The following is a 113,501-nucleotide window of genomic DNA, read 5'->3' on the forward strand; positions in this document are numbered from 1 at the left end:
TGGCTAACGTGGTCGACGATCAGCCGCGCTGCTCGTTCATCTTTCCGTCGATTATCGATCGTTCACCGCTGGTGGTTGCCGTCTCTTCCAGCGGCCAGGCACCGGTGCTGGCACGTATGCTGCGTGAAAAACTCGAAGCTTTGTTGCCCGCCAGCCTGGGGCAGATGGCGGAGGTGGCCGGGCGTTGGCGCGGCCAGGTAAAACAGCGACTGAATGCGATCGGGGAACGTCGTCGCTTCTGGGAAAAAACATTCGGCGGACGTTTTGCCACGCTGGTGGCCAATGGCCAGTCCGCACAGGCCGAGCGGCAGTTGGAGCAGGATTTACAGCAGTTTGCCCAGGACGGCGAAGGCACCCAGGGCGAAATTGCGCTGGTGGGCGCAGGGCCGGGCGACGTGGGGTTATTGACCCTGCGCGGGCTACAGGTGATGCAGCAGGCCGATGTGGTGCTCTACGACCATCTGGTCAGCGATGAGATTCTGGATCTGGTGCGTCGCGATGCCGAGCGCATCTGCGTGGGCAAACGTGCCGGAGCACACTCGGTGATCCAGGAAGAAACCAACCGCCTGTTGGTGGAACTGGCGCAGCAGGGCAAGCGCGTGGTGCGATTGAAAGGCGGAGATCCCTTTATCTTTGGCCGCGGCGGCGAAGAGCTGCAGGTGGCCGCCGCTGCGGGCATTCCGTTCCAGGTGGTGCCGGGCGTTACCGCGGCGGCCGGCGCAACGGCCTATGCCGGCATTCCGCTGACGCACCGCGATCATGCGCAGAGCGTGACTTTTATTACCGGCCACTGTCGTCCCGACGGTGACGGGCTGGACTGGGCAGACTTGGCGCGAGCGCGTCAGACTCTGGCTATCTACATGGGCACCATGAAGGCGGCGGACATCAGCCAGCGCCTGATAGCCCACGGACGCGCGGCCACCACGCCGGTGGCGGTGATTAGCCGCGGCACGCGTGCGGATCAGCTGGTGCAAACCGGCACGCTGCAACAGCTTGAAAAATTGGCTCAACAGGCACCTTTGCCGGCGCTGCTGGTGATCGGCGAAGTGGTAGAGCTGCATCATCAAATTGCCTGGTTTGGGCATCAACCGCAGACGGAAGGGGCATCGCGGCCCGCCGTCGTGAATTTGGCTTAAGGATCTGTTATGGACGAAAAACGACTCACTCATTTGCGGCAATTGGAGGCGGAGAGTATCCATATCATCCGTGAAGTCGCCGCTGAATTCGGCAACCCGGTGATGCTCTACTCCATCGGTAAAGACTCTTCCGTGATGCTGCATCTGGCGCGTAAAGCCTTTTTCCCGGGTACGCTGCCGTTCCCGTTGCTGCATGTGGATACCGGTTGGAAATTCCGTGAAATGTACGAATTCCGCGATCGCACTGCGAAAGAGTACGGTTTTGAACTGCTGATCCACAAGAACCCGGAAGGCGTGGCGATGGGCATCAACCCGTTCGTTCACGGCAGCGCCAAGCATACCGATATCATGAAAACCGAAGGCCTGAAGCAGGCGCTTAACAAATACGGTTTTGATGCCGCCTTTGGCGGTGCCCGCCGTGACGAAGAGAAGTCACGCGCCAAAGAGCGTATCTATTCATTCCGTGATCGCTTCCACCGTTGGGACCCAAAAAACCAGCGCCCGGAGCTGTGGCACAATTACAACGGCCAAATCAACAAGGGCGAGAGCATTCGCGTGTTCCCGCTGTCGAACTGGACCGAGCTGGATATCTGGCAATACATTTTCCTGGAAAAAATCGACATCGTGCCGCTGTATCTGGCAAAACCGCGTCCGGTGGTAGAGCGCGACGGCATGTTGCTGATGGTGGACGACGATCGTATCGATCTGCAGCCTGGCGAAGTGATCAGCCAGCGCATGGTGCGTTTCCGCACGCTGGGCTGCTGGCCGCTGACCGGTGCGGTGGATTCCGAAGCGGAGACGCTGCCGGAGATCATCGAAGAGATGTTGGTGTCCACCACCAGTGAGCGCCAGGGACGGATGATCGACCGCGATCAGTCCGGCTCGATGGAGCTGAAAAAGCGTCAAGGGTATTTCTAAGGAGCCGCCGGATGAACAATGCAATTGCACAACAAATCGCTGAGCAGGGTGGGGTCGAATCTTACCTGCATGCGCAGCAACACAAAAGCCTGTTACGGTTCCTGACCTGCGGCAGCGTCGATGACGGCAAAAGTACCCTGATAGGCCGCTTGCTGCATGATACCCGTCAGATCTACGAAGATCAGCTGTCTACGCTGCACAGCGACAGCAAACGCATCGGCACCCAGGGCGAGAAACTGGATTTGGCGCTGCTGGTCGATGGCCTACAGGCCGAGCGTGAGCAGGGCATTACCATCGACGTAGCCTATCGCTATTTCTCGACCGAAAAGCGCAAATTTATTATTGCCGATACGCCGGGGCATGAGCAGTACACCCGCAATATGGCGACCGGGGCCTCGACCTGCGATCTGGCGATCCTGTTGATCGACGCACGCAAAGGGGTGCTGGATCAAACCCGGAGGCACAGTTTTATCGCCACGCTGTTGGGCATTCGCCATCTGGTGGTGGCGGTCAATAAAATGGACCTGGTAGATTACCAAGAGTCGGTGTTCGAACAGTTTAAACAGGATTATCTGACCTTCGCCCAACAGTTGCCGAACGATCTGGACATCAAGTTTGTGCCTTTGTCGGCGCTGGATGGCGACAACGTGGCCAGTGAAAGCGCCCAGATGCCTTGGTACAGCGGCCCGACGCTGCTGCAGGTGCTGGAGAGCGTGGATGTGATCAGCGAACGCGAGACGCAACCGCTGCGTTTCCCGGTGCAGTATGTCAACCGTCCTAACCTGGATTTCCGGGGCTATGCGGGCACGTTGTCCGCGGGTGTGGTGCGCGTCGGACAACGCGTGAAGGTATTGCCTTCCGGCGTGGAATCTACCGTAGCGCGTATTGTGACCTTTGATGGCGATCTGCAGGAAGCGGTGCCGGGCGAGGCGATCACGCTGGTGCTGGCAGATGAAGTGGATATTAGCCGCGGCGATCTGCTGGTCGATGCTGGGGAAACCCTGAAAGCGGCGCAAAGCGCGCTGGTGGACGTGGTGTGGATGGCTGAAAAACCACTGTTGCCGGGCCAAAGCTATGACATCAAAGTGGCTGGCAAAAAGACCCGTGCGCGGGTAGAAGGCATACGCCACCAGGTGGAAATCAACTCGCTGGCGCAGCATCAGGCGGACACTTTACCGCTCAATGGTATCGGTCTGGTCGAACTGACCTTCGATGAACCGCTGGTGCTGGACAGCTATCAACGCAACCACGATACCGGTGGGCTGATCTTTATCGATCGCCTGAGCAACGTCACCGTGGGTGCTGGCTTGATCCGCGAAACCTTGCAGGACGCTCAGGCATCAGCCGGCGACTTCAGCGCATTTGAACTGGAACTGAATGCTCTGGTGCGTAAACACTTCCCACATTGGGGCGCGCGCGACCTGATTGGGGGAAAATAACGTGACCGACGCTCAACTGCGGCCGACCGGGCCGGATGATGACAACGTGGTCTGGCATCCGCATGCGGTAACGCGTGCGGATCGCGAAGTCCGCAACGGCCACAAAGGCGTGGTGCTGTGGTTTACCGGGCTGTCCGGCTCGGGCAAATCTACCGTCGCCGGCGCGCTGGAACAGGCACTGCACGCCCATGGTGTCAGCACCTATCTGCTGGATGGCGACAACGTGCGTCACGGCCTGTGCCGCGACCTCGGTTTTTCCGACGACGACCGGCGCGAAAATATTCGTCGCGTGGGCGAAGTGGCGAAACTGATGGTGGACGCCGGCCTGGTGGTGTTGACCGCTTTCATTTCCCCACATCGCGCCGAACGGCAGATGGTGCGTGAACTGCTGGATGAAGATCGTTTCATCGAGGTGTTTGTCGACACGCCGTTGGCGGTTTGTGAAGTGCGCGATCCGAAAGGATTGTACAAAAAAGCCCGTGCCGGCGAGCTGCGTAATTTCACCGGTATCGACTCGGTTTACGAGGCGCCACAACGGCCGGATATTCACCTTGATGGCCAACAATTGGTAACAAATTTGATTGCGCAATTGTTAGACGTGCTGCGTGGTCGGGCTATTATCAAACCCTGAATTCAGAAAAGCGTGTGGCGTTTTTGCGCCATACGCTTTTTACGCTAAGCCCGCCGGAGAGCGCGCCGAATAACCAGGGATCGCTATGCAAAATGTCTCGCCTATCTTGATTGACGCAAACCAGGAGAAAGAGGAGCCCTCTTATTCTTTCCTGGGCGGTGTCTGCGGCTTTGTTTTCTACTGGCTGGCCTTCGCAGTGCCGTTTTTGGTTTACGGCTCCAACACCCTTTTCTTCCTGCTCTACACCTGGCCGTTCTTCCTGGCGCTGATGCCGGTTTCGGTGCTGATTGGCATCACGCTCAGCATGCTGCTGCGTGGCCGGTTGATTTTTACGCTGTTGCTGACCGGGACCATCGTTCTGTGCCTGTTCTGGCTGGTGTTCAGCTTTTTGACCGGTTGGTGAGGGAAAGGGCGCAGTCGCCTGCGCCCGAAGCATTGCAAAGCCGTGCCGAAGGTTACAAAACTTTGCTCAGAAAAGCCTGAGTGCGCGGATTGGCCGGGTGGCTGAAAATCTGCTGTGGCGAACCTTCTTCCTGAATGATCCCTTGATCGATAAACAGCACCCGATCGGCCACCTCACGGGCAAAGCCCATCTCATGCGTCACCACCACCATCGTCATGCCTTCGTGCGCCAATGACTTCATCACCGCCAGCACTTCGCCGACCAGCTCGGGATCCAGTGCGGAGGTCGGTTCGTCGAACAGCATGATTTTCGGTTCCATCGCCAGCGCGCGAGCAATGGCGACCCGCTGTTGCTGACCGCCGGACAGGCTGTTGGGATAAGCGTCGATTTTGTCCAGCAGGCCCACCTTTTGCAGCAGCGCCTCTGCCCGCAGTATGGCCTCTGCGCGCGACAGCTTTTTCACGCCCATCGGCGCCATGATGATGTTTTCCAGCACCGTCATGTGCGGGAACAGGTTAAAGCGTTGAAACACCATGCCGACGCTCTCACGCATTTTATTGAGATCGGTTTTCTGGCTGTGTATGGCAAAACCGTTCACCAGGATCTCACCGCCGGACAGGGTCTCGAGCGCGTTGATACAGCGCAGGAAGGTACTTTTACCGGAGCCGGACGGGCCGATGACGCAGACCACTTCGTTGGCTGCGATTTCGCAGGAAATACCACGCAGCACGTGGCTTTCGCCGAATTGTTTTTGCAGATTATGTACGCGAATCACTTTTCCCGAACCTCTTTTCCATGTGTTGCACCATCAGCGAAAGCAGGAAGGTGAGGACCCAATAGACCAGCGAAATGGTCAGGTAGGGCTCCCAATAGGTGGCATAGGCGCCGGAAACCGTGCGGGCGGCATAGGCCAGATCGGCAAGACCGATGGCGGAGGCCAGCGAAGAGTCTTTGACGATGGCAATGGCATTGTTGCCCAGCGGCGGCAGCATGCGGCGAAACGCCTGCGGCAGGATCACTTTGCGCATGGTTTTGCCGTAGCTCATGCCCAGCGAACGCGAAGCTTCCATCTGACCGCGATCGATAGACTGAATGCCGGCGCGGAAAATTTCCGAGACGTATGCACCCGCGTTCAGCGTAATCGCCACCACGCAGGAGAGAAATGCGCCGTAATCGGAGCGCAACGCGCGGGCGAAATCGGTGCTCATCAGGCCGCTGGTGACCAGCAGACCGTCACGTGGGTTGATAAACAGCGGTACCAGCGCGAAATGCACCACCATAATCTGGACAAACAGCGGCGTACCGCGGAAGGCGCTGATGTAGATGCGCACCGGCCACTGAACGCCATAATGCAGTATCGGTTTCCAGATGCCGTGTGGTGCCTGCGCCAGACGGCCGAGCCCGAGGATCAGCCCCCAGGTGGTGCCCAGTATCACGCAGATAATGGTGCATTTAATGGTCATCCAGGCGCCTTCCATAAACAGCGGGGCGTACTCCTGGATTATCTCCCAACGGAAATTCAAGGTCGGATCCTTCTTAAAAGTCTCTAGACTGCTGTGTTGACGAACGACGATAGTTTATTCGGCGGGCAGCGTGGGGACGTTGCTGTCAAACCAGGTCTGGTAGATTTTGGCGTAGGTGCCGTCGGCGATGATTTTCTTCAGGCCGGCGTTGATTTTGCCGCGCAGTTCGTCATTGCCTTTGGCCACGGCGATACCGAAATACTGACGTTCGAATTTGGCATCGGACACCAGTTTGAACTCTTTTTCCGGATGGGTTTTGATATAGAACTTGGCCACGCCGACGTCGCCCACGGCCGCGCCGATACCGTCTTCATACAGCTCTTGCAGCATTAACGGGGTATTGTCGAAACGTTTGATGGCGGTGTTGTTTTTGCCTAACACGTCGGACACCACGATGTCGCCGGTGCTGGAGTTGACTACGCCGACCTTCAGCGCTTTCAAGGCGGCAATCGAGTCTACGCCAGAGTCTTTGGGGACCACGATAGCCTGCTCTGCCGGGAAGTAAGGTACAGAGAAATCAACCATTTGTTTGCGTTTATCGGTAATGGTGATGCCGGAAATAATGATGTCGCGATCGCCGGAGTTCAGCGTGGCGAAAATACCTTCCCACGGCGTATTCACCAGTTTGACCTGAAAGTTCTCGGCCTTGGCTACCGCCTTGATGATATCGATATCAAAGCCTTCCAGCTGTTTGCTGCTGTTTTCGAATTCGAACGGACGGTAGGTGCCGCCAGAGCCGACGACGTAGGTAGGTTCAGCCGCCAGGACGGAGGCCGACAGGGTGGCAGCCAGACAGGCGCCAATCACAACTAAAGATTTAAACATCGCTATCCCCGGTAATTAAAAATGATCCATTGGATTTATTTATGCACTATGAGTGCATAAAAATAATCTTTAATGAATAAAAACACAACTCCTACCTGATGATGAAATTTTTAATGGTGTTAAATATGCAGTTTGTGCTTGTGGCTGGCGAATGCTTTGGTGAAATCAGCGGGTAGCCAGTTTTTCTTACTGCATAACCGGAAAAAACGTTGAAGGGGAAAATGTTGCGGCCCAGGCTGGTTTTTCTGTGATGAAAGTGGTTTTTTTTGCCGCTTTCGAAGTGAATTTAGGTTATAAACTCAGGAAATTATCATCCTACTCTGAATTTGGCGGCGAAATGCCGTTCTCTGTGTGGAGTCCAACGAAAAGTTGTGGGATGATTGGTCGGTTTTTCAGGGGGCGGAGATGGGAAAACTTACGCTGCTATTGCTGGCATTGCTCGGTTGGTTACAGTATTCACTGTGGCTGGGCAAAAATGGTATTCACGATTACGTGCGGGTCAATGAGGATGTTGCGCTCCAACAGGGCAGCAATGCCAAATTGAAAGCGCGTAACGATCAGCTGTTCGCCGAAATCGACGATTTGAACGGCGGTCAGGAAGCGATCGAAGAGCGTGCGCGCAATGAGCTGAGCATGATTAAGCCCGGTGAGACTTTCTATCGTCTGGTTCCTGACCAATCCAGACGCAACGCGGCGTCCGCCTCGCAAAATAACCTACAAAAGTAACGCATGAATCACTCCGCAGGAACCTTTCCATCGGTGATCGCCGTCCTGCCCGCTGCCGGTATTGGCAGCCGCATGCAGGTTGATTGCCCAAAGCAATATTTAACCATCGGCCACCAAACCATTCTCGAACACGCGATCCACGCGCTGCTGCGCCATCCGCGTATTTCGCAGGTGATTGTGGCGATAGGCCCCGACGATCAGCAGTTCCACCAGTTGCCGATAGCGCAGGATCCCCGCGTGCAGGCTACCATTGGCGGGCAGCAACGCGCCGACTCGGTAATGGCCGGCTTGCAGCTGGCTGGTGAGGCAAAATGGGTGCTGGTGCACGACGCGGCGCGCCCCTGTCTGCATGCCGACGATCTCGACCGCCTGTTGGCGATTACCGAACATAGCGACGTGGGGGGGATTTTGGCGGCGCCGGTGCGTGACACCATGAAGCGCGCAGAGCCTGGCCACGGGGCCATTTCTCATACGGTAGAACGTCAGGACCTGTGGCATGCGTTAACGCCGCAGCTGTTCCCACTGGCGTTGCTCAAGCAGTGCCTGCAGCGCGCGCTGGATGACGGGGCGACGGTGACCGACGAGGCGTCGGCCCTGGAGCACTGCGGCTATCATCCGCTGCTGGTCAATGGGCGTTCGGACAATATTAAGGTCACGCGGCCGGAAGATTTGGCGCTGGCGGCATTCTATTTAACTCAGTTAGACAATTAAGGAGCGCATCATGCGTATCGGCCACGGTTTTGACGTACATAAATTTGGCGGCGAAGGCCCGTTGGTGATCGGTGGCGTTCGTATTCCTTATGAAAAAGGTTTGCTGGCCCACTCTGATGGCGACGTAGCACTGCACGCCGCGACCGATGCCCTGCTGGGCGCGGCAGCGCTGGGGGATATCGGCAAGCTGTTCCCGGATACTGACCCGGCCTTCAAAGGTGCCGATAGCCGCGAGTTGTTGCGCGAAGCCTGGAAACGCATCCGCGCCAAGGGCTATCGTCTGGGCAACCTGGACATCACTATTATTGCCCAGGCCCCTAAGATGGCACCGCATATCCCGCAGATGCGCATTTTCCTGGCGGAAGACCTGCAATGCCATATGGACGACGTTAACGTTAAGGCTACCACCACCGAACAACTCGGTTTCACCGGGCGTGGTGAGGGTATTGCCTGCGAAGCGGTTGCCTTGTTGATCAAGGAATAAGCGCATGGATATGGCTAACCTGACCTGGCTGCATGGCCAGCCGCAAAGCACCGGCGTGCTGAAGGCCAACCCGGAAGATTTCGTGGTGGTGGAAGACCTGGGCTTTGAGCCGGATGGCGAAGGCGAACACGTGCTGGTGAACATCCGCAAAAACGGTTGTAACACCCAGTTCGTCGCCGATTACCTGGCGCGCTTTGCCGGTATTCATGCCCGCTCCGTCAGCTACGCGGGCTTAAAAGATCGTCATGCGGTAACCGAACAGTGGTTCTGTTTGCATCTGCCAGGGAAAGAGACGCCGGACTTTACCCAGTTCTCACTGGAAGGCTGTGAAGTGCTGGCCAGCGCCCGGCACCTGCGCAAAATGCGGATTGGCACCTTGAAAGGCAATGCCTTTACTCTGGTGCTGCGTCATATCTCCGATCGTCAGGATGTAGAACAACGTCTGCAGGCGATTGAGACCGGCGGTGTACCGAATTACTTCGGCAGTCAGCGCTTTGGGCGCGGCGGTAACAACCTGGTGATGGCGCGACGTTGGGCGAATGACGAGATCCGGGTGAAAGAACGCAGCAAGCGTAGCTTTTATCTTTCTGCCAGTCGCAGCGCGCTGTTTAACCTGATCGCCAGCCGGCGATTGGCCAATCAGCAGCAACATACCGTGCTGGAAGGGGATGCCCTTCAACTTAGCGGTCGTGGCAGTTGGTTTGTTGCCAAACCGGAAGAGCTGGAAGCGTTGCAGCAACGCCTGGAAGCCGGTGAGCTGATGATCACCGCTCCTTTACCCGGTGATGGCGAACCGGGCACCGCCGGGGAAGCGTTGAGCTTTGAACAGCAGTGTCTGCTGGAACAGCCGGAGCTGATGTCGCTTTTAAAGCGCGAACGCGTAGATCCGGCCCGCCGAGCCTTGCTGTTACAGCCGAAAGATATGCAGTGGGACTGGTGGGACGATGCCACCGTCGAACTGCGTTTCTGGCTGCCGGCCGGCAGTTTCGCCACCAGCGTGGTGCGCGAAATTATGCGGCAGGACAGTAGCGATGCGGATATTAGCGAGTAATAATCAAGAAACCTGCGCAAGCAGGTTTTTTTTCGCCAGAAGAATGACTCGTGGCGGTTCAGCCTTGAGTTCCCTGCCTTTTCCCATGGTCACTGGACATGGCGGGGGCAGTAAACATAATATCTGCTGATTAAGCGCCTCCTTTTGGGCGGTCATACCGAGTAGTTAAATCCCAGGCTGCGTTGAGCGGTGCCTGGTTGAGAGATAAAAAGAAGACAACCTCTTATGCGGATATTGCTGAGTAATGACGACGGTGTTACCGCCCCAGGCATTCAGGTGCTGGCGGCAGCGCTGCGAGAGTTTGCTGAGGTGCAGGTTGTGGCACCCGATCGTAACCGCAGCGGTTCTTCCAATGCGCTGACGTTGGAATCCCCATTGCGCACCCTGACGATGCCCAATGGGGATATCGCCGTACAGCAAGGAACACCGACCGATTGCGTATACCTGGGAGTGAATGCCCTGATGCAACCTGCGCCGGATATCGTGGTTTCCGGTATCAATGCCGGCCCCAATCTGGGCGATGACGTGATCTACTCCGGCACCGTGGCTGCCGCCATGGAAGGGCGCCATTTGGGCTTGCCTGCGCTAGCCGTGTCGTTGAACGGCCATCAGCATTATGCTACCGCGGCGGCGATCACCTGCCGGGTGCTGCGTGCCCTGTTGCGTGAACCGTTACGCACTGGAAAAATTCTGAATATCAACGTGCCGGATTTGCCGTTGGGCGAGATCAAAGGCATTCGCGTGACCCGCTGCGGCAGTCGCCATCCGGCCGACAAAGTGTTCTGCCAACAGGATCCTCGTGGGCAAAACCTTTACTGGATTGGGCCTCCGGGTGATAAGTTTGATGTCGGGCCGGACACGGATTTCGCTGCGGTAGAACAGGGTTATGTCGCGATTACACCCTTGCAGGTGGATTTGACCGCTTATGCGGCCCAGGATGTAGTAAAAACGTGGTTAACCAAAGCAGGGGTTGGCGGGGAATGGTGAACAAGCGTATGCAAACATTGCTGACGCAACTGCGTCAACAAGGGATCCAGGACGAACGATTACTGCGGGCCATTGAGGCAGTGCCGCGTGAACGCTTTGTTGATGAAGCGCTTGAACACAAAGCTTATGAAAATACGGCGCTGCCTATCGGCTCAGGTCAAACGATCTCCCAGCCTTATATGGTGGCACGGATGACCGAACTCTTAAACCTGACGCCTACATCCAGGGTATTGGAGATCGGCACGGGTTCCGGTTATCAGACCGCCATACTGGCGCACCTGGTGCAGCATGTGTGCTCCGTTGAGCGTATCAAGGGATTGCAATGGCAGGCGAAACGTCGCCTGAAGCAACTCGACCTTCACAATGTTTCTACTCGTCACGGTGACGGTTGGCAGGGGTGGGCTTCGCGGGGGCCGTTCGATGCCATTATTGTCACCGCCGCGCCGCCGGAGATCCCCCCGGCGTTGATGGAACAGCTAGACGACGGCGGTATTTTGGTTTTGCCGGTCGGTGAGCAGGCTCAGATCCTCAAGCGTATTCAGCGCCAGGGGAATGAATTTACTATCGATATCGTCGAAGCGGTGCGCTTTGTACCACTGGTGAAAGGCGAACTGGCCTAGCGATTGTCTGAATTTTCGACAGGATATGAAATCTGTTGCACTTTCATCACCTCCGGTTAAGGTTTTAGCGTTTCAATAAAACTAATTTTCAATACAATTGCCTTTCTGCGTAGTTGTCTTATGGTGCAGCAGCGCTAATGTGGTTAGCATGGCGCGCTGTTTTGAGGCTCCGGTATGAGGTTTTCTGACGTTCAGAAATCGGCCGCGGGCACCTTTCATTGTAGGAACGTAGAGAATGTTAAAAGCTCAGCTACGATGTAAAGGGTATTTTGGATATATCGCTGATATTGCTGTCATGGGGGAAGCATGAGCACGGGAAGCCCAATGATTACATTACGCCGGGTTGCGGTGTGTACGATGGTAAGTTTGTGGTTGGCGGGTTGTTCGAACAATGCGTCGACATCGGCCCCTATCAGTAGCGTGGGCGGCGGTGGTGCCGGAGCCGCTGCATCCAGCAATGCTGGGGCGCAGGTGGGCTCTGAGGGACACATTGTTTACAACCGCAGTTATACTTCGATCCCCAAAGGGAGCTACAGCGGTAATACCTATACGGTTAAGCGCGGAGACACGCTGTTTTACATCGCCTGGATCACCGGAAATGATTACCGTGACCTGGCTCAGCGTAACAATATTCCTGAACCCTACAGTCTGAATGTGGGTCAAAACATTCAGCTTGGTAATGGTTCGGCTACCGGAAATGGCGGCATGCTGGCGGCGACAGACGCAACCAGCGGCGGCGTACCTAAGCCACCATCGACCTCCCAGATACAAACTGCAACGGTTGATTCTCAATCAACTAACGCGTATTCTGATAATTCGGGTAAACAGAATGTAGGTAAGATGTTACCTGCAGCAGGCGCAGTGGCGGCAACTACCGCAACAGCCCCTGTTACCGCACCGGTTGTTGCTCCTCCAGTGAGCAGCACCGTCAGCAACAGCGCTCCGGTAAGTACCTGGAGATGGCCGACTGACGGGAAGATTATTGATAACTTTTCCTCATCAGAAGGTGGGAATAAAGGTGTCGATATCGCCGGGTCTCGTGGGCAGCCTATCTTCGCTACCGCCGATGGTCGTGTAGTGTACGCAGGCAACGCTTTACGGGGTTACGGTAATCTAATCATCATCAAACACAATGATGATTACCTGAGCGCCTACGCTCACAACGACACAATGCTGGTCCGGGAACAACAAGAAGTGAAGGCGGGTCAAAAAATAGCCACCATGGGTAGCACCGGAACCAGTTCAGTACGTTTGCATTTTGAAATTCGTTACAAGGGGAAATCCGTAAACCCGCTGCGTTATCTTCCGCAGCGATAGATTGGGCAGAATACGCTGTTATTCTGCTCGCGGTATCACGGGTAGGAGCAGCATATGAGCCAAAATACGCTGAAAGTTAACGAGTTACATGATGATGCGGATTTCGACGAGAACGCAACGGAAGCGGAATCATTCGACGAAAAAGCACTGGTAGAAGAAGAGGCCAGTGAGAATGATCTAGCGGAAGAAGAGTTGTTGTCACAAGGCGTGACCCAACGCGTATTGGATGCGACGCAGCTCTATCTGGGCGAAATCGGTTATTCTCCGCTGCTTACCGCAGAGGAAGAGGTTTATTTTGCGCGGCGTGCACTGCGCGGTGACGTGCCGTCCCGCCGCCGAATGATTGAAAGCAACCTGCGGTTGGTGGTGAAAATCGCCCGCCGCTACAGCAACCGCGGCCTGGCGCTGCTGAATCTGATTGAAGAGGGCAACCTCGGTCTGATCCGCGCAGTGGAAAAGTTTGACCCAGAACGCGGTTTCCGTTTCTCGACCTACGCTACCTGGTGGATCCGGCAGACGATTGAACGGGCGATCATGAACCAAACCCGTACCATTCGCTTGCCTATCCACATAGTTAAAGAATTGAATGTCTATTTGCGCACCGCGCGCGAGCTTTCTCACAAACTGGATCATGAACCGAGCGCTGAAGAGATTGCAGAGCAACTCGACAAGCCGGTGGATGACGTCAGCCGTATGCTGCGCCTGAACGAACGTATCACTTCTGTGGATACGCCGTTGGGTGGGGATTCGGAGAAAGCGTTGCTGGACATTCTGGCAGACGAGAAAGACAACGGACCGGAAGACACCACGCAAGACGATGACATGAAACAGAGCATCGTGAAATGGCTGTTCGAACTGAACGCCAAACAGCGTGAGGTGCTGGCGCGTCGCTTTGGCCTGTTGGGCTACGAAGCGGCGACGCTCGAAGATGTGGGCCGCGAAATTGGCCTGACTCGCGAGCGAGTACGTCAGATCCAGGTTGAAGGTTTGCGCCGCCTGCGTGAAATTCTGCAGATGCAGGGCCTGAGTATCGAGGCACTGTTCCGCGAGTAACGTCGGCAGTTGAACCGCATCAAAATAAAAACGGTGAGCATCATGCTCACCGTTTTTTTATGCCAGTTATTTATACGTCGAGCTAGACCATATTCTTCAGGCGATAAATCCATTCCAGTGCCTGGCGCGGAGACAATGAATCCGGATCCAGAGCCTCAAGTGCTTCAACCGCCGGTGAGGTTTCCTCATTCAGCAGCGTCATCTGAGTGGCGTCAACGGTACCGCTGGCGGTATGGTTGGAGATAGCCTCCAGTTCACGCAATTTCTGGCGTGCGCGTTTGATCACTTCACGTGGCACCCCGGCCAGTGCGGCAACCGCCAGCCCGTAACTTTTGCTGGCGGCACCGTCCTGCACGCTGTGCATAAAGGCGATGGTGTCACCGTGCTCAAGCGCATCCAAATGCACGTTAACCACGCCTTCCATTTTTTCCGGCAGAGTGGTCAGCTCAAAGTAATGAGTGGCGAACAAGGTCATGGCCTTGATGCGGCTGGCCAGATTTTCGGCACAGGCCCAGGCCAGGGATAAACCATCATAGGTCGAGGTGCCGCGGCCAATCTCGTCCATCAACACCAGACTATGTTCGGTGGCGTTATGCAGGATATTGGCCGTTTCGGTCATCTCAACCATAAAGGTGGAGCGGCCGGAAGCCAGATCGTCCGCTGCACCTACGCGGGTAAATATGCGATCGACCGGGCCAATGACTGCCTTGCTTGCTGGCACGTAGCTGCCGATATGGGCCATCAGTACGATCAGCGCCGTTTGGCGCATATAGGTACTTTTACCGCCCATGTTAGGGCCGGTGATGATCAACATTCGGCGTTGGGGCGACAGTGACAGCGGGTTGGAAATAAAGGGTTCGCTCAACACCTGCTCCACCACCGGGTGGCGACCTTCGGTGATGCGCACGCCAGGCTGCTCGCTCATGGTCGGGCAGGCGTAGTTTAGCGTTTCGGCGCGTTCAGCCAGGTTGGCCAGCACGTCCAGTTCTGCCAATGCCGCCGCGCTTTGTTGCAACTCACCCAGATGCGGCAACAGCAAATCGAACAGTTCTTCGTACAGACCTTTCTCGATGGCCAGTGCTTTCCCTTTAGAGGTCAGCACCTTGTCTTCGTACTCTTTCAGTTCGGGAATGATGTAGCGTTCGGCGTTTTTCAGCGTCTGACGGCGTACGTAATGGATCGGTACCAGGTGGCTTTGCCCGCGACTGACCTGAATGTAATAGCCATGAACACCATTGAAACCGACCTTCAGCGTGTCCAGCCCCAGTTTTTCGCGCTCGCGGATCTCGAGACGGTCGAGATAGTCGCTGGCACCATCGGCCAAGGCTCGCCATTCGTCCAGTTCACTGTTGTAGCCGGGGGCGATAACGCCACCGTCGCGAACCAGCACCGGCGGGGCTTCCACCACGGCGCGTTCTAGCAAGTCCTGCAGTTCATCAAACTGACCCACCTGGGACAGCAGGTGCTGCACATGCGGAGTATTTACGCCTTTTAACAGCGCATGGATATCCGGTAGCTGCTGGAAGGCATGACGCATGCGTGCCAGATCGCGCGGACGTGCGCTGCGCAACGCCAGACGGGCGAGGATACGTTCCAGATCGCCGACCTGACGCAAAGAAGGTTGCAGTTCAGCATACAGATCCTGCAGTGCGCCTATGGCTTGCTGACGATCATTCAGTACCTTGATGTCACGAGTAGGCATATGCAGCCAGCGCTTAAGCATGCGGCTGCCCATGGCCGTGACGCTGTGATCGAGGATCGCCGCGAGGGTGTTTTCAGTGCCGCCGGACAGGCTCTGGGTCAGCTCGAGGTTACGCCGGGTGGCGGCGTCCATGATGATGCCGTCCTGTTGACGCTCCATGGTGATACCACGGATGTGCGGCAATGAGGTGCGCTGGGTATCTTTTACGTACTGCAGCAGGCAGCCGGCGGCACGCAGTGCCTGATGGGCCTGTTCAACGCCGAAGCCGGTAAGATCGCGAGTGCCGAACTGCAGGTTAAGCTGCTGACGGGCGGTCTCCGGTTCGAATTCCCACAGCGGGCGACGACGCAGACCATGGCGCTGTTCAATCAGCGACATCTGTTCAAAGGTTTCGGGATAAAGCAGCTCGGCGGGGTTGGTGCGTTGCAACTCGGCCGCCATGGTCTCAATATCTGCTGGTTCGGCAACGCGGAAACGGCCGGAGCTGATATCCAGCGTCGCGTAACCAAAGCCACGTGCGTCTTGCCAGATGGCGGCCAGCAGGTTGTCCTGACGCTCCTGTAGCAAGGCTTCGTCGGTGATGGTGCCAGGCGTGACAATACGCACCACTTTGCGCTCAACCGGACCTTTACTGGTGGCCGGATCGCCGATTTGTTCGCACAGGGCAACGGATTCGCCAAGCTGCACCAGTTTGGCTAAATAGTTTTCCACCGCATGATGGGGAACGCCGGCCATGGGAATAGGCTCCCCTGCTGAGGCACCGCGTTTGGTCAGCGAGATATCCAGCAGTTGGGACGCGCGCTTGGCATCATCATAGAACAGCTCGTAAAAGTCGCCCATGCGGTAGAACAGCAGGATCTCGGGATGCTGAGCCTTGAGGCGCAGGTACTGCTGCATCATCGGCGTGTGTGAATCGAGCTTGTCGGTGCTATTCATAAGATTACTGTTTCCAATCCATTGAATTTGAAATGAGTTTTGACGTTGTTTTTCATCATTAGGGATCACGCCGTGTTACAAAAATCACGCCTGCAGGCGGTCGCAGGGCGAGGTAAAGCCATTGATCAAACCAGTCCCAAACGGAACGGAGGGCGCCGCGGCTACCAACGATGGGGATCAATAAGCTTTTATACCGACGCTATACTAGCCCAGCGGGCAATCCGCTGTCACAGGTAAAAATGGGGAGCTTTACGCAAACTGGGTTTGTAATGAACGAAAGGCGTTACAATCCCCGTTCTGGCTCTAAAAACCAAGCGTATCTGCTCAGAAATCACCTCATTCCCATCCGCTTTTCCTTCGGTCTCGACGCCTTCCCTTGATGACCAGTTCTAATCAAGGGCGAACTATTCTGTGCTCACTTATCCCCCGTTGCACGATCCCGCGAGAAGAATAATCCATAAATACTCTGCATGTTTATAACGTATTGTTTATAATTGGTATTTGTTTATTTTCGATGAATTAATTCGGTAATTTAAGGTTATTTGTGAGCCCGGTCACACTAATTTTTTATGCAAAATGTGAAGAGGGTCAATCGGGAAGGTCAAGGAGAGACGGTTCTTTACGCCGATGGCTTACCGGTCCGCTCCGATGCCTCCGTATACTGTTCGCAACCAGGGCAGAGCAACGGAAATTTTCATAAGGAATGTGCGCGAGGCAATCGCTATTGCATCTGGCAAACAAATGACACGGGGCTTTTTTGATTATCTTGAGGGATTGGGTATGGAAAAGAAAAAAATCTATCTGTTTTGTTCTGCCGGTATGTCGACTTCTCTGCTGGTCTCAAAAATGAAGGCGCAGGCCGAGAAGTACGAAGTGCCAGTGATCATTGCCGCTTATCCCGAAGCGCTGGCAGCGGAAAAGGGCGCAGAGGCAGATTTGATCCTGCTGGGGCCACAGATTGCCTATACGTTAGCTGAAGTACAAAAACAGCTGCCCAATAAGCCCGTCGAAGTGATCGATTCCGCTTTATACGGCAAGCTTGATGGCCTTGGGGTGTTGAAGGCCGCGGTCGCCACCATAAAAAAAGCTAACCAATAAAGGGGTCTGCCGTGAATACGTTAATTGCCTCGTTGGAAAAGGTCATACTGCCTTTTGCCGTGAAAATTGGTAAACAGCCCCATGTTAATGCCATCAAAAACGGGTTCATTCGATTAATGCCGCTGACGTTGACCGGGGCGATGTTCGTTCTGATCAACAACGTATTCCTCAGTTTCGGCGAAGGCTCGTTTTTCTTTTCATTGGGGGTACGGCTGGATGCGTCCACCATTGAAACGCTAAACAGCCTGAAGACCATCGGTGGCAGCGTTTATAACGGCACCCTGGGGATTATGTCCCTAATGACGCCCTTCTTTATCAGTATGGCTTTAGCGGAGGAGCGTAAGGTTGACCCGCTGGCGGCCGCGCTACTGGCGGTTGCCGCCTTTATGACGGTAACGCCGTTCAGCGTTGGTGAGGCTTATGCCGTCGGTGCTAACTGGCTTGGCGGTGCCAACATCATTTCCGGCATGGTGATCGGCCTGGTGGTGGCGGAGATGTTTACCTTTGTGGTGCGCCGCAACTGGGTCATCAGCCTGCCTGACAGCGTACCTTCTTCCGTGTCTCGCTCGTTCTCCGCACTGATCCCCGGGTTCCTGATCCTGTCGATCATGGGCGTGATTGCCTATTGCCTGACGCTGTGGGGAACCAACTTCCACCAAATCATCATGGACAGCATCTCGGCTCCGCTGGCGAAAATGGGCAGCGTTGTCGGCTGGGTGTATGTGATGTTCTCCTCGCTGCTGTGGTTCTTCGGGGTGCATGGCTCTATGGCACTGGCCGCGCTGGACAGCGGCATCATGACGCCATTCGCGCTGGAAAACGTAGAGCTTTACAACAAGTATGGTTCGGTCGAAGCCGCCGTTGCCGCCGGCAAAGAGTTCCATATGTGGGCGAAACCTTTCGTCGACTCTTATATCTATCTGGGCGGCACCGGCTCTACGCTGGGGCTGATTATCGCCATCTTTATCGCCTCGCGCCGTGAAGACTATCGCCAGGTCGCCAAGCTGGCTACCCCGTCGGGCATCTTCCAGATTAACGAACCTATCCTGTTCGGCCTGCCGGTAATCATGAACCCGGTGATGTTTATCCCGTTCATTCTGGTTCAACCGGTATTGACGATCATCACCACGGTGGCCTATTACACCGGAATGATCCCGCCGATCACCAACATTGCCCCCTGGACCATGCCGGTAGGCCTGGGGGCGTTCTTCAATACTAACGGCAGTATCGTCGCCATGTTGCTGAGCTTCTTCAACCTGGGCGTGGCGACCTTGATTTACCTGCCGTTTGTGATGATATCCAACAAGGCGCAGAGCCAGATCGATCAGGCTACCGAAAGCGAAGAAGACATCGCCAAGGCGCTGAAATTCTAACTGTCAGTTTGGGGCAGCCCTTGCTGCCCCGGTTTTAGGGGCGTTTGGATGAAATATCAATTTGCTGACGATTTCTGGTGGGGAAGCGCGACCTCTGCGCCGCAGTCGGAAGGGGCCTCTGCACGGGATGGCAAAAGTCAGAACATCTTCGATTACTGGTATGACATTGCGCCAGAACGCTTTCATCATCAGGTCGGTCCGTCCGAGGCATCCACCTTTTATGACCGTTTCCAGCAAGACATCCTACTGTTAAAAAAGCTTGGGCATAACACCTTCAGAACCTCTATTTCCTGGTCACGGCTGATCCCGGACGGGGAAGGCGAGGTGAACCCGAAAGCCGTCGCTTTCTATAACGCGCTTATCGATGGCCTGCTGGCTGAGGGCATTACGCCATTTATCAACCTTTACCATTTCGACATGCCGATGTGCATGCAGCGAAAAGGCGGCTGGGAAAGCCGGGCGGTGGTGGAAGCCTATGCCCGCTACGCCAAAACCTGTTTCAGCCTGTTCGGCGATCGGGTCACTCATTGGTTTACTTTTAACGAGCCGATTGTGCCGGTCGAAGCGGGCTATCTGAACGACCTGCATTATCCTTGCGTGGTTGATTTTAAAAGGGCAGTCGCGGTGGCTTATCACAGCGTGCTGGCCCATGCCAAAGCGGTGAAGGAGTTCAGGGCATTGGGCCACCAAGGCGCGATAGGCATTATTTTGAACCTGAGCCCGACCTATCCGCGTTCGAACAGCCAGGAAGATGGCGTGGCCGCCCATCATGCGGATCTGTTGCTGAACAAAAGCTTCCTTGATCCTGTGACCAAAGGGCGTTATCCGCAAGATTTGGTTGATTTACTGCGCGCCAATGATTTGTTGCCACAAACGGCACCGGAGGACGCACAGCTGATTGCCGACGGCGTGGTGGATATTCTGGGCGTCAATTACTATCAACCGCGCAGGGTTAAAGCGAAAGAAGGCTACCGGGCCGACGCACCCGTGACGATGCCGGAAGATCTGTTCAGCTATTACGACATGCCTGGCCGCAAGATCAATCCGCATCGGGGCTGGGAGATCTATGAAAAAGGGCTGTATGACATCCTGATGGATCTGAAGGAAAACTACGGCAACATTCCCTGCTATATTTCAGAAAACGGCATGGGCGTAGAGGGTGAAGAGGCCTTTATCGGCCCTACTGGGCGGGTAGAGGACGATTATCGAATCGACTTTATCCGCGATCATCTGAAATGGCTGCATCAGGCGCTGTCGGAGGGTTCCAACTGCAAAGGCTATCATTTGTGGACCTTTATCGACTGCTGGTCCTGGCTTAATGCCTACAAGAATCGCTACGGGTTAGTTCGGCTGGAGCGGGAGAGCCAACAGCGCACGTTGAAGAAGAGTGGCTATTGGTTTGCCGAGACGGCCCGGCAGAACGGCTTTGATTAACGGGAGCGCATGCGATGTCTGAGAACCTGGTTTCGCTGAATGCGAACGACGTTAAGCTGATTCGGGAGCAGGATTTCTTTAACTGCAAAGATTTCCATTTGTTCATTTATAACAAGGTGGAAAGCGCCACTGGGCTGCATCAGCATGACTACTATGAATTCACCATCGTCCTGAGCGGCAAATGTTATCAGGAGATCAACGGCAAGCGCGTGCTGCTGGAACGGGGCGATTTTGTCTTCATCCCCATTGGTTCGCGCCATCAGAGCTTTTATGAGTTCGGCGCCGCGAAAATCTTCAACGTGGCGGTTGGCAAGGTGTTCTTCGAAGAGAACTATTTGCAGCAGTTGCCACGCTGTTTTGTCGCCTCCCAGGCCTACAGCCTGAAGAGTGAATTCCTGGCTTATATCGAGTCGGTGGTGGGTTCCCCGCAGTTTCGCGAGGATGATTTTGCCGAATTCCTGGAAACGCTGACCTTTTATATCATCAGCCGCATTCGTCACTATAAGGAAGAGAGCGGCGAGGGGGACGATATCCCGCAGTGGCTGAAAAACACCCTGGCCGGCATGCATGATAAAGCCATGTTTGGTGAAAAGGCGCTGCTCAATATGGTGGAGTTGTCGGGAAAAACGCAGGAGTACCTGACCCGGGCGATGCGACGCTATTACCATAAAACACCGATGCAGGTGATCAATGAAATCCGCATCAACTTTGCCAAAACGCAGCTTGAAGTCACCAACTATTCGGTTTCGGATATTGCCTTCGACTCTGGCTATGGCGACGTGAGCCTGTTTATTAAAAACTTTAAGAGACTCACCGAAGTGACGCCGGGTAATTACCGAAAAAAGTTCTACGGCCCTGTTTAGGGCCGCTCCCGATAAGCATTAACGCCGATATTCCGAATGCCTTTCAGGCCGCCAATAGCCTGATGAAATAAATTTCTTTGCGTAAGCGAAGGGGAATTGCCGTACCTGACGGACGGTATTCCCTTGCCAAAAATTTGTTAAATGGATGCCAAAATGGAAAAGTTACTGATAGTGAATGCCGACGATTTTGGTCTGAGCAAGGGACAGAACTATGGGGTGATTGAGGCGTTTCACTATGGGGTGGTCACTTCAACTACGGCAATGGTGAATAGCCCGGACGTACAGCATGCCGCCAGCCTCAGCCAGCTTTATCCTGGGCTGAAGATCGGCCTGCATTTTGTGCTGACTCACGGGCATCCATTGACGGCCATGTCTTCGCTGGTTAACGAACGCGGAGAGCTGGGCAAGTGGTTATGGGAAAGGGCAGAGTCTGGGCTGCTGAGCATGGACGAAATCCACGATGAGTTGGTGAGCCAATACGACAGGTTCATGGCGGTGTTTGGCAAAGCGCCGACGCATATCGACAGCCATCATCACGTGCATATGCTGCCGCAGATTTACCCGCTGGTCGAGGCATTTGCTCAGTTCCGTGCCATCCCGCTGCGTATTGGGCGTCAGGAGGTTGAACGGCAAGATATCCCATTGCGTTATGACCGCAGTACCGAGTGGTTTGATGCGGGTTTCTATGGCGAATCGATATCCGAAGCGCTGTTTTTACAGGTGCTCGATCGTGCCGATCAACGTGGTGCCAAGTCGGTGGAGATGATGTGCCACCCGGCGTTCCTGGATAACACTATTTTGGCGAGTAAATATTGCTACCCGCGGCTTGCCGAAGTGGACGTTCTGACTTCGCCAGGCATGAAAAACGCCATCGCGGAACGCGGTTACCGTCTGGGATCTTTCCTCGATCTGTGACCAGCCCATCGGATACAGCGATGGCCGCTTAAAGCATGGAGTGGGCCTTTTTCAATCCGGTATCTTCATCAGGATCGGCTCCCTGCGGAACAGGGGGCTCCGCTTCTTCCTCGCCCGACGCTTCGCTGGCCTGCGGCTCTATCGGATCGGGGGCCGCCTCCGGTGGCGGCATGGTGTCGTGGATAATCTGTTCATCAAAGGTTGGGTTCAGCGCCGGAGAAAGCGGCGAACTGGTCAGGCTGTCCGGCAGGGGAATGTGCGGTAATGGCGCATCCTGCACAAACTGCGATTCGTCTTGTTTTACCGTCCGGCTGAAGGCCACCAGCAGCACACCACACAGTGCAAAGAAGGCATACAGCGTATTCCCACCCAGCGGCTCTATCAGCGCGCCGACCGCCAGGGGACCGACACTGGCGCCCACGCCGAAGGCCATCAGCAAACAGGCGGCTAACGAGACGCGCCGCTCCGGCTCTATCAAATCGTTTGCCAGGGCAACCACCAAGGGATACAGCGTGAACTGCAGCATGCTGACGATAAAGCCCACCACTAATAACACTGGGAAATCAATGTGCGGCACCAATGCCAGCGGCAGCGCGGCTACGATCAATAAAATGGCGTTGATGCGCATCAACAGCGTACGGTTATAGCGATCCGACAGCCAGCTAAGCGGGAATTGCGCCACCAGCCCGGCGAAGATCGATATCGCCATAAACAAGCCGGTCTGCTGGGTGGTCAGTGCCTGCATGCTGGCATAGACCGGGGCCAGCCCGTAGAAAGATCCCACTACCATGCCGATGACCAGCGTGGTCGCCAGCACCTTGGGGATGGCGCCGATAAAATAGCGTAGCTCCATTGGTGCCGGTGACATATGGCGTGCGTTGGTGCGGGTAGTCAGGGCGATAGGCACCAGGCAGAGCGCAAAGCACAGGGCGATCACCAGCAAAGTGGTAATGCCGAGGTTGGCCTGCAGCATCAGCACCACTTGGCCTAACGACATGCCTAAATAGGTAGCTGCCATATAGAAGCCGAACACCATCCCGCGCTGATTGGATTCCGACTGATCGTTAAGCCAGCTTTCCAGCACCATGAACTGACACATCATGCACAGGCCGATAATCAGCCGCAGCACCACCCACATGGGGATGTATTCCGTCAGGCCATGTCCCAGCACCGCCGCGGTAATAATGCCGGCGCAGGAAACGTAAGCGCGGATATGGCCGACGCGAGCAATCAGAAAATGGCCGACCTTGCCGCCGATCACCAAACCGATGTAGTTGGCGGCAATAATCGCGCCGATCAACGCGCCGGTCACGTGAATAGACGTTAAACGCAGGGAGATGTAGGTGGTGAGTAACCCTGAACCCAGCAGCATCAGCAGGGTAGTGGTATACAACGGAAAGAAGACGCCTAACGTTTTTTTCACTCTATCATCCTAATCTTTTATCCTGGTTTGCCATGGGCTGGCCATGCCGGCGGCAAAAACAACCCTGTGAGATCCCTCGTGAGAAAACGCCGCTCATTAACCCGAACGTTACATTCGATACTAGCAGTTTGGGTTAAGGCTTAACACCGCATCGCCTGCGAAGCGTCGCGCATTTCTGTCATCGCCGCGTCAGATAAGCTTGATAAATGCTACTATCGGGCGCATATACCTGATTCGCTAAGGAGAGGTTATGAGTGAACAGCAACTGCGTAAACTCAGCGTTGCAGTAGGGGAAAAACTGAAGGCTAATGGCCAGTGGATCACCTGTGCAGAATCTTGCACCGGGGGGGCTATCGCCAAGGCCATCACCGATATTGCCGGCAGCTCCGCTTATTTCGACCGTGGTTTTGTCACCTACAGCAATACGGCGAAGCATGAGCTTCTAGGCGTGGCGGAAGCGACCCTGAATGCCCATGGCGCCGTAAGCGAAGAGGTGGTGCGCGAGATGGCTCAGGGAGCTCTGCATGCGGCTCGGGCCAACCTGGCGCTGTCGGTTAGCGGCATTGCCGGACCGGACGGTGGCAGCGTGGAAAAACCGGTGGGTACGGTCTGGTTTGGTTTTGCCGAATCCTCAGGACGCGTGCTGGCGCAAAAGATGCAATTTTCCGGCGATCGTGATGCAGTGCGGCTTCAGGCGACAATTTTCGCGCTGCAAACCGCCCTTGACGAATTTTTGTGAAATTAGGCTTGATACTGTATGACCATACAGTATAATTAGTGACATTTCCTGCACAACATACATTCAGTGGCAGTGTGGGGTAACACCGACATTGCGTAACGAAGGAGCAACAATGGCTATTGATGAGAACAAGCAAAAGGCGCTAGCTGCGGCACTGGGCCAGATTGAGAAACAGTTCGGCAAAGGCTCCATCATGCGTCTGGGTGAAGACCGTTCTATGGACGTAGAAACGATCTCTACCGGCTCGCTGTCACTTGATATCGCACTGGGTGCAGGCGGCCTGCCAATGGGCCGTATCGTTGAAATTTATGGTCCGGAATCTTCCGGTAAAACCACCCTGACGCTGCAGGTTATCGCTGCGGCGCAGCGCGAAGGTAAAACCTGTGCCTTTATCGATGCCGAGCACGCGCTGGATCCGATTTATGCGAAGAAGCTGGGCGTTGATATCGACAACCTGCTGTGTTCTCAGCCGGACACCGGTGAACAGGCGTTGGAAATCTGTGATGCCTTAACCCGTTCCGGCGCGGTTGACGTGATCATCGTTGACTCCGTGGCGGCCTTGACGCCGAAAGCGGAAATCGAAGGTGAAATCGGTGACTCACACATGGGTCTGGCGGCACGTATGATGAGCCAGGCGATGCGTAAGCTGGCCGGTAACCTGAAAAACGCCAACACCCTGCTGATCTTCATCAACCAGATCCGTATGAAAATCGGTGTGATGTTCGGTAACCCTGAAACCACCACTGGCGGTAACGCACTGAAGTTCTACGCATCAGTCCGTCTGGATATCCGCCGTATCGGCGCGGTGAAAGAAGGCGATGAAGTCGTAGGTAGTGAAACCCGCGTGAAAGTCGTCAAAAACAAAATTGCTGCACCGTTCAAGCAGGCCGAATTCCAAATCCTGTACGGCGAAGGTATCAACAGCCGCGGCGAACTGGTCGATCTGGGCGTGAAGCACAAGATGATCGAGAAAGCCGGTGCCTGGTACAGCTACAACGGCGATAAAATCGGTCAGGGTAAGGCAAATGCCTGTAACTTCCTGAAAGAAAACCCGGCGGTTGCCGCTGAGTTGGACAAGAAACTGCGTGACCTGCTGCTGCACAGCAACGGTGAACTGGTTGCGGCAACTGACGAAGGCTTCGATGACGAAGCTGAAACCAGCGAAGAGTTTTAATCGCTGCTGACGCCTGTGCATGCCGTTATGGGTTTACGGGCGTCGACTACATCAGGCTTGAATAATGAATGACTTGCTAAGCCGCGCCATGCGCCTGCTGTCGCAACGCGATCATAGTGAAGCTGAACTGCGCCGCAAGCTTGCGGCGCAGCCATTTATGGCGAAAGCCAGATTTGGCACCAAAACGCCTACCTCCTCCACACCTGCTCCGTCTTCCGAAGAACCGATTGATCCTGCCGTTATCGAACAGGTGATTGCCTATTGCTATCAGCATAATTGGTTGGACGATCAACGCTTTGCCCGCAGCTATATCGGTAGCCGCAGCCGTAAAGGTTACGGTGCGCAGCGCATCCGCTCGGAACTGATGCAAAAGGGCGTAGACAAAGAGCTGACGCAAACTGCCCTGGCAGACTGTGATATCGACTGGTGTGAGCAGGCTAAACAGGTTGCGCAGCGTAAATTTGGCGACAAACTGCCAACTGACTGGAAAGAGAAAGCCAAAGTTCAGCGTTATCTGCTCTATCGTGGCTTCTTCCAGGAAGAAATTCAGTCAATTTACCGTGATTTTGCGCAATGAACGCACACGGGGTTTTACTTCCCCTTGAAGAAAATTTATCTTATCCCCACTTTTTGTTCGTGAGTTAGATGCCATCGTCAGGATGTCGCGTATCTTGCTCACGTGTCGTTATTCTAGCCTTTCCGGGAAAATTATGAGCAAGAGCACCGCTGAGATCCGTCAAGCGTTTCTCGATTTCTTTCATAGTAAGGGCCACCAGGTTGTAGCAAGCAGCTCCCTGGTGCCTAACAATGATCCGACATTGCTGTTTACCAATGCCGGCATGAACCAATTTAAAGATGTTTTCCTGGGGCTGGACAAGCGCGCCTATTCCCGAGCCACCACCTCACAACGTTGCGTACGTGCAGGCGGTAAGCATAACGATCTGGAGAACGTCGGTTATACCGCACGTCACCATACCTTCTTCGAAATGCTGGGCAACTTCAGTTTCGGCGACTATTTCAAACATGACGCTATCAGCTTCGCCTGGGAACTGTTGACCGGTGAAAACTGGTTTAACCTGCCTAAAGAAAGGCTGTGGGTGACCGTCTATGAAACCGATGACGAAGCTTTCGACATCTGGCAGAAGCAGATTGGTGTGCCGGCAGAGCGCATTATCCGTATTGGCGACAATAAAGGCGCGGCTTTTGCCTCTGACAACTTCTGGCAGATGGGCGATACCGGCCCGTGCGGTCCGTGCACCGAGATTTTCTACGATCATGGCGATCATATCTGGGGTGGCCCTCCGGGCAGTCCGGAAGAAGACGGCGATCGTTACATTGAGATCTGGAACATCGTTTTCATGCAGTTCAACCGTCAATCCGACGGCACCATGCTGCCGCTGCCAAAACCTTCGGTAGATACCGGTATGGGTCTGGAGCGTATTGCGGCAGTCCTGCAACACGTGAACTCCAACTATGAAATCGACTTGTTCAGCACGCTGATCGCTGCAGTGGCCAAGGTGACAGGCGCGGCAGATTTGAATAACAAATCTTTGCGCGTTATCGCTGACCACATCCGCTCCTGTGCTTTCCTGGTGTCCGATGGCGTGACGCCGTCAAACGAAGGCCGTGGTTACGTGCTGCGCCGCATCATTCGCCGCGCTGTTCGCCACGGCAATATGCTGGGCGCGAAAGACAGCTTCTTCTACAAGCTGGTTGCTCCGTTGATCGAAGTGATGGGGCCGGCCGCTGACGAACTGAAGCGTCAACAGTCTTTGGTTGAACAGGTACTGAAAACTGAAGAAGATCAGTTTGCTCGCACCCTGGAGCGTGGTTTGACGCTGCTGGACGAAGAACTGGCTAACCTGCAGGGCGATACCCTGGATGGCGAAACAGCCTTCCGTCTTTACGACACCTACGGTTTCCCGGTCGATCTGACGGCGGACGTGTGCCGTGAACGTGGCCTGAAAGTGGATGAAGCCGGTTTTGAACTGGCGATGGAAGCGCAGCGTCGTCGTGCACGTGAGTCCAGCGGTTTCGGCGCAGACTACAACAGCATGATCCGCGTTGATGGCGCCAGCCAGTTCTGCGGCTATGACCACGAGCAGCAGCAATCAACCGTGATCGCGCTGTTCCGAGACGGTCAGTCGGTCAATGAGATCCACGCCGGTGAAGAAGCCGTAGTGGTACTGGATGAAACTCCGTTCTACGGTGAATCCGGTGGCCAGGTTGGCGATAAAGGCGTGCTGAAAGCCGCTGGCGCCGATTTTGAAGTGAGCGATACCCAGAAATACGGCCAGGCCATCGGTCATCAGGGCAAGCTGTCTCAAGGTTCCTTGAAAGTGAACGATCGCGTTGATGCGCAGATCGATACCGTTCGCCGCAATCGCATCCGTCTGAATCACTCCGCTACCCACCTGCTGCACGCAGCACTGCGTCAGACGCTGGGTGAGCATGTGGCGCAGAAGGGATCGTTGGTTAACGATAAATACCTGCGTTTCGATTTCTCGCATTTCGAAGCGATGAAGCCGGAGCAGATCCGCATAGTAGAAGACTTAGTGAACCAGCAGATACGTCGCAACCTGCCGGTACAAACCGAAGTCATGGCGCTGGATGATGCCAAAGAGAAGGGCGCTATGGCGCTGTTCGGTGAGAAGTACGACGATAACGTGCGCGTACTGACCATGGGCGACTTCTCGACCGAACTGTGCGGCGGCACCCATGCCAGCCGTACCGGTGACATCGGTCTGTTCCGCATTCTGAGCGAGTCAGGTACCGCTGCGGGTATTCGTCGTATTGAAGCCGTCACCGGCGAAGGTGCGATTGCTACCCTGCATCAGCAAAATGATTTGTTGCAGGACGTTGCGCACCTGGTGAAAGGGGATAGCAACAACCTGACGGACAAAGTGCGTGCGGTACTCGATCGCACTCGCGCGTTGGAAAAAGAACTGCAGCAGTTGAAGGATCAGCAGGCGGCGCAGGAGAGCGCTTCATTGTCCAGCAAGGCCAAAATGGTTAACGGCGTCCCGCTGTTGGTCAGCAAGCTTGATAACGTCGAGCCAAAAATGTTGCGTACCATGGTTGATGATCTGAAAAATCAACTGGGTTCCGCAATTATCGTGCTGGCTACCACGGCCGATGATAAGGTGAGCCTGATTGCCGGCGTGACCAAAGATCTGACCGACCGGGTTAAAGCCGGCGAGTTGATCGGCAACGTGGCGCAGCAGGTTGGCGGCAAAGGGGGCGGACGCCCTGATATGGCGCAGGCAGGCGGGACAGACGTCAGTGCCCTGCCGGCGGCATTAGACAGCGTAGAAGCCTGGGTGGCCTCGAAACTGTGAATATAAATAAATAGCACTTACAAACGCCATAACTCATTGTTGATTATGGCGTTTTTAAACTGTGCTAACACAATTTGGTTACAATTACGGGAACAAAGTTTTTCAGGTCGGCTAAACTTATCATTATCTGAGGTGAGACCAAGTCTGCTTACACTTATTGTGGGTTACATGACTTACGTTTTCACAGCATATGATGGATAATGACGGGGAAACTGAGAGACCCGACTCTTTTAATCTTTCAAGGAGCAAAGAATGTTAATTCTGACTCGTCGAGTTGGTGAAACCCTCATGATTGGCGATGAGGTCACGGTCACAGTGCTAGGGGTCAAGGGCAACCAGGTTCGTATTGGTGTGAATGCCCCCAAAGAGGTGTCAGTTCACCGCGAAGAAATCTATCAGCGCATTCAGGCAGAGAAGTCTCAACAGACGACTTACTGATTTCGAAGCAGCGTCTCGTTGCTCAGCGAGACGCTACTGCGCTTTTTTGTGCCTATCACCGTTCCTTTCCTGACTTCTCCGATTAAATCTTTTTGCTGCCTCCCTGACTTTGTTTGCTATTTCGCTATGGTTGCCTGTTGATAAAACACTCTTTTTGCCGTGAAATCGCCCATGTTGAGTGTGAATTGTGCAAACGCGCATGAGTTGGGAAAAATTGTTTGACTTAAAAGTCGGAGAAAGTAATATGTGCGCCACGCAGTGCCGATGAGCTTCTCCAAAGCAAGTTAGGCACAATTCGAAAGAAGCGTATGGTGAGGTGGCCGAGAGGCTGAAGGCGCTCCCCTGCTAAGGGAGTATGCGGTCAAAAGCTGCATCCGGGGTTCGAATCCCCGCCTCACCGCCATTTGCATCCATAGCTCAGCTGGATAGAGTACTCGGCTACGAACCGAGCGGTCGGAGGTTCGAATCCTCCTGGATGCACCATATTTTGCAGTATGGTGGGGTAGTAACAACGTACCATACGGTATCAAAAAAGAATTCCTGTGCATCCATAGCTCAGCTGGATAGAGTACTCGGCTACGAACCGAGCGGTCGGAGGTTCGAATCCTCCTGGATGCACCATTCTTTCTGTCGAACTTGTTTCTTCAAGCAGACAAACCAAAAAATTAGTAATGCATCCATAGCTCAGCTGGATAGAGTACTCGGCTACGAACCGAGCGGTCGGAGGTTCGAATCCTCCTGGATGCACCATCTAAGAAAAACCCGCTTCGGCGGGTTTTTCGCTTTCTGGCCCCGAACATAGATTATTGAACCCCCGGCCCTTCACTCTCACGCACAGCACATTCCGCTATTACGCGATCAGCGACAACCTTCCGGCTTTACGCTAAAGTAGTTTTCTTTCCTCAACGATCATGGAGTAACGATGTACGACCGCTATCAGGGTCTTATTTTCGACATGGACGGCACTATTCTCGATACCGAGCCGACGCATCGCAAGGCGTGGCACGAGGTGCTGTCCCGTTACGGTATGACGTTTGATGAGGCGGCGATGGTGGCATTGAGCGGTTCTCCGACCTGGCGCATTGCCCAGGCGATCCTTGCCAGTCATCAAGCCGATCTCGATCCCCATCAGTTGGCTGCAGAGAAAACCCGCGCGGTCGAAGCGATGTTGTTGGACAGCGTGCGCCCATTGCCGTTAATCGAGGTGGTCAAAGCTTATCATGGTCGCCGTCCAATGGCGGTGGGCACAGGCAGTGAGCATCGCATGGCAGAAACCCTGCTGCGCCATCTGGGCCTGTTCCACTGCTTCGATGCGATTGTGGGTGCCGATGACGTGCAACGCCACAAGCCGGAACCGGATACCTTCCTGCGCTGCGCCGAACTGATAGGTGTGCCGCCGGAGAAATGCGTGGTGTTTGAAGACGCAGACTTCGGTATTCAGGCAGCGAAAAGCGCCAATATGGCCGTGGTAGACGTCCGTACGCTGTGAGTAGTACGCTGGCCGTCATGTCGTTATTCGGTAGCAGCTTTCTCAGTGCGACGTTGCTGCCGGGAAATTCAGAAATTGTTTTGGTTGCCTTGCTGACCAACAGCCGTGTCTCACCAGAGTTGCTGGTGTTGGCCGCGACGTTGGGAAATACCCTTGGCGGGCTGACCAATGTCATTATCGGGCGTCTGTTACCGGCGTTGAAACCGCAGCGAGGGCTGGATACAGCGCTCGGGTGGATGCAACGCTTTGGCCCGGCTGCGCTGTTGCTCAGCTGGGTACCGGTAGTGGGCGATTTGTTGTGCGTGTTGGCAGGCTGGCTGCGCATGCCCTGGGGCCCTGTCGCGCTGTTTCTGTGTATCGGAAAGGCGCTGCGTTACATCATTTTGACTATGATAACGTTACAGGGAATGGCCTGGTGGCATTAACGACGTGAATATAACTCAATATTCTCTCGGGTGCAGATTCAGTATGCTTACGAGTTATTGTTTTTAGAAGCGGGAGGTCAATTTGATCCCGGACGTATCCCAGGCGCTTTCTTGGTTGGAAGCCCATCCCCATGCATTAAAAGGCATCCGTCGCGGCATTGAGCGCGAAACGCTGCGTGTCACCGAAAACGGAACGCTGGCAACAACCGGACATCCGGAGAAACTGGGGGCGGCATTAACGCACCACTGGATAACCACAGACTTTGCTGAGGCGCTGTTAGAGTTTATTACGCCGGTTGACGATAACCTCGATCACATGCTGACGTTCTTGCGTGATATTCACCGTTACGTAGCGCGCAATCTGGGTGATGAGCGTATGTGGCCACTCAGCATGCCGTGCTTTATTGAAGCCGAGCAGGACATTGAGCTGGCACAGTTCGGTTCGTCGAACATTGGCCGCATGAAAACGCTGTACCGTGAAGGGTTGAAGAACCGCTACGGTGCGCTGATGCAGACCATTTCTGGCGTGCACTACAATTTCTCATTGCCGCTAGAGTTCTGGCAGGCATGGGCTGGCGTCAAAGATGCCGAAAGCGGTAAAGAGCAGATTTCTGCGGGCTATTTCCGCCTGATCCGTAACTATTACCGTTTTGGCTGGGTGATCCCGTATCTGTTCGGTGCATCGCCGGCAATCTGTTCCTCGTTCCTGAAAGGGCGTGAAACCTCGTTGCCGTTTGAGCGAACCGAGCAGGGCATGTGTTATCTGCCGTATGCCACCTCGCTGCGGTTAAGTGACCTGGGCTACACCAATAAATCTCAGAGCAATTTGGGTATCACCTTCAACGATCTGCAAAGCTATGTCGAAGGCCTGAAGCGAGCGATTGCCACGCCTTCCGAAGAGTTTGCCAAACTGGGCGTGAAGGATGGCGATCGTTATCTGCAACTGAACAGTAACGTGCTTCAGATCGAAAACGAACTCTATGCGCCAATCCGGCCGAAGCGTGTGACCAAAAGTGGCGAGACGCCGTCAGATGCGCTTTTGCGCGGCGGTATCGAATACATTGAAGTTCGCTCGCTGGACATCAACCCATTCTCGCCTATCGGCGTGGATGCGGTTCAGGCGCGTTTCCTGGACCTGTTCCTGGTGTGGTGCGTGCTGGCCGATGCGCCAGAGATGAGCAGCGATGAATTGCTGTGTACGCGCAAGAACTGGAATCGGGTGATCCTGGAAGGGCGTAAGCCGGGCCAAACCATCGGCATCGGGTGTGATGACAGCCGTGAACCGCTGGCAAAAGTAGGTAAAGCACTGTTTGACGATCTGCGTCGCGTGGCTGAAGTGTTGGATAGCGAAGCCGGCGATCGCCAGTATCAGCAGGTGTGTGACGAACTGGTCGCGGCGTTTGACGATCCTGATTTGACGTTTTCCGCTCGTATCCTGAAGGCGATGAAGGAAGAGGGGACGGGGCGTGTGGGCCTGCAGCTGGCCGAGCAGTATCGTCAGATGCTGACGGAAGAGCCGTTAGAGATTTTGACGGAGGCTGAGTTGGCACAAGAGCAGAAAGCCTCGTGGCAGCGTCAACGCAACATAGAAGCCAGTGATACGCTAAGCTTTGAAGAGTTCCTGAAGCAACACGGCGGGGGCTAAAAAAGAAAAGGCCACATCAATGTGGCCAAATATGCATCTCTGATGACAGGGATGATGATAACAAATGCGCGTCTTTCACATACTCAGACTCGCTGGGTTGGAAAAGGTTTCCTGGTTAGATAAAAAAGTTTCGAAATAAATACTCTTTTACGAGGAGGTAACGAAATGCCACTGCTGGATAGCTTCACCGTAGACCATACCCGCATGGCAGCCCCGGCTGTCCGCGTCGCGAAAACCATGAAAACTCCTCATGGCGATACCATCACCGTGTTCGATCTGCGCTTCTGCCGGCCGAACCTGGAAGTGATGCCAGAGCGCGGCATTCATACGCTGGAACACCTGTTTGCAGGCTTTATGCGTGACCACCTGAATGGTCAGGGCGTCGAGATTATCGATATCTCCCCAATGGGGTGCCGCACCGGTTTCTACATGAGCCTGATTGGCGTGCCGGAAGAGCAGCGTGTTGCCGATGCGTGGAAAGCGGCGATGGCCGACGTGCTGAAAGTGACTGACCAGCGTAAAATTCCTGAGTTGAACGAATTCCAGTGCGGGACTTACCATATGCACTCGCTGGAAGAGGCGCAGGAAATCGCGAAGCACATTCTTGACCATGATGTTGTAGTGAACCACAACGAAGAGCTGGCGCTGCCGAAAGAGAAGCTGCAGGAACTGCACATCTAGTTCGCCATCGGGCTACAGCGATAAAAAAAGACGCGATATTCGCGTCTTTTTTCCTTTCTGGCGGCTGGTCAGCGTTGCTGAACGCTGGACTGCAGCGACTTGATCGGCGTGACCCGCACTTGTTTGATCATATTGTCCTGCACGTCGAGGATGCTGATGTCGTAATGGCCGATGCGAACACGGGTGCCGACCTCCGGGATCTCTTCCAGTTCTTCCAAAAGCATGCCGTTGATGGTACGCGCATCGGTGGCCGGCAACGTCCAGTTGAATGCCTTGTTTAACTCGCGCACGTTGGCTGTACCGTCTATCAGCACGGAGCCGTCACTTTGCGGATTAACCTCTTCTGCCAGTGTTGGCGACATGGACGTGGTGAAATCGCCGACGATCTCCTCCAGGATATCCTCGACCGTCACCAGCCCCTGAATGTCGCCGTATTCATCGACCACGATGCCGACTTTCTCTTTGTTGCGCTGGAACTTCACCAACTGGACGTTCAGCGGCGTACCTTCGGGCACATAGTAAATTTCGTCGGCGGCGCGCAGCAGGTTCTCTTTGTTGAACTCTTTCTTCTCGGTCATCAGGCGGTAGGCTTCGCGTACCCGCAGCATGCTGATGGCATCATCCAGCGAGGTGCGGTAAAGCACGATGCGGCCGTGCGGGGAGTGAGTAAGCTGACGCATGATCGACTTCCAGTCGTCGTTGACATCGATGCCGACAATCTCATTGCGTGGCACCATAATGTCATCGACCGTCACCTTCTCCAGATCCAACACCGAGATCAGCATGTCCTGATTGCGACGAGAAATCTGCGAGTGCGATTCCTTCACAATGGTGCGCAGTTCGTCTTTGCTGACCGCGTCGCTGATCCGCACATTGGTGCGAATGCCGAACAGCCGTAAAATCAGCGTGGTGATGCCATTGAGCAGCCACACCAGTGGGAACATCACCTTTTGCAGCGGTGCCAGTAAGAAGCTGCTGGGGAATGCGATGCGTTCCGGATACAGGGCGGCGAAGGTTTTTGGCAGCACTTCGGCGAACAGCAGCACGGCGAAGGTCAGTACGCCGGTGGCGATGGCAACGCCCAAATCGCCATACAGGCGCATGCCGACAATTGTGGCCAGCGCCGAAGCCAGAATGTTGACCAGGTTATTGCCAATCAGCACCAGGCCTATCAGGCGATCCGGTTTTTGCAGCAGCTTTTCGACCCGGCGGGCGGAACGGTTGCCCTGTTTGGAGAGATGACGCAGACGATAGCGGTTCAGCGTCATCATGCCGGTTTCGGATGCTGAGAAGTAAGCGGAAACCACAATCATGACCACCAGGATAATGATCAGGGTCCCTGTCGAAACGTGCTCCAACGCGGTATTCCTTATGTATGGAGAAAGAGTGCCTGAGAGCTTAGCGAACCATCACTTGCTGAATCAGACGGCTGCCAAAGTAGGCCAGCGTGAGTAGGAAGGCACCGGCAAAGCTGAACCAAACGACGCGGCGACCGCGCCAGCCTTCGTGATAATGGCCCCACAGCAAGACGATATACACAAACCACGCCATGATGGACAACACGGCTTTGTGCACGTTCTCTTTGCTGAACAGGTTATCCATATAAAGCAGGCCGGTGCACAACGTGAGCGTGAGCAACACGACGCCTATCTGGGTGATGTGGAACATCTTGCGTTCGATGCTCATCAACGGCGGCATATCGGCGCTGAAAGACAGCTTTTTGTTTTTCAGCAGGTAATCCAGCCAGGCTAGTTGCAGCGCATACAGCGCGGCAATGATCAGCGTAGCGTAGGAGAACAGCGCCAGGCCGATATGCACCATCAGTTCCGGGCTGGCTTCCAGATGCGTAATAAATTCACCCGGCATAAAGCTGGCGAAGGCCAGGTTGATCATCGCGAAGCTGTAGACGATAGGCAGCAGGAACCAGCCGCGATCGCGCGAAGCCACGAAGGTCATGACCGAGCAAATGATCAGGCTGACTATCGAACCTATGTTCAGCAAGCTGAGATTTTGCCCGGCGCTGACGTCAAAGATACGCTGCTGAAGTGCGATGGCGTGGCAAATTAGCGCCACCACCGCCGAGACGAGAGCAAGCCGACGGTATGCGCTGTTCTTCCGCAACAAGCTGGGAATAATCAGTCCAAGGCTGAGCAGGTAGGCGATCAAAGCCACAATGGAGAAAACTGGCATAGCGTTTAATTTTGCTTCGACGTGGTGAATTGGATTGTCAGTATAGCGTCGAGCGCGTCCCACTCCAACCGATCTCCAACGCTGAGGCAGAGATCCTCTACGCTTCGTGTTATAATCGCCGCAATTATGTCGCCAGAGCGGCCTGTCATTACACGTTGAGCATGAGACGATGTTTGAAAATTTAACCGATCGTTTGTCGCGCACCCTGCGCAATATCAGCGGCCGTGGGCGGCTGACCGAAGAAAATATCAAGGAAACCCTGCGTGAAGTGCGCATGGCATTGCTGGAAGCGGACGTTGCGCTACCGGTCGTGCGGGACTTTATCAACCGTGTGAAAGAGAGCGCGGTAGGTCATGAAGTCAACAAAAGCCTGACGCCGGGGCAAGAGTTCGTCAAGATCGTCAAGAGCGAGCTGATTGCCGCGATGGGCGAAGTGAACACCGAGCTGAACCTGGCGGCGCAACCGCCGGCAGTGGTGCTGATGGCGGGCCTGCAGGGCGCCGGTAAAACTACCAGCGTCGCCAAGCTTGGTAAATTCCTGAAAGAAAAACAGAAGAAAAAAGTCCTGGTGGTTTCCGCCGACGTTTATCGCCCAGCGGCGATCAAACAGCTGGAAACCCTGGCGGAAAGCGTCGGCATCGACTTCTTCCCGTCTGATGTCAAAGAAAAACCGATCGACATCGTTAACCGTGCGCTGCAACAGGCCAAGCTGAAGTTCTACGACGTACTGATTGTCGATACCGCCGGCCGTTTGCACGTTGACGAAGCGATGATGGACGAAATCAAGCAGGTGCACGCGGCGATCAAGCCGGTGGAAACCCTGTTTGTGGTCGACGCCATGACCGGCCAGGATGCTGCCAACACGGCCAAGGCCTTTAATGAAGCATTACCGCTGACCGGTGTGGTACTGACCAAGGTCGACGGTGATGCGCGTGGCGGTGCCGCGTTGTCTATCCGTCACATCACGGGCAAGCCGATCAAGTTCCTCGGCGTGGGCGAGAAGACCGAAGCGCTGGAGCCCTTCCATCCGGACCGCGTGGCATCACGCATTCTGGGCATGGGCGATGTGCTGTCGCTGATCGAAGATATCGAAAGCAAAGTTGACCGCGAGCAGGCGGAGAAACTGGCTAACAAGCTGAAGAAAGGTGACGGTTTCGATCTGACCGACTTCCTGGAACAGCTGAAGCAGATGCGTAACATGGGCGGTATGGCCAGCATGCTGAGCAAATTACCTGGCGCCGGCCAACTGCCGGACAATGTGAAATCGCAAATGGACGACAAGGTTCTGGTGCGTATGGAAGCAATCATCAACTCGATGACGCTGAAAGAGCGCGCCAAACCGGAAATCATCAAAGGCTCGCGCAAGCGCCGCATTGCGATGGGTTCCGGTATGCAGGTGCAGGACGTTAACCGCTTGTTGAAGCAGTTCGACGAAATGCAGCGCATGATGAAAAAGATGAAGAAAGGCGGAATGGCGAAGATGATGCGCGGCATGAAAGGTATGATGCCGCCGGGCTTCCCAGGCCGCTGACAGGCGCGTGCCCCTTGGGGTGAGCGTGTTTAAGCATTTGCCGTTCGCGGCAAAAACCGCCCGGAATATTACCGGCTGCAAAAAGTAGTTGACGCTGATCTACGCTTTAGATTGCTTTTTGCGCCAAAATGAGTAAAATTTTCGGGCTTTTTATATTGCAACCGGGCCCCGTTCCCTCAATGGGGCCCGGCTGTTTTATTAACTAAAGAGGATGTTATGGTAACAATTCGTTTGGCACGTGGCGGCGCTAAAAAGCGTCCGTTCTATCAAGTAGTAGTGACCGACAGCCGCAATGCTCGTGATGGTCGTTTCATCGAGCGCGTAGGCTTCTTCAACCCGATCGCATCTGGTCAGGCTGAAGCACTGCGTCTGGACCTGGACCGCATCGAACATTGGGTCGGTCTGGGTGCAACCGTTTCTGATCGCGTTCACGCGCTGATCAAAGACGCTAAGAAAGCAGCTTAATCTGTCGCGGTGGTGGCAATGAGCAAGCAACTCAAACCGGTAGCACCTAAGCAGCCGATTGTACTCGGTAAAATGGGGTCTACTTACGGCATTCGTGGTTGGCTCAGAGTATTTTCATCCACCGAGAACGCCGAAAGCATTTTTGACTATCAGCCGTGGTTTATCCAGCGGGCGGGTCAATGGCAGCTTGTCGAGTTGGAAGACTGGAAGCGCCACAGTCAGGATCTGATCATCAAAGTCAAAGGCGTTGATGATCGGGATGCTGCGAATCTACTGACCAATTGCGAAATTCAGGTGGATTCGGAACAACTTCCTCCGTTGGTGGGTGATGATTACTACTGGAAAGACCTTATGGGCTGCCAGGTAGTCACGACCACCGGTTACGAACTGGGTAAAGTCGTCGATATGATGGAAACCGGTTCAAACGACGTGATGGTAGTGAAAGCTAACCTGAAAGATGCGTTCGGCATGAAGGAGCGGTTGGTCCCGTTTCTTCATGGGCAGGTTATCAAGAAAGTCGATCTCACTGCTCGCGTGATTGAAGCAGATTGGGATCCTGGTTTTTGACCTCCGAATCAAACGGTCGAAACAAGTGGAATGACAGTATGGGGATTGGCTTGTGTTCATTGGTATTGTAAGCCTGTTTCCTGAGATGTTCCGCGCAATCACCGATTACGGGGTGACTGGCCGGGCAGTAAAAAATGGCCTGCTGAGCGTGCAGTGTTGGAGTCCGCGTGACTTCACCTACGACCGGCATCGTACCGTGGACGATCGCCCTTATGGTGGTGGCCCGGGAATGTTGATGATGGTGCAACCCTTGCGGGAAGCCATTCATGCAGCAAAAGCAGCGGCAGGCGAGGGAGCAAAGGTGATTTATCTGTCACCTCAGGGGCGTAAGCTGGATCAAACCGGCGTATGCGAACTGGCGACCAACCAGAAGATGATTCTGGTGTGCGGTCGTTATGAAGGGGTAGACGAGCGCGTAATCCAAACCGAAATTGATGAAGAATGGTCAATCGGCGATTACGTACTCAGCGGCGGGGAACTGCCGGCAATGACCCTGATTGATTCAGTCGCCCGTTTTATACCGGGTGTGCTGGGCCATCAGGCCTCAGCAGAAGAAGATTCTTTTGTCGATGGATTGCTGGACTGCCCGCACTATACCCGTCCTGAGGTGTTGGAAGGGATGGAAGTTCCGCCAGTCTTACTGTCGGGCAACCATGCCGAGATACGTCGCTGGCGCTTAAAGCAGTCGCTGGGCCGTACCTGGCTTAGAAGACCTGAACTTCTAGAAAGCCTAGCTCTGACTGACGAGCAAGCGGTGTTGCTGGCTGAGTTCCAACGGGAACATCAGGCCAAGCAACAGGACTATGAAGGGAACGTCTGAGCAACTGGCTCGACGGGACCGATATATCAGTTTACCTAGGGTAAGAGACATATTATGAGCAACATTATTAAGCAAATTGAACAAGAGCAGATGAAGCAAGACGTACCTGCATTCCGTCCGGGTGATTCCGTGGAAGTTAAGGTATGGGTCGTTGAAGGTAGCAAAAAACGTCTGCAGGCATTCGAGGGCGTGGTTATCGCTATCCGTAACCGCGGTCTGCACTCTGCATTCACTGTTCGTAAGATTTCCAACGGCGAAGGTGTTGAGCGTGTATTCCAGACTCACTCCCCAGTAATCGACAGCATTACTGTTAAACGTCGTGGTGCCGTTCGTAAAGCCAAACTGTACTATCTGCGTGAGCGTACTGGTAAGTCTGCTCGTATCAAAGAGCGTCTGAACCGCGTCGGCTAACGCTGCATCCAAAAGTTAATAGCTATGAAGGGGTTGGCACTGTGCCAACCCCTTTTTTTATGCCTGCAGATCGGGGATTGCATCTGCAAGATGCGAAAATGCTCCCAGAAGGTCCGTTTTACAGGCATAAAAAAGCCTGCGTTTGCAGGCTCTTTGCATTACAGCGCCGCGGCGCGCTGTTTGCTTTTTTCCGGATGTGGCTGTGCAGGAACGATATCGCCAGGCTTTACAATCACGCGAGCGACAGACTCGTGCGTGGCAAAGGTACAGCTGCAGTTAATGTTTTGGCATTGGTGATAGCGCTCTTTGGTCGCTTCGCTCAGATAACGGCTGGAGCGAGTATGGGCCACGCTACCGCAGAGTGGACAGTGCATCATAAAAACCCCCTTGCAATATTTTAAGTGAAAACGGGTTGGGCATTAAGCCACAATCAAAATCAGCAGCCTGCCTAATTAGGTGGGAGTTACACCCCAGCTTATTAACGGACACTCCTGATGGTAGTAACGGCTTCAGCCGCGATGATTGAGTTTTCTCATGCTCTGCACCCATTCAATTAATACTGTGTATACATACAGTATTAAGCTATTTGCTAAACTCGTCAATAGTAAACGTTATGTTTTTAGCAAAATGTCTAAATTTGATTTTCAGGCATAAAAAAAGCCCATCAATGATGGGCTTAGTCGTATAACAGGTGCAGAAGTAAGAAGGATTACAAACCGTACACCAGGCTGATAGAAGTGGTGGTGTCGGTATTCTTTGGCGCAGAGGCTGGAGGCTTGCTGTTGTAAGTCACGGTGTAAGCCAGACGCAACGCGAACTTTTCGTTAATGGCGACGCTGAGTGCAGTTTCGGAGTTCAGCGTGGTTTCTTCGTTCGCCAGCGCGGAAACGCCTTCAGAGAACTTGGTATTGTCGGTCAACTGGTACGAATAGTTGGCCGCACCGTAAGCCAGCGCTTTGGTGGAACGCCCACCGCCATGGTATTCGTCGTGACGCACGCCCGGACCGAATTCAACTCGCAGATCGCTAAGCGGCCCATTGAGGATTTGGCGACCATAACCGCCGGTCAGCGTCGAGCGGGAATCATAACCGTTGAAGCGATCGCTCAGCCAGCTCGCCTGACCGAACAGGTAATTACGATCGGACAGGTTATAACGGGTACGGCCGCCGGCCTGATACTTTTCTGACGAGCGCACGTTGGAGGATGTGGTGTTATTGGCCGCACCCCACAGGCTATAAGCGGCATCGCTGTTGAACCAGGTCATGCTGGTATTGGCCAACAGGGTAGAGCTTTGTGAATTGCCTGACTGCGAGTTGTAACCGGCCTGGACGTTGCCTTCAAACGGTTTTTTGGCGGTGGCCGGATCGTCCATCGCGGTGAAAAGCGTATTGTCGGCAAGGGCTGAAACACTGGTGAAAGTCGTTAAGCAGCTAATGAACAGCGGAATAGCGCGGCGAGCGCGTAAAGAGAGCATTTTTGATCCAGTTGTTAAGAGTGGTTATAAGTGATTTCGGTCACATTATATCGGTTCGCCATTGCGACCAAAATAGCGACTATTAGCTTAAGTTTTTAATTTTTCGTCCTCACTTATTCACTTTTCTTCTACTGACTTTTAACCCTGTTAACGGCATAAAATACTGATTGCCATTATTATTTATGTGGTCAATAGTGTGGGCGGCAACGGGGAATACCGTTGCCGTTGGGGAAGTGATTAGAGGAAGGTGGTGACCAGGAGATACCCGGTGATACAGGAACACAGCACGCCGATCAGGCCAGGAATAATAAAGCTGTGGTTGATGATAAATTTGCCGATGCGCGTTGTTCCGGAGCGGTCAAAACCGATGCAGGCCAAATCGCTTGGATAAGTGGGCAAGACGAAGTAACCGTACGCGGCCGGGAAGAAAGCCAGCAGCATTTTGGGGTCGACGCCCAACTGCAGCGCCATTGGGGCAATCGCAGTGAGCGCAGCTGCCTGGCTGTTGACCAGCTTGGAAACCAGGAACAGAACGATCGCGTAAGTCCACGGCTGACTTTTTACCACGTCTTCAAGCAGGAGTTTTAACTCTCCCATATGTGCCTGGAAGAAGGTATCACTCATCCACGCCACGCCGAATACGGAAAAAATAGCGACCATGCCGGCTTTGAAAACCGCACCATTGGCAATATCACCGGGTTTGACTTTGCAGCCCATCAGAATAACGGCACCGGCGATCAGCATCATCATCTGGATCACCAGATTCATAGACAGCGGTTTCAGTACCCCTTTGGCATTGGCAAAGGAAGGGCGTAAATCAGCAAAAGCCCCAAGAGCACGACGATGGCGATAGCCGCAAAGAAGATCGCTGTGGACCAGTAAGCCTGCTTGGGGAATCTCTGATTGAGCAGCGTTTCGGTGCTGCCAAAAATATAGGCCCGTTGTTCTGGATCTTTGATTTTTTCCTGGAATTCAGCATCCTTATCCAGATCTTTACCGCGGCGCAGGCTCCATAAGGCCGCCATTAGCACCCCGACTAATGAAGCCGGGATCGAGACGGCAAGGATTTCTACCAGCGTGTAAGCTTTGCCAATCCCATGTCCTGCGGCAATGATTGAAACCAGGGACACAACGGCCACGGAAACCGGCGAAGCTGTGATGGCCATTTGCGAGGCGACGGAAGCCACAGCCATTGGGCGTTCTGGGCGGATCCCTTTTTTGATGGCGATATCGGAAATGATCGGGAACATGGTGTACACCACATGCCCTGTGCCGCACAGGAACGTCAGAGTCCAGGTGGTGAAAGGGGCAAGCAGCGTGATGTGCTGTGGGTGGCGGCGCAGCAGTCGCTCTGCATATTGCATCATCACGTTCAAACCGCCGGCAGTTTGCAACACTGAAGCACAACCGATTACTGCAAGAATAGTCAGCATAACCTCAACGGGAGGTTTACCTGGTTCCAACCCGAATATAAAACATAAGAGGAATAAACCAATACCGCTTATTAAGCCCAGTCCCATACCGCCAAACCGAGTGCCGACTAATAAGCAGATTATAATAATTAAGAACTGCAAAGTGATCATGATAGTCCCTTGTCAAGAAATGAAAAGCAGCTAACGCTCATACATTCTCAATGCAGGTGACACGGGCTCTGTCTACGCAGATTAACCCTAAAGAGGTGCGAACGAATAACACCATAATTATTTATTTTTCGCGCGATAACTGTGAAGTTCCGCAATATTTATTCAATAGGTTTTACTCATATTTTTATATTTTAATTAATAGATGGAAGTAATTGAAAATAAATTGCCGGTTTATTGTTTGTTATTTGTGTTTCAGTTGTTTAATTTTTAGGTGATTTGATTTACCCGTTAAGGTTCTCTGCGGTGGAAAGGGTAAACCTCAGGCTTTTGAACGTTCGGTGGATGAGGCATGTGGGTCGTTGCGTTTCTAGTGTATCGAATTGTTTACGATTTTGTCGGGTTTTAGCATTTTGGTGTGCAAGGAAGTCTCGTGTAGCTGAGAGTCTTAAAAATAATTAATAATCATTAAGTTAAGTTATTTATTCTGGTTTTTCTATGACTTATTTAGCGCTTTTTATTTGTGGTAATTTTTTATTTACACAAAATGGATTTAAATCTTTACATTTCGTGGTAGGGTAAGAACCTGAAACGCTCAATGTTCTATCAACGCTTACGCATAACGGCAAACGACAGGAATAGCATCATGCAAAAAGACGCGCTCAATAACGTTCATATCAGTGCAGAACAGATTCTGATTACTCCGGAAGAGCTGAAGAACCAGTTCCCGCTTAGTGCCAGCGACGAGAATGAAATCGCCACGGCACGCAAAACCATCGCCGATATTCTGCAGGGGCGCGATCATCGCCTGCTGGTGGTGTGCGGACCTTGTTCTATTCACGACCCGGATGCGGCACTTGATTACGCCCGTCATTTGAAAACCCTGTCAGCTGAATTGAGCGATCAGCTGTATATCGTTATGCGTGTCTATTTTGAAAAACCTCGTACCACCGTCGGCTGGAAAGGTCTGATTAACGACCCATACATGGACGGTTCGTTTGACGTTGAAGCAGGTCTGCACATTGCGCGTCGCCTGCTGCTGGATCTGGTTGGTATGGGCTTGCCGTTGGCGACCGAAGCGTTGGATCCGAACAGTCCGCAATACCTGGGCGATTTGTTCAGCTGGTCAGCGATTGGTGCACGCACGACTGAATCGCAAACTCACCGTGAGATGGCTTCAGGGCTGTCAATGCCGGTAGGTTTTAAAAACGGTACCGACGGCAGCTTGGGCACGGCGATCAATGCTATGCGCGCCGCAGCAATGCCACACCGTTTTGTCGGTATAAATCAGGCTGGGCAAGTGTGCCTGCTGCAGACGCAGGGTAACCCTGATGGCCATGTGATCCTGCGCGGTGGTAAAACGCCAAACTACAGCGCTGAGGACGTGGCGGCCTGTGAAAAACAGATGCTGGATGCGGGACTCCACCCGTCCTTGATGATAGATTGCAGCCATGGCAACTCGAATAAAGACTATCGCCGTCAACCGGCGGTTGCCGAGTCCGTGGTAGAGCAGATCAAAGCGGGTAACCGTTCGATCACCGGCATCATGCTGGAAAGCCACTTGCACGAAGGCAGCCAGTCTTCTGAGCAACCGCGTGCAGATATGCGCTATGGGGTTTCTGTTACCGACGCCTGTATTAACTGGGAAAGTACAGAGACGCTGTTGCGCCATATGCACCAGGAACTCGGCGCCGCGCTGACGGCACGCACTGGAGAGTAGTAAGTTATGGTGGCTGAACTGACCGCGTTGCGCGATCAAATCGACGAAGTGGATAAGGCGCTGCTGGAGTTGCTGGCTAAACGCCTGCAGTTGGTAGCGGAAGTGGGAGAGGTTAAAAGCCACCACGGCTTACCGGTGTATGTTCCTGAACGTGAGGCGGCGATGCTGGCCTCACGGCGTCAAGAAGCGGAAAACCTGGGTGTGCCGCCCGATTTGATTGAGGACGTGCTGCGCAGGGTGATGCGCGAGTCTTACGTCAGCGAGAACGACAAAGGCTTTAAAACGCTACATCCGCAACTGCGCCCGATCGTCATTATCGGCGGCAACGGTCAAATGGGGCGGTTGTTTAATCGCTTGCTGACGCTGTCCGGTTACCAGGTCAAAGTGTTGGACCAGGAAGACTGGAATCAGGCTGATACGCTGCTTGCCGATGCCGGAATGGTGATTGTCAGCGTCCCTATTCACGTCACCGAACAGGTGATTGAGCGGTTACCGCCATTGCCTGCAGACTGTATTCTGGTTGATCTGGCCTCGGTAAAAAATCGCCCGTTGAATGCCATGCTGGCGGCGCACCATGGCCCCGTAGTGGGGCTGCATCCTATGTTTGGCCCAGACGTAGGCAGCGTAGCCAAGCAGGTGGTGGTCTATTGCGATGGCCGCGAACCGCAAGCCTACCAATGGTTGCTCGAACAGCTGCAGGTATGGGGAGCGCGTTTGCACCGTATCAGCGCGGTTGAGCACGATCAGAACATGGCGTTTATTCAGGCGCTGCGTCACTTCGCGACCTTTGCTTATGGTTTGCATCTGGCGGAAGAAAACGTGCAGTTGGAGCAGTTGCTGGCCCTTTCTTCACCGATCTATCGGCTGGAGTTGGCGATGGTCGGGCGGCTGTTTGCTCAAGACCCGCAGCTGTACGCGGATATCATTATGTCTTCCGAAGAGAACATTGCGCTGATCAAGCGTTACTATCAGCGGTTTGGTGAGGCAATAAAACTGTTGGAACAGGGCGATAAACAGGCGTTTATCCAGAGCTTCCAGAAGGTCGAGCATTGGTTTGGTGACTATGCGCAGCGTTTCCTGGTGGAAAGCCGTTCGCTGCTACGTCAGGCGAATGACAGTCGCCAATAATGATAAGGGTTCGGTTATGCCGAACCCTTTTTTAATGGTATTCAGGACGGATTGACTGGCACCACGGTGTCGCTCGGGTAACACCCCAGCACCTTCAGCGAGCGGGTGATAGGCGTCAGATCTCTCAATGCCTTCTGCATCGCCTCAGAACGCAGGTTAGCCTGCACATCGATATAAAACATCTCTTCCCACGGGTTGCCGTTAATCGGGCGCGATTCCAGCTTGGTCATGATGATGCCGTTGTCGCGCAGTACCAGCAGCGCTTCCACCAAGGCACCCGACTGCTGGCCGGTGGCCATAATCAGCGTGGTCTTAGCGGGCACCTGCTCGGAAACTTCGATAGCCTTGCGCGCCAATACGATAAAGCGGGTAATGTTCTGCTGCTGATTGGCCAGGTTATGTTCCAGTACCTGCAGGCCATAGAGCGCACCGCCGGCTTCGCTGCCCAGCGCCGCCGCTTTTGGCGAGTTCAACTTTGCCACTTTTTCCATTGCCGCAGCGGTGCTTTCACAGTATTCGATTTTCCAGTGCGGGTAGCGATTAATAAACTGGCTGCACTGTTGGAAAGGTTGCGGGTGGCTATATACGGTTTCGATCTGATCAAGGTCGGTATCGCTGGCGATCAGCACACAGTGATCGATAGGGTTAGTCAGTTCGCCGACGATCGACAAACTGGTGTGTTGCAGCAGGTCGTAAACGTCATTAATCGAGCCGGAGCTGGTGTTTTCGATCGGCAGGATGGCGTAATCCGCCTGGCCGGTTTCAACCTGGGTGAAGATATCCTGGAATTTCTGGCAACCGCACTCGATCAACTGATCGAAATGGCGAGCAGCGTATTGGCGGGCCGCCAGGTGTGAGTAAGAGCCTTTCGGGCCAAGGAACGCAATACGGGCGGAATGCTGGCTGATTTGGTTGAGCTGGTGCTGCAGCAGCGCCTGCTGAGTCAGGACGGAGTCTTCGATAATCAGTTGAAACAGACGGGTGACGTAAAATCCGTCCAGATCGTACGGCTTGGCAGCGGCGATCAGGGCGTCCAGCAGGTCGCGTTCACGCTCTTTATCACGGATTGGTCGATGAGAGTGCAACTTGGTTTTACCTACCTCTACCGCCAGCTCACGGCGTTCTGCCAGCAAGGACAGCAGTTTCAGATCCAGTGCGCTGATGCGTTGGCGCAGCACGAGTAACGGGTTGTCGGTCATAATCAGCTTCTGCCTTATATTTTTATACGTCGTAAAATAGCCATAAAAAAAGCCCCCTGATTTCAGGAGGCTTTGCTGTTCGTCTTCGCATTCTTTATCACACGACGAAACGCCTCCCAATCAGGGGAAGGTAAAAAAGAATGCGAAGAAAAACGGTTTACGGACCATGTGCTATCCAAAGTGTGTGAGACAGGTTTTAAAGTAACCGCAGGTTTTTATCTCGTCAATAAAAAAACCAGACAAAAAACGCGCCCTCAGGCGCGTTTGATGTGAAACAGCCGCTAAACGGTTATTCCTGTTCCGGCTCCACTTCCGGAACGATGTCCTTCACGCTGGCGGCGGCACGGCGTGCTTCGCCTTTGTGCTGCACCTTGTTCAACTGACGCTCCAGCTTGGCGATCAGTTCGTTAACGGCGGTGTACATGTCTTCATGTTTTGCGCTGGCGACCAGCGGGCCGTTAGGTGTGGTAATGGTGGCGTCGGCAACAAACCCTTTCGGTTCTTTGGATAAGACGATATGCGGGTTAATCAGTTGGGCCTGCCATTTTTCCAGTTTGGTGAGACGGTCTTCGACGTGACTGCGGATTGCGGGAGTGATATCCATTTGTTTGCTGGTAATGTTCAATGTCATATAACTTACCTCTCTGTCTTTCCGTCTTGGATGAGTCCAGCATACCCCGCTTTTTGCTGAAATGCGTGATGAAAATCACGTTTTTTTGTCACTTTTTGCAAAGTTAGTTCAATCTGTGATTCAGCATCTGAAATGGCCATCTAACGCTTGAGTCTTGGAAGCGGAACGCGCATTATTGAAAGGATAAGCGGTGTTGCAGTCTTGCTAACATCGTGTTTTTGCTTGTGTATTTATCCGGAATTGGGTGAATTTACAGCAAATAAAAACGGCAGCCGAAGCTGCCGTTTTGTTTTCCTGCCGTTACCCATCAGACTATGCCGGGTTGGCGCTAATCACTTTGGCCACTTTGTCGGCCTGGCCGTTCAGTTGCAACTGCTTGTACGCATTTTCCATCAGCGGCAGCGCGTCGCGCGTCGCTTGAGTATCAGGGAATTCACGCAGCATCTGTTCAGCACGATTAACGACCGCGACGTAGGCACCGCGTTTAGTGTAGTATTCCACCACCGAAAGCTCATACTTGGCCAGGCGGTCTTTCAGATACACCAGACGCTTGTTGGCATCGGTTACATACTGGCTGTTCGGGTACTGCTGAATCAGCTGGCTGAAATCGCGAAATGCAGCGCGAGCATGCTGTGGATCGCGGTCTGAACGATCGACCCCGAAGAAGCCTTGCAGTGCACTGTCATCCAACGCCATATCGGTCAGGCCACGCATATACATCACGTAGTCGATGTTTGGGTGCGTTGGGTTCAGACGCATGAAACGATCGATAGATGCCTGAGCCATAGGTAAATCGGCAGATTTATAGTAGGCATAAATCAGGTCCAACTGTACCTGCTGAGAGTAGGGTCCGAAAGGATAGCGGTTATCTAACGCTTCGAGTTGCGTAATCGCGCCCTTAAAGTTACCGTCCTGCAGTTTTTGCTGGGCAGTAGCATAGATTTCCGAAGGCGGGTTGTCGGGAACCGCATCCTTGGATGTGGAGCAACCTGCCAGCGCCAGGCTCAACGTGGCTGCCGCCACCAGATATTTCATACGCGTCATGACGTTTTGATTATCCTCAGGGTGTTATTCCGGGAGACTGTCCGTTAAGCTCCCGACAAAGACCAGTTACAATAGCACATTATATTAAACGGCATCGCCGTGAAAACCCAACGTTAACGAAGAAGCTGCATATGGCACAACAAGTACAACTCACCGCAACGGTGGCCGAATCTCAACTCGGACAACGTTTAGATCAGGCTTTGGCCGAATTGTTCCCTGATTATTCACGATCTCGCATAAAAGATTGGATCCTGGACGATCGGGTGCAGGTCAATGGCAAAACGATAAACAAACCGAAAGAGAAGGTGCTGGGGGGAGAGACGGTCGCCATTGATGCACAGATAGAAGAAGAGGCCCGTTGGGAACCGCAGGACATCGCGCTGAATATCGTCTACGAAGACAGCGACATTTTGGTTATCAACAAACCGCGCGACCTGGTTGTGCATCCTGGCGCCGGTAACCCGGACGGCACGGTGCTCAATGCGTTGCTGCATTACTATCCTGAAATCGCCGACGTACCGCGTGCCGGTATCGTGCACCGTTTGGACAAGGACACGACCGGTCTGATGGTAGTGGCGAAAACCGTTCCGGCGCAGACCCGGTTGGTAGAAGCGTTGCAGGCACGTGAAATCACCCGTGAATACGAAGCTGTCGCCATCGGTACCATGACCGCCGGCGGTACCGTCGAAGAACCGATTTCGCGCCATTCAACCAAGCGTACCCACATGGCGGTCCACCCGATGGGTAAACCGGCGGTGACGCATTACCGCATTATGGAACACTTCCGCGCGCACACTCGCCTGCGTCTGCGTCTGGAAACCGGCCGTACCCACCAGATCCGTGTGCATATGTCGCACATTAACCACCCGCTGGTGGGCGATCAGCTGTACGGTGGTCGTCCACGTCCGCCAAAAGGGGCTTCGGAGGCATTCATTGCCACATTGCGCGGTTTCGATCGCCAGGCACTGCACGCCACCATGCTGCGTTTATATCATCCGATCAGCGGTATCCAGATGGAGTGGCATGCGCCGCTGCCGCAGGATATGGTCGATCTGATTAACGCACTGAAGCTCGATACCGAAGAATTCAAAGATCAGATGAACTGGTAATGGATTCGCTTATCTTGCCCGATTGGCCACTGCCTGCAGGGGTAAAAGCCTGCAGCAGCACCCGTAACGGTGGCGTGAGTCGGCCACCGTACGGTTCGCTCAATCTCGGCACTCACGTGGGTGACGAGGTTCAGGCGGTGGCGGATAATCGTCAGCGTCTGGTCGCGGCGGCGAACCTGCCGCAGATGCCAGTCTGGCTGGAGCAAGTGCATGGCACGCGCGTGGTGCGACTGGATGGGCAAACGCCTGTCGATTTGCAAGCGGACGCGGTTTACAGCAATGTGCCAGGACAGGTGTGCGCAGTGATGACAGCAGACTGCTTGCCGGTTTTATTCTGCTCGCAGTCTGGTGATGAAGTCGCTGCAGCTCATGCCGGTTGGCGTGGATTGTGTAACGGCGTGCTGGAGCAGACTTTAGCGGCGTTTTCCACTCAGCCTGCAGGCATCAGCGTTTGGCTCGGCCCGGCGATCGGCCCGCAGCAGTTTGAGGTAGGCCCGGAGGTCCGCGCGGCATTTATTGCTGTTGATCCCGGTGCTGAGCTGGCTTTTGCCCCTCGCGGCGATAAATACCTCGCAGATATCTATTTACTGGCTCGTCAGCGTCTACAACGCGCAGGGGTTCATGCTATCTATGGCGGAGACCGTTGTACGGTGAGCGAAATCAGTCATTTTTTCTCCTATCGACGCGACGGAATAACCGGACGTCTGGCAAGTTTAATCTGGCTGATATAACCTATTGAATTAGGACGGTCCAACGGCGCATGATGTAGTACCGAAAATATACAGTCGAAATAACCTTGAAAATTTGAGGGATGACCTCATTTAATCTCCAGTAGCAATTTCGACCAATCTTGGAGGTGTTATGCGTCTGGATCGTCTTACTAACAAATTCCAGCTTGCCCTCGCCGATGCCCAATCTCTAGCCCTTGGGCGCGACAACCAATTTATTGAACCGTTACATCTGATGAGCGCTCTGCTCAATCAGGATGGGGGCACGGTTCGCCCATTATTAACTTCTGCCGGTATCGATGCTGGGCGCGTGCGCACCGAGATCGAACAGGCCTTGTCTCGTCTGCCTCAAGTTGAAGGTACCGGTGGTGACGTTCAACCGTCGCATGAGCTGGTGCGTGTCCTGAATTTGTGCGACAAGCTGGCACAAAAGCGGGCGGACAAATTTATCTCATCCGAACTCTTTGTTCTGGCGGTGCTTGAAGATCGCGGTAACTTGACCGATCTGTTGAAAGCAGCTGGTGCAACGACCGATAAAATCAGTAAGGCCATTGAGCAAATGCGAGGCGGTGATAGCGTGGAAGATCAAGGTGCTGAAGACCAACGTCAGGCGTTGAAGAAATACACTATCGATCTGACCGAGCGTGCTGAGCAGGGCAAACTGGACCCGGTTATCGGCCGTGACGAAGAGATACGCCGTACCATTCAGGTGCTGCAACGTCGTACCAAAAACAACCCGGTGTTGATCGGCGAACCTGGCGTGGGTAAAACCGCCATCGTCGAAGGCCTGGCTCAGCGCATCATCAATGGCGAAGTGCCGGAAGGTTTGAAGCATAAGCGCGTGTTGTCCCTCGATATGGGGGCGTTGATCGCCGGTGCTAAATATCGCGGCGAGTTTGAAGAGCGTCTGAAAGCCGTTTTGAGCGATCTGTCTAAACAGGAAGGCAGCGTCATCCTGTTTATAGATGAGCTGCACACTATGGTTGGTGCAGGTAAAGCCGATGGCGCGATGGATGCGGGCAATATGTTGAAACCTGCGTTGGCACGCGGGGAGCTTCACTGTGTCGGCGCGACAACTCTCGACGAATATCGTCAATATATAGAGAAGGACGCGGCGCTTGAACGTCGTTTCCAGAAAGTGTTTGTCGCCGAACCCAGTGTTGAAGACACCATCGCTATCTTGCGCGGTTTGAAAGAACGTTATGAACTGCATCACCACGTGCAGATCACCGACCCGGCAATCGTTGCGGCGGCGACGCTGTCGCACCGCTATATTTCCGATCGTCAACTGCCGGATAAGGCCATTGACCTGATTGATGAGGCGGCGTCCAGCATCCGCATGCAGATGGACTCCAAACCGGAATCGCTCGATCGCCTTGAGCGCCGGATTATTCAGCTCAAGCTGGAGCAGCAGGCGTTGAGTAAAGAGTCGGACGACGCCAGCAAGAAACGTTTGGAAATGCTGAGCGGTGAGCTGGAGCAGAAAGAACGCGAGTATTCAGAGCTGGAAGAAGAGTGGAAAGCGGAAAAAGCTTCGCTCTCCGGCACGCAAAATATTAAAGCGGATCTTGAGCAGGCCAAAATTAGCCTGGAGCAGGCGCGTCGCGTTGGCGACCTGGGGCGGATGTCGGAGCTGCAGTACGGCAAGATCCCAGAGCTGGAAAAACAGCTTGCCGCTGCCACGCTGGCCGAAGGCAAGACCATGAAACTGCTGCGTAACCGGGTGACCGACGCAGAAATCGCTGAAGTGCTGGCGCGCGCTACCGGTATTCCTGTCGCCAGAATGCTGGAAGGCGAACGGGATAAGCTGTTACGTCTGGAACAAGAGCTGCATTCGCGGGTCATTGGCCAGAACGAAGCGGTGAGCGCGGTATCCAACGCGATCCGTCGTAGCCGTGCCGGGCTGTCAGATCCGAACCGACCTATTGGTTCGTTCCTGTTCCTCGGTCCGACCGGGGTAGGTAAAACCGAACTGTGTAAAGCACTGGCTTCGTTCCTGTTCGACAGCGACGACGCTATGGTGCGTATCGACATGTCCGAGTTTATGGAGAAACATTCGGTATCGCGGCTGGTGGGTGCGCCTCCAGGTTATGTCGGTTATGAAGAGGGCGGTTATCTGACCGAGGCAGTGCGTCGCAGACCTTATTCAGTGATCCTGCTGGATGAAGTGGAGAAAGCGCACCCGGATGTGTTCAACATCCTGCTGCAGGTATTGGATGATGGCCGCCTGACCGATGGCCAGGGCCGTACCGTCGATTTCCGCAATACGGTGGTGATCATGACTTCCAACCTGGGGTCTGATCTGATCCAGGAACACTTTGGTCAGATGAACTATACGCAGATGAAAGAATCGGTAATGGAAATGGTAACGCACCACTTCCGCCCGGAATTCATCAACCGTATAGATGAGGTGGTAGTGTTCCACCCGCTCGGTCAGAAACACATCGCCGAGATCGCCAAGATTCAGTTGGCACGTCTGTACAAACGTTTGGAAGAGCGTGGTTACGAAGTGACTATGACCGAACCGGCGTTGGAGCTGTTGGGCAAAACCGGTTTCGATCCTGTGTATGGGGCTCGTCCACTGAAACGAGCTATTCAGCAGGAGATCGAGAACCCGCTGGCGCAGCAAATCCTTTCCGGCAAGCTGATCCCGGGTATACCGGTGACGCTGGATGTGGAAGACGAGCATATCGTCGCCAAACAGTAACGGCTATCTATTATCTATATAGTGATTACGATGAAAGGGAGCGGGCGACCGCTCCTTTTTTTATCGGCTTTCGTTGGGTTTAAGCTGTTTGCCCTGGCAATGGCGCTCAAACCCCGTAATTTCGTCTAATAAATATCCTAAAATGGCTTTATTGGTGGTTATTTGAACGCTTGAAAAGTTTTTTGCATTTAGGGGTTGCGGCCTTCTGAGAACTCCCTATAATGCGCCTCCACTGACCGGGAACAACGACTCCTCTAACGAGAACCAGTCGCCCAGCCAGAAAGATTCAAGCCGGTGAAAACACCGTTTCTTAATAAGAAAAAAGCTTGACTCTTCAGGTGAAAAGCGTAATATACGCCACCTCGAGTTAGCAACCTAACTCACTGCTCTTTAACAATTTATCAGACAATCTGTGTGGGCACTCCACAAGACGATATCCAGAACCTTAGGGTTCAAAAAAATATCAAGTCTTGAAGAGTGACCAAGCAGTAATTCATTTAGTTGAATTATTACGAAAGTTAATTTTCGAGCATCGCTTCACGAGTTGAAGCAAATCAAGCTTTTAATTGAAGAGTTTGATCATGGCTCAGATTGAACGCTGGCGGCAGGCCTAACACATGCAAGTCGAGCGGTAGCACAGGAGAGCTTGCTCTCTGGGTGACGAGCGGCGGACGGGTGAGTAATGTCTGGGAAACTGCCTGATGGAGGGGGATAACTACTGGAAACGGTAGCTAATACCGCATAACGTCTACGGACCAAAGTGGGGGACCTTCGGGCCTCATGCCATCAGATGTGCCCAGATGGGATTAGCTAGTAGGTGGGGTAATGGCTCACCTAGGCGACGATCCCTAGCTGGTCTGAGAGGATGACCAGCCACACTGGAACTGAGACACGGTCCAGACTCCTACGGGAGGCAGCAGTGGGGAATATTGCACAATGGGCGCAAGCCTGATGCAGCCATGCCGCGTGTGTGAAGAAGGCCTTCGGGTTGTAAAGCACTTTCAGCGAGGAGGAAGGGTTCAGTGTTAATAGCACTGTGCATTGACGTTACTCGCAGAAGAAGCACCGGCTAACTCCGTGCCAGCAGCCGCGGTAATACGGAGGGTGCAAGCGTTAATCGGAATTACTGGGCGTAAAGCGCACGCAGGCGGTTTGTTAAGTCAGATGTGAAATCCCCGCGCTTAACGTGGGAACTGCATTTGAAACTGGCAAGCTAGAGTCTTGTAGAGGGGGGTAGAATTCCAGGTGTAGCGGTGAAATGCGTAGAGATCTGGAGGAATACCGGTGGCGAAGGCGGCCCCCTGGACAAAGACTGACGCTCAGGTGCGAAAGCGTGGGGAGCAAACAGGATTAGATACCCTGGTAGTCCACGCTGTAAACGATGTCGACTTGGAGGTTGTGCCCTTGAGGCGTGGCTTCCGGAGCTAACGCGTTAAGTCGACCGCCTGGGGAGTACGGCCGCAAGGTTAAAACTCAAATGAATTGACGGGGGCCCGCACAAGCGGTGGAGCATGTGGTTTAATTCGATGCAACGCGAAGAACCTTACCTACTCTTGACATCCAGAGAATTCGCTAGAGATAGCTTAGTGCCTTCGGGAACTCTGAGACAGGTGCTGCATGGCTGTCGTCAGCTCGTGTTGTGAAATGTTGGGTTAAGTCCCGCAACGAGCGCAACCCTTATCCTTTGTTGCCAGCACATAATGGTGGGAACTCAAAGGAGACTGCCGGTGATAAACCGGAGGAAGGTGGGGATGACGTCAAGTCATCATGGCCCTTACGAGTAGGGCTACACACGTGCTACAATGGCGTATACAAAGAGAAGCGAACTCGCGAGAGCAAGCGGACCTCATAAAGTACGTCGTAGTCCGGATCGGAGTCTGCAACTCGACTCCGTGAAGTCGGAATCGCTAGTAATCGTAGATCAGAATGCTACGGTGAATACGTTCCCGGGCCTTGTACACACCGCCCGTCACACCATGGGAGTGGGTTGCAAAAGAAGTAGGTAGCTTAACCTTCGGGAGGGCGCTTACCACTTTGTGATTCATGACTGGGGTGAAGTCGTAACAAGGTAACCGTAGGGGAACCTGCGGTTGGATCACCTCCTTACCTAATGATATTGATTCGCGTGAAGTGCTCACACAGATTGTCTGATAGAAACGTAATGAGCAAAAGCGCTACCTGTTGATGTAATGAGTCACTGACTCATGCTGATACGAACCGATTAAGACAGTCAGTTTAATCGGATTTTCGTGTCCCCATCGTCTAGAGGCCTAGGACACTGCCCTTTCACGGCTGTAACAGGGGTTCGAATCCCCTTGGGGACGCCATCCGATAATGAGTGAAAGACATTATCACCGGTTCTTGGAACCGAAAACATCTTAAAGATGACTCTTGCGAGTCGTGTTTAAGATATTGCTCTTTAACAATCTGGAACAAGCTGAAAATTGAAACATGACAGCTGAAACTTATCCCTCCGTAGAAGTATTGGGGTAAGGATTAACCTGTCATAGAGTCTCTCAAATGTAGCAGCACGAGAGTGTTCTCTGTTTACAGAAACACCTTCGGGTTGTGAGGTTAAGTGACTAAGCGTACACGGTGGATGCCTAGGCAGTCAGAGGCGATGAAGGGCGTGCTAATCTGCGATAAGCGTCGGTAAGGTGATATGAACCGTAATAACCGGCGATACCCGAATGGGGAAACCCAGTGCAATTCGTTGCACTATCGTTAAGTGAATACATAGCTTAACGAGGCGAACCGGGGGAACTGAAACATCTAAGTACCCCGAGGAAAAGAAATCAACCGAGATTCCCCCAGTAGCGGCGAGCGAACGGGGAGGAGCCCAGAACCTGAATCAGTTCTTGTGTTAGTGGAAGCGTCTGGAAAGTCGCACAGTAAAGGGTGATAGTCCCGTACACTAAAATGCATTAATTGTGAGTTCGATGAGTAGGGCGGGACACGTGACATCCTGTCTGAATATGGGGGGACCATCCTCCAAGGCTAAATACTCCTGACTGACCGATAGTGAACCAGTACCGTGAGGGAAAGGCGAAAAGAACCCCGGCGAGGGGAGTGAAATAGAACCTGAAACCGTGTACGTACAAGCAGTGGGAGCACCTTCGTGGTGTGACTGCGTACCTTTTGTATAATGGGTCAGCGACTTATATTTTGTAGCAAGGTTAACCGTATAGGGGAGCCGTAGGGAAACCGAGTCTTAACTGGGCGAATAGTTGCAAGGTATAGACCCGAAACCCGGTGATCTAGCCATGGGCAGGTTGAAGGTTGGGTAACACTAACTGGAGGACCGAACCGACTAATGTTGAAAAATTAGCGGATGACTTGTGGCTGGGGGTGAAAGGCCAATCAAACCGGGAGATAGCTGGTTCTCCCCGAAAGCTATTTAGGTAGCGCCTCGTGAACTCATCTTCGGGGGTAGAGCACTGTTTCGGCTAGGGGGCCATCCCGGCTTACCAAACCGATGCAAACTCCGAATACCGAAGAATGTTATCACGGGAGACACACGGCGGGTGCTAACGTCCGTCGTGAAGAGGGAAACAACCCAGACCGCCAGCTAAGGTCCCAAAGTCATGGTTAAGTGGGAAACGATGTGGGAAGGCATAGACAGCCAGGATGTTGGCTTAGAAGCAGCCATCATTTAAAGAAAGCGTAATAGCTCACTGGTCGAGTCGGCCTGCGCGGAAGATGTAACGGGGCTAAACCATGCACCGAAGCTGCGGCAGCGACGCTTAGGCGTTGTTGGGTAGGGGAGCGTTCTGTAAGCCGTTGAAGGTGGCCTGTGAGGGTTGCTGGAGGTATCAGAAGTGCGAATGCTGACATAAGTAACGATAAAGCGGGTGAAAAGCCCGCTCGCCGGAAGACCAAGGGTTCCTGTCCAACGTTAATCGGGGCAGGGTGAGTCGACCCCTAAGGCGAGGCCGAAAGGCGTAGTCGATGGGAAACAGGTTAATATTCCTGTACTCGGTGTTACTGCGAAGGGGGGACGGAGAAGGCTAGGCTAGCCGGGCGACGGTTGTCCCGGTTTAAGCGTGTAGGGGGAGTGACCTGGTAAATCCGGTTACTTATTAACCCTGAGGCGTGATGACGATGCACTACGGTGCAGAAGTAGTTGATGCCAAGCTTCCAGGAAAAGCCTCTAAGCATCAGGTAACACAGAATCGTACCCCAAACCGACACAGGTGGTCAGGTAGAGAATACCAAGGCGCTTGAGAGAACTCGGGTGAAGGAACTAGGCAAAATGGTGCCGTAACTTCGGGAGAAGGCACGCTGGCGCGTAGGTGAAGAGACTTGCTCTCGGAGCTGAAGCCAGTCGCAGATACCAGCTGGCTGCAACTGTTTAATAAAAACACAGCACTGTGCAAACACGAAAGTGGACGTATACGGTGTGACGCCTGCCCGGTGCTGGAAGGTTAATTGATGGGGTCAGCCGCAAGGCGAAGCTCTTGATCGAAGCCCCAGTAAACGGCGGCCGTAACTATAACGGTCCTAAGGTAGCGAAATTCCTTGTCGGGTAAGTTCCGACCTGCACGAATGGCGTAATGATGGCCAGGCTGTCTCCACCCGAGACTCAGTGAAATTGAACTCGCTGTGAAGATGCAGTGTACCCGCGGCAAGACGGAAAGACCCCGTGAACCTTTACTATAGCTTGACACTGAACATTGAGCCTTGATGTGTAGGATAGGTGGGAGGCTTTGAAGCGTGGACGCCAGTCTGCGTGGAGCCAACCTTGAAATACCACCCTTTAATGTTTGATGTTCTAACTCGGCCCCATAATCTGGGGTGAGGACAGTGTCTGGTGGGTAGTTTGACTGGGGCGGTCTCCTCCCAAAGAGTAACGGAGGAGCACGAAGGTTAGCTAATCACGGTCGGACATCGTGAGGTTAGTGCAAAGGCATAAGCTAGCTTGACTGCGAGAGTGACGGCTCGAGCAGGTACGAAAGTAGGTCTTAGTGATCCGGTGGTTCTGAATGGAAGGGCCATCGCTCAACGGATAAAAGGTACTCCGGGGATAACAGGCTGATACCGCCCAAGAGTTCATATCGACGGCGGTGTTTGGCACCTCGATGTCGGCTCATCACATCCTGGGGCTGAAGTAGGTCCCAAGGGTATGGCTGTTCGCCATTTAAAGTGGTACGCGAGCTGGGTTTAGAACGTCGTGAGACAGTTCGGTCCCTATCTGCCGTGGGCGTTGGAAGATTGAGAGGGGTTGCTCCTAGTACGAGAGGACCGGAGTGAACGCACCACTGGTGTTCGGGTTGTCATGCCAATGGCACTGCCCGGTAGCTAAGTGCGGAAAAGATAAGCGCTGAAAGCATCTAAGCGCGAAACTTGCCTCGAGATGAGTCTTCCCTGGGTCTTTAAGGCCCCTGAAGGAACGTTTAAGACTAAGACGTTGATAGGCTGGGTGTGTAAGTGCAGCGATGCATTGAGCTAACCAGTACTAATGATCCGTGAGGCTTAACCTTACAACACCAAAGGTGTTTTAGAGAGATTGTAGAGATTTTCAGCGAGTTCCGAGATTGGTTTCAATGGCTGCGGGAGTGGCGGTTGGAATGAAACAGAATTTGCCTGGCGGCAATAGCGCGGTGGTCCCACCTGACCCCATGCCGAACTCAGAAGTGAAACGCCGTAGCGCCGATGGTAGTGTGGGGTCTCCCCATGCGAGAGTAGGACACTGCCAGGCATCAAATAAACGTTATCAGCCTGACAACTGGTAATGAGCAGGATCGCCAAGCGCGGTTTTGCCCACATCGAAAGATGTGACGTAAAAGAATCGGTGGAGCGGTAGTTCAGTTGGTTAGAATACCTGCCTGTCACGCAGGGGGTCGCGGGTTCGAGCCCCGTCCGTTCCGCCACTTATTTGATAAGCCCTGAGTCTATGACTCAGGGCTTTTTCATATGCAAAATTCAAGAAAATCCAAATCACTGCATGATTTATGCGGTGAAAATCTGCTTTTATAAATCATTATCTGAATTGTGCACCAATATAAAGAATAATATACCCGGCAGTATTATTCCTGTCGGGTAATTACTTTTGCTATTTAATATTCTGACGAGCCAGTTCCAGTTGAATATCTTTATCCAGGTTGGCGACCCAGCGGTTATAATTCGGGTGAATATTTCCGTCTTTGGCATCCATATTACTGCTGGCAATATACTTAATCTGATAACTATTCGAATTGTAATTGATGCGAATATCGGCGCTATGACCACGTAGTAAGATCTTGCCATCGATCACACCGTCACTGACTGGGTTCATGATCCAACCACGGTTAAGCCCTGCGGCGAGAATGGCCTGACGCACCTGCGCATTACTGTGGCTACCTGCAACGTTTTGACTGACGTTTTTTACTGGCGCAGTGCCTGCACAGCCACTGACCAGAATCGCTGCGAATACGCCCGTTAAAATGAGTTTTAAAGGTTTCATACTCTTTTCCATGAGTGTTCGTTATTAAGATGTGTAATATTCATACATGAGATGTTATGTATGCTTACCCTCAATAAGATACTCCTCCGGGAGATTTTCGACAAATATTGCTGCTTTTCATTGTGATAATTCCCTCTGCGCTCAAGTCTCACGGCGTTATGTCGATAAATAACTCTAATCGGTTAATCGAGCATTTCAGCTAAAAATAGGAATTTTGGGAATGCAATCCAGGATTAAATATAATAGATTTAGCCACGGAATTTTTCTGACCGGTAATACCATTAATGGCGGGCGACATGAATATACTCAGTTGGTGGGCAATGGCTCCCGATCGTGGAACGCGTGAAGCATGGCGTCAATGGTCATCAGATGACTTTCTTGCCTCCGATTATCAGGGCTCGTTGCCTGCCTGTTCTCATATCCCCATGATGTCGCTGCGCCGAATGAGCGCCGGAACGCGTTTGGCAGTAGAAAGCGGGCTGATCTTATTGAAGGACTATCGGGCAGATATGGCGATCTTCACCAGTCGGCATGGTGAGCTGGAGCGGACGCACAAGATTCTTCAACATCTGCATCAGGAACAACCGCTATCGCCAACGGATTTTGCCATGTCGGTGCATAACACGGCGGCGGGATGGTTAACGATTATAGCGAAGAATACCTTGCCAACCACCTCGTTGGCTGCCGGCGAGGACAGTTTTCAGCAGGGCATGATAGAGGCTCAGGCCTTGTTAGCTACGGGCAGTGCGCAGCGGGTGTTATTAATTGATTTCGACGGTACCGTACCGGATGTCTATCGGCCTTTCGCGCCAGAAAATACATTCCCTTATGCCGTCGCCCTGTTGCTGGAAAACGGTGGCTCGTTACACTGCAAGGTTGCTGAGTCGGCGCAGGTTCAGGCTTGCATTCAGGAACCACAGAGTCTGGCATTTTTGCGCGGTTGGCTTGGCGCTGATGAGGAATTCACTGTCCCCGGTCAACGGCATGACTGGGCGTGGGGACGCTGATGGAAAAGGCGATGCCTGCAGAAAATACGCCGGAACAATCCTCATGGTTTAACCGTTGTTGGCGGGTGATAGCTACGGGTTTTTGTTTCTCGTTGTTTGGCCTGGGCGGTCTGTTATTGTCCGGTGTTTGGTTTAATCTTATGCGTCTTGCAGTGCGTGATCCTGCTCGTCGCAACCAACTGACGCAAAGTTCTATCCGCCACAGTTTCCGTTTCTTCCTGGCTACCACGAGGTTTTTCGGCGTACTGGACTACCATTTCGACAATGCGGAGCGCTTTCGCGAAGATCGCGGTTGTTTGGTGATCGCCAATCATCCCAGCCTCTTGGATTACGTGTTATTGGCTTCGCAAATGCCACGTTGCGACTGCATAGTGAAAGAGGCTTTGCTGAGCAATGTGTTTGTCAGCGGAGTGATCAAGGCCGCCGGGTATCTGGCCAATGCGCACTCGGATATATTGTTGGAACAGTGCGGACAAAGGCTGGCTGCCGGGGGGACAATCTTAATCTTCCCGGAAGGCACCCGCACCACACCAGGCAAGGCTCTGGCACTGCAGCGAGGAGCGGCCAATATTGCGCTGCGCGGTCAATGTAGCATCCGCATTGTGCATATCCACTGCCACCCCCCCATGCTGACGAAGCAAGGTAAATGGTATAAGATCCCGGCGGTAAAACCGCAATTCCGGATCACCGTTCAGGATAAGATCGACACCCGCGCATTCATTCATGCAAATGATGTTTCGCCCGCCCTTGCGGCAAGAAGATTAACCCAGCATTTAACTGACGCTTTACAGTCAGAACCTATAAATAATGAGAAATAGCGTAATGAATTTATTGAGCACCGAAATCAAGCAATTGATCATTGATACGCTCAATCTTGAAGGTATGACACCGGAGGAGATTGACGCCGAAGCGCCGCTGTTTGGTGATGGACTGGGTCTGGACTCCATTGATGCATTGGAACTGGGGCTGGCTTTAAAGAACCGTTACGGCGTAGTGCTGTCGGCTGAAAGCCAGGATATGCGCCAACACTTTTATTCCGTGGAAACGCTGGCGGAGTTTGTTTCTGCACAGCGTAGCCAATAAGGGGTTTTCATGGATAAGCAAGAAATTTACCTGCAAATTCAGGCGCTGCTGGTCAAACTGTTCGAGCTGGACGCCGATGACATCAAGCCAGAGTCCCGTTTGTACGAAGAGCTGGAGCTAGACAGCATCGATGCGGTGGATCTGGTGGTGCACCTGCAGAAAACGACCGGCAAAAAGATCAAACCGGAAATGTTCAAGTCGGTGCGAACCGTACAAGACGTGGTTGATGCCATTGATGAACTGCTGAAGTCAGACAGCTAAGGCTGCGGGCTAAGGTGGAGAGTCGTTGGCTGACCCCGATGTTGCGGTTGCTGCAGGGCGCAGTATGGCTGGTGCTGTTGCTGTATCCGCTGGCGGTTTGGGGCGGCCTGACGCATTGGGGAACCGCTCTCCTGGCACCGTTGTTGGTGGGGGTCTTTAGCTTGCGCCTGCTGATGTTGCGCGGAAAACTGCGCCAACAGATGTGGTTGGGGAAAGCCTTGGCCATAGTGGGCATCTTGCTGGCGCTCGCCAGTTGGGCATTAAAGCAGAGCCACTGGTTGCTGTACTACCCGGTGCTGGTCAACGCAATACTGCTGCTGCTGTTTGCCTATTCGCTGTTTGCCCCGCCTACGGTGGTTGAGCGATTGGCCCGTATAACGGAACCGCAGTTGGACGCTGCCGGCATTGCTTATACTCGCCGGGTGACTCAGGTGTGGTGCGGGTTCTTTATTGTTAACGGTGCGATAGCGCTGACAACCTGTCTGTCCGGTGATATCACACTCTGGACGCTGTATAACGGCGGCATCAGCTATCTGCTGATGGGGGCATTAATGGGTATTGAATGGATAGTCAGGAAAAGGATCCGGCACGCCTGAGTTTGCCAATGAACCGCTGGCTCAGCACGCAACGCGATGATTCGGTGCCGATCGCCTGGCGTGGCGATCAGCTATTCTGTCTCGGCCAATTTCGCCGTGACGTTGCCGCATTGGCCGCGATACTGGCGAGTAGGGAAGAGCACCGCTGGGCGCTGTGCTTTGATGATAGCTATCGCTTTGCCGTCGCCTTGCTGGCGTCGTTGTATGCCGGCAGGCTGCCGGTGATTTTTGGTCACCAGCGAGAAGCTATCCTCAAAGAGCAACGAGCGGATTACGATGCGCTACTGACCGATTTGCCTCTCGATCCTGGCGTGCCCGTTTTGGCGGTGCGCGAGGGCGGTTGTGAGGATATCGCGCTACCCGCCTGGCCTCAGGATCCTCGTTTTATTCTTTACACTTCCGGCTCGACCGGCCAACCGCAGGCTGTGTGCAAATCCGTCGCCTGCATGAACCGTGAAAGCGAACTGTTGGCAGCCGCTTTTGGTGACGTCTTGCGAGGATGCTGCGTCGTCGCATCGGTATCCCATCAGCATATGTATGGCCTGAGCTTCCGGCTGTTTCTGCCGTTGGCTTTAGGGCTGCCGTTTGATGCGCAGTTGACGCAATACCAAGAGCAGTTGATTGCCCGACATCAGGGCCGACGTTTGGTGTTTGTCAGCAGCCCGGCATGGCTCAAGCGTTTGGATAATCGTTTGACGCTCGCTGAGTGCGTGGAGGTTTTTTCCGCCGGCGGCCCGTTATCCGAAGTGGAAGCACAGCTTGCCCGGCAAATGCTGGGGGTATTGCCATTGGAAATCTACGGTACCACGGAAACCGGTTCACTGGCCTGGCGCAGGCAAAATCGGGACATTGCCCTGTGGCAGCCGTTTGCTTGCGTCATGTTAAGGGTGGATTCAGACCACCGGATTGAGGTTGTGTCACCCCTGATACCTGACACGGGTAAAACGTTGCTGAGCGACATTATCGAACTGGCGCCGGATGGTCGACAATTCCAGTTAAATGGCCGCGCCGACCGCATTATTAAGCTGGAAGAGAAACGGTTGTCGTTAACCGAGGTGGAACGTCGCCTGGTGGCCTTGCCGGAGGTTGCCGATGCTGCCGTGCTAACGCAGCAGCAAAGAGGGCGCACGCTGCTGGTGGCCGTTGTCGTGCTATCTCCGTACGGCCAGATCCGCCGACAAACCTTGTCCGAAGGGGCTTTTACCCGTGAACTGCACCAGGCGCTGCGAGGCTGGCTGGAGCCGGTGGCTCTGCCACGCAGTTGGCGCATTATCGATGCCATTCCGCTTAATCCGCAGGGCAAGCGCGCCTATGCTGAGCTACAGGAGCTGTTCTTATGATGCAACCTGAGGTGCTGCAACAGCAGGTGAGCGATGCCACCCATGCCAGCCTACAGCTGCATTTGCCCGCTGAACTGTTTTGGTTTCGCGGCCACTTTCCGCAACATCCGATCCTGCCGGGGGTCACGCAACTGAACTGGGTCATGCAGTATGCCCGTCAGTTGCTGGCTATTGAGGCCGGATTCAAAGGGATCGAGGTGGTCAAGTTTCAACAACCGTTACTGCCGGGGCAGAGGGTGTTACTGCAACTCGAATGGCAACCGGAACGACACAAGCTGTTGTTCAGCTATCGCGTCGGTGAGGCGATCGCCAGCAGCGGCAAGATCTCGTTATGTCAGTAAGCGCCCCTTTTTCCCCCTGTCTTCTTATCCCTTGTTTTAATCACGGGCAGATGATGGCCGCGGTACTGACATCGTTGGCGGGTTATGGCCTGCCTTGCCTGGTGGTGGACGACGGCAGCGCTGCTGCCACCGCCGAAACGCTACAGCGGCTGGCCGCCGAACTGCCCTGGGTTAGCCTGTTGCGGTTGGAAAAAAACCAGGGGAAGGGCGCAGCGGTCATCGCCGGTCTGCAATTGGCTCAGCGACAGGGCTACAGCCATGCTTTGCAGGTGGATGCCGACGGTCAGCATCAACTGAGTGATATACCGGCCATGATTGCCGAAGCGCGCGCTCATCCGGACTGTCTGATTTCCGGCCGGCCAGTCTATGACAGCTCGGTACCCAAAGCGCGCCTGTATGGGCGTTACGTCACCCACGTCTGGGTGTGGATCGAAACCCTGTCGCTGTCATTAAAGGACAGCATGTGCGGTTTCCGCGTTTACCCGGTAGCGCCGACGCTGGCGTTGGCGGCGCGCCAACCGCTTGGCAAACGCATGGATTTCGATACCGAAGTGATGGTCCGGCTGTATTGGCAGGGGGTGCAAAGCCGTTTCTTGCCGACGCGGGTTACTTACCCGGACGATGGCGTTTCGCATTTCGATGCGCTGCGCGATAACTTGCGTATTTCCTGGATGCACACCCGGTTGTTTTTCGGCATGTTGCCGCGGATTCCGCGTTTACTGCGTCAACGCCAACGGGCGAAGAAAGCGCAGCATTGGTCAGCAACTCAGGAGCGTCATGGCCTGTGGGGGATTCGGCTTATGCTGAAGGTCTACCGGATGTTTGGCCGCCGGGCATTTCAATGGCTGCTGTACCCGGTGATCGGCTACTTCTGGCTGACCGGGCGTGCCCAACGTGAAGCTTCGCGTGATTATCTGCAACGTCTGCGGCAGTTTGCCCACAATCGACAGCAACCATTACCCGCGCCGCTCAACAGCTTTCGGCACTTTATGCGTTTTGGCGATGCGATGCTCGACAAGCTGGCGAGCTGGCGTGGTGAACTTCGTGACGTTCGGCTGGTAGATCCCGCGGCCTGTGAACGGCAGATCGCTTCCGGCAGAGGTACGCTGATCCTGGCCTCGCACTTGGGGGATATCGAGTCTTGCCGCGCTTTGGGTGAGTTGAATTCTGGCGTCAAGGTGAATGCTCTGGTGTTTACCGAGCATGCCGAGCGCTTTAATCAGGTGATGAAAGAGGTCAACCCTCGTGCCAACCTTAACCTGATACCGGTGACTTCACTGGGGCCTGAAACCGCCATGCGTCTGCAGGACAAACTCGATGCCGGCGAGTGGGTGGCTATCGTTGGCGATCGCACCTCGGCCGGAAAACATCAGCGCGGTGAGCAACCGAGGGTGGTGTGGAGCCGCTTTCTCGGTCAATCGGCTCCTTTCCCTCAGGGGCCTTTTGTTCTGGCCGCTGCGCTGCGTTGTCCGGTATACCTGATGTTCGGTCTCAAACAACAGGGGCGTCTGAACGTTTATTTCGAACCGTTTGCCGATCCGCTGTCATTACCCCGGCAGCAGCGCCAACAGGCGTTGCAGGATGCGGTGGACCGCTATGCCGCCCGGCTGGAGCATTATTGCCTGCTGGCGCCGCTCGACTGGTTTAATTTTTTCGATTTCTGGCAGTTGGCGGCACCGTCGCCAACGCAACAGGGGCCTGAGACATGAAGCTTAAAGACAATCCGCGATTCTCCGTCAGGGTTGAAATCACCATCCCTTTCCATGATACCGATGCCATGGGGGTGGTCTGGCACGGTAACTACTTCCGTTATTTCGAGATCGCTCGTGAAGCCTTGCTCAAACAGTTCAATTACGGATACCGGCAGATGCAGGCGTCGGGCTATGTCTGGCCGATCGTAGATACGCGGGTGAAATACATTGCGCCTGTCCTGTTTGAGCAGCGCATCATCGTCTGTGCAGAGCTGGAAGAGTATGAAAACCGCCTGCGCATCGGCTACCGCATTCTGGATGCAGAGAGCGGAATAACCACCACCCGCGGCCATACTATTCAGGTCGCGGTGGACGCCGACAGCAAAGAAATGTGCTTTGTCTCCCCGCAAGCACTGTTGGATAACATCGAGGGGGCGCAATGAAATTTTGGATGCTGGCTGTTGTGACCTTCTTCAGTCTGGGCGTGCAGGCGGTAACGCTGCCGGAGCTGCAGCAGCGGTTTAGCCAACAGCCGGTGCTGCGCGCCGAATTTGAGCAGCAGCGCAGTATCAGCGGCATGGCAAAACCGTTGAAGTCCAGCGGCGAACTGTTGATTTCCCAGCAGAAAGGATTGTGGTGGGCGCAACAGAAGCCTTTCCCGCTGACCCTGCTGCTGGATGATAAACGCATGGTGCAAACCCTGGCGGGCCAGCCGCCGCAGGTGGTAACGGCGGACAACAACCCGCAGATGTTCCAGTTCAATCACCTGCTGACCGCGCTGTTTCATGCCGACAGCCAGGCGCTGGAACAAAACTTTGCTCTGCAGTTCACCGATTTGGGGCATAACCACTGGCGGCTGGTGCTGACGCCGAAAACCACGCCGCTCGACAAACTGTTCAAGCGCATTACCCTCAACGGCGAACAGTACCTGGAAACTATTGATATCGACGATATGCAAAGTGACGCCACCCATATTCGCTTCTTTAATCAACGTACGGTGCCGCAGGCGCTGACTGACGAGGAGCAACAGCGTTTTGCGTCCTGAACTGCATCGGCGGCTGGCATTTGGCTGGCTGGCGATTTGCCTGCTGCTGATTGCGGCCTTGTGCTGGCTGTTGCCGCGCAGTCAAATCAACAGCAGCGTCCTGGCGTTATTGCCGAAACAGCAACTGGTTGGCGTGCCGGATGAATTGGCCGACGGCTTCAGCCGCCGCCTGGATCGTCAACTGATGTGGCTCGTCAGCCCGCCGCCAGGGGCGGACAACGCCGCAGTGGATTGGTGGTGGCAGCAGCTACGTCAGATGCCTGAGCTGCAGCGGGTTGGCGGGCCTATGGATGCACAACGTCAGCAGCAGTGGGGGCGTTTTTTCTACCAGCATCGCAATGTGCTGCTGGATGATGCCACGCGGCAACGTTTGCAGAAGGGGGCAGACGCGCAGAGCCAGTGGATCCTCGGCCAGCTCTACTCTGCTTTCGCCGGCGTCAGCGGCAAAGAGCTGGCGAACGATCCGTTGATGCTGGTACGTGCCTCACAGTTGGCGCAGCAACAGAACGGCGGCTTGCTGAGCCTGTCCAAGGGTTGGCTGGTGGCGCGTGATGCACAGGGGCGCAGTTGGTATTTGTTGCACGCCGAGCTTAGCGCATCATCTTATGACATCAGCAGTGCCCGGCTAACGGTAGATAAACTGACAGCGTTGCAGCAACAGCTGCAGCAGCGCTGGCCGGGAGCCGAAGTGCTCAGCCGCGGCACGTTGTTTTACAGCAACTACGCCAGCCAACAGGCCGAAAAGGATATTTCCACGATTGGCCTGGCGTCGGTGGCGGGCGTGTTTTTATTGGTGTTGTTTATGTTCCGCTCACCTTTGCCGCTGTTGTTGTGCGCGCTGTCGGTGGGTATTGGCGCTCTGGCCGGCACCGTCGCTACGCTGCTGGCCTTTGGCGAAATACATTTGATGACGCTGGTGCTGAGCATCAGCATCGTCGGCATTTCGGCTGACTACACGCTCTATTTCCTGACCGAGCGAATGGTGCATGGTCGGCAGTCGACGCCATTAGCCAGTTTGCAAAAGCTGTTGCCGGCATTATTGATGGCGTTGCTGACCACCGTAGTGGCCTACCTGGCGCTGTTGATTGCGCCGTTCCCCGGCTTGCAGCAGTTGGCGGTATTTGCCGCTGCCGGATTGAGCGCCGCCTGCATTACCGTTATTTGCTGGTACCCGCAATTGTCGCGACGTTTGCCGGTACGCCCAGCGCCGGGGTTAACGCTGATCCTGAATTGGCTGCATGCCTGGCGCCATCGGCCGCTGTTGCGTTATGGGTTGCCCGGCGCGGTGCTGTTGCTGGTGGTCGCGGGGTTCAGCCAGTTGAAGGTAGATGACGACATTGGCCAACTGCAGGCATTACCTGTGGCGTTACAGCAGCAGGAGCAGCGTATCGCCGCACTGACGGGCCAACATAACGATCAGAAGTGGCTGGTGGTCTACGGCGCCAATGCCGAGCAGCTGTTGCAACGTATCGAGTTGTTGCAACCCAAACTGGCTGAGGCCAAACAGCAAGGCGTGCTGGCGGATTATCGTCTGTTGCCTCTGCCTTCTCTCCAACGCCAGCAAGAAAACATCGCTTTATTGCAGCGCGTGGCGCCGCAGGTGATGAACAACCTGCAGCAGGCAGAGTTGGTACTGAGTACACCAGATTTAACGCCTGAATGGGTGAGCCCGCAGCAGTGGCTGGGCAGCGTGGTTAGCGAGGGTTGGCGTCTGCTGTGGCTGACGTTGCCCGATGGGCGCAGTGCGGCGCTGGTGCCCGTTAACGGCGTGAAGAACAGTGCGATGATGAAGACACTGGCGGAGCAGGTTCCCGGCACCGGTTGGATCGATAGGAAAACCGAGTTCAGTGACCTGTTTGGTCAATATCGCCTGTATCTTTCTTATCTGTTGGCATTGTCAGTTGCAGCGATTGCGCTGATTTACCTGTGGCGTTTTGGTCTGCGTCATGGCTTGCGCTGCATGGTGCCGACGCTATTGTCACTGGGTAGCGGTATTGCGGTATTGGCACTGAGTGGCCATACGCTAAATCTGTTTTCGCTGTTGGCGCTGGTGCTGGTTTTGGGGATCGGCATCAACTATACGTTGTTCTTTACCAATCCCCGGGGCACGCCGACCACCTCGATGTTCGCCATTTTTATGGCGGTATTCACCACCCAACTGACGTTCGGCATGCTGGTACTGAGCCACACTCAGGCCATCAGCAGTTTTGGTATCGTATTGAGCAGCGGAATTGCCGTGGCATTTTTATTGGCACCGCTGACGTTAGTATCGAAAAGAAAAAGAGGGAAAGCCTGATGCGCGGCTTACGAATGGTGCTGTTAATGTGGATTGTCGTGCTGGCCGGCTGTGCCGGTTCGCAGGATCCGACGCTGCCGCAGGCGTGGCTAAAACCCGGTACGCAGGTGACCTTACCACCTCCTGCGCTGGTTCAGCCTATTAATCAGCAACAGTTGCTGACCGCCGAAGTCAAAGGGCAACAGCACTCGATGCTGGTGCTGCTCAATGCCGACGGTCAGCACTTGCAACTGGTGGGCATGTCGCCGCTCGGTATCCGTCTGTTTAACCTGACCTACGATCGTCAGGGGATCCACACCGAACAATTGATCAAGGTGGGGGAACTGCCGCCAGCCAGCCAGGTGCTGGCGGATATCATGTTGAGCTACTGGCCGGTGAAGGACTGGCAACCCTTGCTGCCAGCAGGGTGGCGACTGGAAGACCAGGCGCTGGTGCGTCGCTTGTATGACGAGCATGGGGCGGTGATCAATGAAATCCGTTATCAGCAGATGGACGGAAGGCGAGAGCCGGTGTCGATCGCGCAATCCGCCTTCCATTACCGCATCATCATTCAAACGCTGGGGAACGAATAATGATCTATTTCTCCGCCGTAGGGATGGTGAATGCGCTGGGCAACGATCTGCCGCAGATCGCGCAAAACCTGACGCGCGGTATTTCGCCCGGCATGCAGCAGCAGACGCAGTGGCTGACGGGCGGCGCGCCATCCTGGTTTGGCAACGTACAGGGGGATTTACCGGTGATCCCCGAGTCGCTCAAGCGGCATAATTCTCGCAATAATCGCCTGCTGTTGGCCGCTTTGGCGCAGATCGAGACGCCAGTACGCGAGGCCATTGCCCGTTATGGCGCCGATCGTGTCGCGGTGATTATGGGCACCAGCACTTCCGGCATTCACGAAGGCGAACTGGCGCTGCAACAGTATCAGGCGGGGCAATGGCCACCGGGTTACCATTATCACCAGCAGGAGCTGGGCGATCCGAGCCAGTTTCTCAGCGCTTTTCTCTCGACCCGCGGTCCGGCCTATACCCTGTCGACGGCATGCTCCTCAAGCGCACGCGCCATCATCAGCGGTAAACGTCTGATTGACGCCGGGTTAGTGGACGCGGCGATTGTAGGCGGGGCAGACAGCCTGTGCCAAATGCCGATTAACGGTTTCCACAGCCTGGAGTCACTGTCCGCGGAGCGTTGCACGCCTTTTGCAACAGGACGCAGCGGGATTAATATCGGCGAGGCGGCGGCGTTAATGCTGTTGACGCGGGAACCTGCGCCGGTGGCGTTGTTGGGCGTTGGCGAGTCTTCGGATGCCTGGCACATGTCGGCACCGCATCCAGCCGGTGAAGGCGCCGAACGTGCAATGACCATGGCATTGCAGCAGGCCGGTTTGAGTACCGACCAAGTTGGTTATATTAATTTGCACGGCACGGCCACGCGGCTTAACGATCAGGTTGAAGCCCTGGTGGTGAATCGCCTGTTTGGCGAACAAACGCCGTGCAGTTCGACCAAGCATCTTACCGGCCATACGCTGGGAGCGGCTGGAGCGGTGGAGGCAGCGCTGAGCTGGCTGTTGTTGACCCAGTCATTGCCGCTGCCGCAGCAAGATTTCAGTGCAGTTCCCCGCGATGCCGAACTGGCGCCGATCGGTCTGGTGTGTGAGCCCCAGACGTTGGGAGCGCGCGCTATCCTCTCCAATTCATTTGCCTTCGGCGGCAACAATGCCTGCCTGTTATTGGGAGATGCTCCATGAATGCTTACCGGACGGCAGAATATTACTTACCTCATGCCTCACCGATGGTGCTGCTGGAACGGGTGCTGGAAGTGGGTGAAGAGCATGCACGCTGCGCGGTCAACGTCAGTGCGAATAGCGTGCTGGCGCCGTTTCTCGACGAGCAGGGGGCACTTCCTGGTTGGTACGGCATTGAGCTGATGGCGCAGGCGATTGGGGTTTGGAGTGGCTGGCACGGTCGCCAGAGTGCCAAGCCTCCGCAGCTGGGTATGCTGCTCGGCGGGCGGGCCATTCACTGCGAATTGTCCGCTTTTCCTGCCGGCAGCGAGCTGGTGGTTAGCGTGCAGCAGTTGTTGAAAGACGAGAAATTAGCCAGTTTTGAGTGTGAAATCAGTATCGATAATGTGCCGATCGCACAGGGCAGGCTGAACACCTATCAACCTGATCAACAAGAAATTATTCAATTGACGACCTTAAGGGGAGACGCATGATGCGTTCCGTTTTAGTCACCGGCGCCAGTAAAGGGATCGGTCAGGCGATAGCCTGCCGCCTGGCTGCGGATGGCTTTTTGATTGTAGTCCACTACCACAGCGATAAGACCGGGGCAGAACACACCTTGCAGCAAATTGTCAGTGCCGGCGGGCAAGGGCGATTGATGCAGTTTGATATCAGCAACCGCATTCAGTGCCGTGAGGTGTTGGAGCAGGATATTGAAACCCACGGCGCCTACTACGGCGTGGTGAATAATGCAGGGATCACCCGCGACGGCGCTTTCCCGGCGTTAAGAGAGGAGGATTGGGATGGGGTGATCCATACCAATCTCGACAGCTTCTACAACGTGCTTCACCCCTGTGTCATGCCAATGATTGGCCTGCGCAAAGGCGGGCGGATCATCGCGCTGTCGTCGGTGTCGGGCGTCATGGGCAACCGTGGACAGGTAAACTACAGTGCGGCCAAGGCAGGCGTGATCGGTGCCTGTAAGGCGTTGGCTATCGAACTGGCGAAACGCAAAATTACCGTTAACTGCATCGCCCCGGGTTTGATCGACACTGGTATGATCGACATCGAGCCGGCGGCGCTGGATGAAGCGATGCGGGCAATCCCGCTTAAGCGTATGGGTTCGGCGGAAGAGGTGGCGGGGTTGGCCAGCTACCTGATGTCGGATATCGCCGGCTATGTAACGCGGCAGGTCATTTCCATTAATGGAGGAATGGTATGACGCAACGAGTGGTCGTCACCGGCATGGCGGGCGTTACGGCGTTCGGCAATAGCTGGGCAGAGGTGTCCAGCCGGTTGAAGCAGGGCAAGAATGCGGTGCGTTACATGACGCAATGGGAAGAATATCAGGGGTTGAACACCCACCTCGGTGCCCCGATCGAGAATTTCGTACTGCCGGATCACTATACGCGCAAGCGTATTCGTTCCATGGGCCGTGTTTCGCTGTTGGCGACCCGAGCGACGGAACTGGCGCTCGAACAGGCCGGGTTGCTGGGCGAGAAGGTGCTGACTAACGGTGAGACCGGTATCGCCTACGGTTCTTCGACCGGCAGCACCAAGCCGGTCAGTGAATTCGCCACCATGCTCACCGAGAAGCACACCGGCAATATTACCGGCACCACCTATGTGCAGATGATGCCTCATACCGCGGCGGTAAACACTGGCCTGTTCTTCGGCCTGCGGGGCCGGGTGATCCCGACATCCAGTGCCTGCACCTCCGGCAGTCAGGCGATTGGTTATGCCTATGAGAGCATCCGCCATGGTTATCAGACGGTGATGGTGGCCGGCGGGGCCGAAGAGCTGTGCCCTTCGGAAGCGGCGGTGTTCGATACGCTGTTTGCAACCAGCCAGCAGAACGATCGCCCCGAGTTTTCGCCACGGCCCTTTGACCGTCAGCGAGATGGGTTAGTGATTGGCGAAGGGGCAGGTACGCTGATCCTGGAGTCGCTGGAACATGCACAGGCGCGTGGTGCGACCATTTACGGCGAGGTTATCAGCTTTGCCACCAACTGTGATGCGGCACATATCACTCAACCGCAGCAGGAAACCATGCAGATTTGCATGCAGCAGGCGCTGAAGGCTTCCGGGTTGGCAATCGGTGATATTGGCTATATCAGTGCCCACGGCACGGCGACCGATCGTGGCGATATCGCGGAAAGTCAGGCAACGGCGGCGATTTTCGGCAATCAAACGCCGATCTCCTCACTGAAAAGTTATTTTGGCCATACGTTGGGCGCCTGTGGTGCGTTGGAAGCCTGGATGACGTTGGAGATGATGCGCGAAGGCAGCTTCGCCCCTACCATCAACCTCAGCGAACCGGACAGCGCCTGTGGCGACCTGGACTACATCATGGGCGGCTATCGTCAGATTGATACCGAGTTTGTGCAGTCGAATAACTTCGCTTTCGGCGGAATCAATACTTCACTGATCCTGCGCCGCTGGGCGTAATCTTGCACTGCCGGAGGTTTTCCTCCGGCAATTGTTGCTATCTAATCAAAAGTCTTATGCACAATAGGGCGTTTTTGATCAACAAAACAGTTGCCATAATCCTCCCATATCGCTTCAACATCCTAATGAGAGAATAAAATTATGAGCATCCCTGCATTTGGTTTAGGCACCTTCCGTCTCCAGGATCAGGTGGTGATCGACTCGGTCACTACGGCACTCGAGCTGGGATACCGCGCGATCGATACGGCGCAAATCTATGAAAACGAAGCGGCGGTGGGGCAGGCGATTGCCGCCAGCGGCGTACCGCGTGAAGAGCTGTTTATCACCACCAAGATCTGGATCGCCAATTTGGCGAAAGGCAAGCTGATCCCGAGCCTGCAAGAGAGCCTGAGCAAGTTGCAAACCGGCTATGTTGATCTGACCCTGATTCACTGGCCTTCGCCGAACGACGAAGTTCCTGTTGCCGAGTTTATGGCCGAACTGGCGGAGGCGAAAAAATTAGGCCTGACGCGCCAAATTGGCGTTTCCAACTTCACTCTGGATCTGATGCAGCAAGCGATTGACGCCGTTGGGGCAGAGCAGATCGCCACAAACCAGATTGAGCTCTCGCCCTACCTGCAAAACCGCAAAGTGGTGGAGTTTGCCCAGCAGCACGGCATTGCCATCACTTCCTACATGACGCTGGCCTATGGTCAGGCGCTGAAGGATGAGACCATCAAGGCGATTGCGGCACGCCGCAATGCCACTCCGGCACAGGTTATTCTGGCCTGGGCGCTGCAGCTGGGTTACGCGGTGATCCCATCATCGACCAAACGTGAAAACCTGGCGAGCAACCTGTTGGCGCAGCAGTTGACGTTAAGCAGTGAGGAAATGGCAGAAATTGCCAAGCTGGAAAGCAATGGCCGTTTGGTCAGCCCGGAAGGCCTGGCACCGAACTGGGATTAATTTTCCGTACCTTTACATCAGAGGCGCCCAGACGGGCGCCTTTTTTATTGCCCCAGATGTTTGCTGAGAAAATCGATAAAGCTGCGCAGGCGGTTGCTGACGGCACTGTCGCTGTAATACACCGCATTGATTGGCATGGCGACCGGCAGCGTCTCCTCCACCAAGATCGGCACCAGATCGCCGCGCTCGATGTCTGCGCTAATCATAAAATCGGACAGACAGGCAATGCCATTGCCATGCAGGCACAGGTGACGCTGAGTTTCACCACTGTTGGTGGTCAGGCCTGGGGTGATTTCCAACTGCCGACCGTCGGCGCAGGCCAGTGGCCAGCGATTCAAACTGGGCAGATCGTTAAAACCGATGCAGCAGTGTTGCGCTAAGTCTTCCACCTTTTGTGGCATGCCGTATTGTGCCAAATAGGCAGGGGAGGCCAGCACGCGTCGATAGCTGGTCATCAGTTTGCGTGCCTTCAGGCTGGAGTCGGTCAACTCACCGACGCGGATGGCAATATCCACCTTACGCTCGATCAGGTTAATAAAGTTCTCTGACGACACCAGTGACAGCGACATTTCCGGGTACAGGGCCCTAAATTCCGCCACTAGCGGCGTTAATACGTGCAGCACGACTGGCGTGGCAGCATCGACGCGCAACAGCCCCTGTGGACGCTGACGGCTTTCCATCAGCGCATTCTCCGCCGCGGCCATATCACTCAGTACCTTCTGCACCTGGCGGAAATAGTTTTCCCCCTCCTGCGTCAGGCTGATCTGACGCGTCGTGCGGTTGAGCAGCGTGACTCCGAGCTTGGTTTCCAGCTTTTTGACGGTGCGGCTAACTACCGAATTGGCCTGATCCAGCCGTTCGGCCGCACGACTGAAACTGCCGCTTTCCACCACGGTCACGAAAGTAATCAACTCATCGGAATTCGCTTTCACTGTTGCTCCATTGGCAAAATTCATTTGATATTTTGAGCATTTTTATCATTTAAGCACAGGCCGATAATAGTCGCCATCAACCTGAACGCTATTTGGAGTAAAAAAGATGCCTCTCGCATTACTTGCATTGACCATCAGCGCCTTTGCTATCGGCACCACCGAGTTTGTGATCGTCGGGCTAATCCCGACTATCGCGGAACAACTGGGGGTGACAGTACCGTCCGCCGGGCTGCTGGTTACCATTTATGCTATCGGCGTGGCGATTGGTGCGCCGGTACTGACGGCTTTAACCGGCCGCGTACCGCGCAAGCTGCTGCTGATCAGCCTGATGGTGCTGTTTACCCTCGGCAACCTGCTGGCCTGGCAGTCGCCGAGCTACGAGTCGTTGGTTGTGGCCCGCTTGTTGACCGGCCTGGCCCACGGGGTATTCTTCTCCATCGGCTCTACTATCGCTACCAGCCTGGTTGCGAAAGAGAAAGCCGCCTCGGCGATCGCCATTATGTTCGGCGGCCTGACCGTGGCGTTGGTGACAGGGGTACCCTTGGGGACCTTTATCGGCCAGCATTTTGGCTGGCGTGAAACCTTCCTGGCGGTATCGCTTATTGGCGTGATTGCCACGGTGGCCAGCGTCATCCTGGTACCCAACAACATTAAAAATCAGGCCAGCGCCAGCATTGGCGAGCAGTTTAAAGTGCTGACTCATCCACGCCTGCTGCTGATTTACGCCATCACCGCGCTGGGTTACGGCGGCGTATTCACCACCTTCACCTTCCTGGCGCCAATGATGCAGGAACTGGCGGGGTTCTCCGCCCCCGCGGTCAGTTGGATCCTGCTGGCCTACGGCATTGCGGTAGCGATTGGCAACATTTGGGGCGGAAAATTGGCCGACCGCCATGGTGCCGTCCGTGCCCTCAGCTTTATCTTTGCCGCGCTGGCCGTTTTGCTGCTGGTGTTCCAGTTCACCGCCAGCCATAGCATCGCAGCGCTGATGACGGTGGTGGTGATGGGCGTATTCGCCTTCGGTAACGTACCGGGGCTGCAGGTTTACGTGGTGCAGAAAGCCGAACAGTACACGCCGAATGCGGTGGATGTCGCTTCCGGGCTGAACATCGCAGCTTTCAACGTGGGTATTGCTCTAGGGTCGGTCATCGGCGGTCAGACCGTATCCACGCTGGGCCTGGCGCAAACGCCGTGGATTGGTGCGCTGATCGTGCTGGTGGCTCTGCTGCTGGTGGGGGTTAGCGGGCGTCTGGATAAGAAGTATCGGCAGCAATTGGCTTGATAGCAGCACCTTCCCCTTATCTGGCCCGCAAAATGCGGGCCTTTTCGCATTTATCATCGATCACCGCTAACCTTTACACACATATACTGTCAGAAGATTGAAATCCCTGCACCACGCCCCTATAACTGGAAAGGATATACCCCGTAAAAGCCATGCCGTCAGGTGAGGGCAGGCGTATAATCGATTCAATGTTGGCGGGAATGTCACCGCCAGTTTCATCCTAATGGGAAATAGGCGAATAGCGTGCCGAAACGAACTTATGCAATGAGGTATGTTGCAGGTCAGCCAGTTGAGCGAATTTTCCCTGGCGCCATTAATCAACCGCTGCCGCCCGGGGCTGCATTGCCTACGTCCGGCGCGTTGCGAGTGATGGTGTGGAACATCTTTAAACAGCAACGGGCAGACTGGCTCTCGGTGTTGAAAAGCTATGGCAAGGATGCGCAACTGGTCCTGCTGCAGGAGGCGCAAACCACGCCTGAACTGGTGAGCTTTGCCACGTCAAACTATCTGGCTGCCGATCAGGTGCCGGCTTTTGTATTGCCGCAACACCCTTCGGGCGTGATGACTTTGGCGGCAGCGCATCCGGTGTATTGCTGCCCATTACGCGAACGCGAACCACTGCTGCGGCTGGCCAAATCGGCGTTAATCACCGTCTACCCGTTGTTTAACGGCCAGCTTTTGATGGTCGTAAATATTCATGCGGTGAACTTCAGCCTGGGCGTGGACGTCTACAGTAAGCAACTGGGGCCGATTGGTGAGCAGATTGCCAACCACCACGGGCCGGTGATCATGGCCGGGGATTTTAATGCCTGGAGCCGCAAACGAATCAATGCGCTGTATCAGTTCGCCAGCGATATGGCGCTGCGTGAGGTGAACTTCACGGACGATCATCGTCGTAAGGCGTTTGGTCGACCGCTGGACTTTGTGTTTTATCGCAATATGGGCGTGGCGGAGGCTTCGGTGCTGGTGACCAGCGCGTCAGACCATAATCCGCTGCTGGTGGAGTTTCATCCCGAGGCTGACAAACCGCACTGGTGATTATCGTCCGTATTCAGACAATAAAAAAGCACCCCGAAGGGTGCTTTTTTTGTGCCGAAAATTTAGGTATCCGGCGACGACTTATCACTGACAAACAGGGTCAATTTCAGACCCGGTTGCAGATTGTTAGCCTTGGCTAGCGTTGAGTTCCAACGCATCACGTCGTTAATATCGACGCCGTGACGACGTGCAATACTGGCCAGCGAATCACCTTTGCGAACCTGATAGGTGATACTGCTGTTACTGCCGGTGTTGCTGGCCACTTGCAGGGTTTGCCCAACTTTTAAGGTGCTCTTGGCACGTAAGTTGTTCCAACTCTGCAAATCGCTGGACTTAATATTCAACCGCTTGGCAATGCCCGATACCGTGTCGCCAGAGCGAACCTTATACGAGCTACCGCCTGTCAAACCGCTGTTCTTCGCCAACTGAGTGGTTGGCTGAGTCACTGCGATCTGGCCATCGGCCAACGAGTCTTTCAGCTGATCGGCATGACCTTTGGGAACCATAATGTAATGGGGCCCGTTGGGTGCCGTAACGCCTTTTTTGTAGCCTGGGTTATAAGCTTTCATCTTGGTGATTGAAAGCCCAGCCATCTCAGCCGCCTGAGTTAACTGTATTTGCTGCCCAACATCGATACGCGCCAGTGCACGGGTATTATCAGTCTTCGGAAGATTGATACCGTACTTCTTGCTGTTTTTAATGATGTCGCTCAGCGCCAGCATTTTCGGAACATAAATTGACGTTTCACGCGGAAGCGACAATGCCCAGAAATTGGTTGGCTTACCCTGGCGTTTATTCGCCTTAACCGCTTGCATGACACGGCCTTCACCACTGTTATAAGCGGCAACGGTCAGTAACCAGTCACCGTTAAACATGCGGTTCAAATACTGCATCATATCAAGCGCAGCCGTCGTCGAGGCGACGACATCGCGTCGCCCGTCATACCACTGGTTGTTTTTCAAACCATAATTGCGACCCGTTTGCGGCACGATTTGCCATAGCCCTGCGGCGTTGGCACTTGACGTGGCGTGTGGGTCAAAAGCGCTCTCCACTATGGGTAGCAGTACCAGTTCCATCGGCATATTGCGTTTCTTAATCTGCCCGACTATCCAGTACATGTACGGCTCTGCCCGTAATGTTACATCGTGGAGATAGCTCTTACTTTTTAGGTACTTTCTTTTTTGATCACGGATCCGGGAATTTTCCGGAACCTCCATCTTCAGCTCGTCGCTAATGAAGTTCCACAGGTTCTGTTGCGCGGCACCACTATTGTTATCTAGCCACCGCGCCGAGCTCGCTCGACCATTCGCTGTGTACTCTCCTGCTTCACTCTCTTGACCTGCCGAAGACAAACTCTGTGCATGCTGTTCTGGGGCCGGTGCGTCCTGCCTGGACGACTGGCACCCCACTAGCAAGACTGAGGCGAGAAATATCGCTTTAGCCTTCATGTGTGTGTCAATGTAGTTGCTTAAAAGACGAGCAATCATACTTTGCTTCGTCAAATAACACAACTAAAAGCTCAGAAGTTGTCTTTTCGCAGGCGTAATTCGGAAAAAACCGAATGAAGGTGCTGTGGTGGCGTGTGAAAGCCTAATTTTCTTTGTAAATCAGTGTCATGACAGCGTAAAAATAGGTTAATTTTACGCTCTAATTGTAGCTGAGTGGGGACGCTAGGCAGGCCTTTTGCCCGTAACGCTTCAACTTGTTGCTGATATGTTTCAATTCCTCGATCTTCCGGCAAAATAGCCCGCGCAAACTTAAGATTTGAAAGTGTATATTCATGCGCGCAACAAATTAAGGTGTTATCGGGAAGTTGCGCGAGTTGTTGAAATGAGGCGTACATTTGTTCTGCGGTCCCTTCAAACAGCCTGCCGCAGCCGGCAGAAAAAATAGTGTCTCCGCAGAAAAGATAAGGGGCGCTATAGAATGCAATATGGCCCAAGGTATGTCCGGGAACCGCGATTACGGCGAATTTTCGGCCATCGATCTCGAGGGTTTCTCCGTCATGAACGATGTGGTTGGCGCCTTTGTCGGCAGTTTCCTGTGGCCCATAGACCTTCAGCCCAGGATAGCGTGCCACAATTTGCGCTACGCCACCGACGTGATCGTGATGATGGTGGGTCAACAGAATCGCGTCAGGCGTCAAATTCAGGCGTTCCAGCGTATCAAGCACCGGCTGTGCCTCACCGGGATCGACAATGATGCCGTGCCCCTGCTGGTTATCTAACAACCAAATGTAATTGTCCTGGAAGGCGGGAATACTGATAAGATTCATCTTGGACCTCTCGTTGGCAACGGCTTGAAAGAAGATAATAAATCATGAAACCAGCCCATACTCTACAAAAGCTCGCCAGCCCACAGTCTTGGGCCGAGTTGCCGTGGGGGGAATACTATCGTGAGGCGCTAGAGCGGCAGTTGCAACCCTGGTGGCCGAAGCTGTTTGGTTTCCACCTGCTTAAAATCGGTAATCTCAGCGCCAGTCTGGCAACGGATAAATGCGCCATTTCCCACCAGGTCAACGTCAGCCTGGAAGGCGATAACCTGCAGGTGGTCGCAGATGCTTACCAATTGCCCTTCGCCGCCAAGTCGGTAGATGCCTGTTTGCTGGCACACACGCTATCCTATGCTGACGATCCGCACCGCATGCTGCGTGAAGTCGATCGCGTGTTGATCGACGACGGCTGGCTGGTGATCAGCAGCTTCAACCCGTTCAGTCTGTTGGGGTTGGGGAAACTGGTGCCAGGGTTACGTCGCCGCCAGCCTTACGTGAGCCGGATGTTTACTCAAATGCGCCTGCTGGACTGGCTGAGCCTGTTGAATTATGAGGTGTTGCATCAGTCGCGTTTTCACGTGCTGCCGTGGCAGCGTAAGGGCGGGAAGTTTTTGTGCACCCATTTACCGGCGCTGGGGTGTATGAGCGTGATTGTGGCGCGTAAGCGCACTTTGCCGTTGACGCCAACGCCGATGAAGTTCGGGGCGCGAAAGCCTTCTCTCAGCCGCGCCGTCGGCGCGACCAAGAGTTATCGCAAGCAGCCTTAGTTTTCCGGCTTGTAACCCACGTCTTCCTGCGTTGGATTGCCGGCCGCCTCGCGTGCCAGTACGTCGCAGCGTTCGTTTTCCGGATGGCCGGCGTGGCCCTTGACCCATTCCCATTTGACGGTGTGGCGCTGAATGGCCAGGTCCAGACGCTGCCAAAGATCGACATTCTTGACCGGCTTTTTGTCGGCGGTCTTCCAGCCACGCTTTTTCCAGTTATGGATCCAACTGGTAATGCCCTGGCGTACATATTGGCTGTCGGTGCTCAGGATCACTTCGCAAGGCGTGGTCAGCGCTTCCAATGCGACAATCGCCGCCATCATCTCCATGCGATTGTTGGTGGTCAGGCGGAAGCCCGCGCTAAAGGTTTTTTCCGTCTGCTTATAGCGCAGTATGGCGCCGTAACCACCGGGACCCGGGTTGCCAAGGCAGGAGCCGTCGGTGAAAATTTCTACCTGTTTAAGCATCTCTGGTAGACTCTTCCTATCAGTTTTATAAAAGCCAAGTCTGACATAAACGAACGCTGTGAGCACTGCAATATGATCACTACAACCACCAGACAGATTGTCCTCGATACCGAAACCACCGGTATGAACAAGCTCGGGGTGCATTACGAAGGCCATCGCATCATTGAAATTGGTGCGGTCGAGGTCATTAACCGTCGCCCGACCGGTCGCCACTACCACGTCTACATCAAGCCGGATCGGCTGGTGGATCCGGAGGCCTATGGGGTTCACGGCATCAGCGACGAGTTCCTGGCGGATAAACCGACGTTCGACCAAATTGCCGATGAGTTTATCGACTTTATTCGCGGCGGTGAGTTAGTTATCCATAACGCGGCGTTCGACATCGGCTTTATGGATCACGAATTCCGCATGCTGCAGCAGGGCATTCCGAAGACCGATACCTTCTGCACCATCACCGACAGCCTGTTAATGGCGCGTCGCCTGTTCCCGGGCAAGCGCAACAACCTCGACGCCCTGTGCAGTCGTTATGAGATAGACAACAGCAAGCGTACGCTGCACGGCGCATTGCTCGATGCCGAGATCCTGGCGGAAGTCTATCTGGCGATGACCGGTGGTCAGACGTCAATGGCCTTCCAGATGGAAGGGGATACGCAAAACAACAATTCGACGCAGGACATTCAGCGCATTGTGCGTCCGGCAACGGCAATGAAAGTAGTCTACGCCAGCGATGAAGAAGTGATGGCCCATGAGGCGCGTCTGGATTTGGTGGCGAAAAAGGGCGGCAGTTGCCTGTGGCGTACGGAAGCGGAATAACGGTATTTTTGCCGTAAATAAACCGGGCGTTATCACCTTTGGGTTCCGTTAGCTGAAAAACTGTGCAAACGGTTCATTTGGTAAGAAAAAGGCATTGACGACATAGTGGCTCAACCGTAATATGCGCCTCGTTCCTCTCGCAAGAGAAGAACGGCGCGGAGCGGTAGTTCAGTTGGTTAGAATACCTGCCTGTCACGCAGGGGGTCGCGGGTTCGAGCCCCGTCCGTTCCGCCAACATTTAGAAGCCCTGAGTTAGCAATAACTCAGGGCTTCGTTGTTTTTAATCTTTGCTCAATTGCGTTTTGGCGAAGGTCACCGCCTGATTGGCTGCCCACTCCCGGCGAGCAATGATGCGATAACAGCCCCCACCCAACGCTGCCCCGATAAACCAACTGAAGTTAGCCACCTGATGCAAACTCGGCGTGAAGCTGATCGCCAACCCGATAATCACTGAGGGTACCAGTGCCCAAATCGCATTCGGATTGAAGCCGTTTTTATACCAGTAACGGCCGCCTGGCGTGGCATTGTACAGGTCGTCGACGTGCAGTTCACCGCGTTTGATAATGTAGAAATCCACCAACAGAATGCCGAACAACGGGCCGATAAAGGCCGCTAATACGTCCAGCGTGTAGTGAATCAGCTCGGGTGACTGGAACAGGTTCCAGGGGGTCAACAGGAACGAGCCGACGGCGGCAATCATCCCGCCGGTACGGAAGCTGATCTTCTGCGGCGAACAGTTGGAAAAATCAAAGGCCGGCGAGACAAAGTTGGCCACGATATTGATACCGATGGTGGCGACGATCATCGTCAGCAACCCAAGGGCCACGGCGATATCGCTGTCGAGGCGGGTGACGGTTTCGATCGGATCGGTGATCAGTTGCCCGAACAATGGCAGGGTGCCGGAAACGATCACCACGGTGACCAACGAAAACAGCAGGTAGTTGAAGGGTAAACCCCAGCGATTGCCGCGCTGTACCTCAGCAAAACTTTTGCCGTAGCGGGTAAAGTCGCCGAAGTTAAGCAGCGGGCCGGAGAAGTAAGAGACCACCAGCGCGGTGGCGGTCAGCATCAGCCAGCCTTGCTCACCGGCACTCAGGTTTTTGCTCGCCAGAGTAAGGGAGAGATTAGAGAAACCTACGCGGTATACAATCCAGCCTGCCAGTGCGAACATCACCACGTAAACCGCCGGCCCGGCGATGTCGATAAAACGCTTAATCGCCTGCATACCATGCCAAAACACCATCGCTTGCAGCAGCCACATGGTGATGTAACAAACCCAGCCAAGCTGCGACAGCCCAAGAAAATGCGGCTGGGTCATCGGTTCCAGCGACGGGAAGAATTTCAGCAGTGTGAGCATCAGCGCGTTGGAGGCCAGATAGGTTTGGATGCCATACCAGGCGAAGGCGATCATGCCGCGGATCACCGCCGGGATATTGGCGCCGAACACGCCAAACGCCTGGCGGCTTAATACGGCGTAGGGCACGCCGCCTAGCTGGCTGGGCTTGGCCACCAGGTTAGCGCAAAACTGCACGATGCAAATCCCCACCAGCAGGCAAATCAGGACCTGCCAGCTCGACAGGCCGAGGGCGAAGAAGCTGGCGGCCACCACATAGCCGCCCATGCTGTGTACATCGGACATCCAGAAAGAAAAAATGTTGTACCAGCTCCAGTTCTGGTCGCGCGTTGGTGCCAGATCGTCGTTGCACAGCTTGGGACTGTAGTTTTCATTAGGGTTTGGCATAAATCGTGCTCCTCTCAAGAACGTCACCCGGATGTTGTTATCTGTTTTTTGGCAAAGGTTGCTGAGAGGGCTTTTGCAGGATCCAGGCCAGACTTTTCTTTTTTGTATACAAAATATCTTCATCTTGTATACTATTTGATTATTCAAGGGGACGGGGAGCAGAAAAATGGTCGGCACGACGATCGGTACCAACGCCGCGTGGCATGGGCAACAGGCCACTTATTTCATTGAAGATAAAGACGATCATATTTACAACTCGTTGGTGAAAGCCATTGTCGAACATCGGTTGCTGCCCGGCAGCAAATTGCCGGAAGAAGCCTTGGCCGAGACCTTCGGCGTAAGCCGAACCGGGATCCGTCGGGTGCTGCAGCGCCTTGCCGCAGTGCAATTGGTGACCCAACTGCCCAAACGTGGTGCACAGGTCGCTACGCCCGGGCAGGACGAGGCAACCCAGGTATTCCAGACGCGCAAGATGCTGGAATGCACCAACCTGCCGCAGGTGCTTGCCCACTGCGACGAAAATCATCTGCTGGCGATGGAAGAGATCGTGGCGCAGGAACAGCAGGCGCACCGCGATCAGGACGGCGCTGCGGCGATCCGCCTGTCTGCCGCGTTTCACGTTCAACTGCAGGCTATCGCCGGTAATCAGGTGCTGACCGAAATGGTGTCGCAGCTCACTTTGCGATCGTCGCTGGCGATTGCCGTTTATGGTTCACCCTGGCAGCAGGGATGTCGCTGCCACGATCACAGCGATTTGCTGGCGTTGTTGAGGGGGAAAGACAGCGCGGCCCTGGCAGATCATATGGTCCGCCATTTTGACGATATTGTGGCTAATTTACGGTTTAACCACGACGCGAATGAAACGCCGGATTTCGCCCATATTTTTGCCGACGCCGATCCGCGGGAGACGCTATGACAACTCGCTGCATTATTCAGGTCATCAATCCGAACACCAGCCAGGCAATGACCGAAACCATCGCCGCTGCGGCGCGTGCGGTGGCTGCGCCGGGCACCGAAATCCTGGCGGTCTACCCGCAGGAAGGGGCGCCATCGATAGAGGGACATTTTGACGAAGCCATTGCTGCGATTGGCGTTTTGCAGCAGGTGAAAGCCGGCCGAGAAGCCGGCGTGAGCGGTCATGTCATTGCTTGCTTTGGCGATCCGGGTTTGCTGGCCGCGCGTGAGCTGGCCGACAAGCCGGTGGTCGGCATCGCCGAGGCGGCAATGCACATGGCAACGCTGGTGGCGACGCGTTTTTCCATTGTTACCACGCTGCCGCGCACGTTGGTCATTGCAAGGCATTTACTGCATCAATACGGTTTTGAGCGGCACTGTGCGGCGCTGCATGCGATTGATCTGCCGGTGTTGGCGCTGGAGGACGGCAGCGGTCGGGCTCAGCAAAAAGTGCGTGAGCAGTGCATCCGGGCTAAGCAACAGGATGGCAGCGGGGCGATTGTGCTTGGTTGCGGCGGCATGGCCGATTTGGCGCGCGAACTGACGCTGGAATTGGGGATCCCGGTAATCGACGGCGTCAGCGCCGCGGTAAAAATGATCGAATCGCTAAGCGCGCTCGGTCTGAGCACCAGCAAGCACGGCGATCTGGATTTTCCGCGGGCAAAACCTTTGTCCGGCATGTTCAGTCATTTTAACGGGTGATCGGTAAGGGGAAACAACGATGAGTGATTTCGCGTTCAATAAAGATTATCCCCGTGATTTGATCGGCTACGCCGGTCGTCCGCCGCATGCTCGTTGGCCTGGTCAGGCGCGCATCGCGGTGCAGTTTGTCCTCAATTATGAGGAAGGGGCTGAAAACAACGTGCTGCATGGCGACGCCGGCTCCGAACAGTTTCTTTCCGATATCATCGGCGCGGCCAGCTATCCAGAACGGCATATGTCGATGGATTCCCTTTACGAATATGGTTCACGCGCCGGGTTCTGGCGCATCCACGATGAGTTTCAGCGTCGCGGCCTGCCCTTGACGGTGTTTGGCGTGGCGATGGCGCTGGCGCGTAACCCGCAGGTGGTCGAAGCGATTAAAAACGCCGGTTACGATGTGGTCAGCCACGGCTGGCGCTGGATCCACTATCAGCAGATGGATGAAGTGACCGAACGGCAGCACATGCAGCAGGCGATGACGGTATTGCGGGATCTGTTCGGCCAGGCACCGCTCGGTTGGTATACCGGGCGGGACAGTCCCAATACCCGTCGTTTGGTGGTAGAGCACGGTGGCTTGCAATACGACAGCGACTATTACGGAGACGATTTACCGTTCTGGACCGAGGTGCAGTGCGCCAATGGTGAAACAAAGCCGCACCTGATCGTACCCTATACCCTCGAGGCCAACGATATGCGCTTTGCCTCGCCACAGGGGTTTAACACCGGCGAGCAGTTCTTTACCTATCTGAAAGACAGCTTCGACGTGCTGTATGCCGAAGGCGAGGAGTCGCCGAAGATGCTGTCGATCGGCATGCACTGCCGTTTATTGGGCCGTCCGGGCAAGTTTCGCGCGCTGCAGCGATTCCTGGACTATATCGAGCAATACGATCGGGTTTGGGTATGTCGACGCCAGGATATTGCTGACCACTGGCTGGCACAGCATCCTTTTAAGAAGTAAAAAAGGGCCGATGTGGCCCTTTTCGTTATGTTTGAGCGCAGGATTGCGCTCGGGCATGGATCAGAACAGTACGGAGTAGTTCAGACCAAAGGTACGGCCGCGGCCTTTATAGCTGTAAAGCTCGGGCGAGCCGTAGGTCGGGCTATAGAGAATGGGTGCGCGCTGGCCCCAAACGGTGGTGTATTCCTTATCCAGCAGGTTTTCTACGCTGAAGCTGAGTTTACCCACCGGCAACGCGTAGCTGCCGAGGAAATCGATGGTGTTGTAGCCATCAATTTTACGTCCCTGGGTAGAGCCTGCCTTGGTGTAATCGCCGTCATCCGATACGTCGAAAGTCTGCTGTGACTGCAGGCGCAGGTTCCAGTCGCCCGGCGCCCAGCCGACATAGGCAGTCACTTTGGATGGGCTGGCGGTATCCACTACCAGCTTTTTCCATTCGCCGTTGACCTTGGTCTCGGAGCGGATGAAGTTAAAGTTGGTGCCCGCACTCCAGTCGCTGTCTTCGAAGAAGTAATCGACCGCGCCTTCCATCCCGTAAATACGGCGTTTGTCCGAGTTGACGTTAATGGTCATGTCGGTTTTGTTGATCGAAATACTCTTATCGGACAGGGAGTAGTAGCCGGCAATCTGCGTGCGCAGGTTATCGCCGGTGTAACGCCAGCCAAGTTCGTAGGAGTTAACCTTAATGCCTTCCAGCTTGGAGTCGCCAACGTTGACGCTTTTGTTCAACTGGTAGTGGCCGTTGTTCAGCGCATAGGTACCGTTGCCGTAATATTTGCCCGGATCCGGGATCTCGTAACCCTGCGAGAAGTTGATCCAGGTCTGCTGGCGTTCGGTCAGGTGTGCCAACAGGCCGGCGTTGAACAGGGCGTTGTTGTAGTCCGTTTTCCCGCCCGGGATAGCATCAGCCGAGGTGGCGGCGCCGGTAGCGATAGCCTGCTGCTGGTTGTAGCCGACGAAGTCATCAATCTTGTTTTCGGTGTACTGGTAGCGCACGCCGCCGCTCAGGGTAAAGATAGGGTTGATGTCGTAGCTGGCCTGCAGGAAGGAGGCCAGGTTGGTGGTGCTGTAGCCCGGGTAGCGGCCGGTGTTATAGGCGTTTTGCAGGTCCATACCGCCAGACTGCTGCGCTTTCGCCAGATCGAAGAACTGCTGGTTGGAGTTGAACGTCTCATGCTCGGCGTCGATGCCGTAGGTTAACGTCAGGGCCTCGATCGGCTTACTGTTCAGCGTCAGCTTGCCGCCGTAAAAGTCGGTCTTTTGCTGGGAAGCGCCGATGCTGCTGACGTAATAATCCGGGGCTTTGCCTGCCAGCGTCGGGAACGGATAGAAGGTCAGCGACTCATCGCGATAGTAGACCTGCGCTACCAGATCCTGGCCGAGGAAATCGGTGTTGGAGTACTGCAGGTTGATCAGGTGGCGTTCGGTGCCTGGAATACGATCCGAATTGAGATTACCGCTGTTGTACGCCTTGGCGCTGCCGGTCACCGCGGCGAAATTTTCCCCCAGGAACAGGCCGTGGTCGCCATCGGACTGGCTTTTGTAATACTGAGTGGTCAACTGCAACTGCTGGTGGTCATCGATATTGATGGTGCCGGTGCCCATCACGTCGAGGCGATCGGAATATTGCAGGCCGGTCTGAGTATTATCAATCAGGACTTCGTTGCCCTTGCCGTCATACCAGCCACCGTAGCGCTGATAGGAGACCGACAACCGGCCCGAGGCGTTGTCGTTGCCGCCGCTGACCGCTGCCGCTACGTTCTCGTCGTGGTCGGTGTGGCCGCCAAAGCCGGTTTTACCGCCGATCTGCAGTTCAACCTGCTGCTCTTTCTGGCCTTTTTTGGTAACGATGTTGATCAAGCCACCGGTGCTGCCGCCGCCGTACAGCGAGGTAGCACCGGAGATCACTTCAATGTGATCGATATTAAAGGGATCGATCGAATCCAACTGGCGACTGTCGCTGCGCGATGAGTTCAAACGTACGCCGTCGATCATCACCATCATTGAGCGGCCGCGCAGGTTCATGCCGTAGTTGGTACGCCCCTGACCGCTGACGTCCATGCCCGGGATCAACTGCGCCAGCATGTCCTTGATCTCTTTGCCGCCCTGAACTTGCTGCTCAATTTCCTGGCTCTCAATCACCCAGGTGGTCTGCGCCATTTCTGCCACTGTACGGTGCGTACGGCTGGCGGAAACCACCATTTGCTCTTCGCTTTTTTGTTCTTCTGCCCAGGCCGTAGGGGCGAGCATCGCCAGCAGGCAAGGGTTTAATACCCAGAGGTGTTTGCGTTTCATCGTTATTTTCCAGAGTGTCCCATATTGGTGTGTAGTTAAAACTCGGTGTAATTGAGCATGACGTGCTCGGCGCGGGACGGAATACCCGGCTGCCGACTACGCCATTGGATCACAGCCGGGGTGGACGTTAAATCGAACTGGTCGCGTCCTAAAGCCCGGTTGAGAATGCGTGCCGAACGCCAGGCCATCAGGCTGAGTTGGGGTTCGGCGATGCCGTGGCTGTGCATGCCGGCATTAACGGCAAACAGGCAGTTTTCCTTGGGGCCTTCCCACTCCAGGCTGAAGTCGGGGGCTACGCGGAACTGGTCATCGGCGGTGGTTAGCAGGCGATTGGCCAGCGGTTCGAGGAACGCCGGACGATCCTGCTGATAGCCGGTGGCGAAAATCACCACGTCGGTGTCGAAGGTTTCTTTACCCTGATCAAGATGGTGATGGGTAACCAACTGCCAGCCATCGCCTGCGGCCTGGATTGCCGCCAGCGAGCGGCTTGGCAGCAGGTGCGCCCAGGGCTTTTCGCGCAACACTTCAAACTGGTGATACATCGCGCGGTAAATAGCCAGCAGCGAATCGCTGGTGATGCCGTCAGAGGTCATCTTCTGCTCGGTCAGCATGCGCTGCTTGGCACCGTCGTTCAGGCCATAGAAGCTGTCAACGTAGTCCGGCGTGAAGTACTCGTTGGCGAAGGCGGCTTCATCCAGCGCGTTATAGTTATTGCGGCGCGAGATCCAATTCAGTTGCGCAGGCTGCCCCCATTCGGCGCGGAAGATGTTCAGGAACAGGTCTGCACCGCTCTGGCCGCCACCGACGATGGTGACGCGTTTTCCGGCCAGGTTCGGGTTGCGCATCGTCATTTCGCTGGCATGGAAGCAGCGATCGTTTTGCTCGGTAACGCAGTCCGGCAGTTTGATGCGTTTGCCTATGCCCAGGCAGACGTGGCGCGCCCGGTAAGTCGCACGCTGGGTAGTGACGACGAATTGGCGCTGCTGGTCGTCAAAATCGACGCTCTGAATATCCTGACTGAACTCCAGCGACTTCAGCCCGTTGGCGGCCCAGTCGAGGTAGTCGGCGAACTCTTCGCGCGACACCGTACGCAGCTCGGTGGTCAGGAATCGATAAAACTTCTTCCTTTTCACCAGGTAGTTAAGAAAGCTGTAGGGATTGGTTGGCGATACCGCGCTGACCAGATCTTTCAGGAAGCTGGTCTGCATATGGCAATCCGGCACCATCATGCCGGGATGCCAGGAAAAGTGCGGCTTGCGTTCGAGGAATTTACTGTTAAAACCGGCAACTTCACTGCCGAGTGCGGCAATGCTGAGGTTGAACGGGCCGATACCAATGCCGATGAAATCCAGGGGCTGATTCATTGGGCAAACTCCTTGGTGACCAAGTAAAGAGGGTTATCCAGATCCTGCAGATAGTTTGGCAACATGCGGCTGCCGCCATCCTGCTCTGAGTAGGTGAGTTTTACCGGGTTGAGCACCACGCGAATAATTTGTGGTTTGAAAAGATCAAACAACGCAAAGCGTTCCGCCATGTCCGGATGCTGTGCCATATAGCCTTTCAGCACCTGAGCCAGCAGTTGATAGAAGCGGGTTTCACTGACCCCACAGGCCTTCATCAGCGGCGAGATAAAGCGCAGCACGGTGACGAAATGCCCGGTTTGCAAATCATGGATCAAATAGTCGGCGGACAGGCGCACGGTGACGTCTCTCACCACTTTCGGCAGTGATGTCGCTTCGGGGAAGTCCTGATCCACCAGACGCATATCGCCCTGGAAGTCTTTCAACAGCACGCGCTGCGGCACATGATCTTTCATCACCAGCGTGATGTTTTGCCCATGGGCGATCAGCGCTACGCCGTAGCGGCACATCAGGTGGTACATCGGCACCACCACCACCCTGAACATCTGCTGCAGCCAGGCTTCAGCGCTCAGGCCGGAACGGGCGATATAGGCGGCAATCAGCGGCTGGCCGTGGTTGTCGGTTTCCATCAGCGTCGCCATCAAGATGGCCTGTTCGCCTTCCTGCAGGTAGCAAGAGGGGTTTTCACGCCAGATCACCCCCAGCATTTCCTGGTAGCGATAAGGCGCTTTGGCCAAAGAGGCGTAGGTCGGGTGGGTCATATAGCCTGCCGCCGGCTCGCCGAGGATCTCGGCACCGCTGGCGCTCAGCGTATCGTCCTCGGTAAAAATCTGCTGCAGCCAACGGGAAGCGGCCGGCCCGGCGCTGATGTACTTGCCCGGAATGCCTCGATAGCACGAGGTGTTGTAAATGGTCAGCGGTAGCTTGATGTCGAAAGCGGAACGGCGGCTGATGTTGGTCAGCGTGCGCAACGATTGCTGCGCCAGATAGCTGTCGCCGAATTCACCCAGTTCCACCAGATCCCCTTCGGCCAACTGCGGCAGGAAGTGCAAAGCGATCTTTTGCTGCCACTGCCACGGGTGCAGCGGGACCGGGATCCAGTCATGGGTCAGCTTCAGTTCGCGCCAGCGGCGATCGAAGCGTTGGCGTTCGGCACTGTCCATCGCGCTGTTAAGCAGGTTATCCAGTGAATATTCTTCGTCGGCGCACCAGACAAAGCTGCCGCGTTTAGCCGCCACCCAGTGCAGTTGGAACTGCCCCTGGTATTCGGGCGCGTACTGATGCAGCGCGGTCAGGCCCCAGCCACGACGGCCTTTATTGAAGATAAACTTGGGATGTCCGGCCAACAGGCACTGCAGCGCGTCAGCGTCGAGGGCAATCAAATCCTGTGCGCTCATGCCGTGACGGGCGGACAGCAACTGCATATCGCCGCGCAGCGTGGCGTACAAATCCTCCAGATGTTCGGCAACCTGCGCATCGTCCATTTTCAACACCTGAGCCAGTTGGCGCAGCGTTTGGTCGGCGGCTAACGGCGATTGATCACAGGTCAGCGTTGCCGGATCGATGTGCAGCCAACCCCAAATGCCGCGTTCGGCGCTGAAGCTATACTGAGCGTCGCCCAGCAGAATGCGCCATTGCTCGCCGTGTTGTTCGGCCTGCAGCGTGCGTTCATACTCCAGCTCTGCGAGGATCTTGGCGATCATCTGACGGTTTACGCGCTGCCAGTCGGCGTAATCTACGGTGTTCATACTGAAGCCCCCCGGAAGAATTCATCACGCTGATTCATGATCAAACGCGAGCGCTTATGCGGGAAATCGAACTCTTTGACTGTGTGGTAGCCGGCTGTCGGCAGGTGACGGAACAGTCGCTGGTTATCCGCGCGCGGTTCGGCGACCACGCGCGTGGTGCGCGGTTCATCCAGATACAGATAATGCGTCAGGCCGCGTAGCCAACTGCGGATGTATTGCGCGCCGCGGCAGTCTTCTTCACCGACCAGCATGTGCAGCCCGCGGTCGAACGGCTGCCAACGGTAGTGGCGACCGATGCGATCTTCCGGAGCCCAATAGACTTCGAAATAGCCGAACGGGCGATCGTCAAAGCACCCCAGCAACGGATAGCAGTAGCTGGAGTCCAACTGACGCTGCAGGTAGGCGGCCTGGGTTTCGAGCGGGCCACTCATTTCCCAGAAGGCATCCACGCGCGGTGAATTCATCCAGCGGGTGAACTGCTCGGCGTCGTGTGCCACTTCCGGCAGGCGGAAGCTCAGGGTTCGCTTGAGCTGCGGATCGTAACGGCGATACACCTCGCCGCTGGGGCGTGCGGGGCGCTGTGGGAACCACAGGCTACGCTCGGCGTCATACTGCATTTTCCCGGACGCGGAGTGGCGTTCGGCACCGAGCCACAGCGGTAACTGATAAAAGGTTTCGCGCGCCAGATAATCACTGCTGGCTAACGCGAACAGCGCCTGTGCCTGCGGTTCTTCGCACCATTGCGCATAGGGCAAGGTGACACCGCTGAGCTGCGGTGCCGCCATCAGCAACTGGTCCAGCGCCTGCACCAGCCAGTTCTGCGGCAGTGGCCCCGGATAGTGCAACACCGCGCTACCGTCCAGGCCCAGACTGAGTTGCAGCGCCTTTCCCAGCTGCTCGCAGCAAAAACCGTTGCCGGCATGCGTCAGTTTGGCTTGCGGCATCATTGAGCGGCTCCCTGGCGCAGCGGGTTGACGAAGTCGAAATAAATCACCGCCGGATCGACGATGGTGTTTTCGTTGTGGTCATGCAGATAACAGAAGAAGTTGCCTTTGCAGTTCCAGTGGCTGCTGTCGAGGACGTAGTCCAGACACAGGGTGTTTTTGGCGTTGGCACGCAGACCACTCAGCGCATCGCGCACCCGGGCCATCAGCTGTTCTTCAGTGTCGAAACTGGCCGCGGCTAACGCCGCAGTGACCGCCAGGCTGGAGTTCACCAGCAGGTAGTAAGGGAAGTAACGCAGTAACTGCTGTTCGCTGAAGCGATTTTCCGCCTCGGCCTCGCCAATTTCTTCTAACCACGGCCCGGCATCGCGGGTAAAGCCGCTGCCCTGACAGTCGCGATACAGCATGCCGATCGGCAGATCCTGCTGCATTTCCACCAGAATATTTTGTTGGTGGGCCAGCAGCACCAGCCCGTAATCGGCTTCGGTGCTGAACAGCGGCAGTAAGACGTGTTGGCAGTAAGCATCCAGCCAGGTATGAGCGGCCTGTTGCACCGGCAGATTCAGTCTGGCGGCTAAACGCCGCACCGCCGCTGCCAGCAGGCTGTCACCGCCGTCCGGTGCGGCCTGGGTCAGGGTCACCAGCACATTGGTCTGGCTTTCCGGCTGCTCAAACAGCAGGTTATCGCGCAGTGCCATCAGGCTTTCTTCCTGAATCGTCCCGTCCGCAGCGCGCAGCCCGGCCCAGCCGTCTTCCTGCATCACGCGGAAGGTGGGATAACGTGCCTGCAGTTGCTGCCAACGTGGCGTTTGCGCCAAACGAGCCAAACGGATGCCGCGCTTCACTTCTTTTACCGACAGGGTACGCACCGAGTTGGTCAGGCGCACGCTGAGGGAGAATTTAATCATGTCGCGATTGCTGGCGCTGTACAGCGAGCGGGAAGAGCTGGTTGGCAGCCAGCGCTCGCCGGCTTCGCCCAGATCGCTGAGCAATCCCTGGGTCACCAGTTCCTGGCACCAGGTCTGCGTCAGCAAATGGTCGGCCTGCCACGGATGCATCGGCAACAGCCAGACGTCATCGGTAAAATGCGCCAGCAGTTGCGGCGCGCTTTCGGCGGCAAAACGCTGCAGGCGCTGCTGCAACGTCAGGTTCAGGCTGTCGCCGCACAGGTGGTTTTTATCGACGGCAAACCAGCGCAGCGGGAAACGGGCACCAAAATCTGGCAGGTAACGGCGCGCCTGCTGTTCGTCGAAAGGTTCATGGGATTTAGGCGCCGGGTGGAAGGCGTGGCCTACCAACAGCCCCTGTTCCGCCTGAGCGAAGTTGAGCGGCTTGTCGCGCAGCGTCGGCCAGTCCAGGCGAACCGCGATCGCCTGTTGGGTATTGTCATGACTCTCCAGTACGCGCTGGCGGAAACGGGTAACGACCTCATCCGGCAGTTCCCCCTTCAACGACGGTTTTTCCAGCAACAGGGTCACCAGTTGCTCCACGCTCAGCGCAACACCAGCGCCGTCGTCTTGCTGATGCAAGCGGGCAGGGAACAGATACTGGTGATGTTGGGTGGGGGAGGTGTGACGTAAAGTGATGCGGATAGCCTGAGAAGGCGAAAGTGGAATATGAAGCTGCGGATACTGTTGGTTGTTGGCCGCCGGAACGATTTGCCAGTCCCGGGTTTCACGCATCAACGCGTTGAGAAAACATTGCGCAGCCACGTCGGTCGTCGCGGTTTCAAACTGGATTGTCATGATCCCATTTCACTATTGAATCAATTGAGAATGATTCTTATATCAATAATATTTATTGTTATCAATCGTCGTATGATACAATTTTTCAATGAATTGAACATAACCTTATAATTTTATTAACGGTAAATTTACGTTTGATGCATATTTCATCTCCCCCTAAATCACCGCCAATAACGAATACGTCTCCTTCCAACTGGCCGCTGGCGTTGTGCGCCGGGCTGCTGGGTATCGGGCAAAACGGCCTGCTGGTGGCGTTGCCGGTGCTGGTCAGCATGACCCAGCTGTCGCTTTCAGTCTGGGCCGGGCTATTGACGCTCGGCTCGATGCTGTTTTTGGTGGGGTCACCCTGGTGGGGCAGGCAGTCTGAAATTCGCGGCTGCAAGTTCGTAGTAACCATGGCGTTAGCAGGGTATTTGTTCAGTTTTGCTTTACTGGCACTGGCGGTTTGGGGGTTGGCGGCTGGCTGGCTTTCATCGACGCTGGGGCTGGGCGGCCTGATTGCGGCACGCATTATCTACGGGCTGACGGTATCCGGCATGGTGCCGGCCAGCCAGACCTGGGCGCTCCAGCGTGCCGGCTATGAACAGCGTATGTCGGCGCTGGCGACCATCAGTTCCGGGCTGAGCTGCGGGCGACTGTTGGGGCCGCTGTGCGCCGCGCTGGCGTTGTCGATTCATCCGATGGCGCCGCTGTGGTTGATGGCGCTTGCGCCATTGATCGCCCTATTGGTAGTGTGCCGCCAGCATAACGATCCACCGCTGCCGCCGGTTGCCCATCAGCAAAACCGACTTCGCCTCAATATGGTGCCTTACCTGCTGTGCGCACTGTTGCTGGCCGCGTCGGTCAGCTTGATGCAATTGGGATTGGCACCGCATTTGACCGGTTTATTCAGTCATTCCGCCACCACCGTCAGTCATCACGTTGCGGTGTTGCTGAGCGTGGCGGCGGCCTGTACGCTGTTGGCTCAGTTTCTGGTGGTGCGCCCGCAGCGTTTTAGCGCGTCGCAGCTGCTGCTGATTGCCGCCGTGCTGATGATAGTGGGACTGGGCCTGATGTGCGCTCAGCCTTTGGCGCTATTCTATGTTGGTTGCGCACTGGCCTCTTTTGGCGCTGCCATGGCGACGCCGGGCTATCAACTGATGTTGAACGAGAAATTGTCTACCGGCAAAGGGTCGGGGGCCATTGCTACCAGCCATACGCTGGGTTACGGCCTGAGCGCATTGATGGTGCCGGTGGTGGCCAAATTTTATGGTGAGTCGCAGCTGATTGCGGCGGCTTTGACGATGGCGGTTCTGCTGGGGGGCATCAGCGGCTGGCTGTGGCGCCAGCACCGCATCAGTGCAAATTCTGCGGGAGAGTAACAAGTATGTCCGGCGCATCAAGCTACAGAATTTTTGATATCACACTGAAAATAAAAGAAAACGTATCACCTTCCTTGCTGCGTTGCGTTTTCGAGGGGCCGGATGTCCATCGCATGAAGCTGGAGGCGCCGGATCAGCGCATCAAACTGTTGTTTCCGGCCGAAGAGGGGCAGATCCTGCGTTTGGAAAACAGCGACGACTGGTATCGCGACTATATGGCGATACCGAAAGATCAACGCCCGGTGATGCGCACCTATACGCTGCGGGCGCTGCGTGCCGAACAGAATCAAATGGACGTCGAGTTTGTGCTGCATGGCGTGAACGGCCCGGCCTCGGCGTGGGCGACCCATGCCAAACCGGGGGATGTTATTCAAACCGTAGCCCCCAATGCCGATTTTGACGGTGACAGCGGCGGTTACGAATGGGTTCCCCCGAGCGAGCTGCAGCAGGCGCTGTTAATCGCCGACGAGACGGCGGTACCGGCGGCGGTAGGCATTCTGGAACAGCTGGCGCAGCGGGCCAATCCGCCGCGGGTACAGGCTTTCTTCGAGGTTCCTGTGGCGGGCGACTGCCTGAACATGGATCGCTTCCCGTTCGCCGAGGTCTATTGGCTGCCGCGTGACGTCGGGCATCAGCAGATGCACGGTACGCTGCTGGTGGAGTCGGTGCGCCAACGGGTAAATATTCCCGAATCGGCGCGGACGCAAGCGCAGTCGCTGGCGGAAAACAGTTTGGGCGGCGATCTGCTGTGGGAACGAGCCGAAGGGGCTAAAAGCTTCTACGCCTGGGTTGCGGCAGAGTCTTCCGCGGTGAAGGCGCTACGCCGTTATCTGATTGGCGAACGCGATCTCGATCGTTCCACCGTTAATTTTATGGCGTACTGGTGTTGAGGGACCCGGTCAGTAACCGGCTTCACTTTGATGGCGCACTGCCAGCAGTACAGCGGTGCTGCCATCAAAATGATACAGGGCAATAATATAGCCGCTGTTGCCGAAATTGTTCGGCCATTCCCTAAATTCAATTTCCATATCTTCAATGGGCCGACCGGCCTGAGGATGATGGGCCAGGATATTGATGCTGCTACGAATGGATGCCACGGTCTTTTGCGCAGCCTGGCGATCTTTGGCTGCCAGAAATTGGTACAGTCGCTGAATATCGAGCAGTGCGGCAGGCGTCCATATCAGTTGTGGCACTCCGGTATCTCCGTATCATCACCTTTTTCCAGATTAGCGAGCCAATGGTCAGCCTCGTCTTGGGTCAGATGTTTACCATTGGTCTGATACGTTTCCCTGGCTTGCAGTGCGTCTTTGCGCAGCGCTTCGCGCTTTTCTTCTCGCTCGACGTATTCACGGATAGCCTCGCGCACAATCCAGTGCGCACTTCGCTGACGCGTGGCCGCGATTTGTTGCACCCGTTGCTTGAGCTCATCATCAATTTTTATCGATGTAGCCGTAGTCATAAGTAGCCTCAGTTAGCTAAAGGTAATACCTCTGACGACTATAAGGCTCAACATGCCAGACTATCCATTTTTTGTGCGCCGGGTTTGCCTTAAGCCATCAAGCTCACGTGCGCGGCGACGATGCGCCAACCGCAGGGCAACTTGACCCAGGTTTGCATCTGGCGGCCAACGCTTTCGCTGCCGGGGCGGCGGAATTCGGTACTGGCGACGGCCATATCGTCACCGTAGGTGGTGATAACGGTGTTCTCCAATAGGCGATCCAACCCTTTGGAAGGACGTTGTTGGCGGAAGTCACGGATCTGATCGATGCCGTACAAATTCTCCGTCGCGCCGTAACGGACGGTACGACCATCGTGCCAAAACAACTCATCCAGCACCTCAATATCATTGCCGATCAGCGCCTGTTCGTAACGATAAAAGGCGGCGTTCACCTCTGCCAGCACCGCCGGACGATCGATATACTCACTTTTCATCATTTAGTCCTGTTTTCCCGGTAAAACACATCTTGCCACGCCACGTTGTTCCAGCGCATAGGCGGCACGCAGTGCCAGATCCTCTCGCCAGGGGGGGGCAATCAGCTGCAGGCCTATCGGCAGGCCAGAGTCTGTTTTCAGCGGCACTGTCACTACCGGCAGGCCGAGGAAAGAGACCGGCTGCGTCAGCATGCCCATACTGGCGCGGATCGGCAGATCCGTGCCGTTGATATGCATGGTTTCCTGGCCGATCGGCGTGGCGCTGCAGGGCGTCGCCGGGGCGATGAGGATGTCCCAGCGTTCGAACAGCGGCAGCACCTGTTGCTGAAAATGGGTACGAAAGCGCTGCGCCTGCACATACCAGGCGGAGGGCAGCATGGCACCGGCCAGCAGGCGTTCACGCGACAGCGGCTCAAAGCGGTTTGGCTGGCTGCGCAACAGCGGCAGATACTGATTGCCCCCCTCGGCGGCGCTGATGATGAACGCTGCCGACCGGGCCAATTCGGCCTGCGGAAATTCAACTTCAGCCACGGCCTCCAGTGCCTGCGCAGCCTGTCTTACAGCGGTTTTAGCATCATCGTTGCACCATTGCTGAAAATATCCGCCCAGCACCGCGCAGCGCAGGCCTTGTTGGCCACGGGGCAACAGCGATTCGGTTTGCGTGACCGGTTTATCCGCCTGAAAACGGTCTTCAATATCCGTGCCCTGCATCACGTCATACACCGTTGCCAGATCTCGCACCCGGCGGGCAAAGGGGCCGAGATGATCCAGACTGGCGACGAATGGCTGACTACCGCTGCGCGACAGACGGCCAAAGGTTGGCTTCAGCCCAAAGATGCCGCACAGCGACGCGGGTACGCGTATTGACCCATTGGTGTCGCTGCCGAGGGAAAATGTCACCAGCCCGGCGGCGACCGCCGCTGCCGAACCGCCTGAGGAGCCACCGGCAATACGCGTGGTGTCGTGCGGGTTACGCGTCGCGCCGTAGTGGCTGTTTTCGGTGGTAAAACCGTACGCATAGGCGTCCATATTCAGCATGCCGGACAGCAAGGCACCTTGGCCGGCCAGTTTGCCGATCGCCCAGGCGTCCTGTTTGGCCGGCGGGTTATCGCTGAACAGACTGGCCCCCGCCAGGGTGGTTTCGCCGGTGACGTCGAACAGGTTTTTTACCGCGTAAGGGATCGCCGCCAGGCTCGGCAATGGGAGACCTTTGGCACGTGCGCGATCGAGGTGATCGGCTTCGCTCAACATGCGTTCGCGCGTGATGTGGGTATAGGCGTTCAGCGCCGGATCCCGTGCGTCAATATTCTCTAACGTCTGTTGGGCAATCTCACGTGCAGAAATCGCACCTTGCTTCAGGGCCGCGCGGATCTCGGCGATCGATAGGGCACTTAACGAATTCATGCGCGATACACTCCTGCGATCTCCAGGCGTGGATCGAGCGGAAAGGCCATCAAGGGTTCCGCCAGTGCAGCAATGCGATTGAACTGGGTCAGCAGTTCCTGATGGCGCGCGTCATCCATTTCCAGCGCCAGTATCGCTTCCATTTGGCTGATATAGGCCGCCCAGTCGACGGCAGGTTGGTTTTTCATTTTACTTCTCCCCAATAAAAATGGCGGCTAGAAGCCGGCGGCACTGCCGTTGCTGCGGGGATCGAAAGCCCCTTCAAGCATGCCGTTAGTATGGCGAACAATGGCGCCGGCATGGCCGACCGCTTCGCTAAAGTCCGGTAACAACTCCACGTCGTGGCCCCGTTGGCGCAGGTAGTCGACGGTTTCCGCGCTAAAGCGACCTTCTAGCTTCAGTGAGTCAGAGCTTTCACCCCAGGTGCGGCCCAGCAGCCAGCGCGGCGCACTGATCGCCTGCTGCAGCGGCAGGCCCTGCACCACATGGCGAACAAACACCGCCGCCTGGGTTTGCGGCTGGCCGTCGCCGCCCATGGAGCCATACACCAAGGTGCGTCCGTCATACAGGCGAGCCGCCGCGGGGTTCAGAGTGTGGAAAGGCTGTTTGCCTGGCGCCAGTGCCAGCAGATGGGCGGCATCCAGGCTGAAGGACGCACCGCGGTTTTGCCACAGCACGCCACTTTGCGGCAATACCACACCGCTGCCGAATTCGTGGTAAATGCTTTGGATAAAGGACACCGCCAGACCGCTGCTGTCCATCACGCCCATCCAGACGGTATCGCCCGGCCCCTTGCCTTTGCCCCAGGCCGCGGCATGCTCAGGATCGATATGCTTGGCCAGCGCATCCAGGCGTTCTGTCGTCAGGAGTGCCTGCGGATCCTGCGTCATTTGGCGTGGATCGGTGATGAATTGGTCACGCAGACCGAAAGCCAGCTTGGTGGCCTCGACGATGCCATGCACCACTGCGCCTTCGCTTTTGCTGGCCAGGGGCAGGCGATCGGTCAAACCGAGGATTGCCAGCGACACCAGGCCCTGAGTGGGTGGGGTGAGGTTGAAGACTTCACCTTTCTGATGCTCAAGTCGCAAAGGCGTGCGCCGACGCGGCCGATAATCCGCCAGATCTTGGGCGGTGAGCGGCATGCCCAGCCGGGCCATATCGGCCGCCATGCTTTGCGCCAGTCGGCCGCGATAGAAGCTGTCCAACCCCTCTTCGGCCAGGGCAATCAGGGTATCCGCTAACTGTGGCTGGCAGAAACGCTGTCCGGCAAGGGGGATTTCCCCCTGCGGTAAATAAGTGCGGGCAAAATGTTCCACATCCGCCAGTTCATGATATTTGCTGCGTGTGGCGGCCTCCTGCGAGGCGGTAACCGGAATGCCGTCCGCCGCATAGCGAATGGCATCGGCCAGCAGACGCGGTAGCGGCAGCTGTTCGCCGCCCAGCTCGCCGGAATAGTCTAGCGCTTCACGCCAGCCGCCAACGGTGCCGGCAACGGTCAGCGCCGCCCTGGGGCCGCGATGCGGGATGTGGCTTTCACCGGCGTAAAAATCCAGCGTGGCTAAGGAACCGGCAGCGCCGCTGGCGTCGATCGCCACCGGATCGCCCTGTGGCGGCACAATCAGCCAGAAGCCGTCACCGCCCAGGCCATTCATGTGCGGATAAACCACGGCGATAGTCGCGGCGGCGGCGACCATGGCTTCGATGGCGTTACCCCCTTCACGCAGAACCGCCAGCGCGCTTTCGCTGGCGAGGTGGTGAGGCGTGACGGCCATGCCCAATGGCGCGGTATTACTGTTAATCATTTCTTGGCCCTTGTTTGAGGTCAGCTTCTGTCTCAAAGACAAGCAAGAGGCGTTCCATGTTTTCTTCGGCGGTAATAAACGCTTGCCAGCGGGTAGATTGGCCGTGCTATGTTCCGCTGAAACAAAGGTTACAAGCAGGAGCAGCAATGAAGCAGATCGATGAACGCCTGCGCGGGGAATATTCGCAGCTTACGCCGCAGGAACAGCGGGTAGCCGATTTTATTTTCGATCACTTTGACGACCTGATCAGCTACAACAGCGCCGAGTTGGCGCGCCTGAGCGGCGTATCCAAAGCTACCGTCAGCCGCCTGTTCAAACGCTTGGGCTACCCAAGCTACCGTGCAATGCGTGATGAACTGCGCACCCTGCGCCAGAGCGGCATGCCGCTGACCGATAATCGTGACGCGGTGCAGGGCAACACCCTGTTGGCGCGGCACTACAAGCAGGAAATGGCCAACCTTACTCAGTGGGTGAACCATATTGACGCCGGCCAGTTCAATGCGGTGATCGCCGCCCTGGTGCAGGCTCGGCGTGTGGTACTGATGGGGTTTCGCAACAGTTATCCGATTGCCATGCACCTGCGCCAGCAACTGATGCAGGTACGTGAGCAGGTGTTATTGATGCCGCAGCCCGGGCAAACGCTGGCGGAAGAGCTGGTCGATTTGGACCACGGGGACGTGGCGGTAGTTGTGGCTTTTCGCCGCCGGCCGCGTCAGTTGCGGGCCTTGCTGACGCAGTTGCAGATTCAGCAGGTTCCGACGCTGCTGGTGTGCGAACCGCAGGCGCAGTCGCTGATCCCACTGGCGAACTGGCACCTGGCGGCGCCGCTGGATAGCGTTTCCGCCTTTGACAGCTATTCCGCCGCCATGAGCCTGGCCAATCTGCTCAGCAATGCCTTGCTGCATGAGACGCTGACGCAAGGACGCCAACGGATCCATCAGATCGCCGATCTGTATGGCGATCTGGATGAGTTGGAACAGCGCTAATTTCCGCGCCATTTTGGTGCCTTCGCACTTTGATGGTGCGCATTTTTCTCCGTGATATCCCTTCCTCCTGCCACAGTCATGGCAGGGGAGTTTCCTCTTAGCCCCCTAACTCAAAGACAGAAAAGGTTAAGCTGGTTGACGCTCTCGATTGGCACATTAGTTGCAAAGTGATAATCAAAGAATCTTTTGTTTCATCATTTCACCATCGGGGATAGTCTATGAACTTCAAGAAAATCGGGATAGCGGCGTTAGGGGCGGTGCTGTTGATGGCGCAGGCCACGTCGGTGATGGCGGATCAACTACAAGAAATCCAGCAGCGCGGCGTGCTGCGGGTAGCGGTACCGCAAGACTTCCCGCCGTTTGGCTCGGTAGGCACCGATCTGCAGCCGCAGGGTTATGACATCGATATGGCGCAGTATCTGGCCGACAAGATGAAACTTAAGTTGCAGCTGGTGCCGGTCACCAGTGCCAACCGCGTCCCTTATCTACAGACTAACAAAGTGGATTTGGTGATTTCCAGCCTGGGCAAAAATCCTGAACGCGAAAAGGCTATCGCTTTCAGCCGTGCCTATGCGCCGTTCTTCCTGGGGGTGTTTGGCCCTAAAGACACCGCGTTGAGCGATGCCGCTCAATTGGAAGGCAAGACCGTTGGCGTGACGCGCGGGGCGGTAGAAGACATGGTGTTGAGCGACACAGCGCCGAAGGGCGCGCAGATCAAACGCTACGAAGACAACAACACCACGCTGTCGGCCTACCTGTCCGGTCAGGTGCAATACATTGCTACCGGCAATCTGGTGGTGAGCGCTCTGGCGCGACAGAACCCGACCAAAGCGCCGGTGGCCAAGTTTATGTTGAAGGATTCGCCATGCTTCGTCGGCCTGCGTCTGGGCGAACCGGCGCTGAAAGCCAAAGTGGATGAATTGATTGAACAAGCGCTGAAAGACAATACCCTGAATGGGCTGTCGGAAAAATGGCTGAAAGCGCCGCTGCCCGCCCATCTTGGCGCGTAATGGGAGCACCCGATGACCTATCAGCTAAATTTTCCCGCGCTGTGGCCCTATCTGCCGGAGCTGTTGGCCGGTTTGCTAACCACGATTGAGTTGACGGCACTGGCCACCCTGATGGGCGTTGCGCTGGGGATTTTCGGGGCGGCGATCCGCAGCGGCAAAGCCAACCTGTTTAGCCGTGCCTGGGGGATTTACGTCGAGGTGGTGCGCAACACGCCGTTCGTGGTGCAGCTGTTCTTCATCGTCTTTGGTCTGCCGAGCCTGGGGTGGAAGCTGACCGCCGGGCAGGCGGCTCTGTTGGCGATGGTGATTAATCTGGGCGCCTACAGCACCGAAATTATACGCGCAGGCATTCAGGTGACGCCGAAAGGGCAGTGGGAGGCCGGGCGTGTGCTGGGCTTTAGCCGCAGCCAGACATTTTTGCGCATCGTGTTACCGCCTTCGCTGCAGCGCATTTACCCGGCGTTGGTCAGCCAGTGCATTATCGTCATGCTGGGCTCGTCGGTGGTGTCGCAGGTGTCGTTCGAAGAATTGACCTTTGCCGCCAACCTGATCCAGTCGCGCACCTTCCTCAGTTTTGAGGTGTATTTAGTGACGGCGTTGTTTTACCTGCTGTTATCGATACTGATGCGCCAACTGTTGCTGGCCGCCGGCCGCCGCTTTTTAGGGAGCCAGAACTGATGCTGACTTTTACCGACTGGGACATTGTGCGCAACCTGCTGCTGGCCGCGCGCTGGACGCTGTTGCTGTCGCTGACGGCGTTCTTTGGCGGCACACTGGTGACGCTGCCGCTGTTATTGCTGCGCCTGAGCAAGCGCCGGTGGGCGCTGCGTTTTGTCCGCTGTTATTCAGAGCTGTTTCAAGGCACGCCACTGCTGATGCAGCTGTTCCTGGCCTTCTTTGGGCTGGCGCTGTTCGGCATTGATGTTAGCCCCTGGGCCGCTGCGGCACTGGCACTGACGCTGTTTACCAGCGCTTTTCTGGTGGATATCTGGTCCGGCAGCATCGCCGCGTTGCCCAAAGGCCAATGGGAAGCGTCGCGCTGTCTTGGGCTGAGCTTCGGCCAGACCCTGGTGCGGGTAGTGATGCCACAGGCGGTTCGCATTGCCATTGCGCCGACCGTCGGTTTTTCAGTTCAGGTGATCAAGGGCACCGCGTTGGCGTCGATCATTGGTTTTGTCGAACTGACCAAGGCAGGCACCATGTTAAACAACGTCACTTATCAACCCTTTAAAGTGTTCGGCCTGGTCGCGCTGGGCTATTTCCTGATGTGTTACCCGCTGTCGCGCTACAGCCATTATCTGGAGAGGAAGTTCCATGCCGCTCATCACAATTAATCAGGTTCAAAAATATTACGGCCAGAACCACGTGCTGAAGGGCGTGGATCTGGATATCGATATGGGCCAGGTGATTTCGATTATCGGCCGTAGCGGATCGGGCAAGAGCACCCTGTTACGCTGCATCAACGGGCTCGAAGGCTACCAGGAAGGCAGCATCAAACTGGGTGGCATGACCATCACCGACCGTGATTCGCAGGCGCGTGAGATCAGTCGTTCCATTGGCATGGTGTTCCAGAACTTCAATCTATTTCCCCACATGACCGCGTTGGAAAACGTGATGTTGGCACCGCGTCGGGTGCTGAAGAAAAGCCCGGCGGAATGCCGCGAGCTGGCGGAAGATATGCTGAACAAGGTTGGGCTGGGTGAGCGTATGCATTATTCCCCGGCTAACCTTTCCGGGGGGCAGCAGCAGCGGGTAGCGATTGCCCGGGCGCTGGCGATGAACCCGAAGGTGTTGTTGTGCGACGAAATCACCTCGGCGCTGGATCCTGAGCTGGTGGGCGAGGTGTTGAAAGTCCTGGAGCAGTTGGCCAAAGAGGGTATGACGCTGATTCTGGTGACCCATGAAATGAACTTTGCCCGTGAGGTCGGTGACCGGGTGGTGTTTATGCACCAGGGCAAAGTGTGGGAGCAAGGCGACAGCCGCACGCTGTTCGCCAATCCGCAAACGCAGGAATTGAAACAGTTTATTGCTTCAGTTCGCGGCCTGTCTGAGGCGTGATATGCCATGAGGCGCGTACTGAGTTCTGAGTTTACTGAGTTATTAAGCTGGTAAGGAATTAACATGTTGGATATTACCCAGTTCGATCAGATTAACCCACCTGCCCGTCTGCTGATGGGGCCAGGGCCGATCAACGCCGATCCGCGCGTGCTGCGTGCCATGTCTAGCCAGTTGATTGGGCAGTATGATCCGGCAATGACCGGCTACATGAATCAGGTTATGGAGCTGTATCGCGCGCTGTTTCGTACCGAAAACCGCTGGACGATGCTGATCGACGGCACCTCCCGTTCGGGCATCGAAGCGATGCTGGTCTCCTCCATCCGCCCCGGCGACAAAGTGCTGGTGCCGGTGTTTGGCCGTTTTGGCCATTTGCTGTGTGAAATTGCCCGCCGCTGTCGTGCCGAAGTGCACACCCTCGAGGCGCCATGGGGGGAAGTGTTCAGTGCCGATCAGATTGAAGATGCGATCAAGAAGGTGCGTCCGCGTCTGCTGTTGACGGTGCAGGGAGACACTTCGACCACCATGCTGCAGCCGCTGGATCAACTGGGGGATATCTGCCGCCGCCACGGCGTATTGTTCTATACCGACGCGACTGCATCCTTCGCCGGTAACCCGCTGGAAACCGATGCCTGGGGGCTGGACGCGGTATCCGCAGGCCTGCAGAAATGTCTGGGTGGGCCGTCCGGCAGTTCGCCGGTCACCCTAAGCCCGCAGTTCGAAGAGATCGTCCGCCGTCGCAAGTGCGTGGAGCAGGGGATCCGCACTGCCGACCATGCCGACGGCGACGATGAGATGATCTACTCCAACTATTTTGATCTCGGCATGATCATGGATTACTGGGGCCCCGAGCGTCTGAATCACCACACCGAAGCCACCAGCATGTTGTTTGCCGCGCGCGAATGTGCCCGGGTGATCCTGGAAGAGGGGCTGGATAACACCATCGCTCGCCACAAGCTGCACGGCGCAGCGATGCTGGCCGGCATTCAGGGCATGGGGCTTGAGGTATTCGGCGATCTCGATAACCGCATGAACAACGTGTTGGGGGTGGTGATCCCGCCGCAGGTGCATGGCGAACAGGTGCGGCAGATGATGCTCAATGATTTTGCCATCGAGATCGGCACTTCGTTCGGCCCGCTGCAGGGCAAGATTTGGCGCATCGGTACCATGGGCTACAACGCGCGTAAAGACTGTGTGCTGCAAACCTTGACTGCGCTGGAAGCGGTGCTGAACCGTCTGGGTTTCGCCAGCAAGCAGGGGGAAGCGCTGCAGGCCGCCTGGAACACCTACGACGACGGGAGCCGGTGATGGCGTTGCGGTTAACCGTCCAGGAGGCGGAACAGGCGGCCGCACGGGTGATGGCGCGTTGCGACGCGCTGGCGGCGATCAGCGCTACGCCAGGCCAGCTGACGCGGGTTTATCTGTCGCCGGAGCATCGGCGTGCCAACCTGTTGGTAGGCGACTGGATGCGCAGTATCGGTATGCGGGTCTGGCAGGACGCCGTTGGCAATGTTTGTGGCCGCTACGAAGGTCAAACGCCAGGTGCGCCCGCGCTGTTACTCGGTTCGCATTTGGATACGGTGCGCAATGCCGGCCGTTATGACGGCATGCTCGGCGTATTGACTGCCTTGGAGGTGGTGGCGCATTTGCATCAGCAGCAGCGGCGTCTGCCGGTGGCGGTTGAAGTGATTGGCTTTGCCGATGAAGAAGGGACGCGATTTAGCGTCGCCCTACTGGGCAGCCGGGGCATTACCGGCCAGTGGCCAGCCGAGTGGTTGGCGCGTACTGATGCCGAGGGCATCAGCGTGGCGCAGGCGTTGCGCGAGTTTGGCCTGGATCCGGCGGCGGTGGTTGAGGCGCGGCGAGCACCAGGTGATATCTGCGCTTATCTGGAATTGCACATTGAACAAGGGCCTTGTCTGGAGGCCGCCGATCTGGCTCTGGGCGTGGTGACGGCGATTAACGGCGCGCGTCGACTCCATTGCACCTTTAGCGGCGAGGCAGGCCATGCAGGCACTGTGCCGATGGGGCAACGCAAAGACGCCTTGGCGGCCGCGGCGGAGTGGATGGTGGCGGTTGAAGCAATAACCCGTACCCGCGATGAACATTTGGTGGCGACTGTCGGCTGTATCGAAAGTCTTCCGGGGGCGGTCAACGTCATTCCCGGTGAGGTGAAACTGTCGCTGGACGTTCGCGGCCCGCAAGATGGCCCGCTGGCGGCATTGCTTACGCAGCTGTTGGAACGGGCGCAGGAGATCTGCGCACGTCGCGGATTAGGTTTTGCCAGCGAGGAGTTTTATCGCATAAACGCAACGGAATGTGATGCAGATTTGCAGCAACGTTGGCAGCAGAGCGTGGCGGCGGTGCAGGGGCGCAGCATGGCTTTGCCCAGCGGTGCCGGGCATGACGCGATTGCCGTGGCGGCTTGCTGGCCGGTGGGCATGCTGTTTGTCCGTTGCGATCGTGGCATCAGCCATCATCCGGCCGAAGCCGTAAGCCAGACCGACGTGGCGCTGGCTATTCAGGCCTACTGCCAGACGGTGGCCAGTTGGGAGAACACCGATGAACCTGCAGCAGTTTAATCAATTGCCCGTGGCGGAAGCCGAGCGATTACTGCGGCCCTGCGTGAACATTGCGAGCTGGATAGCTTCAGTGATTGCGGCCCGGCCGTTCAGCAGCAGCGATGCCGCGTTGGCGGTGGCCTGGCAGGCGGCGCAGCGTTGGCGGCATGAAGAGGTCAGCCAGGCATTGGCACAGCACCCGCGCATTGGCGAACGTGCCGCAGGCCAGGGGAAAGAGGCGCAGTTCTCCAAGCGTGAACAGTCGGCGGTCAATGACCGGGATCCGGAATTGGCCCAAGCGCTGCTGGTGGGCAACCGGCGTTATGAACAGCAATTTGGCCAGGTGTTTTTGATCCGTGCCGCCGGTCGAGATGGGCGAGCCATTCTGAGTGAGCTGGAACGACGCTTGAACAACGACGTGGAGCAGGAGCGGCAGGAAACCGCCGAACAGCTGCGCGAAATCGTGATGCTGCGTTTTAAGGAGTTACTGAGCGATGAGTAATATCAGCACCCATATTTTGGATACCTCCCTGGGTAAACCGGCGGCAAAGGTGCGAGTCTGGCTGGAGTGGGAACAGCAGGGGCAATGGCGGGCGATAGCCGAAGGCACCACCGATGCCGATGGCCGCGCCCGTGAGTTAACGCCGGATGAGCTGCCCGCGGGGCATTACCGCCTGCATGCCGACGTGGGCGGTTACTTTACCGCAGACAATCGTGAAACGTTATACGCCACGGCGATCATCGATTTTGTCATCAAGGATGCGGCGCAGCATTACCATTTACCGCTGCTCATCAGCCCGTATTCCTATTCAACCTACCGGGGCAGCTAGACGCCCTTAGCGGTTAACCCGCATTGACGAGGTATCTATGGCTCTGTCTCAGGATAAGGGCGCGGCTTCGTGCTGCCCGGAAGATGAAAAATTGCCGCTGGCAAAAACCTTCGCCTACGGCCTGCAGCATATTCTGACCATGTATGGCGGCATCATAGCGCCGCCATTGATCATAGGTTCTGCCGCAGGGTTAGACGCCGCGCAAATTGGCCTGCTGGTGACGGCAGCGCTGTTTGTCAGCGGTTTGGCGACGTTATTGCAAACGCTTGGTGCGCCGGGTTTCGGCTCTCGTTTGCCGTTGGTGCAGGGCGTTTCCTTTGCGGGAGTCGCGACCATGGTGACCATAGTCACTGGCGACGGCGGGTTGCCTGCGGTGTTTGGTGCGGTGATCGCGGCGTCGTTGATTGGGTTACTGATCGCGCCGTTTTTCTCGCAGATTATTCGCTATTTCCCGCCGGTGGTGACCGGTACCGTGGTGACGGTGATTGGGCTGTCGCTGATGCCGGTGGCGGTACGCTGGGCGATGGGGGGCAACGCCAAGGCCGCAGATTGGGGATCAACCGGAAATATTGGCCTGGCGGCTTTCACACTTGCGGTTATTTTGTTGCTGAACAAGGTGGGTTCCCCGGCGTTAAAACGGTTATCGGTGCTGCTGGCGATGGCTGTCGGCTGTGTGGCGGCCGCGTGGGTGGGTAAGCTGAGCTTCGCTGCCGTAGGCCACGGGCCTTGGCTGGCATTCCCCGCGCCTTTTGCCTACGGTTGGCCAACCTTCGAACTGAGCGCAGTGCTATCCATGCTGTTGATCGTACTGGTATTACTCACGGAAACCACCGCCGGGCTGATGGCCGTCGGTGAAATTGTCGGCTCGCCGGTGAATGCGCGCCGTATCGCCAACGGGTTGCGTGCCGATATGTTGTCCAGCGCCCTGTCGCCGGTATTCAATTCGTTTCCGCAAAGCTCGTTTGCCCAGAATATCGGGCTGGTGGCGATCACCGGCGTGAAGAGCCGCTTTGTGGTCAGCGCCGGCGGGGCGATTCTGGTGCTGCTGGGGCTGTTGCCGGTCCTGGGGCGACTGGTGGCCTGCATTCCGCTGCCGGTCTTGGGCGGCGCGGGTGTGGTGCTGTTCGGCTCGGTGGCCGCCAGCGGCATCCGCACTCTGGCCAAGGTTGAGTATAAGGACAACATGAATCTGGTGGTGGTAGCGACGGCGATTGCCTTCGGCATGATCCCTATCGTGATGCCGACCTTTTACGATCAGTTTCCGAACTGGGTGCGTACTTTGCTGCATTCGGGCATCAGTGCCTCGTGCCTGGTGGCGTTGTTGCTGAACCTGTTGTTTAACCGCATTGGGGGGACAGAAGAAAAAGCGGCGGAAGAAGAGCTTTCCTGAAGCAACGGGCGCGGTGTACCGGTACCGCGCCCGAAATGCTTAATCGTGGCGCAGGAAACTGTCGGCATCCCGCCAGGCCGGGAAGGCACTGCGATAGCTTTGCAGGGTTTCCAGCGACAGTTCCGCGTCAAGCCTTGCGGCAATGCCGGGTTCCGCCTGCGCCAGCGTTTCGCCCTGCGGGCTGAGGATCAGGCTGTCACCGCTGTAGTTCAGACCGTTGCCGTCTTCGCCGACGCGGTTGCAGCCGGCCACATAGACCTGATTCTCAATGGCCCGTGCCGCCAGCAGCGTTTGCCAGTGTTTGCTGCGCGGTGCCGGCCAATTGGCGACGTACAGCGCCAGATCGTAATCCTGCTGGTAGCGAGACCAGACCGGAAAACGCAGGTCGTAACAGATTTGCGGCAGGATGCGCCAGCCGCGCCATTCGAAGATTTCACGCCGTTTGCCTGCCTGATAGTGCAGGTGTTCACCCGCCATGCGGAACAAGTGGCGCTTATCGTAGGCATGCACCCGGCCGTTGGTCTCCACCAGCAGGAAACGGTTAACCGCGCCCTCGGCGGTTTTCAGCGCCACGCTACCGCCAACCAGCGCGTTGTTTTTGTTCGCCCAACCGTGCAGCCAGTCAATCACCTGCTGTTCCGGCAGCGCACTTTCCCCGGCATCCATGGCAAAACCGGTAGTAAACATCTCCGGCAATACGATCAGATCGCGGCCGCTTAAGGGGGCCAGCAAGGCGTCAAAATGTTGCAGATTGGCTTGGCCATCTCGCCACACCAGGGGTTGCTGCAACAGGGTAATTTTTAAAGTCGACATAACCGCTCCGCAGCTGCATCCAGTGTGGCATCCTGTTTAGCGAAGCACAGCCGGATCAATTTATGAGGGAAAGGATCGGCACAGAAGACCGACAGCGGGATCGCCGCCACGCCTACGTGCTCGGTTAACCAATGACAGAATGCCACGTCGTCCAGATCCGAGACCGCGCTGTAATCCGCCAGTAAGAAGTATGTCCCTTCGCAGGGTAAAATTTCCAGTCGGCTACTGGACAGCGCCTGCACGAAACGGTCGCGCTTGGCGCGGTAAAACGCAGATAGCTGCTGCCAGTGTTCCGGTTCGCTGCGCAGCATATCGGCCAGCGCCAACTGTGCCGGGGTGTTAACCGAGAAGGTCAGGTACTGGTGTACCTTGCGCACTTCCGCACTCAGCGCTGCCGGGGCGACGCAATAGCCCACTTTCCAGCCGGTCATGTGGAAGGTTTTGCCGAAGGATGACACCGCAATGGCGCGTTGGCGCAGCTGCGGGTGGGCCAGCACGCTGGCATGCCCCCCTTTGGCGAAACAAATGTGCTCATAGACTTCATCGCTGAGCACATAGATTTCACGCTCGCTAATGGCATGCCACAGCTGTTGCATATCTTCCGCCTGCCAGGCGGTGGCGGAAGGGTTGTGCGGCGTATTGAGGATCACCAGGCGGGTGCGTGGCGACAATAATTCTTCGAACTGTCGCCAATCGACGCTAAAGGCCGGTGGCTGCAGCGCAATGCGTTTCAGCGTACCGCCGGACAAGGTGACCGCCGGCGCATAGCTGTCATAGCTGGGATCGAAGCAAATTACTTCATCTCCCGGACGCACCAACGCGCTGATGGCGGCGAACAGCGCTTCGGTAGCCCCAGCCGTGACGGTAACTTCGGTGGTCACGTCCGGCAGCCAGCCATACAGCGCCGCCGTTTTCTCGGCGATGGCTTCGCGCAGGGGCGCGACGCCGGTCATCGGTGCATATTGGTTTGCGCCCTGGCTGACATGCCAGGCCAGACGCTCTTTCAGGTAGTCCGGGCCATCGAAATCGGGGAAACCCTGAGACAGGTTGATTGCCTGATGCTGCGCTGCCAGCGCGCTCATCTGGGTGAAAATGGTGGTGCCCAGAGCGGGCAGTTTGCTTTCGGGAATCAATGCTGAAGTGCTCATAGCAGGCTAATACTCCTGGCGCTTATGTTGCCGTCAATATAACACGATGTTAGTATTTGGCAATCAAGACGCTTAGATGGCTAAATGAAGAAAAAATCTAATCATTAATCAAATCATTCTAAGCTTCACCTGCTGGACGACCTTACTGACCGGGAAACGATAATGACCGAAAATCCGCAACTTACAGCGCTGTTGTCTGCCTGTCACTGGATTGGCGAAAAGGGCTGGTGCCCGGCGACCGGCGGCAACATGTCGCTGCGTCTTGATGACCGACACTGTCTGGTGAGCGAATCCGGCAAGGATAAAGGCAGCCTGAGCGAATCGGATTTCCTGCTGGTGGAAACCGCCACCAACCATGTGCCGAGTGGCCGCACACCCTCGGCGGAAACCGGCCTGCATACCTTGATTTACCGGCTGTACCCGCAGATTGGCGCGGTGTTGCATACGCATTCGGTGAATGCGACAGTGTTGTCACGCGTTGAATCCAGTGAGCGTTTGGTGTTGCAGGGCTATGAGATGCAAAAATCTCTCGCCGGGCAGAGCTCTCATCTGGATACCGTAGCGATCCCCATTTTCGACAACGATCAGGACATTCCGCGCTTGGCCGCGCGCGTCGCGGCCTATGCCGAAGTGACGCCATTGCAGTACGGTTTTCTGGTGCGGGGTCACGGCCTGTATTGCTGGGGCCGCCAGGTTGCGGAGGCTCGTCGTCACCTTGAAGGGCTGGAATTCCTGTTCCAGTGCGAACTGCAACGCCGTTTACTGGAGGCAAAATGATCCGCGCCATCGTCACTGACATTGAAGGTACCACCAGCGATATCCGCTTTGTTCATCAGGTGCTGTTTCCCTATGCGCGTGAACGTTTGGCACCGTTTATCCGTCAGCACCAGGCAGAGGCTGAGGTGGCTGCGCCGCTGGCTGCCCTGCGACATGAGATTGACCAACCGCAGGCGGATATTGAGCAACTTATTGCCGCGCTCTACCGTTTTATGGACGAAGATCGCAAATCCACCGCGCTGAAGGCACTGCAAGGTATCATCTGGCGCAGTGGCTACCACAACGGTGATTTCCGCGGGCATTTATACCCTGAAGTGGCCGGGCAGCTGAGCGCCTGGCAGCAGCAGGGGCTGAAGCTATACGTTTACTCTTCCGGCTCGGTGGAAGCGCAGAAACTGCTGTTCGGTAACAGTGATGCCGGCGATCTGCAGCCATTGTTCAGCGGGTATTTCGATACCCACGTCGGGGCCAAGCGTGAAACCGCCTCGTACCGCAATATTGCCAATGAAATCGGTATCGCCGCCGACGAGCTGCTGTTCCTTTCCGATATTCATCAAGAGCTGGATGCCGCGCGAGCCGCCGGTTGGCACACCTGTCAGCTGATCCGCGACGACGCCGATGCGCAGAGCCGGCACCCGCAGGTTAACCGTTTTGATCACATCGATTTAGGGGAGTTTGCCTCATGAGTGGATTGACGATTTTCAGCGATAAAGAGCCGCAGCAGCCGCTGTGGCAGAGCCGCGATGCCGAAGCTATTCAGCTGCAACTGGCACAAATCGGCGTGCGTTTTGAACGCTGGCAGGCCGATCGTGACCTGGGTGACAACCCGGAACCGGCGGCGGTGATTGCCGCTTACCAGCATGAAATTGATCGTCTGGTGGCGGAAAAAGGCTACCAGAGTTGGGATGTGATCAGCATGCGTCCGGACAACGCCCAGCGCGAAGTGCTGCGCGAGAAGTTTCTTTCCGAACACACCCATGGTGAAGACGAAGTGCGGTTTTTTGTCGAAGGCGCGGGGTTGTTCTGTCTGCATCTGAACGGCAAGATCTACCAGATCCTGTGCGAGAAGAACGATCTGATTTCCGTGCCGGCAGACACTCGCCATTGGTTTGACATGGGATCGGCACCGAATTTCACGGCGATCCGCGTGTTCGATAACCCGGAAGGCTGGGTGGCACATTTCACCGGCGATAAAATCGCCGATGCTTATCCGCGTCTCAACTGATACTGCGCGGGCGTTAGCCTAACGCCCGCTGGAAGATCCCATCATTGACCTGCTGTGGCGTAATCACGCCGCTGTCAAACACCCAACCGCTGATAAGCTTCGCCGGCGTGACGTCAAATGCCGGGTTGTAAACCTGCGCATCGGTTGGCGCCCATTGGCATGAGCCAAAACTGCCCGA

109 protein-coding genes, 7 tRNA genes, 3 rRNA genes, 1 pseudogene and 1 other annotated feature (2 of these 121 running past the window's edge) are annotated in these 113,501 nt (G+C 55.4%); of the genes and pseudogenes, 86 read left to right on the plus strand and 34 right to left on the minus strand.

The window, feature by feature from the left end:
* The 5 genes from cysG to M495_RS03410 form a co-directional block, all read left to right on the plus strand.
* Positions 1–1,136, plus strand: partial view of a siroheme synthase CysG gene (gene cysG / locus M495_RS03390; protein WP_020825259.1) — the 3' portion only. Its footprint begins 295 nt before the window's first position; the window shows 1,136 of its 1,431 coding nt (coding positions 296–1,431); its start codon lies off the left edge, out of view; it ends in the stop codon at positions 1,134–1,136.
* 9 nt (positions 1,137–1,145) lie between these two features.
* Complete coding sequence (gene cysD / locus M495_RS03395) at positions 1,146–2,054, plus strand: sulfate adenylyltransferase subunit CysD (RefSeq protein WP_020825260.1); 909 nt, start codon at positions 1,146–1,148, stop codon at positions 2,052–2,054.
* An 11-nt stretch (positions 2,055–2,065) separates the two neighbouring features.
* Complete coding sequence (cysN, locus tag M495_RS03400) at positions 2,066–3,493, plus strand: sulfate adenylyltransferase subunit CysN (protein WP_020825261.1); 1,428 nt, start codon at positions 2,066–2,068, stop codon at positions 3,491–3,493.
* A gap of 1 nt (position 3,494) precedes the next feature.
* Positions 3,495–4,124 (plus strand): adenylyl-sulfate kinase, encoded by a 630-nt coding sequence (cysC, locus tag M495_RS03405; protein ID WP_041414213.1) that lies wholly within the window; start codon positions 3,495–3,497, stop codon positions 4,122–4,124.
* A gap of 85 nt (positions 4,125–4,209) precedes the next feature.
* Entirely contained in the window at positions 4,210–4,527 is a 318-nt protein-coding gene (locus tag M495_RS03410; RefSeq protein WP_020825263.1) for a DUF3561 family protein, read from the plus strand.
* A gap of 52 nt (positions 4,528–4,579) precedes the next feature.
* Here the strand turns inward: M495_RS03410 and M495_RS03415 are convergent, their stop codons facing one another.
* The 3 genes from M495_RS03415 to M495_RS03425 form a co-directional block, all read right to left on the minus strand.
* Complete coding sequence (locus M495_RS03415; protein ID WP_020825264.1) at positions 4,580–5,302, minus strand: amino acid ABC transporter ATP-binding protein; 723 nt, start codon at positions 5,300–5,302, stop codon at positions 4,580–4,582.
* Positions 5,286–6,005 carry an amino acid ABC transporter permease gene (locus M495_RS03420; RefSeq protein WP_044033777.1) on the minus strand — a complete coding sequence of 240 codons (720 nt, stop codon included), beginning with the start codon at positions 6,003–6,005 and terminating at the stop codon, positions 5,286–5,288. Before M495_RS03420 ends, M495_RS03415 begins: the two co-directional genes overlap by 17 nt.
* A 99-nt stretch (positions 6,006–6,104) precedes the next feature.
* Positions 6,105–6,875, minus strand: coding sequence for a basic amino acid ABC transporter substrate-binding protein (locus tag M495_RS03425; RefSeq protein ID WP_020825265.1), 771 nt, complete (start codon positions 6,873–6,875; stop codon positions 6,105–6,107).
* A 405-nt stretch (positions 6,876–7,280) separates the two neighbouring features.
* On the opposite strand from M495_RS03425, the gene ftsB reads away from it, so the two are divergent.
* The 8 genes from ftsB to rpoS all read left to right on the plus strand — a co-directional run bounded on the left by ftsB (position 7,281) and on the right by rpoS (position 13,824).
* Positions 7,281–7,601: a cell division protein FtsB gene (gene ftsB, locus M495_RS03430; protein ID WP_020825266.1), complete on the plus strand. Its 321-nt coding sequence runs from the start codon at positions 7,281–7,283 to the stop codon at positions 7,599–7,601.
* 3 nt (positions 7,602–7,604) lie between these two features.
* On the plus strand, positions 7,605–8,312 hold the full coding sequence (ispD, locus tag M495_RS03435; protein WP_041414218.1) for a 2-C-methyl-D-erythritol 4-phosphate cytidylyltransferase: 708 nt from the start codon (positions 7,605–7,607) through the stop codon (positions 8,310–8,312).
* Positions 8,313–8,322: 10 nt separating this feature from the next.
* Complete coding sequence (gene ispF, locus M495_RS03440) at positions 8,323–8,796, plus strand: 2-C-methyl-D-erythritol 2,4-cyclodiphosphate synthase (protein WP_004950274.1); 474 nt, start codon at positions 8,323–8,325, stop codon at positions 8,794–8,796.
* Between the two features lie 4 nt (positions 8,797–8,800).
* Positions 8,801–9,847 (plus strand): tRNA pseudouridine(13) synthase TruD, encoded by a 1,047-nt coding sequence (gene truD, locus M495_RS03445; RefSeq protein ID WP_020825268.1) that lies wholly within the window; start codon positions 8,801–8,803, stop codon positions 9,845–9,847.
* 225 nt (positions 9,848–10,072) lie between these two features.
* Entirely contained in the window at positions 10,073–10,834 is a 762-nt protein-coding gene (gene surE, locus M495_RS03450; RefSeq protein WP_020825269.1) for a 5'/3'-nucleotidase SurE, read from the plus strand.
* The gene (locus M495_RS03455; RefSeq protein ID WP_020825270.1) at positions 10,828–11,454 is read left to right on the plus strand and encodes a protein-L-isoaspartate(D-aspartate) O-methyltransferase; all 627 of its coding nucleotides are present in this window, start codon (positions 10,828–10,830) and stop codon (positions 11,452–11,454) included. The genes surE and M495_RS03455 overlap by 7 nt, the downstream gene beginning before the upstream one ends.
* A 324-nt stretch (positions 11,455–11,778) precedes the next feature.
* Positions 11,779–12,771: a murein hydrolase activator NlpD gene (gene nlpD, locus M495_RS03460; protein ID WP_041414221.1), complete on the plus strand. Its 993-nt coding sequence runs from the start codon at positions 11,779–11,781 to the stop codon at positions 12,769–12,771.
* A 54-nt stretch (positions 12,772–12,825) separates the two neighbouring features.
* The gene (gene rpoS, locus M495_RS03465; protein ID WP_020825272.1) at positions 12,826–13,824 is read left to right on the plus strand and encodes an RNA polymerase sigma factor RpoS; all 999 of its coding nucleotides are present in this window, start codon (positions 12,826–12,828) and stop codon (positions 13,822–13,824) included.
* An 82-nt stretch (positions 13,825–13,906) separates the two neighbouring features.
* Here rpoS and mutS read toward each other — a convergent pair whose 3' ends face one another.
* A complete protein-coding gene (gene mutS, locus M495_RS03470; RefSeq protein WP_020825273.1) occupies positions 13,907–16,462 on the minus strand; it encodes a DNA mismatch repair protein MutS in 2,556 nt (851 codons plus the stop codon).
* A gap of 780 nt (positions 16,463–17,242) precedes the next feature.
* Between mutS and M495_RS03475 the strand changes: the two genes are divergently transcribed.
* The 5 genes from M495_RS03475 to chbG all read left to right on the plus strand — a co-directional run bounded on the left by M495_RS03475 (position 17,243) and on the right by chbG (position 22,145).
* On the plus strand, positions 17,243–17,560 hold the full coding sequence (locus M495_RS03475) for a PTS sugar transporter subunit IIB (protein WP_020825274.1): 318 nt from the start codon (positions 17,243–17,245) through the stop codon (positions 17,558–17,560).
* An 11-nt stretch (positions 17,561–17,571) separates the two neighbouring features.
* Positions 17,572–18,933, plus strand: a complete 1,362-nt coding sequence (gene chbC, locus M495_RS03480; protein ID WP_020825275.1) for a PTS N,N'-diacetylchitobiose transporter subunit IIC — start codon at positions 17,572–17,574, stop codon at positions 18,931–18,933.
* A gap of 48 nt (positions 18,934–18,981) precedes the next feature.
* Positions 18,982–20,367, plus strand: a complete 1,386-nt coding sequence (locus tag M495_RS03485) for a glycoside hydrolase family 1 protein (protein WP_020825276.1) — start codon at positions 18,982–18,984, stop codon at positions 20,365–20,367.
* A 14-nt stretch (positions 20,368–20,381) separates the two neighbouring features.
* The gene (gene chbR / locus M495_RS03490; protein ID WP_020825277.1) at positions 20,382–21,230 is read left to right on the plus strand and encodes a transcriptional regulator ChbR; all 849 of its coding nucleotides are present in this window, start codon (positions 20,382–20,384) and stop codon (positions 21,228–21,230) included.
* A gap of 153 nt (positions 21,231–21,383) precedes the next feature.
* A complete protein-coding gene (gene chbG, locus M495_RS03495) occupies positions 21,384–22,145 on the plus strand; it encodes a chitin disaccharide deacetylase (protein WP_020825278.1) in 762 nt (253 codons plus the stop codon).
* Between the two features lie 28 nt (positions 22,146–22,173).
* On the opposite strand, the gene M495_RS03500 is transcribed toward chbG, so the two are convergent.
* Positions 22,174–23,568: an MFS transporter gene (locus M495_RS03500; RefSeq protein WP_020825279.1), complete on the minus strand. Its 1,395-nt coding sequence runs from the start codon at positions 23,566–23,568 to the stop codon at positions 22,174–22,176.
* Positions 23,569–23,818: 250 nt separating this feature from the next.
* Between M495_RS03500 and pncC the strand changes: the two genes are divergently transcribed.
* The 13 genes from pncC to luxS all read left to right on the plus strand — a co-directional run bounded on the left by pncC (position 23,819) and on the right by luxS (position 33,497).
* Complete coding sequence (gene pncC / locus M495_RS03505) at positions 23,819–24,307, plus strand: nicotinamide-nucleotide amidase (protein WP_020825280.1); 489 nt, start codon at positions 23,819–23,821, stop codon at positions 24,305–24,307.
* Positions 24,308–24,419: 112 nt separating this feature from the next.
* On the plus strand, positions 24,420–25,481 hold the full coding sequence (gene recA / locus M495_RS03510) for a recombinase RecA (protein ID WP_020825281.1): 1,062 nt from the start codon (positions 24,420–24,422) through the stop codon (positions 25,479–25,481).
* 64 nt (positions 25,482–25,545) lie between these two features.
* On the plus strand, positions 25,546–26,058 hold the full coding sequence (gene recX, locus M495_RS03515; protein WP_020825282.1) for a recombination regulator RecX: 513 nt from the start codon (positions 25,546–25,548) through the stop codon (positions 26,056–26,058).
* A gap of 133 nt (positions 26,059–26,191) precedes the next feature.
* Positions 26,192–28,819, plus strand: a complete 2,628-nt coding sequence (gene alaS, locus M495_RS03520; protein ID WP_020825283.1) for an alanine--tRNA ligase — start codon at positions 26,192–26,194, stop codon at positions 28,817–28,819.
* 252 nt (positions 28,820–29,071) lie between these two features.
* Positions 29,072–29,257 (plus strand): carbon storage regulator CsrA, encoded by a 186-nt coding sequence (gene csrA / locus M495_RS03525; RefSeq protein WP_004091602.1) that lies wholly within the window; start codon positions 29,072–29,074, stop codon positions 29,255–29,257.
* Positions 29,258–29,567: 310 nt separating this feature from the next.
* Positions 29,568–29,660: transfer RNA gene (locus M495_RS03530), tRNA-Ser, on the plus strand.
* A gap of 3 nt (positions 29,661–29,663) precedes the next feature.
* A tRNA-Arg gene (locus M495_RS03535) sits at positions 29,664–29,740 on the plus strand.
* Positions 29,741–29,801: 61 nt separating this feature from the next.
* A tRNA-Arg gene (locus M495_RS03540) sits at positions 29,802–29,878 on the plus strand.
* A gap of 52 nt (positions 29,879–29,930) precedes the next feature.
* Positions 29,931–30,007 (plus strand) — tRNA-Arg (locus M495_RS03545).
* A gap of 172 nt (positions 30,008–30,179) precedes the next feature.
* Positions 30,180–30,746, plus strand: coding sequence for a fructose-1-phosphate/6-phosphogluconate phosphatase (gene yqaB / locus M495_RS03550; RefSeq protein WP_020825284.1), 567 nt, complete (start codon positions 30,180–30,182; stop codon positions 30,744–30,746).
* Entirely contained in the window at positions 30,743–31,171 is a 429-nt protein-coding gene (locus M495_RS03555; RefSeq protein WP_041414225.1) for a YqaA family protein, read from the plus strand. The genes yqaB and M495_RS03555 overlap by 4 nt, the downstream gene beginning before the upstream one ends.
* 82 nt (positions 31,172–31,253) lie before the next feature.
* Entirely contained in the window at positions 31,254–32,816 is a 1,563-nt protein-coding gene (gene gshA, locus M495_RS03560; RefSeq protein WP_041414227.1) for a glutamate--cysteine ligase, read from the plus strand.
* A 165-nt stretch (positions 32,817–32,981) separates the two neighbouring features.
* Positions 32,982–33,497, plus strand: coding sequence for an S-ribosylhomocysteine lyase (gene luxS, locus M495_RS03565; RefSeq protein WP_020825287.1), 516 nt, complete (start codon positions 32,982–32,984; stop codon positions 33,495–33,497).
* A gap of 68 nt (positions 33,498–33,565) precedes the next feature.
* On the opposite strand, the gene M495_RS03570 is transcribed toward luxS, so the two are convergent.
* Both M495_RS03570 and M495_RS03575 read right to left on the minus strand, forming a co-directional pair.
* Positions 33,566–34,855, minus strand: a complete 1,290-nt coding sequence (locus M495_RS03570) for an HlyC/CorC family transporter (protein ID WP_020825288.1) — start codon at positions 34,853–34,855, stop codon at positions 33,566–33,568.
* A gap of 40 nt (positions 34,856–34,895) precedes the next feature.
* The gene (locus tag M495_RS03575) at positions 34,896–35,687 is read right to left on the minus strand and encodes a cytochrome C assembly family protein (RefSeq protein WP_020825289.1); all 792 of its coding nucleotides are present in this window, start codon (positions 35,685–35,687) and stop codon (positions 34,896–34,898) included.
* A gap of 169 nt (positions 35,688–35,856) precedes the next feature.
* On the opposite strand from M495_RS03575, the gene ffh reads away from it, so the two are divergent.
* The 5 genes from ffh (at position 35,857) to rplS (ending at position 39,481) form a co-directional block, all read left to right on the plus strand.
* A complete protein-coding gene (gene ffh / locus M495_RS03580) occupies positions 35,857–37,218 on the plus strand; it encodes a signal recognition particle protein (protein WP_020825290.1) in 1,362 nt (453 codons plus the stop codon).
* A gap of 216 nt (positions 37,219–37,434) precedes the next feature.
* Positions 37,435–37,683 carry a 30S ribosomal protein S16 gene (gene rpsP, locus M495_RS03585; protein ID WP_004932501.1) on the plus strand — a complete coding sequence of 83 codons (249 nt, stop codon included), beginning with the start codon at positions 37,435–37,437 and terminating at the stop codon, positions 37,681–37,683.
* Between the two features lie 18 nt (positions 37,684–37,701).
* On the plus strand, positions 37,702–38,250 hold the full coding sequence (gene rimM / locus M495_RS03590; protein ID WP_020825291.1) for a ribosome maturation factor RimM: 549 nt from the start codon (positions 37,702–37,704) through the stop codon (positions 38,248–38,250).
* 52 nt (positions 38,251–38,302) lie between these two features.
* Positions 38,303–39,070 carry a tRNA (guanosine(37)-N1)-methyltransferase TrmD gene (trmD, locus tag M495_RS03595; protein ID WP_020825292.1) on the plus strand — a complete coding sequence of 256 codons (768 nt, stop codon included), beginning with the start codon at positions 38,303–38,305 and terminating at the stop codon, positions 39,068–39,070.
* A gap of 54 nt (positions 39,071–39,124) precedes the next feature.
* Entirely contained in the window at positions 39,125–39,481 is a 357-nt protein-coding gene (rplS, locus tag M495_RS03600; protein WP_004950372.1) for a 50S ribosomal protein L19, read from the plus strand.
* A gap of 158 nt (positions 39,482–39,639) precedes the next feature.
* Here rplS and M495_RS03605 read toward each other — a convergent pair whose 3' ends face one another.
* From M495_RS03605 to M495_RS03615, 3 genes and pseudogenes are all read right to left on the minus strand, one after another.
* Positions 39,640–39,858 (minus strand): DNA-binding transcriptional regulator, encoded by a 219-nt coding sequence (locus M495_RS03605; RefSeq protein WP_020825293.1) that lies wholly within the window; start codon positions 39,856–39,858, stop codon positions 39,640–39,642.
* A gap of 332 nt (positions 39,859–40,190) precedes the next feature.
* Positions 40,191–40,955 (minus strand): DUF481 domain-containing protein, encoded by a 765-nt coding sequence (locus tag M495_RS03610; RefSeq protein WP_020825294.1) that lies wholly within the window; start codon positions 40,953–40,955, stop codon positions 40,191–40,193.
* Between the two features lie 237 nt (positions 40,956–41,192).
* Positions 41,193–42,538, minus strand: a pseudogene (locus M495_RS03615) (anaerobic C4-dicarboxylate transporter).
* Positions 42,539–43,181: 643 nt separating this feature from the next.
* On the opposite strand from M495_RS03615, the gene M495_RS03620 reads away from it, so the two are divergent.
* Both M495_RS03620 and tyrA read left to right on the plus strand, forming a co-directional pair.
* The gene (locus tag M495_RS03620) at positions 43,182–44,255 is read left to right on the plus strand and encodes a 3-deoxy-7-phosphoheptulonate synthase (protein WP_020825295.1); all 1,074 of its coding nucleotides are present in this window, start codon (positions 43,182–43,184) and stop codon (positions 44,253–44,255) included.
* A gap of 6 nt (positions 44,256–44,261) precedes the next feature.
* Positions 44,262–45,383: a bifunctional chorismate mutase/prephenate dehydrogenase gene (gene tyrA, locus M495_RS03625; protein WP_020825296.1), complete on the plus strand. Its 1,122-nt coding sequence runs from the start codon at positions 44,262–44,264 to the stop codon at positions 45,381–45,383.
* 41 nt (positions 45,384–45,424) lie between these two features.
* On the opposite strand, the gene pheA is transcribed toward tyrA, so the two are convergent.
* From pheA to bamD, 4 genes are all read right to left on the minus strand, one after another.
* Positions 45,425–46,582, minus strand: coding sequence for a bifunctional chorismate mutase/prephenate dehydratase (pheA, locus tag M495_RS03630; protein WP_020825297.1), 1,158 nt, complete (start codon positions 46,580–46,582; stop codon positions 45,425–45,427).
* Positions 46,583–46,624: 42 nt separating this feature from the next.
* Positions 46,625–46,751: a sequence feature (Phe leader region), on the minus strand.
* Positions 46,703–46,750, minus strand: a complete 48-nt coding sequence (gene pheL / locus M495_RS25915) for a pheA operon leader peptide PheL (protein ID WP_187962929.1) — start codon at positions 46,748–46,750, stop codon at positions 46,703–46,705. (Overlaps the previous feature by 48 nt.)
* A 120-nt stretch (positions 46,752–46,871) precedes the next feature.
* Positions 46,872–47,213 carry a ribosome-associated translation inhibitor RaiA gene (gene raiA, locus M495_RS03635; RefSeq protein ID WP_020825298.1) on the minus strand — a complete coding sequence of 114 codons (342 nt, stop codon included), beginning with the start codon at positions 47,211–47,213 and terminating at the stop codon, positions 46,872–46,874.
* A 312-nt stretch (positions 47,214–47,525) separates the two neighbouring features.
* Positions 47,526–48,257: an outer membrane protein assembly factor BamD gene (gene bamD / locus M495_RS03640; protein ID WP_020825299.1), complete on the minus strand. Its 732-nt coding sequence runs from the start codon at positions 48,255–48,257 to the stop codon at positions 47,526–47,528.
* A gap of 131 nt (positions 48,258–48,388) precedes the next feature.
* Between bamD and rluD the strand changes: the two genes are divergently transcribed.
* The 8 genes from rluD (at position 48,389) to M495_RS03680 (ending at position 58,671) form a co-directional block, all read left to right on the plus strand.
* Positions 48,389–49,366 carry a 23S rRNA pseudouridine(1911/1915/1917) synthase RluD gene (rluD, locus tag M495_RS03645; RefSeq protein ID WP_020825300.1) on the plus strand — a complete coding sequence of 326 codons (978 nt, stop codon included), beginning with the start codon at positions 48,389–48,391 and terminating at the stop codon, positions 49,364–49,366.
* On the plus strand, positions 49,366–50,097 hold the full coding sequence (yfiH, locus tag M495_RS03650) for a purine nucleoside phosphorylase YfiH (protein WP_020825301.1): 732 nt from the start codon (positions 49,366–49,368) through the stop codon (positions 50,095–50,097). The genes rluD and yfiH overlap by 1 nt, the downstream gene beginning before the upstream one ends.
* A 130-nt stretch (positions 50,098–50,227) precedes the next feature.
* Entirely contained in the window at positions 50,228–52,801 is a 2,574-nt protein-coding gene (clpB, locus tag M495_RS03655; RefSeq protein ID WP_020825302.1) for an ATP-dependent chaperone ClpB, read from the plus strand.
* A 563-nt stretch (positions 52,802–53,364) separates the two neighbouring features.
* Positions 53,365–54,907: ribosomal RNA gene (locus M495_RS03660) — 16S ribosomal RNA — on the plus strand.
* A 145-nt stretch (positions 54,908–55,052) separates the two neighbouring features.
* Positions 55,053–55,128, plus strand: a tRNA-Glu gene (locus M495_RS03665).
* A gap of 245 nt (positions 55,129–55,373) precedes the next feature.
* A 23S ribosomal RNA gene (locus M495_RS03670) occupies positions 55,374–58,281 on the plus strand.
* A 102-nt stretch (positions 58,282–58,383) separates the two neighbouring features.
* Positions 58,384–58,499, plus strand: a 5S ribosomal RNA gene (rrf, locus tag M495_RS03675).
* Together the 16S, 23S and 5S rRNA genes with 2 tRNA genes alongside form the textbook arrangement of a ribosomal RNA operon.
* A gap of 95 nt (positions 58,500–58,594) precedes the next feature.
* Positions 58,595–58,671 (plus strand) — tRNA-Asp (locus tag M495_RS03680).
* A gap of 182 nt (positions 58,672–58,853) precedes the next feature.
* On the opposite strand, the gene M495_RS03685 is transcribed toward M495_RS03680, so the two are convergent.
* Positions 58,854–59,243 carry a hypothetical protein gene (locus M495_RS03685; RefSeq protein ID WP_020825303.1) on the minus strand — a complete coding sequence of 130 codons (390 nt, stop codon included), beginning with the start codon at positions 59,241–59,243 and terminating at the stop codon, positions 58,854–58,856.
* 284 nt (positions 59,244–59,527) lie between these two features.
* Between M495_RS03685 and M495_RS03690 the strand changes: the two genes are divergently transcribed.
* The 17 genes from M495_RS03690 (at position 59,528) to dkgB (ending at position 74,013) form a co-directional block, all read left to right on the plus strand.
* On the plus strand, positions 59,528–60,250 hold the full coding sequence (locus tag M495_RS03690) for a beta-ketoacyl synthase chain length factor (RefSeq protein WP_020825304.1): 723 nt from the start codon (positions 59,528–59,530) through the stop codon (positions 60,248–60,250).
* Positions 60,250–61,068, plus strand: coding sequence for a lysophospholipid acyltransferase family protein (locus M495_RS03695; RefSeq protein ID WP_020825305.1), 819 nt, complete (start codon positions 60,250–60,252; stop codon positions 61,066–61,068). Before M495_RS03690 ends, M495_RS03695 begins: the two co-directional genes overlap by 1 nt.
* 4 nt (positions 61,069–61,072) lie before the next feature.
* Positions 61,073–61,333, plus strand: coding sequence for a phosphopantetheine-binding protein (locus M495_RS03700; RefSeq protein ID WP_020825306.1), 261 nt, complete (start codon positions 61,073–61,075; stop codon positions 61,331–61,333).
* Between the two features lie 9 nt (positions 61,334–61,342).
* Complete coding sequence (locus M495_RS03705; RefSeq protein ID WP_012005336.1) at positions 61,343–61,594, plus strand: acyl carrier protein; 252 nt, start codon at positions 61,343–61,345, stop codon at positions 61,592–61,594.
* Positions 61,595–61,632: 38 nt separating this feature from the next.
* Positions 61,633–62,190, plus strand: a complete 558-nt coding sequence (locus tag M495_RS03710) for a COG4648 family protein (protein ID WP_020825307.1) — start codon at positions 61,633–61,635, stop codon at positions 62,188–62,190.
* Positions 62,157–63,530: an AMP-binding protein gene (locus M495_RS03715; protein WP_041414233.1), complete on the plus strand. Its 1,374-nt coding sequence runs from the start codon at positions 62,157–62,159 to the stop codon at positions 63,528–63,530. Before M495_RS03710 ends, M495_RS03715 begins: the two co-directional genes overlap by 34 nt.
* Complete coding sequence (locus M495_RS03720; protein WP_020825309.1) at positions 63,527–63,871, plus strand: 3-hydroxyacyl-ACP dehydratase FabZ family protein; 345 nt, start codon at positions 63,527–63,529, stop codon at positions 63,869–63,871. Before M495_RS03715 ends, M495_RS03720 begins: the two co-directional genes overlap by 4 nt.
* Positions 63,862–65,580, plus strand: coding sequence for a glycosyltransferase family 2 protein (locus M495_RS03725; RefSeq protein ID WP_041414235.1), 1,719 nt, complete (start codon positions 63,862–63,864; stop codon positions 65,578–65,580). The genes M495_RS03720 and M495_RS03725 overlap by 10 nt, the downstream gene beginning before the upstream one ends.
* Positions 65,577–66,005, plus strand: coding sequence for an acyl-CoA thioesterase (locus M495_RS03730; RefSeq protein ID WP_020825311.1), 429 nt, complete (start codon positions 65,577–65,579; stop codon positions 66,003–66,005). Before M495_RS03725 ends, M495_RS03730 begins: the two co-directional genes overlap by 4 nt.
* The gene (locus M495_RS03735) at positions 66,002–66,607 is read left to right on the plus strand and encodes a LolA family protein (protein WP_020825312.1); all 606 of its coding nucleotides are present in this window, start codon (positions 66,002–66,004) and stop codon (positions 66,605–66,607) included. Before M495_RS03730 ends, M495_RS03735 begins: the two co-directional genes overlap by 4 nt.
* Positions 66,597–68,903, plus strand: a complete 2,307-nt coding sequence (locus tag M495_RS03740) for an MMPL family transporter (RefSeq protein WP_020825313.1) — start codon at positions 66,597–66,599, stop codon at positions 68,901–68,903. Before M495_RS03735 ends, M495_RS03740 begins: the two co-directional genes overlap by 11 nt.
* A complete protein-coding gene (locus M495_RS03745) occupies positions 68,903–69,475 on the plus strand; it encodes a DUF3261 domain-containing protein (RefSeq protein ID WP_020825314.1) in 573 nt (190 codons plus the stop codon). The genes M495_RS03740 and M495_RS03745 overlap by 1 nt, the downstream gene beginning before the upstream one ends.
* The gene (locus M495_RS03750; RefSeq protein ID WP_020825315.1) at positions 69,475–70,644 is read left to right on the plus strand and encodes a beta-ketoacyl-[acyl-carrier-protein] synthase family protein; all 1,170 of its coding nucleotides are present in this window, start codon (positions 69,475–69,477) and stop codon (positions 70,642–70,644) included. The genes M495_RS03745 and M495_RS03750 overlap by 1 nt, the downstream gene beginning before the upstream one ends.
* Positions 70,641–71,114, plus strand: coding sequence for an ApeP family dehydratase (locus M495_RS03755; RefSeq protein ID WP_041414239.1), 474 nt, complete (start codon positions 70,641–70,643; stop codon positions 71,112–71,114). Before M495_RS03750 ends, M495_RS03755 begins: the two co-directional genes overlap by 4 nt.
* Positions 71,111–71,842 (plus strand): 3-ketoacyl-ACP reductase FabG2, encoded by a 732-nt coding sequence (locus M495_RS03760; RefSeq protein WP_020825317.1) that lies wholly within the window; start codon positions 71,111–71,113, stop codon positions 71,840–71,842. The genes M495_RS03755 and M495_RS03760 overlap by 4 nt, the downstream gene beginning before the upstream one ends.
* On the plus strand, positions 71,839–73,068 hold the full coding sequence (locus M495_RS03765) for a beta-ketoacyl-ACP synthase (protein ID WP_020825318.1): 1,230 nt from the start codon (positions 71,839–71,841) through the stop codon (positions 73,066–73,068). Before M495_RS03760 ends, M495_RS03765 begins: the two co-directional genes overlap by 4 nt.
* A gap of 141 nt (positions 73,069–73,209) precedes the next feature.
* Positions 73,210–74,013, plus strand: coding sequence for a 2,5-didehydrogluconate reductase DkgB (gene dkgB / locus M495_RS03770; protein WP_020825319.1), 804 nt, complete (start codon positions 73,210–73,212; stop codon positions 74,011–74,013).
* A 44-nt stretch (positions 74,014–74,057) separates the two neighbouring features.
* Here the strand turns inward: dkgB and yafC are convergent, their stop codons facing one another.
* Positions 74,058–74,945: a DNA-binding transcriptional regulator YafC gene (gene yafC, locus M495_RS03775; protein ID WP_020825320.1), complete on the minus strand. Its 888-nt coding sequence runs from the start codon at positions 74,943–74,945 to the stop codon at positions 74,058–74,060.
* Positions 74,946–75,051: 106 nt separating this feature from the next.
* Here yafC and M495_RS03780 point away from each other — a divergent pair, with 106 nt between their 5' ends.
* Positions 75,052–76,227, plus strand: coding sequence for an MFS transporter (locus M495_RS03780; protein ID WP_020825321.1), 1,176 nt, complete (start codon positions 75,052–75,054; stop codon positions 76,225–76,227).
* Between the two features lie 243 nt (positions 76,228–76,470).
* Positions 76,471–77,265, plus strand: a complete 795-nt coding sequence (locus M495_RS03785) for an endonuclease/exonuclease/phosphatase family protein (protein ID WP_071844577.1) — start codon at positions 76,471–76,473, stop codon at positions 77,263–77,265.
* Between the two features lie 62 nt (positions 77,266–77,327).
* Here M495_RS03785 and mltD read toward each other — a convergent pair whose 3' ends face one another.
* Together mltD and gloB are read right to left on the minus strand one after the other, a co-directional pair.
* Positions 77,328–78,713 carry a murein transglycosylase D gene (mltD, locus tag M495_RS03790; RefSeq protein WP_170868526.1) on the minus strand — a complete coding sequence of 462 codons (1,386 nt, stop codon included), beginning with the start codon at positions 78,711–78,713 and terminating at the stop codon, positions 77,328–77,330.
* 71 nt (positions 78,714–78,784) lie between these two features.
* Positions 78,785–79,540, minus strand: a complete 756-nt coding sequence (gene gloB, locus M495_RS03795) for a hydroxyacylglutathione hydrolase (protein ID WP_020825325.1) — start codon at positions 79,538–79,540, stop codon at positions 78,785–78,787.
* Positions 79,541–79,584: 44 nt separating this feature from the next.
* Here gloB and M495_RS03800 point away from each other — a divergent pair, with 44 nt between their 5' ends.
* Positions 79,585–80,304 (plus strand): class I SAM-dependent methyltransferase, encoded by a 720-nt coding sequence (locus M495_RS03800; RefSeq protein ID WP_020825326.1) that lies wholly within the window; start codon positions 79,585–79,587, stop codon positions 80,302–80,304.
* On the opposite strand, the gene rnhA is transcribed toward M495_RS03800, so the two are convergent.
* The gene (gene rnhA, locus M495_RS03805) at positions 80,301–80,768 is read right to left on the minus strand and encodes a ribonuclease HI (RefSeq protein ID WP_020825327.1); all 468 of its coding nucleotides are present in this window, start codon (positions 80,766–80,768) and stop codon (positions 80,301–80,303) included. The genes M495_RS03800 and rnhA overlap by 4 nt on opposite strands.
* Positions 80,769–80,840: 72 nt before the next feature.
* On the opposite strand from rnhA, the gene dnaQ reads away from it, so the two are divergent.
* Entirely contained in the window at positions 80,841–81,581 is a 741-nt protein-coding gene (dnaQ, locus tag M495_RS03810) for a DNA polymerase III subunit epsilon (RefSeq protein ID WP_020825328.1), read from the plus strand.
* Between the two features lie 157 nt (positions 81,582–81,738).
* A tRNA-Asp gene (locus M495_RS03815) sits at positions 81,739–81,815 on the plus strand.
* Between the two features lie 46 nt (positions 81,816–81,861).
* Here the strand turns inward: M495_RS03815 and M495_RS03820 are convergent.
* The gene (locus M495_RS03820; RefSeq protein ID WP_020825329.1) at positions 81,862–83,322 is read right to left on the minus strand and encodes an NCS1 family nucleobase:cation symporter-1; all 1,461 of its coding nucleotides are present in this window, start codon (positions 83,320–83,322) and stop codon (positions 81,862–81,864) included.
* A 166-nt stretch (positions 83,323–83,488) separates the two neighbouring features.
* Here M495_RS03820 and M495_RS03825 point away from each other — a divergent pair, with 166 nt between their 5' ends.
* The 3 genes from M495_RS03825 to puuE are packed head-to-tail and all read left to right on the plus strand — an operon-like array spanning position 83,489 to position 85,936.
* On the plus strand, positions 83,489–84,238 hold the full coding sequence (locus M495_RS03825; RefSeq protein WP_020825330.1) for a GntR family transcriptional regulator: 750 nt from the start codon (positions 83,489–83,491) through the stop codon (positions 84,236–84,238).
* On the plus strand, positions 84,235–84,978 hold the full coding sequence (gene hpxA / locus M495_RS03830; RefSeq protein ID WP_020825331.1) for an allantoin racemase: 744 nt from the start codon (positions 84,235–84,237) through the stop codon (positions 84,976–84,978). The genes M495_RS03825 and hpxA overlap by 4 nt, the downstream gene beginning before the upstream one ends.
* A 19-nt stretch (positions 84,979–84,997) precedes the next feature.
* Positions 84,998–85,936, plus strand: coding sequence for an allantoinase PuuE (puuE, locus tag M495_RS03835; protein WP_020825332.1), 939 nt, complete (start codon positions 84,998–85,000; stop codon positions 85,934–85,936).
* 60 nt (positions 85,937–85,996) lie between these two features.
* On the opposite strand, the gene M495_RS03840 is transcribed toward puuE, so the two are convergent.
* Genes M495_RS03840 through M495_RS03860 form a run of 5 tightly spaced genes read right to left on the minus strand, consistent with a single transcriptional unit; the run spans position 85,997 to position 94,029 of the window.
* A complete protein-coding gene (locus M495_RS03840) occupies positions 85,997–88,231 on the minus strand; it encodes a TonB-dependent siderophore receptor (RefSeq protein WP_020825333.1) in 2,235 nt (744 codons plus the stop codon).
* Between the two features lie 35 nt (positions 88,232–88,266).
* Positions 88,267–89,595, minus strand: coding sequence for a lysine N(6)-hydroxylase/L-ornithine N(5)-oxygenase family protein (locus M495_RS03845; protein WP_020825334.1), 1,329 nt, complete (start codon positions 89,593–89,595; stop codon positions 88,267–88,269).
* Positions 89,592–91,340, minus strand: coding sequence for an IucA/IucC family protein (iucC, locus tag M495_RS03850; RefSeq protein ID WP_020825335.1), 1,749 nt, complete (start codon positions 91,338–91,340; stop codon positions 89,592–89,594). The genes M495_RS03845 and iucC overlap by 4 nt, the downstream gene beginning before the upstream one ends.
* The gene (locus M495_RS03855; protein ID WP_020825336.1) at positions 91,337–92,287 is read right to left on the minus strand and encodes a GNAT family N-acetyltransferase; all 951 of its coding nucleotides are present in this window, start codon (positions 92,285–92,287) and stop codon (positions 91,337–91,339) included. The genes iucC and M495_RS03855 overlap by 4 nt, the downstream gene beginning before the upstream one ends.
* On the minus strand, positions 92,284–94,029 hold the full coding sequence (locus tag M495_RS03860; RefSeq protein WP_020825337.1) for an IucA/IucC family protein: 1,746 nt from the start codon (positions 94,027–94,029) through the stop codon (positions 92,284–92,286). Before M495_RS03860 ends, M495_RS03855 begins: the two co-directional genes overlap by 4 nt.
* A gap of 137 nt (positions 94,030–94,166) precedes the next feature.
* Here M495_RS03860 and M495_RS03865 point away from each other — a divergent pair, with 137 nt between their 5' ends.
* Both M495_RS03865 and M495_RS03870 read left to right on the plus strand, forming a co-directional pair.
* Positions 94,167–95,390 (plus strand): MFS transporter, encoded by a 1,224-nt coding sequence (locus tag M495_RS03865; protein WP_041414246.1) that lies wholly within the window; start codon positions 94,167–94,169, stop codon positions 95,388–95,390.
* Between the two features lie 5 nt (positions 95,391–95,395).
* Positions 95,396–96,280 (plus strand): siderophore-interacting protein, encoded by an 885-nt coding sequence (locus M495_RS03870; protein WP_041414248.1) that lies wholly within the window; start codon positions 95,396–95,398, stop codon positions 96,278–96,280.
* Between the two features lie 9 nt (positions 96,281–96,289).
* Here M495_RS03870 and M495_RS03875 read toward each other — a convergent pair whose 3' ends face one another.
* From M495_RS03875 to M495_RS03900, 6 genes are all read right to left on the minus strand, one after another.
* Positions 96,290–96,583: a type II toxin-antitoxin system RelE/ParE family toxin gene (locus M495_RS03875; RefSeq protein ID WP_020825340.1), complete on the minus strand. Its 294-nt coding sequence runs from the start codon at positions 96,581–96,583 to the stop codon at positions 96,290–96,292.
* Positions 96,571–96,849 (minus strand): CopG family ribbon-helix-helix protein, encoded by a 279-nt coding sequence (locus tag M495_RS03880; RefSeq protein ID WP_020825341.1) that lies wholly within the window; start codon positions 96,847–96,849, stop codon positions 96,571–96,573. The genes M495_RS03875 and M495_RS03880 overlap by 13 nt, the downstream gene beginning before the upstream one ends.
* Before the next feature lie 89 nt (positions 96,850–96,938).
* The gene (gene hpxZ, locus M495_RS03885) at positions 96,939–97,322 is read right to left on the minus strand and encodes an oxalurate catabolism protein HpxZ (protein WP_041415223.1); all 384 of its coding nucleotides are present in this window, start codon (positions 97,320–97,322) and stop codon (positions 96,939–96,941) included.
* Positions 97,323–97,325: 3 nt separating this feature from the next.
* Positions 97,326–98,726, minus strand: coding sequence for an AtzE family amidohydrolase (locus M495_RS03890; protein ID WP_020825343.1), 1,401 nt, complete (start codon positions 98,724–98,726; stop codon positions 97,326–97,328).
* Positions 98,723–98,914 (minus strand): oxalurate catabolism protein HpxX, encoded by a 192-nt coding sequence (gene hpxX, locus M495_RS03895; protein ID WP_020825344.1) that lies wholly within the window; start codon positions 98,912–98,914, stop codon positions 98,723–98,725. The genes M495_RS03890 and hpxX overlap by 4 nt, the downstream gene beginning before the upstream one ends.
* A 27-nt stretch (positions 98,915–98,941) precedes the next feature.
* Positions 98,942–100,528, minus strand: coding sequence for a gamma-glutamyltransferase family protein (locus tag M495_RS03900; RefSeq protein WP_020825345.1), 1,587 nt, complete (start codon positions 100,526–100,528; stop codon positions 98,942–98,944).
* Positions 100,529–100,674: 146 nt separating this feature from the next.
* Between M495_RS03900 and M495_RS03905 the strand changes: the two genes are divergently transcribed.
* The 10 genes from M495_RS03905 to M495_RS03950 all read left to right on the plus strand — a co-directional run bounded on the left by M495_RS03905 (position 100,675) and on the right by M495_RS03950 (position 109,360).
* Positions 100,675–101,514, plus strand: a complete 840-nt coding sequence (locus tag M495_RS03905; RefSeq protein ID WP_020825346.1) for a MurR/RpiR family transcriptional regulator — start codon at positions 100,675–100,677, stop codon at positions 101,512–101,514.
* A gap of 218 nt (positions 101,515–101,732) precedes the next feature.
* Positions 101,733–102,524 (plus strand): transporter substrate-binding domain-containing protein, encoded by a 792-nt coding sequence (locus tag M495_RS03910; RefSeq protein WP_020825347.1) that lies wholly within the window; start codon positions 101,733–101,735, stop codon positions 102,522–102,524.
* Positions 102,525–102,536: 12 nt separating this feature from the next.
* On the plus strand, positions 102,537–103,202 hold the full coding sequence (locus M495_RS03915) for an amino acid ABC transporter permease (RefSeq protein WP_020825348.1): 666 nt from the start codon (positions 102,537–102,539) through the stop codon (positions 103,200–103,202).
* Complete coding sequence (locus M495_RS03920) at positions 103,202–103,858, plus strand: amino acid ABC transporter permease (protein ID WP_020825349.1); 657 nt, start codon at positions 103,202–103,204, stop codon at positions 103,856–103,858. The genes M495_RS03915 and M495_RS03920 overlap by 1 nt, the downstream gene beginning before the upstream one ends.
* Positions 103,839–104,582, plus strand: coding sequence for an amino acid ABC transporter ATP-binding protein (locus M495_RS03925; RefSeq protein ID WP_020825350.1), 744 nt, complete (start codon positions 103,839–103,841; stop codon positions 104,580–104,582). Before M495_RS03920 ends, M495_RS03925 begins: the two co-directional genes overlap by 20 nt.
* A gap of 63 nt (positions 104,583–104,645) precedes the next feature.
* Positions 104,646–105,887, plus strand: a complete 1,242-nt coding sequence (locus M495_RS03930) for a pyridoxal-phosphate-dependent aminotransferase family protein (protein ID WP_020825351.1) — start codon at positions 104,646–104,648, stop codon at positions 105,885–105,887.
* Complete coding sequence (hpxK, locus tag M495_RS03935; RefSeq protein ID WP_020825352.1) at positions 105,887–107,161, plus strand: allantoate amidohydrolase; 1,275 nt, start codon at positions 105,887–105,889, stop codon at positions 107,159–107,161. Before M495_RS03930 ends, hpxK begins: the two co-directional genes overlap by 1 nt.
* Positions 107,142–107,642: a 2-oxo-4-hydroxy-4-carboxy-5-ureidoimidazoline decarboxylase gene (uraD, locus tag M495_RS03940; RefSeq protein ID WP_020825353.1), complete on the plus strand. Its 501-nt coding sequence runs from the start codon at positions 107,142–107,144 to the stop codon at positions 107,640–107,642. Before hpxK ends, uraD begins: the two co-directional genes overlap by 20 nt.
* Entirely contained in the window at positions 107,635–107,970 is a 336-nt protein-coding gene (uraH, locus tag M495_RS03945) for a hydroxyisourate hydrolase (RefSeq protein WP_020825354.1), read from the plus strand. Before uraD ends, uraH begins: the two co-directional genes overlap by 8 nt.
* 37 nt (positions 107,971–108,007) lie before the next feature.
* Complete coding sequence (locus tag M495_RS03950; protein WP_020825355.1) at positions 108,008–109,360, plus strand: nucleobase:cation symporter-2 family protein; 1,353 nt, start codon at positions 108,008–108,010, stop codon at positions 109,358–109,360.
* 39 nt (positions 109,361–109,399) lie between these two features.
* On the opposite strand, the gene M495_RS03955 is transcribed toward M495_RS03950, so the two are convergent.
* Both M495_RS03955 and M495_RS03960 read right to left on the minus strand, forming a co-directional pair.
* On the minus strand, positions 109,400–110,173 hold the full coding sequence (locus M495_RS03955) for an amidohydrolase (RefSeq protein ID WP_020825356.1): 774 nt from the start codon (positions 110,171–110,173) through the stop codon (positions 109,400–109,402).
* On the minus strand, positions 110,161–111,321 hold the full coding sequence (locus tag M495_RS03960; RefSeq protein ID WP_020825357.1) for a pyridoxal phosphate-dependent aminotransferase: 1,161 nt from the start codon (positions 111,319–111,321) through the stop codon (positions 110,161–110,163). Before M495_RS03960 ends, M495_RS03955 begins: the two co-directional genes overlap by 13 nt.
* 162 nt (positions 111,322–111,483) lie before the next feature.
* Between M495_RS03960 and M495_RS03965 the strand changes: the two genes are divergently transcribed.
* Genes M495_RS03965 through M495_RS03975 form a run of 3 tightly spaced genes read left to right on the plus strand, consistent with a single transcriptional unit; the run spans position 111,484 to position 113,323 of the window.
* Entirely contained in the window at positions 111,484–112,098 is a 615-nt protein-coding gene (locus tag M495_RS03965) for a methylthioribulose 1-phosphate dehydratase (protein WP_020825358.1), read from the plus strand.
* Positions 112,095–112,784, plus strand: coding sequence for an acireductone synthase (gene mtnC / locus M495_RS03970; protein WP_020825359.1), 690 nt, complete (start codon positions 112,095–112,097; stop codon positions 112,782–112,784). The genes M495_RS03965 and mtnC overlap by 4 nt, the downstream gene beginning before the upstream one ends.
* Complete coding sequence (locus M495_RS03975; RefSeq protein ID WP_020825360.1) at positions 112,781–113,323, plus strand: 1,2-dihydroxy-3-keto-5-methylthiopentene dioxygenase; 543 nt, start codon at positions 112,781–112,783, stop codon at positions 113,321–113,323. Before mtnC ends, M495_RS03975 begins: the two co-directional genes overlap by 4 nt.
* Before the next feature lie 13 nt (positions 113,324–113,336).
* Here the strand turns inward: M495_RS03975 and mtnA are convergent, their stop codons facing one another.
* Positions 113,337–113,501 carry the final stretch of an S-methyl-5-thioribose-1-phosphate isomerase gene (mtnA, locus tag M495_RS03980; protein WP_020825361.1) on the minus strand. Its footprint extends 864 nt past the window's final position, so 165 of the gene's 1,029 nt are visible here — the last part of the coding sequence; the start codon falls outside the window, past its right edge — the gene reads right to left on this strand; its stop codon occupies positions 113,337–113,339.

It is taken from the genome of Serratia liquefaciens ATCC 27592 (genome assembly GCF_000422085.1).
Taxonomy (GTDB): Bacteria; Pseudomonadota; Gammaproteobacteria; order Enterobacterales; family Enterobacteriaceae; genus Serratia; species Serratia liquefaciens.

Excerpts from the sequence above, each read along its gene's own strand:
- M495_RS03610 (WP_020825294.1), bottom strand. The coding sequence starts at position 40,955 with ATGCTCTCTTTACGCGCTCGCCGCGCTATTCCGCTGTTCATTAGCTGC.
- M495_RS03845 (WP_020825334.1), bottom strand. The coding sequence starts at position 89,595 with ATGAATCAGCCCCTGGATTTCATCGGCATTGGTATCGGCCCGTTCAAC.
- csrA (WP_004091602.1), top strand. The coding sequence starts at position 29,072 with ATGTTAATTCTGACTCGTCGAGTTGGTGAAACCCTCATGATTGGCGAT.
- recA (WP_020825281.1), top strand. The coding sequence starts at position 24,420 with ATGGCTATTGATGAGAACAAGCAAAAGGCGCTAGCTGCGGCACTGGGC.
- M495_RS03880 (WP_020825341.1), bottom strand. The coding sequence starts at position 96,849 with ATGACTACGGCTACATCGATAAAAATTGATGATGAGCTCAAGCAACGG.
- M495_RS03410 (WP_020825263.1), top strand. The coding sequence starts at position 4,210 with ATGCAAAATGTCTCGCCTATCTTGATTGACGCAAACCAGGAGAAAGAG.
- dnaQ (WP_020825328.1), top strand. The coding sequence starts at position 80,841 with ATGATCACTACAACCACCAGACAGATTGTCCTCGATACCGAAACCACC.
- M495_RS03705 (WP_012005336.1), top strand. The coding sequence starts at position 61,343 with ATGGATAAGCAAGAAATTTACCTGCAAATTCAGGCGCTGCTGGTCAAA.
- clpB (WP_020825302.1), top strand. The coding sequence starts at position 50,228 with ATGCGTCTGGATCGTCTTACTAACAAATTCCAGCTTGCCCTCGCCGAT.
- M495_RS03425 (WP_020825265.1), bottom strand. The coding sequence starts at position 6,875 with ATGTTTAAATCTTTAGTTGTGATTGGCGCCTGTCTGGCTGCCACCCTG.
- hpxK (WP_020825352.1), top strand. The coding sequence starts at position 105,887 with ATGGCGTTGCGGTTAACCGTCCAGGAGGCGGAACAGGCGGCCGCACGG.
- bamD (WP_020825299.1), bottom strand. The coding sequence starts at position 48,257 with ATGACGCGTATGAAATATCTGGTGGCGGCAGCCACGTTGAGCCTGGCG.
- M495_RS03780 (WP_020825321.1), top strand. The coding sequence starts at position 75,052 with ATGCCTCTCGCATTACTTGCATTGACCATCAGCGCCTTTGCTATCGGC.
- M495_RS03890 (WP_020825343.1), bottom strand. The coding sequence starts at position 98,726 with ATGAATTCGTTAAGTGCCCTATCGATCGCCGAGATCCGCGCGGCCCTG.
- rluD (WP_020825300.1), top strand. The coding sequence starts at position 48,389 with ATGGCACAACAAGTACAACTCACCGCAACGGTGGCCGAATCTCAACTC.
- yqaB (WP_020825284.1), top strand. The coding sequence starts at position 30,180 with ATGTACGACCGCTATCAGGGTCTTATTTTCGACATGGACGGCACTATT.
- M495_RS03965 (WP_020825358.1), top strand. The coding sequence starts at position 111,484 with ATGACCGAAAATCCGCAACTTACAGCGCTGTTGTCTGCCTGTCACTGG.
- M495_RS03860 (WP_020825337.1), bottom strand. The coding sequence starts at position 94,029 with ATGACAATCCAGTTTGAAACCGCGACGACCGACGTGGCTGCGCAATGT.
- M495_RS03800 (WP_020825326.1), top strand. The coding sequence starts at position 79,585 with ATGAAACCAGCCCATACTCTACAAAAGCTCGCCAGCCCACAGTCTTGG.
- alaS (WP_020825283.1), top strand. The coding sequence starts at position 26,192 with ATGAGCAAGAGCACCGCTGAGATCCGTCAAGCGTTTCTCGATTTCTTT.
- ffh (WP_020825290.1), top strand. The coding sequence starts at position 35,857 with ATGTTTGAAAATTTAACCGATCGTTTGTCGCGCACCCTGCGCAATATC.
- M495_RS03865 (WP_041414246.1), top strand. The coding sequence starts at position 94,167 with ATGCATATTTCATCTCCCCCTAAATCACCGCCAATAACGAATACGTCT.
- M495_RS03840 (WP_020825333.1), bottom strand. The coding sequence starts at position 88,231 with ATGAAACGCAAACACCTCTGGGTATTAAACCCTTGCCTGCTGGCGATG.
- ispD (WP_041414218.1), top strand. The coding sequence starts at position 7,605 with ATGAATCACTCCGCAGGAACCTTTCCATCGGTGATCGCCGTCCTGCCC.
- luxS (WP_020825287.1), top strand. The coding sequence starts at position 32,982 with ATGCCACTGCTGGATAGCTTCACCGTAGACCATACCCGCATGGCAGCC.
- ftsB (WP_020825266.1), top strand. The coding sequence starts at position 7,281 with ATGGGAAAACTTACGCTGCTATTGCTGGCATTGCTCGGTTGGTTACAG.
- M495_RS03905 (WP_020825346.1), top strand. The coding sequence starts at position 100,675 with ATGAAGCAGATCGATGAACGCCTGCGCGGGGAATATTCGCAGCTTACG.
- M495_RS03700 (WP_020825306.1), top strand. The coding sequence starts at position 61,073 with ATGAATTTATTGAGCACCGAAATCAAGCAATTGATCATTGATACGCTC.
- uraH (WP_020825354.1), top strand. The coding sequence starts at position 107,635 with ATGAGTAATATCAGCACCCATATTTTGGATACCTCCCTGGGTAAACCG.
- M495_RS03485 (WP_020825276.1), top strand. The coding sequence starts at position 18,982 with ATGAAATATCAATTTGCTGACGATTTCTGGTGGGGAAGCGCGACCTCT.
- pncC (WP_020825280.1), top strand. The coding sequence starts at position 23,819 with ATGAGTGAACAGCAACTGCGTAAACTCAGCGTTGCAGTAGGGGAAAAA.
- M495_RS03915 (WP_020825348.1), top strand. The coding sequence starts at position 102,537 with ATGACCTATCAGCTAAATTTTCCCGCGCTGTGGCCCTATCTGCCGGAG.
- M495_RS03720 (WP_020825309.1), top strand. The coding sequence starts at position 63,527 with ATGATGCAACCTGAGGTGCTGCAACAGCAGGTGAGCGATGCCACCCAT.
- M495_RS03870 (WP_041414248.1), top strand. The coding sequence starts at position 95,396 with ATGTCCGGCGCATCAAGCTACAGAATTTTTGATATCACACTGAAAATA.
- rplS (WP_004950372.1), top strand. The coding sequence starts at position 39,125 with ATGAGCAACATTATTAAGCAAATTGAACAAGAGCAGATGAAGCAAGAC.
- truD (WP_020825268.1), top strand. The coding sequence starts at position 8,801 with ATGGATATGGCTAACCTGACCTGGCTGCATGGCCAGCCGCAAAGCACC.
- gloB (WP_020825325.1), bottom strand. The coding sequence starts at position 79,540 with ATGAATCTTATCAGTATTCCCGCCTTCCAGGACAATTACATTTGGTTG.
- nlpD (WP_041414221.1), top strand. The coding sequence starts at position 11,779 with ATGATTACATTACGCCGGGTTGCGGTGTGTACGATGGTAAGTTTGTGG.
- hpxX (WP_020825344.1), bottom strand. The coding sequence starts at position 98,914 with ATGAAAAACCAACCTGCCGTCGACTGGGCGGCCTATATCAGCCAAATG.
- yfiH (WP_020825301.1), top strand. The coding sequence starts at position 49,366 with ATGGATTCGCTTATCTTGCCCGATTGGCCACTGCCTGCAGGGGTAAAA.
- M495_RS03725 (WP_041414235.1), top strand. The coding sequence starts at position 63,862 with ATGTCAGTAAGCGCCCCTTTTTCCCCCTGTCTTCTTATCCCTTGTTTT.
- iucC (WP_020825335.1), bottom strand. The coding sequence starts at position 91,340 with ATGAACACCGTAGATTACGCCGACTGGCAGCGCGTAAACCGTCAGATG.
- rimM (WP_020825291.1), top strand. The coding sequence starts at position 37,702 with ATGAGCAAGCAACTCAAACCGGTAGCACCTAAGCAGCCGATTGTACTC.
- recX (WP_020825282.1), top strand. The coding sequence starts at position 25,546 with ATGAATGACTTGCTAAGCCGCGCCATGCGCCTGCTGTCGCAACGCGAT.
- M495_RS03715 (WP_041414233.1), top strand. The coding sequence starts at position 62,157 with ATGGATAGTCAGGAAAAGGATCCGGCACGCCTGAGTTTGCCAATGAAC.
- M495_RS03710 (WP_020825307.1), top strand. The coding sequence starts at position 61,633 with ATGTTGCGGTTGCTGCAGGGCGCAGTATGGCTGGTGCTGTTGCTGTAT.
- M495_RS03755 (WP_041414239.1), top strand. The coding sequence starts at position 70,641 with ATGAATGCTTACCGGACGGCAGAATATTACTTACCTCATGCCTCACCG.
- M495_RS03930 (WP_020825351.1), top strand. The coding sequence starts at position 104,646 with ATGTTGGATATTACCCAGTTCGATCAGATTAACCCACCTGCCCGTCTG.
- M495_RS03960 (WP_020825357.1), bottom strand. The coding sequence starts at position 111,321 with ATGAGCACTTCAGCATTGATTCCCGAAAGCAAACTGCCCGCTCTGGGC.
- M495_RS03690 (WP_020825304.1), top strand. The coding sequence starts at position 59,528 with ATGGCGGGCGACATGAATATACTCAGTTGGTGGGCAATGGCTCCCGAT.
- rnhA (WP_020825327.1), bottom strand. The coding sequence starts at position 80,768 with ATGCTTAAACAGGTAGAAATTTTCACCGACGGCTCCTGCCTTGGCAAC.
- rpsP (WP_004932501.1), top strand. The coding sequence starts at position 37,435 with ATGGTAACAATTCGTTTGGCACGTGGCGGCGCTAAAAAGCGTCCGTTC.
- M495_RS03950 (WP_020825355.1), top strand. The coding sequence starts at position 108,008 with ATGGCTCTGTCTCAGGATAAGGGCGCGGCTTCGTGCTGCCCGGAAGAT.
- mutS (WP_020825273.1), bottom strand. The coding sequence starts at position 16,462 with ATGAATAGCACCGACAAGCTCGATTCACACACGCCGATGATGCAGCAG.
- M495_RS03760 (WP_020825317.1), top strand. The coding sequence starts at position 71,111 with ATGATGCGTTCCGTTTTAGTCACCGGCGCCAGTAAAGGGATCGGTCAG.
- M495_RS03920 (WP_020825349.1), top strand. The coding sequence starts at position 103,202 with ATGCTGACTTTTACCGACTGGGACATTGTGCGCAACCTGCTGCTGGCC.
- cysD (WP_020825260.1), top strand. The coding sequence starts at position 1,146 with ATGGACGAAAAACGACTCACTCATTTGCGGCAATTGGAGGCGGAGAGT.
- M495_RS03825 (WP_020825330.1), top strand. The coding sequence starts at position 83,489 with ATGGTCGGCACGACGATCGGTACCAACGCCGCGTGGCATGGGCAACAG.
- M495_RS03685 (WP_020825303.1), bottom strand. The coding sequence starts at position 59,243 with ATGAAACCTTTAAAACTCATTTTAACGGGCGTATTCGCAGCGATTCTG.
- M495_RS03695 (WP_020825305.1), top strand. The coding sequence starts at position 60,250 with ATGGAAAAGGCGATGCCTGCAGAAAATACGCCGGAACAATCCTCATGG.
- hpxZ (WP_041415223.1), bottom strand. The coding sequence starts at position 97,322 with ATGAAAAGTGAGTATATCGATCGTCCGGCGGTGCTGGCAGAGGTGAAC.
- raiA (WP_020825298.1), bottom strand. The coding sequence starts at position 47,213 with ATGACATTGAACATTACCAGCAAACAAATGGATATCACTCCCGCAATC.
- mtnC (WP_020825359.1), top strand. The coding sequence starts at position 112,095 with ATGATCCGCGCCATCGTCACTGACATTGAAGGTACCACCAGCGATATC.
- chbR (WP_020825277.1), top strand. The coding sequence starts at position 20,382 with ATGTCTGAGAACCTGGTTTCGCTGAATGCGAACGACGTTAAGCTGATT.
- M495_RS03975 (WP_020825360.1), top strand. The coding sequence starts at position 112,781 with ATGAGTGGATTGACGATTTTCAGCGATAAAGAGCCGCAGCAGCCGCTG.
- surE (WP_020825269.1), top strand. The coding sequence starts at position 10,073 with ATGCGGATATTGCTGAGTAATGACGACGGTGTTACCGCCCCAGGCATT.
- M495_RS03475 (WP_020825274.1), top strand. The coding sequence starts at position 17,243 with ATGGAAAAGAAAAAAATCTATCTGTTTTGTTCTGCCGGTATGTCGACT.
- M495_RS03455 (WP_020825270.1), top strand. The coding sequence starts at position 10,828 with ATGGTGAACAAGCGTATGCAAACATTGCTGACGCAACTGCGTCAACAA.
- M495_RS03855 (WP_020825336.1), bottom strand. The coding sequence starts at position 92,287 with ATGATGCCGCAAGCCAAACTGACGCATGCCGGCAACGGTTTTTGCTGC.
- ispF (WP_004950274.1), top strand. The coding sequence starts at position 8,323 with ATGCGTATCGGCCACGGTTTTGACGTACATAAATTTGGCGGCGAAGGC.
- chbG (WP_020825278.1), top strand. The coding sequence starts at position 21,384 with ATGGAAAAGTTACTGATAGTGAATGCCGACGATTTTGGTCTGAGCAAG.
- mltD (WP_170868526.1), bottom strand. The coding sequence starts at position 78,713 with ATGAAGGCTAAAGCGATATTTCTCGCCTCAGTCTTGCTAGTGGGGTGC.
- M495_RS03750 (WP_020825315.1), top strand. The coding sequence starts at position 69,475 with ATGATCTATTTCTCCGCCGTAGGGATGGTGAATGCGCTGGGCAACGAT.
- M495_RS03730 (WP_020825311.1), top strand. The coding sequence starts at position 65,577 with ATGAAGCTTAAAGACAATCCGCGATTCTCCGTCAGGGTTGAAATCACC.
- uraD (WP_020825353.1), top strand. The coding sequence starts at position 107,142 with ATGAACCTGCAGCAGTTTAATCAATTGCCCGTGGCGGAAGCCGAGCGA.
- M495_RS03745 (WP_020825314.1), top strand. The coding sequence starts at position 68,903 with ATGCGCGGCTTACGAATGGTGCTGTTAATGTGGATTGTCGTGCTGGCC.
- M495_RS03925 (WP_020825350.1), top strand. The coding sequence starts at position 103,839 with ATGCCGCTCATCACAATTAATCAGGTTCAAAAATATTACGGCCAGAAC.
- pheA (WP_020825297.1), bottom strand. The coding sequence starts at position 46,582 with ATGACCGACAACCCGTTACTCGTGCTGCGCCAACGCATCAGCGCACTG.
- M495_RS03765 (WP_020825318.1), top strand. The coding sequence starts at position 71,839 with ATGACGCAACGAGTGGTCGTCACCGGCATGGCGGGCGTTACGGCGTTC.
- M495_RS03900 (WP_020825345.1), bottom strand. The coding sequence starts at position 100,528 with ATGATTAACAGTAATACCGCGCCATTGGGCATGGCCGTCACGCCTCAC.
- tyrA (WP_020825296.1), top strand. The coding sequence starts at position 44,262 with ATGGTGGCTGAACTGACCGCGTTGCGCGATCAAATCGACGAAGTGGAT.
- M495_RS03910 (WP_020825347.1), top strand. The coding sequence starts at position 101,733 with ATGAACTTCAAGAAAATCGGGATAGCGGCGTTAGGGGCGGTGCTGTTG.
- M495_RS03575 (WP_020825289.1), bottom strand. The coding sequence starts at position 35,687 with ATGCCAGTTTTCTCCATTGTGGCTTTGATCGCCTACCTGCTCAGCCTT.
- M495_RS03955 (WP_020825356.1), bottom strand. The coding sequence starts at position 110,173 with ATGTCGACTTTAAAAATTACCCTGTTGCAGCAACCCCTGGTGTGGCGA.
- M495_RS03820 (WP_020825329.1), bottom strand. The coding sequence starts at position 83,322 with ATGCCAAACCCTAATGAAAACTACAGTCCCAAGCTGTGCAACGACGAT.
- M495_RS03605 (WP_020825293.1), bottom strand. The coding sequence starts at position 39,858 with ATGATGCACTGTCCACTCTGCGGTAGCGTGGCCCATACTCGCTCCAGC.
- M495_RS03420 (WP_044033777.1), bottom strand. The coding sequence starts at position 6,005 with ATGGAAGGCGCCTGGATGACCATTAAATGCACCATTATCTGCGTGATA.
- dkgB (WP_020825319.1), top strand. The coding sequence starts at position 73,210 with ATGAGCATCCCTGCATTTGGTTTAGGCACCTTCCGTCTCCAGGATCAG.
- M495_RS03735 (WP_020825312.1), top strand. The coding sequence starts at position 66,002 with ATGAAATTTTGGATGCTGGCTGTTGTGACCTTCTTCAGTCTGGGCGTG.
- M495_RS03620 (WP_020825295.1), top strand. The coding sequence starts at position 43,182 with ATGCAAAAAGACGCGCTCAATAACGTTCATATCAGTGCAGAACAGATT.
- rpoS (WP_020825272.1), top strand. The coding sequence starts at position 12,826 with ATGAGCCAAAATACGCTGAAAGTTAACGAGTTACATGATGATGCGGAT.
- hpxA (WP_020825331.1), top strand. The coding sequence starts at position 84,235 with ATGACAACTCGCTGCATTATTCAGGTCATCAATCCGAACACCAGCCAG.
- cysN (WP_020825261.1), top strand. The coding sequence starts at position 2,066 with ATGAACAATGCAATTGCACAACAAATCGCTGAGCAGGGTGGGGTCGAA.
- puuE (WP_020825332.1), top strand. The coding sequence starts at position 84,998 with ATGAGTGATTTCGCGTTCAATAAAGATTATCCCCGTGATTTGATCGGC.